Below are 111,456 nucleotides of genomic sequence, written 5' to 3' on the forward strand. Positions count from 1 at the left end.
GTCCACGGCGAGCGACTGGCGACGCTGCGCGAGCGCGCGAACGAGCTCAGCGGCCCCGAGGTCGCCGCCATCGCCCGCGGCGTGGCCGGCGGGGGCGTCGGCGGGCCGGTCGCGCCCGGACGGCGCGGCCCACCCGGGAACGGGACCGAACGCGGGCCGCCGAGCGACGCCGGTCCGCCGGGAGAGGGACCGCTCGGCGGCGGCCCGGGAAACGGCTCGGCCGGCCAGCCGGGAGCGGGTCCGGAAAACGGCTCGGTCGGCTCGCCGGGAGCGGGTCCGGGGAACGGCTCGATGGGAGCCCCCGGAGCGGGTCCGGGGAACGGCTCGGTCGATGCCTCCGGTAACGGGTCCGCCGGCCCGCCGGAGGCGGGAGGCGCGAACGGGTCCGAGACCGGCGCCGCGAACGGGTCGACCCAGGTCGGTCCGCCGGGGTCCGGGAACGCGACCGACGGCGGACCCGGCAACGCGTCGACCGGCCCGCCTGCCGGCTCCGGAAACGGGTCCGGCAGCGGCGGCGGTCCGGGCGAAGCCGGTCCGAGCGGAGCCGGTCCGAGCGACGGCGGCCCCGATGGGAACGGATCGAACGGCGGCGCGGGCGCCCCGACGATCGACGACGCGGCGGACACTCCGCGGACGGTCGTCGGTAGTCCGTCACGCCTCGATGTGTGATCGACGTCGCGCCGTGAACCCGGACCTCGGACCGTCCCGACCCGTGGCGGCGATTCGATCCCGTCCCGGATGGGAAGGAATTTACCGGCAGTCCGTGTGACATCGTCCGTGCAGCGAGCGCCGATCCTCCTCGCGGTCCTCGCCCTCCTCGGAGCCGTCGGTCTCGCGCTCGGCGCCGGCGGCGCGGGTGCGGTCCCGTTCGAGGGCGGCTTCGCCCAGATGGACGTCGAACCGGACGACGTGTCGATGGAGGTCGCCGTTCAGCCGGACGGCGACGCGCAGTGGACCGTCGAGTACCGGATCCGGCTGGGGACCGACGAGGAAGAGCAGGCGTTCGAACAGCTCCGCGCGGACGTGGAGAACGACACGGAGGCGTACACGACCCGGTTCCGCGATCGGATGGCCTCGACCGCCGAGACCGCCGAGTCGGCGACGGGACGCAACATGACGGTGGCGAACGCGACCGTCACCGCCGAGCGGCGCGAGCTCCCGCAGGCGTACGGCGTGTTGACCTACCGGTTCGAGTGGACGAACTTCGCCGCCGTCGACGGGGACCGACTGCGCGTCGGCGACGCGGTCGACGGGCTGTTCTTAGACGACTCCTCGTCGCTCATCGTCTCGTGGCCGGAGGAGTACCGCCTCGCGGAGACGACGCCGGATCCGAGCGAGATGCGCGAGCGATCCGTCGTCTGGAACGGGCCGGTCGACTTCTCGGCCGGTCAGCCGCGGATCTCGGTCGCGCCCGCGGGCCCGCTCTCCGGGCTCCCGACGGCGGGCATCGTCGCGCTCCTCGCCGTCCTCGTCGTCGCCGGCGGCGCCGTCGCCTACCGTCGGCGGGACGACGGAGACGGCGAGGACGCGGGAGTCGCCGCGAGCGGTGGCGGAGACACCGCGACCGAGAGCAACGCATCCGCGGCGGACTCGGCGAGCTCGGCGACCGCCGGCGCGGCCGCGAGCGACGCGTCGGCGTCTGACGGCGACGACGCGGACGCCGCCGGCGAGTCGGAGCGCGGGTCGGACGAGGCGGCGCCCGTCGACAGCGACCTGTTGAGCAACGAGGAGCAGGTGATTCGGCTGATCGAGTCGGAGGGCGGGCGGATGAAACAGAAGCAGGTGGCCGAGGAGTTAGACTGGACCGCCGCGAAGACGAGCCAGGTGGTGACCGGACTGCGCGACGAGGGCGACCTCGACGGCTTCCGACTGGGCCGCGAGAACGTCCTCTCGCTCCCCGACTACGACCCCGAGGCGGATTCGGATTCGAGCGGAGACGACGGTGGCGACGGAAGCGACGGAGACGAGAACGACGGGGACGAGGAGCGCGGCGGGAGCGGTGCCGGCGAGGACGGAGACGGGAGCGACGAGCGCGACGCTACCGACGGGGCCTGACCGGACCGACGACGCGTTGCGCCGAGTTCGCTTTGACCCGGGTCACAGGTCCCGCGAGCGACCGATGTGTAGCAGTTCACCCCCACACTCACACTCGCCGGCCGAGTCCGTTCGCCGGCCGCATTCGAAACACTCGTACACTTCTTCGCTGTCACACTCGTATTCTGGTCGCATATACATCGATACGCACCCGTGATAGATAATCACACGCCTAATATTGTTTGGATAATATAAACCGCTTGGCGCGAGGCGGTGACCGAACGATCGGAATCCCGACATCGGCGGGCCTCGGATCGGGCGAGTTCCGGTGAACTCCTATGCCTCTGCCGTGAGCTCTTCCAACACCAGCTCGAAATTGCGCGTGTTGGCCTTCCAGACGACGTCGAAGAGGTCGCCGACGATCGGGACCGCCCCCACGAGCACGTCCAAAGAGATGTTCGCGATCATTCTGAGCAGCGTGGTGTAGGAGACGCCGAGACGGGCCGCCTCGACCACGATATACAGCGAAATCCCGCCGGTGAGTACGTCTCCCGCCCCCGGGAGGATGCCGAGCAGCGGATCGATGCCGATGCGATACCCGACGACCGGAACGCGGACACCTTCGTCGAGGACGTACGCGACGATCAGTACGCGCTTGACCGCCGCTCGGTCAATCGGTTCCGGGAGGCGCGCTATCCGCTCGTTGGCCTCGGTCAGAAACTCGCTCTCCTGTGCGCTCGGCATACACCACGTACAGTTTCCCGCTGAATAACGCTGCTGTCGGTAATTCACCCTACGAGCCACAGCAAGTGATCGTATGCCGCTTATCAGGGGGTTCACTGAGCGATCGAAAACGGACCCGGCAGCGCATGGCTACAACCCTTCGACTCCGCGTTGTTCCGTCAGAAGAGCCGGAGGGGGATTGTGAACAACGGCCGGACTCGCTCGCGCTCGTCCGGCCTCGTTTAAATCCCGCCTTGGCTTCCGCTGCTCACGTTGTTCACAGCAGGAAGCCGGAGGGGGGATTTGAACCCCCGACCTATTCCTTACGAAGGAATCGCTCTGCCAGCTGAGCTACTCCGGCACGCATGCTTCAATTCCCGGACGGAAAAATAAGGGTTCCGAAACGGGGACGGAGCGGCGATCCGTCGCGCCGAGCCGAGCGGTGAAAGCGGTGAATTTCTCTTGAAGTAAACTCACGTTCGTCACTATTACGTGAGCATTCGACATCAACACGCAAGGAGAATTCGGATACAATACAGGAATATAAGGAAAAAGACTAAATACGTGTTCGGGCTTCAATCTGAGTGTGATGACACCGCCCGCGCGCCGAGACGGCGGGGATCGAATCCCCCGGCGGTGCGTGCCCGGTCGAAGCCCGTACCGGGCGGCGATAGCCTCGCCGGTCGTCACCCCCACGGCGACCCGGCGCGGCCGTCATCCCCATCAGCGTTCCGTCGCGGCTACCGTGTGAAACGCGTCTCCGACGCGCCAAGCGCAGAATCGCCTCTGGTCCGAGACCGCCGCCGCGACCGCTTGTCATGTGACGGGCCCCGGCCGCGCCGCCCCCGACCCCCCTCGGGGCGGCGCGGCGTTCTCGCTGTCTCGACCGCCTTCGCGAGCGACCGGACCGATCGGCCAGCCGAGTGCGGTGTCGAACGATCGGCGCTACGAGAACAGCCGCTGCGCTCGGCGCACCGCCGCGGAGAGACCCCCGTAGCCGGCGCCGACGACGCCCGCGAGCCGCAGTTCCGCGGGCGCGAGGCCGAGCCGGTGCGAGAGCGGCCCTGGCCGTGCGTCGGCGCCGGCGACCGCGACCGTGCGACTGCGGACCCTGACCTCGGCGGTGAGGCCGCCTCGCACCAGCTCGGCGAGGGCGCGGTTCGAGACGGACTCGTCCGGAAGCCGCCGGGCGATACGGAGGGCGTCGCGGAGGCTCTCGACCTCGACGAACAGCCGGCGGTCGGTCGCATGGACCGCTGCGTCGACGCCGTCCACCGAGAGGGTCAGGTCCTCCGTCTCGACCGAGAGCCGCGGACTCGACTCACTCGGACTCACTCGTCGTGACCCGAACCCCGCCGTCGACGCGCCACTCGGCGTGCTCGGCGTCGTCGCCCGTCCCGCTCGGCACCTCGACGGTCAGATCGTCGAACTGGTAGTGAATCTCCGCGTTCCGGCCGGTCAGTCGGTCGTACAGTCCGATCGCTAAGTCCGGCCAGGTTGTCGTCTCGTCGATGCGCTCCTCGGGGTCTTCGGCGTCGCTCATGCGTTCTCATGATAGTAATTGTCACACATAAGTGAACGCCCTGACGTGTCTGTGCGATTATACCGGGCGAGACGATCCGAACCGGCTCAGCCCTCGACGCGCGTCAGGCGCACGTCGAGACACACGTTGTACTCGTGGGGGGCGTACGACCGGACGACGCGCTCGGTCTCGACGTCGACGGCGTAGGCGTCGCCCGCGGCGGCCTCGATCGCGCGGCGGCCGGGGCCGAACGGGTCGTCCTCGTGTTGGATGTCGTAGTAGTGAATCACGCAGTCGTCGCCCGCGAGTGCGACCGCGGTGTCGAGAAACTCGTTCGCGGAGTGCGGGAGGTTCATCACGAGCCGGTCGGCCGTGTCGGCGTACTCGTCGGCGATCTCGCGCACGTCGCCAGCGATCGCGGTCACCCGATCCGCGACCCCGTTGCGCTCGGCGTTCTCGCGGAGGTACTCGACCGCGCGCTCGTTGAGGTCGCACGCGACCACGTCGGCGCCGCGGGACGCCAATGGGACCGCGTACGGCCCCACGCCGGCGAACATGTCGATCGCCGACTCGCCGGCCGCCGCCTGCTCGACGACGCGGTGGCGCTCGGTCGCGAGCCGCGGCGAGAAGTACACCTCGGCGACGTCGAGCGCGAACTCGTGGCCGTACTCGCGGTGGACCGTCTCGGTGCCGTTCCCGGCCAGCACGTCCCACCGCCGGACCCGGAGTTCGCCCTCGATCGGCGACGCGCGGTTGAGGACGGTGTCGCAGGGAACGTCGGAGGCCATCACGGCGTCGGCTATCTCGCGGGCGCGCTCGTCGTCGTCCTCATCGATAATGACGATGTCGCCCAGCCGCTCCAGGGAAGGCTCGTAGCCGAGGATCGCCGCGGGCGTCGTCGGGCGGTCCCTCGCTTCCGCGTCGCGCTCGACGATCCGGTCCGCGAGGTCGGCGGGCACTCGGTCGCGGCCGGAGACGGGGATGTAGATCGTCTCGTCCTCGACCGCGATCTGATGGTCGCCGTCGAGGGCGTCGGCGTCGGCGAGCCGGCTCCGGACGGTCTCGCCGCGCTCGCGGTCGACGGCGACGCAGGGGACGCTCATCGTCGGGGAGACGCGGGCGAGCGAATAAACGGTGACGCTTCGCGGGCGGCGGAACGGCGAGGGCTCACTCCCCGTCCGCGGTCGCGGCCGCGACCGCGTCGAGCAGTTCCCGACCGCCGATGTCGTACGAGACCGGAACGACCCGGTCCGCGGCCGCCGCCACCTCGGCGTTCGGCCCGTCCGCGGTCGGCCCGTCCGCGGTCGGCCCATCTGCCCCGTCGCCCGAGCGCTCGGCGCCGACCGCGAGCGTCGCGTCCGCGTCGGCCGCGAGCTCGCGGGCCGCCGCGAGCGTCGCCTCGGAGGGCGCCTCGAACGGCGGGGCCGTCACGGCGGTCGCGCCCGCGTCCGCGGCGGCGCCGGCGACCGCGTCGCCCTCGGGGACCACGCCGACCGAGGGCTCGTGGCCCGCGGCGGCCAGCCGGGCGACGACGCGCGCGGTCGGCCGCCCCGTCCCGATCACGTGGACGCGCCGACTCTCGACGTCGCTGTGCGGGAATGCGGTCACCGCGGGCGTCCCCGTCGCCGGGTCGCGGCCGACGAACGCCTCCGCGTCGAAGGCGGCGCCGACGGTCGACGCGGACAGCACTGACTCCGGCGGGCCGGCGGCCCGGACACCGCCGTTCGCGAGGACGACGACCTCGTCGCAGTAGCGGGCTGCGGCGTCGAGGTCGTGGATCGCGGCGATCGCGCCGCGGTCGCCGTCGTCGACGAACGCGCGGACCAGTTCGAGCGTCTCGACCGCGTGGTTCACGTCGAGGCTGGCGGTCGGCTCGTCGAGGAGGAGGAGCGGGGCCGCCTGCGCCAAGGCCCGCGCGAGCAGCACGCGCTGGCGCTCGCCGCCCGAGACCGCGGTGATCGACCGGTCCGCGAAGCGCTCGACGTCGGCCGCGGCCATCGCGGCGTCGACCGCGGCGTCGTCCTCGACGCCGTGCGCGTCGAACCGACCGAGGTGGGGGGTCCGGCCCATCTCGACGACGTGGCGCACGCGGAAGTCGAACGCGAGGTTCGTCGCCTGCGGGACGCTCGCGACGCGCCGCCCCACCTGTTTGGCCGACAGCGACGCGGCCGGGTCGCCGCCGATCTCGACGGTCCCCGCGTCCGGTTCGACCGCGCCGGTCACCGCGCGCAACACGGTGGTCTTGCCGGCGCCGTTCGGGCCGACGAGGCCGACGAGCGAGCCGGGCTCGACGCGGAGGTCGACCCCGGAGACGACGTCGAGGTCGCCGAACGAGACGGCCACGTCCGAGGCCGACAGGAGCGGCGCGTCCCCGAACGAGAGCGCCGTGTCGGGCAGCGACGCCGGGCCGTTCGCGGCCGACCGAGCGTCGCCGTCGGGGGACGCCAGGTCGTCCTCGGGGTGGTCGGCGCTCACAGCTCCGTCACCTCCCGGGTCACGAGCAGGTATATAAAGAACGGCGCGCCGACCGCGGCGGTGATGATCCCGACCGGGTACTCCGCGGGCGCCGAGCGCGCGACTGTGTCGGCCGCGACGAGGAACGTGCCGCCGGCGAGCGCCGCGGACGGGAGTAACACCCGGTGGTCCGGGCCGACGACGAGCCGGAGCATGTGCGGGACGATGAGGCCAACGAACCCGATCACGCCGGCGAACGCGACGCCGGCGGCCGTGACGAGCGCCGAGGCCGCGAGCAGCACCCGCTTGGTGCGCTCCACGGCGATGCCCAGCCCGCGCGCCTCCTCCTCGCCGAGCAGGAGGACGTTGAGGTCGCGGGCGTACGCGAGCAGCACGGCGAAAAGCGGCGGCACGACGACGGCGGTGACGGCGACCTCGCTCCACGCGGCTCCCGAGAGGTGGCCCATCAGCCACGCGACGATCTGCCGGAGCGACTCGCCCGCCTGGAGCTGGAGGTACGAGACGACCGCGCCGAGGAACGTCTGAACCGCGACGCCGGCGAGGAGGAGGGTCGCGACCGGGGTCCGCCCGTTCCGCGTCGCGATGGCGTACACGCCGAAGGCGGCGACGAGCGCGCCGACGAACGCGAAGAGGCTGGTCCCCGCGCCGCGCGAGAGCGCGACCTCGACGGGGCCGACGAGCGGGAGGGCGACCGTCGTCGAGAGCGCGGCGGGGAAGACGATGAACGCGACCGCGCCGACCGCCGCGCCCGAGGAGACGCCGATGATCGACGGGTCCGCCATCGGGTTGCGGAAGAAGCCCTGCATCACTGTGCCGGCGGCCGCGAGCGCGAACCCGACGAGCGCGGCCAGCAGGATCCGCGGGAGCCGCACGCCCACCACGATCTGCTGGTGGACGGAGTCGACGGGGAACGCGAACGGCGACGCGAACGCGAGGTCGACGCCCGGGATCGTGAGGAGGCCGACGCCGGGTATCGGCAGCGGGCCGACGCCGCCCGCGCTCGTCTCGATCCCCGCCGGCACCGCGACCGCGTTCAACACCGACTTCATCACGGTCTCCGGCGGGATTCGAACCGGCCCGATCCCGGCGCTGCCGACGACGACGACAGCGAGCAGCGCGGCTCCCGCCGCCGACCACGCCGCCGAGCGGGCCCAGGGTCGCATACGTACTCCAACACAACTTGTAGTAGGTAAATACTTATTGGACGAGCCCGCCCCTCGATCCGATGCGAAACAGCTTCGCGATCGCGATGGCCGTGCTGGTGACGACCGCCCTGATCGGCGGCGTCGCCGGGACGGTCGCGGGCGCACAGCCGACGATATCGACCAACGGACCGACTGCGGGCGCGCAGCCGACGGCGGGCGCGCAGCCGGCGGTCGGCGCCGCGGGCGCGACGGGGACCGGCCCCGCACAGACGGACGGCGCCTGCGGGTTCCCGTTCAACGCGACCGACGCGACCGGCGAGACGGTGACGCTGGAGGAGCGCCCCGAGCGGATCACGACGATCAATCCGTCGGCCGCGCAGACGCTGTGGGAGCTCGGCGAGCAGGACCGCGTCGTCGGCGTGAGCCAGTTCGCCTTCTACCTCGACGGCGCCGAGGAGCGCGCGAACGTCTCCGCCGAGTTCGGCGCGAGCGTCGAGCGCGTCGTGGCCACCGAGCCCGACCTCGTGCTGGCGCCGAACGCCTCGGCGGCGGACGTCGAGCCGCTCCGCGAGCAGGGGCTGACCGTGTACCACTTCCCCGCGGCGACCTCCGTCGAGGACATCGCCGAGAAGACGGAGACGATCGGCCGGCTCGTCGGCGCGTGCGACGCCGCCGCGGAGACCAACGAGGAGATGTACGACGCGGTCGACGCCGCCGAAGAGCGGACGGCCGACGTCGACCGCCCGGCCGCGCTGTACCCGCTCGGCGGCGGCTACGTCGCGGCGAACGACACCTTCATCGACGCGATCATGAACGTCGGCGGGACCGAGAACGTCGCCGCCGACGTCGGCTCGGGGTACCCGCAGCTCTCCGACGAGGTGATCTTGGAGACGGACCCCGAGCTAATCTTAGTCACTGACTCCGAGGCCGCCATCCTCGAGCAGGAGCCGTACGCCAGCACGACCGCGGGCGTCGAGGACAGCTACGTGGTGATGAACGTGAACTACCTCAACCAGCCGGCGCCGCGCAGCGTGATCGAGTCCACGACAACGCTCTCGAACGCGGTGGTCGAGCTCCGCGGCGAGGGCGGCGAGTCGACCGACGGCGCGGACGACGGCTCGACTGACGGCTCCTCGGCGGACGGCGACTCGTCGGGCGACGGTGACACGTCCGACGGTTCGTCGACCGACGGCGAGGACGGGAACGAGACGGAGCTGACAACCGCGGACGGGAACGAGAGCGACGGCGACGGAAGCGCCGAGAACACGGGCGACTCGGCGCCCGGGTTCGGCGTCGTCGCGGCCGCGCTCGCGCTGCTCGCGACCGGGCTGCTCGCGCGGCGAGACTGAAGGGCGAGGAGTGCGAGTCGCACGGACGCTGACCGACGTTCTCTCTTTTAAATACCTTGGCCCATCAGGTGGCTGCGCAGGATGTCCGGCGTCTTCAGGCCGGCGTCGCTGTTGAGCAGGACGACGGTCTCGTCGCCGTCGAAGAAGCCCTCCTCGGCGAGCGCCCACGCGCCGGCGGGGGCCGCGCCGCCCGCCGCGCCGGTCTCGACGACCTCGTTTTGCGCCACGGCGACCGCGCTCGCCAAGATGTCGTCGTCGTCGACGCCGACCGCGGTCCCGCCGCTCTCGGTGACCGCCTCGACGGCCGCGGCGCCGCCCGCGGGGTCCGGGATCTCCAGTTCGCCGCAGATGGTGTCGGGCGTCCCCCACGGCTCCGGCTCGTCGAGGCCGCGCTCGACCGCGGCCGCGATCGGCGCGCAACCCGATGCCTGCGACGCGACCACCTTCGGGGTGCCGTCGATCGCGCCGACCCGCTCCAGCTCCGAGAATCCCTTATAAACGCCGGCGACGACCTCGCCGGAGCCGGTCGGGACGACGACGACGTCGGGGGCGTCGCCGAGGTCGGCGACGAGCTCGAACGCGACCGTCTTCGCCCCCTCGTGGCGGTACGGCGTCGCGAACTCGCCGAGGTCGGTGTAGTCGGTCTCTAACTGCTCGTCGACCGCGGCGGCCGCGTCGGGGAAGCGCCCGCCGACCACGCGCATCTCGCCGCCGTGGACGTTCGTCATCGACTTGTTCGAGAACGCGCATCGGGAGGGGACGAACGCGTACGAGCGTAGGTCCGCCCGGCCCGCGTACGCCGCCATCGACTGCCCGGCGTTGCCCGGGCTCGCGCAGACGAGCGGCTCGACGTCCGCGCCGTCGGCCGCACGCTTCGCAACTGCGGTCACGGCGAGCGAGAGCCCGCGGTCGAGGACGGTCCCCGTGGGGTTCCGCCCCTCGTCTTTGACGTACACCGATTCCACGTCCAGCTCGTCGGCGAGTCGGTCGGTGGCCACGAGCGGCGTGGCGCCCTCACCCGCGGTGAGCGCGTCCTCCGCCGGGAAGGGGAGCAGCGCGTCGAACCGCCAGTGTCCCCGCGCCGTCGCGGGCGCAGCCCGAGCGTCGCCGCTCCCGCCGCGGGCCGCCGGGTCGAACAGGTCGTCCGGATCGACCGCGTCGTAGTCGTAGACGGGGTCGAGGCCGCGCGCCCCCTCGTCATCGTCGATCGACGCCGCGTCGGCGGTCTCGTGGATGCGTCCCGACGCCCGACTTTTTAAACCCCGAAACGCCGGCGTGGTCTCGAAATCAGCCATACCGAACGTTGCGGCGGCGGCGACTAATCGCTTCGCACTCCGGGACGGGCTGCCGGCGGACTGACACCACGACAACGCGGTGGCGCGTGCCGACGAGCGCCCGCAGGGCGCGAGTCGCACGCGCGAGGGAGTCGGCCGACCGGAGGGAGGCCGACGAGGCTGGGGAGGCGTGAGGCCGCGGTGCTGTGCGTTCCCGCGAGCGAAGCGAGTGGGAGCACGGAAGTCGCAGCCCGCGCAGCGAAGCGAGCAGGAACGTCTTCCGGAGGGGCGGGACTCGAAGGGGCAGCCGCGAGGCGGGCGCAGGCGACACAAGCACTGGAAGGAGCGAACGAAGTGAGCGACTGAAGCGCGCAGCGAGCGTGCGCCCGCCTCGCGGCTGGGGCTTCGGTGGCGTTCGCGTCGGCGTCAGTTTATAAAGAGGGGAATCCGCTCGCACGACGGAACCGAGTCTGGACCGCTCACCGGTTCCGATACATCACCACTGCGAGGGGGGTGGCAGTCGGAAGAGCGCGATCAGCCGACTGAGCGCGTACACCGCGGCGTACAGGAACGCAGACGAGGGCGCCGCGACGAGGAGCGCGAGGTACGTCCCGAACGTGGCGGTCCCACCGATTGCTCGGAACCGGACCGTCTGACTCACGGCTCGAAGCCGGTCCCACCGAAACGTGAGGACCGCCACCCCGCCGCCGAGCAGCGCCCCGGCGACGACGGCGACGAGGGCGGACGCCCCCGGAGACCGGAGGGAAGCGATGACGGCCGAGGTAGATTCGAATCGTCCCGAGACGACGGCGAGAAACGCAAACACCAGGAGCGCCGCGCCGAGCTGGAAGAGGTCTGCGGCTCGCGCGTCGACGAGACTCCTCGGCGAGGCGGCGTCCGGGTCGAACAGCCGGTCCGACAGCCCGAATCCGGCCAGTCCGAACAGGACGACCGGCACGCCGAGCGGGGCTCCCGCGTTCGACCCGTCGACGGACAGCCAGACGCCGAGCGGGACGAGGGCGAGGGACAGCCACCGGGCGAGTGCGACTCGATCCACGCGTGGAATGCGCCCGGTCCCGACAAAAGAGTGGTCACCGCGACCTCCGCGAGCCGATCCCGCGGCCGCTTATAAACCCGCGACCCGATACTCAACGTATGAACGGAGACGCCACGGTCGTCGGCGGCGGGCTGGCGGGGCTGGTCGCCGCGGCGAGGCTCGCCGAGGCGGGCGCGGACGTGACGCTGTACGAGCGACGGCCCGCGGTCGGCGGGCGCGTGCGGACGGAGACGGTCGACGGGTTCACCCTCGACCGCGGCTTCCAAGTCCTCTTCTCCAGCTATCCCGCGGTCAAACGCGAACTGGGCGCCGACGGGCTCGACGACCTCAACCTCCGGACGTTCGCCCCCGGCGCGACGATCTGCCGCCCCGGCTCGCGCTCGACGCTCGGCGACCCGCTCCGCGATCCGCTGTCCGCGTTCCCCTCCCTCCTAAACGACGAGGTCTCTTTCTCTGACAAGCTCCGGACGCTCGCGCTCCGGTACGACCTCGCGAACCGCGACGAAGAGAAGTTCTTCGCCGGCCCGGACGCCTCGATCCGCGAGTACCTGCGGGACTGGGGGTTCGCCGACGACTACGTCGAGAACTTCGTGGAGTCATTCTACGGCGGGATCACCCTCGATCGCACCCTCTCGACCTCCAAGCACGTCTTCGAGTACACGTTCCGCGCGATGGGTCGCGGCTCCATCGGCGTCCCCGCCGAGGGGATGGCCGCGCTCCCCGCCGCGCTCGCCGACCGCGCGCGCGAGGCGGGTGTCGAGATACGGACCGGCGAGGACGTCGAGTCGGTCCGCGTCGCGGGACAGGGCCGGATCCCCTTCCGGACCGGCTCCGCCGACGCCGACGGCGCGACCGTCGAACTCGCGGACGGCGCGACCCGCGAGACGGACGCGGTCGTCGTCGCGACCTCGCCGCCCGAGGCCCGGCGGCTCACCGGCGTCGAGTCGGTGCCCACGGAGGGCGTCCCGAACGTCACCGGCTGGTACGCGCTCCCCGCGGGCGAGTCGTTCGAGACGGGCGAGCGCATCCTGCTCAACGCGGCCGAGAAATCACCCAACGCCGTGGTCCCGATGTCCGAGGTCGCGCCCGAGTACGCCCCGGACGACCGCGCGCTGCTCGCGGCGACGTTCCTCGGCGAGGAGGCGCTCGATCGGTCCGACGAGGACCTCCGCGACGACGTTCACGACGCCCTCGACGCGTGGTTCCCCGAGCGCGACTTCGGGGGGCTGGAGACCCTCGACGTCCACCGGATCCGGTTCGCGCAGTTCGCGCAGCCGCCGGGCGTCCACGCCGACCTCCCCGACCCCGACGATCCGGAGGGACCGGTGACGCTCGCGGGCGACTACACCGAGTGGTCGTCGATTCAGGGCGCCTTGGAGAGCGGGCGGAAGGCAGCCGCGGCGGCGGGCGAGTATTTATAACCGATCGTCGCGCCCGGACTCCCAGTCCGACTTCGACTCGCGTCGCATGCGATCGAGGTCGATGTCTCGGTCGCGAAGAACTCGCTTGATCGCACGGAGGCGGTCCATCGGATCCATCGTCTAAGTGCGTCTACTCGTTTCCAGATAATTAGTCTTCTCGCACAAACGCCTCCCCGCCGTGCTCCTCGACGGCCGCGAGCAGTTCGTCGCGCTGGCGGCGGACCTCGGGAGGGAGCTCGGCGTACGCGTGGTCGAACATGTCGCTCGGATCGGGCTCGACCGACTCCGCGAAGTCGATCGCGTCGGCGACGACGTCGTCCGCCTCGTCGTGAATCGCCGTGACCCCCTCGTCGTCGATCCGGCCGGTCTCGCGGAGGAACGCCTCCATCCGATCGAGCGGGTCGAGCGCGCGCCACGGGTCCACGTCGTCCGGGTCGCGGTAGGCGGTCGGGTCGTCTGCGGTCGTGTGCGCACCGAAGCGGTACTCGACGAACTCAATGAGGACGGGGCGCGGCTCCTCTTCGTCGCCTCCGTCGCCGTCCGACTCGCCCCCGTCGCCCCGCGCCCGCTCGGCGGCCTCCCGGGTGACCGCGTAGCTCGCGAGGGGGTCCATCCCGTCGACGCGGACCCCCTCGAAGCCGTAGGCGGCCGCCTTCTGCGCGAACGTGTCGCTCGCGGTCTGTCGCGACTCGGGGATCGAGATGGCCCAGCCGTTGTTGTGACAGCAGAACAGCGTCGGCGTGTCGAAGACGCCGGCGAAGTTCATCGCCTCGTGGAAGTCGCCCTCGCTGGTCGCGCCGTCCCCGAAGTGACAGGCGACGACGCGGTCTTCCCCCTGATAGTCGAACGCCCACGCGGCGCCGACCGCGTGCGGGAGGTGTGCCGCGATGCCGATGTTGAGCGGGAAGACGTTGCCGTCGGCGATCGCTTCCGTCCCGGACTCGTGACCCATCCAGTAGGGGAGGTACTCGCCGAGGAGGTCGCGGACGACGACCGCGCCGTGCTCGCGGTACTGGTAGCTGATCAGGTCGTCGTCAGCGAGCGCGTGCGTCGAGCCGACCGCCGACCCCTCCTGGCCCGCGCAGGGCGCGTACGTGCCGATCCGGCCCTGCCGCTGGAGACTCACCGCCCGCTCGTCGAACCGGCGGGTGACCACTATGTCCCGGTAGATCGCGCGGAACTGCTCGTCAGACAGGTCCGGAACCGTCGCGTCCGGCAGGGGACTGCCGTCCGGGCCGAGCACGCGGTAGAGGTCCTCGTCGGCGAGGGGGTCAGTCGCGTCGTCGCGGCCGGACGCGCCTGCGTCGGCGCCGTTCTCGTCCATGTGCGATCGGTGTGGTCCGCGGTCACAAGGAATTAGCGGTCGCGTCGGCGGCCGACCCCGCTCGGCTCCGCCGGCGGACGAAGAGTATCGGCGGACCGATCAGCGCCCCGGCGGCCGTCGTCAGCCCGATCACGAGGGCGACGAGGAGCGGGGTCGGCCCGGCGGCGAGCAGGTCGACGCTCCAGACGACGAGGAACCACGCGGTCCAGCAGAGTCCAGTCCCGAGCGCCGTGAGCGCCCCGTACGCGACTCCCGCGGGATACGTGTACCGCTCGGGACGCTCGACGAGCAGCCACCAGACGCCGCCGCCGACGAGGAGCGCCGGCGCCGCGAGCAGGGGGACGGGGAACGACGCGGGGAGGCCGATCACCTCAGTGAAGACGCGCAACGCGCCGGAGAGCAGGAGTGCCGTGGCCGCGCCGCAGCCGAACGCGTAGACGCCGGCGTACAGCGACCACCGGCGGGGGTCGACGGCGCGGGAGTCGGTGTGGAGGGCGGAAGTCACGATCGAACGCCGAACGCGTCGGAATATATGTTTTCCGTCGGTGTGGTGGCGGTTCGACCGACCTCGATCGCGAGCTCGAACGGGTACGCGCCGTGTTCGCTCGGAGTCTGGCCCGGAACGTTCCACGAGAGCCGGAACAGCCCGCGGCTCAGGTACGTGCCCGCGGGGAGGTCCGACGGGACCGCGTAGGTCGCCGTCATCTCGCCGCCCGCCTCGATCGACGCCAGCGCCTCGCCGTCGCTGCGCCGCGGCTGCGACCCCCCGACCCCCTCGGCTTCGACGATCTCCAGCGAGCGCCGCTCGCCCTCGTGGAAGGTCCAGAGGGCGCTCGGCAGCGCGCCCCGGCTGGTGAACGTGTACGGCCCCTCGGCGTCGCCGTCGGCGTTCTCCGGGGCCGGAGCGACCGTGAGGGAGAACTGGCGAGCCGCGTCCTCGCTCGGGGCGACCGAGACCGACACCGGAAGGCGGTCGTACCGTGACTCGCCGACGATGACGCTGTACACCGTGCCGTCGATACGGTAGTAGACCGGCTCGTCGCGGCCCGCGGCGAACGCCTCGTAGGCGTCCGGCACGTCGTCGGCGAAGAGCTGGCTCCGGTCCGGCGTGGGCAGCGCGGGCGCGCGGTGGTCCGACGCCAGCGCGCGCTCGAAGAACGCGACCACCTCGTCGTCGATCGCCGCCTCGTCGACCACCGGGCGGTCCCACAGATCGCCGTCGGTCAGTTCTCGGATCGTGATCGCGTACGGCGGCTCCTCGTTCTCGACGGCCGTCTCGATCCGGGAGACGCCGCGGCCGTCCTCCAGGTAGTCGTACTCCTCGAGGAAGACGGCGACCGACTCTGGGCGGACGCACCGGCGGTACTCGCCGCGGGCCACGTTCGGGCCGTACGCGGTCAAGGCGTTCACGAACGTCTCGACCGCCGCGTCGTCGAGATCGCGCTGGCCCGCCTCGCGGAGCACGCGCTCCTCGTCGTACTCCTCGGCCGGCTCGTCGGCGAGCTCCGCGGTGAACGTCGGGAGCATCGGGTCGAACGCGTAGCGCGTCCCGTCGATCTCGACGTACGGCTTCAGCTCGCCGCGGTCGTAGACGCGGAACGCGTCGACGGCGGCCAGCAGCGCGTCGCTCGGGTCGTCGGTCTCGAAGCCGCCGTCGAGGGCGGCGGCGAGCGGTTCGCGCAGCGCGTCCGGGACCTCCGACTCGGGGACGACGTACTCCGGGTCGATCCCGCGGCTCGGCGACGGCTCGTAGGCGGTGACGACGTGCGGTACCGGCCGGAGTTCGAGGACGAGCGAACCGGTCGTTCCGTCGCCGTCGTCCGATCGGTCGTCGGTCCCGTTCGCGCCGCCGTCGGTCCCGTTCGTTCCCGGATCCGGTCCGGCCTCGCCGGCGCAGCCGGAGAGCGCGACGGCGGATCCGCCTATCGCCGTGAGGAGGGCTCTGCGCTCCATAATCTGGGGTGTTCGGAACGAACGATAAAAATCTTCTGTGGGCTACGGCGCGGCTCGCCGCCCGGACCCGACTCAGGGCGTGATGACGGCGCGCCCGTCGATCTCCCGGTGTTCGAGCTTCTCGGCGACCGTGTTGATCTCGCCGAGGTCGTACCGGCTGGTGTGGAGGTCGACGTCGCCCTGCTCGACGAGCGCGACGAGCTCCTGCAGCTCGGCGTACCGCCCGACGATGTTGCCGACGAAGGAGAACTCCCCGTTCACCAGCGCCTGCGACGGCTCGTGGACGTGGCCGCCGTAGCCGATGATGTGGTGGTCGCCGCCGGCGGCGGTGATATCGGGGGCGTACGAGGTCGTCACGTCCTCGCCGACGAAGTCGAGCACCTGCGCCGCGCCGGTGCCGTCCGTGATCGCCTCGATCTCTTCCGCGACGTCGTCCTCGCCCGGGTTGATCAGGTGGTCGGCGCCGTAGCCGTCGGCCAGATTCAGCGCCGACTCCTTCAGGTCGACCGCGGTGACCCGGGCCGCGCTCATCGCGTCGAGACACTGGAGGCCGATGTGCCCGAGGCCGCCGACGCCGATGACGACCGCGTGGTCGCCGGGGTTCAGGTCGGCGACCGCCTTCTTCGCGGCGTGGTAGGCGGTGATCCCGGCGTCCGCGTGGGGCGCGATGTCTATCGGCTCGACGCCCGACGGCAGCGGGATCACCGAGCGCTCGCTGGTGTGGAGGTACTCGGCGAAGCCGCCGTCGGTGGTGAGCCCGTTGAAGGCGTCGTTCTCGCAGTACATCGTCTCGCCGAGCCGACAGGGGCGACACGTGCCGCAGGTCTGGACCGGGTGACAGATCACCGGGTCGCCCGGCGAGACCAGGTCGACGTTGTCGCCCGTCTCGACGACGGTGCCGGCGTTCTCGTGGCCGAGGGTCAAGGGGAGCTCCTGCGGGACGTACTCGGCCCACATCCCCTCGATGATGTGGTTATCCGTCTGGCACCACCCCGCGCCCTCGACCTCGACTATCACGTCGTCCGGGCCCGTCGCGGCCGGCCGGTCTACCTCGTCGATGGTGAGCCCCTCGCTCATGTCGTCGGTGTACTCGTGGAGTCTGGCAGCTTGCATGTGTCTCACACTCTCGTACACACCCACATAAACATTCGTTACGGATCTATCCCGCTCGGGTAACCAGCGTACGTCCCAAGATCGCTCAGCTTACCATTGGTAACAATACTGAACGATCCTTATAGTTATATGAGACCAACACTCACACCAACTCGTATGTACGAGATGGACGGCGAGGAGATCTTCGTCATCGACGGCCACGTTCACCTGTGGGACGCCCGACAGGAGAACATCATCCACGAGGGGGGCGAGCAGTTCATTCAGTGTTTCTACGACTACCACACGGGATTCACCCCGGAGGAGAAGCAGTGGGACATCGACGAGTATCGCCACTACGGCGCCGACAAGATGACCGAGGACCTGTTCGGCAACGCGGCCGCCGACATGGCGATCTTCCAGCCGACGTACCTCGACGACTTCTACGACGAGGGGTTCAACACGACCGAGCAGAACGCCGAACTCGCCGAGGAGTACCCCGAGCGGTTCGTGTTGAACGGGAGCTTCGACCCGCGCGACGGTGAGGAGGGGTTACGCTACCTCGAACATCTCAAGGAGGAGTACGACATACCCGGCGTGAAGCTGTACACCGCCGAGTGGCGCGGCGAGTCGAAGGGGTGGCGGCTCGACAGCGACGAGGCCTTCGAGTTCTTAGAGAAGTGCGCCGACCTCGGCATCGAGAACATCAACGCCCACAAGGGGCCGACGATCCGCCCGCTGAACCGCGACGCGTTCGACGTGAAGGATATCGACGACGCCGCCTCGTCGTTCCCGGAGCTCAACTTCATCGTCAACCACGTCGGGCTCCCACGGCTCGACGACTTCTGCTGGATCGCCGCCCAGGAGCCGAACGTGTACGGCGGGCTCGCGGTCGCCTCCGCGATGACGACGAACCGCCCGCGCAAGTTCGGCGAGATCATGGGCGAGCTGCTCTACTGGCTCGGCGAGGACCGGGTCCTGTTCGGCTCCGACTACGCACTGTGGAACCCCGACTGGCTCGTCGACCAGGTGATGAACGCGGAGCTCACCGACGAGCAGCGAGACGAGTACGGCGTCGAGCTCGACGTCGAGACGATGAAGAAGGTCATGGGCGAGAACGTCGCGGAGCTGTACGACATCGACATCGAGGAGAAGAAGCGCCAGTTCCGCGACGACGACATCACCGAGCGGTTCGACCTCGGCGCCCACTACGGCGGGGACGCGGGGGCCGCCGCGGACTGATGTCGGGGAGCAGCGCGGACCCGACGAGCGGCGCGGGCGACGATCCCGCGAAGCGACAGGCGGTCATCGAGCGGCTCGACCGCGTCGAGGATCCGGAGCTCGCCCGCTCCATCGTCGAACTCGACTACATCGACGCGATCGAGATCGACGGCGGCCGCGTCGAGGTCCGGTTCACGCTCCCGACCGCGTGGTGTTCGCCCGCCTTCGCGTGGATGATGGCGACCGACGCCCGCGACGAAGTCGAGGGGCTCGACTGGGCCGACGAGGCGCGAATCGAGCTGTGCGACCACATGCACGGCGCGGAGATCACGACCGGCGTCAACGCTCGCGACACCTTCGGCGAGACCTTCCCGGACGCGGACGGCGGAGTGGCTGAGGTGCGCGCGGCCATCGCCGACAAGGCCCGCGTCTCGACGCAGCGCGCAGCGGTCGACGCGCTGCTCGACGCCGCCGTCGACCCGGAACAGGTCGTCGCGCTCGACCGTTCGGACGTCGACGTCGCCGGCGACGAGGCGCACGTCGACCTCGGCGGGCTCTCGGTCGTCGTCGACGCCGACCCGATCGCCGACTACCTCGACCGCGTCGAGACGAGCGGCCACGTGACGGGCCCCGACGACACGCTGTTCCTGACGCCGGAGGGCGACCCGATCCCGGCCGAGCGACTCGACGTGGTCCAGAAGCGCTCCCGGCTCGCGAGCGTGAACATGGGCGGACAGGGCGCCGTCTGCGACGCGCTTCACCGCGCGCGCCACGGCCCCGACGGCCCGGACGGGTCCGGCGCGTCGTACGTCGATCAGTCGGGCGGCGAGCTGTCCGCGTACGACGGCGACGTCGACGAGTTCACCTCGACGTGGACGCTGAGCAGCGACGACTGACTCACGGTCGGCCCGTTCCTTGCCCCCGTCGCGTTCTCCCGCCTCAGCGGATCGGGCCGAGGCCGCCGAGCCCGCCGCCGGACCCGCCCTCCTCCTCGGGTTCGCCGTGGCCCTCCTTCTCCAGTCCGTGCCGACCGCTCGCGGCCCACTCGTCCCGGTCCCAGCCGCACTCCGGGCACTCGCCGTCCCCCCAGTCGAACGGCTCGCCGCAGCCGAGGCAGGCGTTCTCCGTGTTCATAGCTCACAGTACGCACGACAGACCAAAAGCGTTCACAACAGCTCACGGAACTCGCCGAGGGGCGGGAACCGGAGCGGCTCCCCGCCGTCGCTGCCGCCGTCGCCGCCGTCGGGGGGCGAGTCGATCACGACCGGCGCCAGTCGGTCCGCGTCGGTGACGAGCGGGGAGTCGAACGCCGCGGTGCCCATGTCGTTGACGGCCACGCCCGGGGCGAGCCGGGTGAACGCGGGCAACACGAGGAGGTCGGCGCCGCGGTAGGTCCCCTCGCCGCGGAGGACGCAGGGGCGGCGGTCGCCCTCTATCTCGATCGTCGGGTGGACGTGGCCGATCACGTACCGGTCCGCCGCTGTCGACGGCGCCTCGTGGCCGTGACAGACGACGGTTCGGAGGGAGTCACCGGCGTCGCTGTCCGAGTCGGGGTTCCCGCTAAGAAGCAGCTCTTCGCGGACCGGTCCGTCCCACGCGTTCGCGAGCGCGGCGTCGTGGTTGCCCGCGACGAGTTCGAGGGCGGCGCCGCGTGCGTCGCAGGCGTCGCGGAGCGCGTCCAGGGCCTCGCGGGCCCTGTCGGTGACTCGGTCGAAGGTGTGGACCGCGTCGCCGGCGACGACGACCGTCGCGGGGTCGAACCGGTCGAGGAGCGCCCCGAGCCGGTCGACGAGGTCAGCGCGCTCGCCGAGCGGGAGTGAGACGGCGGAGGCCTCGCCGCGGCCGACGTGGAGGTCGGCGACGACGAGCGCGTCGCTCGCGGGGAGGTAGACCGCGCGCTCCGCGAAGGCGACGTCGGAGAATGCGGAGTCGCCCTCGGCGTCCGGTCTCGTCACCGCCCGTACCCGGTCGAGCGCTCGCGGCGGCGGTCCGCGTCGCGGTCGGCCGGACCGCCGTCGACGTGGTTGCGGGCGGTCGCGTACGCCTCGCGGACGCGACGGAACGACTCCTCGTCGCCGCCCTGGTCCGGATGGGTCTCCTTGACGCGCTCGCGGTAGGCGCCCTTCACCGCGTCGAGGTCTGCGTCGCGCGAGACGCCGAGCTCGTCGAAGGCGTCGCCGACGGGGTCGGTCCGGCCGGCGGGGCCGCCCGGCCGTGAGGGGCCGGCCGAGCGGCCGGTGGCGGAGCGGGCACCGCCGAAGCGGCCGCCGCCGAAGCGGCCGGACCGGCCGGCGCTCGATCGGGTCGACTCGTCGGTCGCCCAGTCGGGCTCGTCGACGTCGAACGGGAGCCGGCGGCCGAGCCCGCGGCCCGGCATCTCGTGTTCACAGAGGACGGTGTAGACGCCCTCGCCCTCTAAGCGGAAGTAGTCGTGCGCGTCGAAGGTGATCGCGACGCCGCGCTCGGGGAGGTAGAAGGGGACAGAGACGTCGTCGAAGGCGTGGTCCTCCGCGAACCGCTCGCCGGCCGCGGTCAGGTACGTCCGGATCTCGCGGCGGCGGCGCTCGTCGCCGGCGGCGCCGCGGCGGCCGGCCGACGCGGCCGGAGCCGGCACGAACCGGTCCCCGAGGTAGAAGGCGACCGCGACCACCCCGGTGGCGGCGATCCCGAGGCCGACCCCCCAGAGGACCCACCGCGGTACCAGCGTCGTGAGCTCGGCGAACACACCCGCCGTAGCGGCTCCGCGGTAATCAACCTCCCGCCGGCGCGTCGGCTACGGAACCGAAAAGCGCGGAGCGTCGATAGAAACGTTCCGTGGCGGTCGGCCGGCTCAAATCATCCCTTTCGATTCGAGCCCGTCGAGGATGTCGTCGACGAGCTCCTCGGCGGTGTCGTAGGGGAACTCCTGTTCGCTGCCGAGCTTCGCCGCCATCTCCATCGCGGTGAAGCTCACGTCGCCGGCCTCGAACTTCGTCGCCGGGCCGTCCGGCAGCGCGGGGACGAGGTCCATCTGGTTCTCGACGGGGAAGTCTGCGCCGCCGAACGCCTCTAAGAACTGTTCGCGGAGTTCCGCTTTCACGTCGCTCATACACAGTTCATCCCGCGACCCCCGCAAAAGGGTTGCGGAACAACCATAAACTCATTTAGGGTTGTCAGGTTTCGTGACGGCGGCTGGCGACTGAGACGGTTCCGCCGTGGCAGTCACTCGCCAGGCTCGACCGCCAACCGGAGCGTGAGGTCCGCACCGTCGGCCAGCGCGGCGACGAGGTCGCGGTCGAGGTCGGCGGCCGCGCCGTCGCCGTCGACGAGTATCGTGCGCTCGTCATCCGTGTAGTCGCTCGTCCGGCCGACCATCGAACGGTCGTCGAGCAGCGCGAGGTCGGGGTCGCCGCGGCCGGTGATCGTCTCCTCGAACGTCTCGTCGCCGGCGTCGACGACGAGCGTCGCCTCGATCGTCGCGTCCGCGTCTCGACACGCCTCGCGGAACTCGGTCGAGAAGTCCCGAGGCGTCCGGTCGGCCTCGACGCCGACGATACAGTCGCCGGCGGGGGTGAGCCAGTCGTCGGTCGTGAGTTCGAACGTGCTCGCGTGTTCGGCGGTGACGTTCTCGTGGCCGACCGCGCGGACGACCTCGACGTGGGGGTCGTCGTCGCCGGTCCGCGGGGCGTCTCCGTCCTCGTCGCTCATTGTTGGCGGTCGGCGGCGACGCGACAAGTGGCCGTCGCTTCGGCACCGAGGAGCGGCTCGCGGGCTGCGGTGCGCCCCGTCAGACGTCCGCGCCCTCAGCGAGCGCGGGGACGAGCCGGGCGGGGTTCTTCGCCAGCACGCGGGCCATCAGGTCCTCGGAGACGTCGAGGGTGAGCACCTCCATCACGCCGACGTTGGGGTGGACGTCGGGCGCGCCGGAGCCGAAGAGGACGCGGTCGGGGTGTTCCAACACGCCGCGTTCGAGCACCTCGCGGTACCGAACCGCGCTCGTGTCGACGTACAGTCGGTCGTACTCGTCGAGCAGGTCGAGCGTCTCGTTCATCAGCTCGGCGTCTAAGGGGTAGCCCCCGAAGCTCCCTAACACGACCGGGAGGTCGTAGCCGAGCAGCTCCGTCTCGACGGCCTCGGGCGGGAACTCCCGGCCCGCGTGGACGAAGAGGGGGAGGTCGGCGTCCTCCAGCCGAGCCAGCACGTCCTCGTTCGGGAGCCCGTCGACGTGGGGCGCCAGCGTGAACCCGTGGAAGCGGTCGTCGTAGGAGTACTGCTCGACGTCGTCCGGTCGGGTGTGGTGGTCGTCGCGCTCGGCGCGGAGGTTCCGGACGACCGACACCGCGCCAGTTCCCGGGTCGCGGGGGCCGTTGAGGCGGGCGAACGCGACGAACGGGCGGTCGATCGACAGGCGCGCGACCGCGTTGTTCGCCCGGAGGTAGCTCCGCCCGGCGGCGCGCTGGCCGGGGCTCGCGACCGCGCGGACGATCCCCGCCTGGAGCATCTCGCGTTCCAGCCGCTCCGGCGAGATGTCTCGTCCGTGGGTGGCGACCGACGACTCGTCGGGGTCGAGGGTCGCGCGGGTGTCGACGATCCGGAAGTCGTGTTCGAGCCCGAGCATGGCCGCTCTCTGTCGGACCGTCTCGGGCGACCCGCATGTGCCTGTCGGTCGCACGGCGCGCGCTCGGCCCGCCTCGGCGCCCCGGACGCGACGGCGACCCACGCCAGACGAACGCTGAAGGGGCCGTCCGCCCTCGTGGACCGACATGGAACTCGTGGAAGCCGGCGAGGATGACCTCGACGCCCTCGTCGAACGGTGGTACGACCTCGCGACGGCGATGGAGCCGTACTCGGCGCTGAACGAAATCGTCTACTCGGACGCGACGGAGGTCCCGGACGACGGCTTCCGCGCGCACCTCGACGACGACGCGACGACCGATTACCTCGTCGTCGTCGACGGCGAGACGGTCGGGTTCGTCACCCTCGAAACGGGTGACCGACCCTCCCGAGAGCGCGGCCGGTACCTCGACGTCGTGAACCTCGAAATCGACCCGGAACACCGGAACGAAGGGTACGGCACGGCGGTCGTCGACCGGGTGACGGAGATGGCTCGCGAGGCCGACCGCGACTACGTCACCGTCTCCTGCGAGTGGGGCAACGACGGCGCGCGGCGGTTCTACCGGGACGCGGGGTTCGAGCCCAAACAGGTGACGTACGCGCGCTCGCTGGAGTGAGCGGCGGCAAGGGCTCGGAGCGGGACGCGGCGGAGCCCGGAAGGACCCGGCAGGACCGAGAGGGCGTCGATCCGCCCCGATCAGGGGCCCGCTGTCGAAACGATCTTCACTACGTCGCCCTCGGTGAGTTCGTGGTCCTCGCCGATCCGTCGCGAGGCGCGCGCGTCGACCGCGTGGAGGTACCCCTCGCCGATGTCGGAGTGGACCGCGTACGCGAGGTCCCGCGGGGTCGAGCCCGCGGGCAGGAGGAACGCGTCCGGGAGGACGTTCCCGGTCCCGTCGGTCCACTTGCCGGCGTCCTGGACCGGGTAGGCCGTGATCCGGTCGAGCAGGTCGTAGACGGCCGCGTTCAGCGCGGTCTGGACCCCGGTTCCGCCGTGGGTCGCCATCGACTCGCGGAGCGCGTCGAGGCCAGCGCGCTGGCTCTCGGAGACCTCGCCGACGATCTCGAACGACTCGTCGCCCGGGTCGTAGTCGACGACGCCCGCCTCCGCGGCGCGGCGGAGGGCGAGTTCGCCGTCGGCCGTGGCCGGAATGACCGGCTTGTCGGTCCCCTCGCGGATGCGGTCGACCGCGCCGTCGGGCGCCGCGTCGACCTTGTTCGCGACGACGACGATGGGCTTGGTGCGGCGGCGGACCGCCCGCGCGAGCGCCTCGCGGTCGTCGTCGTCCCACGCCTTCGGGTCGTCGGGGTACTCCAACTCGCGAAGGACTGCGGTCACGTCGCGCTCGGTCGCGCCGAAGCCGGTGAGCATCTCCGACAGCGCCGATTCGAGGTCGAAGTCCGGCGAGCGCGACTGCCGCTCGACGCCCTCCCAGTTGCGGTCGACGATGCCCGCGAGCCAGAGGTCCATCTCCTCCTCGACGAAGTCAACGTCGTCGAGGGGGTCGTGGCTCCCGACCTCCACCGGCTCGCCCTCGGCGTTCGTCGCGCCCGAGGCGTCGACGACGTTCAACACGACGTCCGCGTTGGTCAGCTCGTCGAGGAACTGGTTGCCGAGCCCCTTGCCCTCGTGGGCGCCCGGCACGAGCCCGGCCACGTCGAGCAGCTCGACCGGGACGTACCGTTTCCCGTCGCGGCAGTTCTCCGCCCCGCAGCGCTCCTCGCGGTCGAGGCAGGGGCACTCGGTGCGGACGTAGGTCACGCCTCGGTTCGGGTCGACGGTCGTGAACGGGTAGTTGGCGACGTCGACGTCGGCCATCGTGGCGGCGGTGTAGAAGGTGGACTTGCCGGCGTTCGGCTTGCCCGCGAGCGCGACCGTGAGCATACCCGACGGTCGCGGCCCCGCGAAAAGCGCCTTTCGGTCGGCCGCGGGGGCACGGAGGAAGTATAAATGAGGTCAGACGATGCGGTGGCGCGCGCCTCCGAGCGGCCGTTTTTAAACGGCCGCGAGGAGCACGTGCGAGGGACGCGGTGAGCGCTCAAAGAGCGCGAACCGCGAGGCTGGGGAGGTGTGAGGTGCGGTTGCTGTGCGGGGCGGGACTCAAAGGGGCAGTCGCGAGGCGGGCGCAGGCGAAGTAAGGACCGCAGGGAGGGAGCGAACGAAGTGAGCGACTAACCGAGGACCGCAGCGAGCGTGCGCCCGCCTCGCGGCTGGGGCTTTGGAGGTGTTCGGCGCCGATCCGCTAGCAACCGTTTATAAGCGAGCGGCTGGGGCTTTGGCGGTGTTCGCCGTCAATCGGTATTCACCGACGTACGGCCGAGCGACTGAGGCTTTGGCGGTGTTCGCCGTCGGTCAGTCTTCACCGACGTATGGCCGAGCGGCTGGGGCTTTGGCGGTGTTCGCCGCCGATCCACTGTCAGGTATTTATAAGAGAGCGGCTGGCCGGATTACGGTCATCGTCCCAGTGACACTTGCGTAGAGTTGAGCTGCTAGGGCTTTGTAGGTGGCCACCACCGATCGACTGGCAGCTATTTATAAGCGAACGGAGAGAGCGCCTGATGCGATAGCGCTGCCAACGTCTATTTAAAAGTCTACTTCCGAGCGACGATCCGGAGCACGTCCTCGTCGGCGAGCTCGTGGCTCTTCCCGACCTGCTGGTCGTCGTGTTTCGCGCTCTCACCCGAAACGCGCGCAAATTTAAACCGCTCGTCGAACTCGCCGCCGAGCTTCGAACAGGCGTCGCCCACGGTGTCGCCCTCGAAGAGGATGAGGGGCTCCTCGTAGTCGACGCCGCGCCCGGGCTTGTCCATATAAATTCGAATGACGCCCAGCTCCTCCCAGAGGCGCTCCTTCAGGCCGTCCAAGCCGAGCTCCTTCTCGGCGGAGATGAAGAGCACCTCCTCGGGGTCGAGGTCGCGCTCGCGCAGCTCCTCTTTCACCGTCGGGAGGTAGCTCTTGTCGATGAGGTCCGCCTTGTTGACGGTGACCATCGAGGGGAGGTACTCGCGGTTGTCCATCACGGCGTCGACGAGCTCGTCGATGGTCAGGTCGTGCGGAATCGTCACCTTCGCGTTGACGTAGCCGTACTCGCGGAGGACCTGCTTCACCGTCTCCTCGTCTAAGCTCACGTCGTCGCTCATCGTCACGCCGAGCCCGTCCTTGTGCGTCTTCCGGATGTTGATGTTCGGGGGCTCGGTGTCCAGGCGGATGTTCGTCGCGTACAGCTCCTCGCGGAGCCGGTCGTACTGCTCGATCTCGAAGACAGAGAGCATGAACACGACCAGATCCGCGGTCCGGACGACCGAGAGCACCTCCTTCCCCCCGCCGCGGCCGCCCGCGGCGCCCTCGATCAGCCCCGGCACGTCGAGGATCTGGATGTTCGCGCCGCGGTACTGCAGCATGCCCGGGTTGACGTCCAACGTCGTGAACTCGTAGGAGCCGACCTCGCTGTCGGCGTTGGTGAGGGCGTTGATGAGGGTGGACTTGCCGACGCTCGGGAACCCGACCAACGCGACCGTGGCGTCGCCGTGCTTCTCGACCGCGTACCCGTGGCCGCCGCCGGCGGAGGACTGGTTCTCCAGCTTCTCTTTCTTCTCCGCGAGCTTCGCCTTCAGGCGCCCGATGTGAGCCTCCGTTGACTTGTTGTAGGGCGTCTCGGCGATCTCCTCGCGGAGGTCTTCGATCTCCTCCTCCAGTCCCATTACCCGTTTCTCGGCCGGTCGGCTCGTTAAAGGTGTTCCTTCGAACCGCCCGCCCGGCGGCGGGGACCGAACCGCCCGCCCACGCTCCGCGAACCGCCCGGCTGCCCTCCGCAAACCGACGGATCGTCGCCGGAGGAGTGGTTGGAACGCCGATACTTCGACACGGTTATATCGGCGCCGAATAATCCCAACCCACGCCGAATGCCAGACCCGTCGAGCCTCCGAGACAGCACGCAGATCGTCCTCCCGCGCCGCGCGCTCGACGGACACCGAGAGTGCCTCGAATCCCGCTTCACCGTCACCGTCGTCGAGACGGCCGAACAGTACCGTATCATCGGCAGTCCGGTCGAGATCAAGGCCGCGAGCGACTACCTCACGCGCAACGGCGTCGCCGTCGCGTAGCGCGACCAACACTCTTCCGCTCGGCCCCTCCCCCGGACCTTGCCGCGCCCCGATTCCCTTCTCCAATCCGCCCGTTCGGAGGGTTGAAGTCGCCGCTCGTCGAGGCCACGTGACGATGGTCACTCGCCGGTCGCTGCTCGCCGCGGGCGCCGCCGGAGTCGGCGGGACCGCCGGCTGCGCTGCCGCTCCGTCGGACCTCGACGCAGGCGACCCTGCCGCAACCGGCGGCGACGCGGACGACGAAACACTCGGCGACGCCGACGACGAAACCCTCGGCGACGCACGGATCGGCCTCGTCGGCGACCTGATGCTCGGACGCAGCGTCGCCGACCGCTGGGCCGAGAGCGACGATCCCGAGGGCGTCTGGGGGACGACGCTCCCGCGGCTCCGCGAGCTCGACGCGCTCGTCGGCAACCTGGAGTGTTGCGTCTCCGACCGCGGCGAGCGCTGGCCGGGCAAGGCCTACTATTTCCGGTCGCCGCCGTCGTTCGCGATTCCCGCGTTGGAGGCGGCGGGCGTCTCCTTCGTCTCGCTTGCCAACAACCACATCCTCGACTATCAAGAGCCCGCCCTCCACGACACCAGAACGCACCTCGCGGACGCCGGGATCGCCCGCGCCGGCGCCGGCACGAACGCCGACGAGGCGCTCGAACCCGCGACGTTCGAGGCCGGCGACCTCACCGTCGCCGCGTTCGGCCTCACCGACCAGTCCACGGCGTTCGCGGCGACCGACGACGATCCGGGCACCGCGTTCGCGCGACTCGACCCCGCAGTCCGGGAGACGCGCGCCCTCGTCGGTGAGCTCCTCGACCGCGTCGCCGACCTCGATCCGGACCTCGTCGTCGCCTCGCTCCACTGGGGCGCGAACTGGGAGACCGAGCCGCGCGCGGTTCACGAGCGGTTCGGCCGCTGGCTCGTCGACCAGGGGGTCGACGTCGTCCACGGCCACAGCGCCCACGTTCTCCAGGGCGTCGAGGTGTACGAGGAGAGCCCGATACTCTACGACGCGGGCGATTTCGTGGACGACTACGTGAGCTACCGCGACCGCGAGGGCGTCCGCAACAAGCGCAGCGCGCTATTCGAACTCGTCGTCCGCGACGGCGACCCGACGGCCCTCGACGTCCGCCCGACCGAGATCGTCGACGAGACCGCGAGGCTGGCCGACGGCGATGTCGCCGAGTGGGTCCGAGAGACGGTCGCCGAGCGCTCCGCGGCGTTCGGGACCACGGTCGAGGGCGTCGACGGCGGGCGCGACGGCGGCCGCCTGCGGATCCCGCTCGGCGGGGAGTAGCGGGACCGTATGTACGGATCCGTTCGATCCCGTACACACGGTTCCAGTTCAACGACCGCGCGCACGGTCGGATGTGGCGCGTCCCGAACATCGTCGACGGGACGCCGCCGCGGCGGTGAACAGAACTTCAGTAAGCCGCGTTACAGAAATATCATTCAGATTACTATTATGTGGGTCCACCCCGTTCGAACTGTTATGACACGGTACGCATCCGGTCCGGTGTCAGTTCGCCAGCGCGACGGAACGACGGCACGACCTCCGCGGACGGCGGCCGGGATCGTCCCGTTCGTCCTCTTGCCCGCGGCTATCGTCTTGGCCGTGAGCCTCCCCGTCACGGCGGCCGCAGTCGTCGGCGGTGTCGCGCTCGCTGAGCTCCACCGCCGAGCGCGAACGGCTTGGCGGGAGCGCGAAGACGCACCGATCGGCCGCTCACGGTGGACCACGCACGACGCGTGAGTCGCGCAGCCTGCCCTTCTCCGGGCACCGCAGCACGACGGGGGTTCCGATCGGTCCGGGGCAGCCGGTCTGTCCTGATCGGTCCGTGGCAGCCGCTCCCGCTCGATCGTCTCGGAACTCCCGTAACCAGTAAATCAATCAACGTGAAGCGCGATACCGCCCGGTACCCTTCCAGACGATGACTCAGTTCGATTCCGAGGCCGCGGCGTCGTTCGACGCGCTCGGTCAGGAGGTACGCATCGGCATCCTCGAAGCGTTGGTCCAAAAGCGGGTCGACGACCCCCGGAACCCCGGAGCGAGCTTCTCTGAGCTCCGGGAGCGAGTCGGCGTCACCGACTCGGGCCGGTTCAACTACCACCTCGACAAGCTCACCGGGCGCTTCGTTCAGGAGACGGACGCGGGCTACGAACTCAACGCCGCCGGCCAAGAGATCGTCGGCGCAGTACTCTCTCGGAGCTTCGACTCCGAGGGGGAGTCGGGCCCCACCGCCCTGAACGCGCCGTGCCGGGCCTGCGGCGAGACGGTCCGCGTCCGCTACGAGGACGGGAAGCTCTTCGTCGAGTGCGACAACGGCCATCTCAACCACAGCGACTACCTCCCCGGCAGCCTCGTCGAGGAGCGACCGCTGCCGGAAGCAACGGCGCTGGCGACGCTGCTCGGGCAACAGGACCTCGCCTTGGTGACTCGCGACGTTTGCCCGAGCTGTTACCGGGAGATCGAGTCGGGCGTCGTGCTGGAAGCGGGAGAGCCGGCGCTTGAGGGCCAGTGTCACCACTGCGGACACTTCTTCCGCGGACCGGTCTCGCTCGCCGTGCTCACGCACCCCGTCCTCCGAGCGTTCTACCTCGAACGGGGCAGAGACGTCCGCGAGGTCTCCCTGTGGTCGCTGCCGTTCTTGACCGAGTCGGACCGCGCGCACGTCGACTCCGAGTCCCCGCTCCGGGTCACGGTCGACGCGTCGTACGACGGCGACGAGCTGACCTTCTCGCTCGACGAGGACGCCGCCGTGACCGAGTACCACGTCGAACGGATCCGCGCGCAGCGAGAGTGATTACCCCTCATCCGGACGGACTGTGACACCCTCTCAACGAGTGCCGTGCGTCCGCCGAATCGTCCCCGCGTCCTGCTGGGGTCCAAACCCTATTGCGTCGCAGCCGTCAACGACGGCCGTGACGAACACCAACCGCGAGTGGCTTCTCGCCGAGCGGCCGACCGGCGAGCCCGACTTGGACAGCTTCGAACTGCGCGAGACGGACGTCCCCGCCCCCGCGCCGGGCGAACTCCTCGTTCGCACCCGGTTCCTCTCGGTCGACCCGTACATGCGCGGCCGGATGCGCGACGCCGAGTCGTACGCGGAACCGTGGGACGTGGGTGACGCGCTCAAGGGCGGCGTCGTCGGTGAAGTGATCGAGTCGGAGAGCGACGCGTACGACGCGGGCGACCTCGTGACCGGCGAGGGCAAGTGGGCCGACTACGCGACCCTCGACGCCGACGACGTCGCGCCGGTCGACCCGACCGTCGCCGCCCCCGAGGCGTACCTCGGCGTCCTCGGCATGCCCGGCCGGACCGCCTACTTCGGCCTCCTCGAAGTCGGCGAGCCGAAGCCCGGCGACACGGTCGTCGTCTCCGGCGCGGCCGGCGCGGTCGGCTCGGTCGTCGGCCAGATCGCGAAACGCAACGGCTGCCGCGTGGTCGGCTTCGCCGGCAGCGACGAGAAGACCGACTGGCTCACCGACGACCTCGGCTTCGACGCCGCGATCAACTACAAGGCCACCGACGACTACCGCGCCGCGCTCGCCGAGGCGGCGCCCGACGGCGTCGACGTGTACTTCGACAACGTCGGGGGGCCGATCACCGACGCCGTGTTCACGAAGCTGAACCTCGACGCGCGCGTCGCGGTCTGCGGCCAGATCGCGCACTACAACGACGAGGAGGTCCCGACCGGCCCGCGGAAGCTCCCGGGGCTCATTCCGGTGCGGGCGACGGTTCAGGGCCTGCTCGTCAGCGACTTCGCCACCCGGTTCGGCGAGGCGAGCGAGCGGCTCGGACGGTGGGTCGCCAGCGGCGAACTCGGACACCGCGAGACGATCGTGGAGGGCTTGGAGAACGCGCCCGACGCCTTCCTCGGCCTGTTCTCGGGCGACAACATCGGCAAGCAGGTGGTTCGGGTGTCGGCGGGCGAGCCGTAGCCGCACCCCGTTCGAACGCGTCACTCGGCGAGCGCGACTCGGCGGCGGCGGCGGCCGTCGCCGCCGCGAGGGAACCGCCGGCAGGGCTATACGAGGCTGAGATGTATCAACACGTATGAACGTACTCCGCTGGGCCGCGATCGCGATCGTCGGGGCCGTCATCGTCGTCGCCGCCGCGTACGCGGTCTTCGGCGGGGTCCTGATCGGATCCGACGTGGCGTCGTACTCGTCGGACGGCGTCACCGTGTCGGACCTCGCGTACGAGGACACGCTCGACCGAGCCGGCGCGGCAGGGTACGCGGTCGAGCGCGTCGGGTCCAGCGGCTTCCACCCGGAGGGGATCGACGAGCTCGACGCCGAGCTGGGCCCGGAGTACGAGGCGTTCAGGGTCACGTTCGACCACTCGGAGACGAAGCGGCTGTGGGCCACCTTCTACGCGGACGAGGGCGTCACCGTCGTGACCGTCTTCGCGGACGACAACCGCGGCGAGTTCACCGTCGAGGACCTCCCGCCGGAAGCGTGGCTCGTCGATCGGCTCACGCTGCTGTTCGAGATGGACGAGCCGACCGCGGAGGGATACGTCGAGGAACTCCGAGCGGAGGTCCGCACCGCTGACCCCGCCGAGCCCGGAGCGGGCACCCCGGAGGTACGGATCGACGAGCCGGTCGCGTTCCGCGCGACGTACGACGAGCTGAGCGCCCGCGCGACGACGGTCACGGAGCGTTCCTTCCCGGGCACCGGCCAACACGCTCGCGAGTACTACGCGGGCGAGGAGCGGCTCGGCGGGATCGACTTCGTCCTCTCGCGGGCGACCGTCACGCACGAAGCCGACGGGTACACCTACCGCGTACACCTCGATTACCACGGCGGGGTCGAGGTCGACGCCCAGACGCGCGCTTCCCGATCCTTCGAGGAAGACGACGTTCGTGCGACGTTCCGGCGGATGTTCGAGGAGATGGGGATCCCGCCGGAGACGGCCGACCACCTGCGGCTCGAGTACCGCGGGAGCGTGTGGTGAACGGGTCCGTCCCGCCCCTTCGCTCATCCGCGCATACATGCCTCTCACGTTCGTTCGAGGCAGTATGCGCGGGACCGGATTCGAACCGGCGGACCCCTACGGGATAGCGTCCTAAGCGCTACGCCTTTGGCCTGGCTCGGCAACCCGCGCGCAAACCAGCGTACGCGAAACCGACTCAAGAACCTGACGAACCGACAGCAGCGACGCGATTCATAATGGGGTGGCGCGTGCCTGCGAGGCCGCTCTGCGGCCGAGCAGCACGCGCGAGGGAGTCGCTGGCGGCTGGCGCCGCCAGCGACGAGGCTGGGGAGGCGTGAGGTGCGGTGCTGTGCGTTCCCGCGAGCGAAGCGAGCGGGAGCACGGAAGTCGCAGCCCGCGCAGCGAGCGGAGTGAGCGAGCAGGACCGTCTTCCGGAGGGGTGGGACTCAAAGGGGCGGCCGGGAAGCGGGCGTAGGCGACGAAAGCACCGGAGCGAGGGAGCGAACGGAGTGACCGACCGAGTGAGTAGCGCAGCGAGCGTACGCCCGCTTCCCGGCCGGGGCTTTGGCGGTCTCCGCTACCGAGTTCGTGTCACCGCTCGCTCACGAACCACCACCGACCGATCCCGCTCCATCGTATCAGCAGTACTCGCAGTCGCAGTACTCGTCACAGACGGGGTTGTCGCAGTCGGCCCCGCGGGCCGAACAGTGCTCTCGCCCGTGCCGAATCAGGAGGACGTGAAGCGGGTAGATCAGCTCGTCCGGGACCTGCTCGTCTAACACCTCGTGGGCGCGCTCGTTCGACGCGGACTCCTGGACGAGTCCGAACCGCTTCGAGACGCGCTCGACGTGGGTGTCGACCGCCATCGTCGGCTTCCCGAAGTGGAAGTTCAACACGACGCTGGCGGTCTTCGGGCCGACGCCTTTGATCTCGGTGAGCCACGCCTTCGCGTCGTCGGTCGCCATCGCGTCGAGGAACGCCAGCGAGTACGCGCCGCCGGTCTCCTCGCGGATCGCGGTCAGCGCGCGCTGGATCCGCGCGGCCTTCTGGTCTGGGAGCCCCGCGACGCGGATCGTCTCGGCAAGCTCGTCGTGGTCGGCGGCCTCGATCGCCGCGAAGTCGGCGTACCGCTCGAACAGCGCCTCCGACGCGCGGCGGGTGTTCTCGTCGGCGACGTTCTGCGAGAGGATCGTCGTCACCAGTTGCCTGACGCCCTCGCCCGGCTCCGCGGTCGGGTCCGCGCCGTGCTCGGCGACGCGGTCGACCGGCTCGTACAGCGCGACGAGGTCGTCGTGAAGCGCCCGGACCCGCGTCTCGTCCCACGTCTGCGTCGACATACGCGCGCTACGTGCGCGGGCGACTTGAGACCGGCGACCGCGGGCGGCTTCGGGGGCGGCGACGGCGGCCGACTTCGCGGCCGGCGGACGCGGTCGTTTATATAGCTCGCTCGACTACCCGAGCGCGTGTACCGGGCGAGCGACCGGGTCGACAACGAGAGGTGGATCGAGCTGCTCGACGAGGCGTGCGTCTCGCTCGACCTCGACGACGAGACGCGCTCGACCGCGGTCGACCTGTTCCTCTCGCGCGCCCCCGACGACGAGCGCGGGAAGCGCGTCGCGGCCGCCGCCAGCCTCTACGCCGCCGGGCTGATCCGCGGCGACGAGCGCTCGCAGTCCGCGGTCGCCGACGCGATGGACGTCTCCCGGCTCTCGGTCCAGAAGCGGTGGAAACCCATCCTCGAAGACGCCGGCTTCTCGCCGCCGTCGTGGTGAAAAGGCGGTAAATTGCGGTTTTGAGTCCTCTCGACACGTTTCCCTATGAGCACCTTCAACGGCGACAGCTTTATTATCAAACGTAAAGTGTCCTTTACTGTAAAGCGAGCTTTACACTCGGTTCGCGCCCGCTTTACCCCTCCCATGAGCGAACACAACGCCTCCGCGACGATACGGCCCTCCGAGCGGAAACGGTACAAGCGAATCGCCTACGGACTACTCGGCGCCGGCATCGCCGCGCTGTGGATCTCGATGGCGCTCGATCGGTTCGTCCTCGGTGTCGCCTTCTACTGGGCCGGCGGCATCGGGATGGGGCTCGTCCAGCGGTTCAGCCCCGTGACGCTGTACGACGAGCGCGACACGACCATCGATCGCAAGGCGAGCCAGCGGACGATGAAGACCTTCGCGTACCTCTTCATCCTCGGCCTGCCCGGCGGCCTCGTACTTCAGGAGAGCGGCATCGTCACGCTCCCGGGCGAGTTCTACGGCGCGACGTGGACGCTGTTTGCGATATACGCCCTGTACGGCGTGTTCGTGGGCTACTACAAGTATCGCGCATGAAGAACGACCTCCGCGAGCGGCGCGCCGAGACCGGCGAGAGCCAAGCCGACCTCGCCGCCGCGGTCGGCGTCACTCGCCAGACGATCAACGCGATCGAACGCGAGCGCTACGACCCGTCGCTGGAGCTCGCCTTCGCCCTCGCCGACCACTTCGACTGCCGCGTCGAGGACCTGTTCGAACCGGCGGCGTGACCGGCCGCCGCGGAGCGACTACTTCGGCGTCGCCACCACGCCGAGGTGGTCCTCGTGGTACCGGTCGAGCCGCCGCGTCTCCAGGATCTCGTACGCCTCCCGGAGCCGGTCGAGCGCGCCCTCGAACACCGTGTCCGGCTCCGCGGTCACGTCCTCGCTGCGCGCCTTGATCGCGAGCAGCAGCCGCCCGTCGTCGGCGAGGAACTGCGCGTTGCGGACGGCCACGTCGGCCTGACCGCGCGTGGCCACGTCCTGAACGACCGCGTCGACGTCGGCCTCGACGACGTGCGCGTACGTCGCCGGCTTCCGCGCGTCCTTGAGCAGCGGGAACAGGCGGTCGCGCGGCGCGGCGGCGTCGAGCAGGTCGCGCGCCGGTCGCGGGGCGAACTCGACGGCGTAGGTCGGGCCCGCGAAGTCGGCGACGTGGCTGACCGTCGTGCCGCTCGCGGCGCCGAGGTAGAGGACCGTCTCCCCGCCGGAGAGCCCGGTCTCTATCCCGAGTTCGAGCATGCCGCCGAGCTTCGAACGCTCGGGGTCCCACGCGCGCCAGCCGTCGGCGGTCGGCTCGCCGTACACCGGCTCGCCGCGGGTCGCGAGCCGCCGCTCGCCGTCGAACTCGCGGCGCTCGACCCCGTCGGGAAGGGTCGACTCACTCATCGTCGGCCCCTCCGTCGCTCGCCGCGCCGCCGGCTCCGTCGTCGCTCGCCGCTTCGCCGTCGTCGCCGCCCTCGCTCGTCCCGTCGTCCGCACGCGCCCGAATCGTCGCCATCCGCTCGCGGAGGTCGTCGTGGAGCTGCGCCCGTCGTTCGCCGGCGTAGTGGTCGGCGCGCGCCGCGAGCGTCAGCTTCCCGGCAAGCGCCCGCGCCGCGGAGCCGCGGTCCTCCGGCCGCGTGCCGCGGACGAACTCGTGAGTGTAGATGATCCCGTGCTTCGGCGAGGGCGCCCGTCCCGAGAGGTGCGCGAACAGCGCGTCCTCGGCGCCGAGTACCTGAACCGTGCCGGACGGCTTCTTCGCGAGCGACTCTAACCCGCCCGCGAGCGCGATCAACCGCGCGGCGAGCTCCGGCCCGGCCATCTCGGTGAGGTTCGGGGCGACCGCGGGCGCGATCCGAGCGATCGTCTCCGCGAGTTCGGCGCGCTCGTCGTCGAGGTCGGCGGCGCGCTCGGCGAGGGAGACCGCCCGCCGCTCGACCTCGCTCTCGGGCTCTCGGGCCGCGATCTCTCGCGCGCCGTCGACGCCGGAGCCGACGTCGTCGAAGAGGCTACCCGCCCACTCGACGGAACGCTCGGCGAGCTCGTTTGCGACGCGCTCGGTGTCGTCCATCGCCCGGATCGCGTGGATCAGCTGCGCGTCGTCGGCGCGCTCCCGCTCGCGGACCGCCTCGCGGGTCGCGCGCGTCGTCGCGGCCTTGAGTCGGTCGTAGTACTCGTCGGCGTCGTCCGCGAACCCGGACTCGACGGCGCGCGCGGGCCAGTCGGCGGGCGACGCGGCGCTCCCGTCGCGCACCCGCGCCGCGGCCGCCGCGGTCGCGGCGTCGCCGCTCTCGGTGTCGGTGTCACTGTCGTCGGTCGCGTCCGACGGCAGCGCCTCGAACCAGCCATCACCGCCGTCGGACGCCGCGTTCGCGTCCGGTCCGGCGTCGGTGTCGCTCATTGCCGGCGGCTACTCGCCCCGGCGGTATAGACGTTCCCGATGCGAGCGGGGACCGCTCGCTCACCCGTCACGCTACGGCGTCGCTCACGCCGCCGCGTCGGCCTCGAGGTCGTCCTCGTCCCCGTCGGCGTCGTCCGCTTTATCGGCGAACACGCCGCCGGCGCCCGACTTCAGTTCGGCGAGGGTGGCGCCCGCCAGCCCGCCGAGCGCGCCGCCCGTGCTGGCCGCGTTCCGGCTCCACAGCCCGCCGACCGCGGCGCCCACCGCGGCGCCGACGGCCGCGTACTTCGCTCTGCTCAACGAGTTTCGGATTCGTCCCATACGCCCTCTTTCTTGTCTGCTCATAAAAATGTGTCTGCGAAGACCACGAATTATGGCGGTCGGCGCGGATAGCCCGATCGAGGCAGGTGGTCGGAGTGAGGCGGTCGCCGTCGGTCCCGCTTACTGAAGCCGCTTCGTCGTCTCCACGAGGGGGTGTCGCGCGTAGTCGACGACCTCGATGTCGCCGACGACGCGGAGCCCCTCCTTCTCCGCGGTCTTCGCCATCCCCAGATCGACCGGGGTCCGGGGGACGATCACGTACGCGTCCATCGTCTCGATGCCGGCCTTGCGCGCGGCCATCGCCCGGTGGTGGCCATCGGCCAGGTAGAGGGTGCCGCCGTTGTCGATGACGACGAGGGGCTCGGCGAGCCCGTGTTCGAGCTCGTACTGCCGGCCCTCCAGCTCGTCGGCGTACACCCGCGCCTGCGTCGGCGTCAGGTCCGCGATGGCGACCTCGCGGCGCTCCTCGTCGAGCTCGACGCCGTGGATCTGCGAGAGGGTTCGCATTAGCTTCCCGACCTTGCCGGGCGTCGCGCGCTCGATCTGCGAGCGGACCACGTCGGTGTTCGAGATGATCCCGACGAGGTTGTCGGCGTCGTCGACGACCGGGAGCCGCTGGATGCCGGAGCGGAGGATTACGCGCGCCGCGTCGGTCACCTTCATGTCCGGGTGCGCGACGATCAGGTTCTCCGTCATCACCGTGAACACGGGGGCGTCGTCGTCCGCGAGCAACAGGTCCCCGGCCGAGACGAACCCCTCGACGGTGCGGCCCTGCGTGACTGGGAACCCGTTGTGTCCGTCGCTGTCGGCCATGCGGCGCGCGACGGTCGCCACCGTCTCGTCCGGGCTGACCGTCTCCACCTCGCGGGTCATGTACTCCCCGACCGTCGGTTTCCCGGTCATCGTCCGCCCTATACGCCCCCGGAATAAAAAGAGGGCGGAGAGACGGAGGCCCGCCACGGCGGCACGGCGCGTCCCCCCCACCCGGGGCGGTCCAGGCGAACGACCCCCGATCGCGGGCGTCGCTACCGCCCCGGCGGCCCTCCCGTCACCGCTTCGTCGGGCTCGCCGTTCGGGCGTTCGACCCGGGCTCTGAGCCGGCCGCTCTCGTCGACGGTGACCGAGACGCGGCTCACGTTCCGCTCGTAGCGTCGGTACCGGCCCTTCTCGGCGTCTATCGAGACGTGTTCCGTCACCAGGTCCAACTCCCTGAGCGTGTCCAAGCGCCGGTACACCGTCGACATCGGGATGTCGCACCGCTCGACGAGGTCCGCGACCGAGGTCGGCTCGTCGAGCGCGGACAGGATCGTCCGGTTCGTCTCCTCGCTCAGCGCGTCGAGGAGCCGCCCGACGAACTGCGACTCCTCGCGCTTCGACCCGGCGTCACTCATCGCGAACGCCCGGCGATGCGGGTTCGCTTCGCCGGTCTCCGTACCGGCCTCCTGTGCCGTTCGCCCTCGGTTCGACGTGAGACGCGCTCATCGTCGTCGCTTGGGCGCACAGCGGCTAGAGTCTCCGTTTGTCGCAGGACAACGGCCGGCGTCGCCCCCGGTTGGCTGCGGGGCGTCGGCTAGCCGCCGTCGGGCTCGCCGACCTCGATCGGGACGCCGATCATGTTCCCCCACTCGGTCCAGGAGCCGTCGTAGTGTCGCACGCATTCGTACCCGAGCAACTCCTCGAGGACGAACCACGTGACCGACGACCGCTCCCCGATCCGACAGTAGACGATCACGTCGTCGTCGGGGGCGATGCCCCGCGACTCGTACACGTCCGCGAGCTCCTCGCGCGACTTGAACAGGCCGTCTGGACGGACGTTCTCGGCCCAGAACACGTTCGTCGCCCCGGGGACGTGGCCGCCCCGCATCGCCCCCTCGTCGCTGCCGGGCGGCTTCGTGATCTCTCCGCGGAACTCCTCGGGCAGCCGCACGTCGACGAACTCCGTGTCGGTGTCGAGCGCCGCCCGCACGTCCGCGCGAGACGCCCGCACCTCCGGCCTCGCCGGCGCGTCGGGCGCGTCGCCGTACGTCACGTCCGGCGGATCTGCCGGCTCCGTCGTGGTCGGGTAGCCGCGTTCCAGCCAGTACTCGCGGCCGCCGTCCATGATCCGGACGTCCGGATGGCCGTAGTAGGCGAGCTGCCAGTAGAGGTGGGCCGCGAACCAGTTCCGGTTGTCGCCGTAGATGACGACGGTCGTCTCCTCGGCGATCCCGCTCGATTCGAGGAAGGCGGTCATCTCCGCCGGCGAGAGGATGTCGTGTGCCTCCGCCGACCGGAGGTCGGTCCGCCAGTCGACGCCGACGGCCCCGGGCGCGTGTCCCTCCTCGTAAAACGAGGCGTTGACGTCGACTTCGAGCAGCCGCAGGTCGGCCGCGTCGGAAGCGAACCGGTCGAGCCGGGCGTTCACCCAGTCGGCGTCAACGAGCACGTCCGTCGGGTATCGGCCGCCCGTCGACGCGTCCGTGGGCTCTCGCCGATCGTTGTTCGTGGGATTCCGCCGGTCGTCGTCCGTGGGCTCTCGTCGGTCGTCGTTCGTGGGCTCTCGTCGGTCGTCGTCCGTGGGCTCTCGTCGGTCGTCGTCCGTGGGCTCTCGCCGATCGTCGTCTGTGGGGGATTCGTCGGTCATGCCTGTTGGTCCGCGAATCGTTTCGCTAACTCAGCGGTCGCGCGTCGAAGCCGGTACGACACCGTCGAGCGGGGTTCGCCGAGCTCCGCGGCGAGTTCGTCGAGCGTCACGTCCCGCGGGGTCTCGAAGTAACCGCGCTCGACCGCGAGCAGCAGGGTCTCGCGCTGCTCGGCGGGGACGTCCGGCCGGGAGAGCAGCTCGCTCTCCCAGTGGTCGACCTCGGTCAGGTGTTCGAACGAGAAGGAGAGGCCGTCGCCGAGCTTCGCGGATAGCGTGTCGTACAACAGCCCGATCTTCGAGTCGTCCTGGACCAGCACGCGCCACCGGACCGTGTCGCCGGACCGCGTCTGCTCGAAGAGCACGCCCCCGTCGACGTACTTCGCCGTGATCAGCGGCACGGACTCGCAGTAGTCCACGTCGGAGACGTACGTGTACGTCACTCGCCGTCGCCGCTCGTCGGTCAACAGGCTCGTCGTGCGGTCCGAGCGACAGGCCCGCGCGCTGATCGACTCGCGGTCGACGGACTCGTCTAAGAGGAGCTCGTCGACGGCGGCGAGGTCCGCCGCGTCGCCGGTCACCGATTCGAGCTTCCACAGCTCCGAGGGGTCGAGACACGAGTAGGTCGCCTCCGACTGGAGGGAGCTGCGGTCGATGAACAGGTCGACGTACTCGTCTGCGCCGGGCTCGTACGTTATCGTGAACGTGAAGTCGTACATCTGACGGGGAGCTCGTTCTGTCGTGCGATTTCGGTTCGCGGCGTCCGCCTCACGGGCGACCGAGCCGTCGCGGTCGGTCGCGCTCCGGCGGAATATTGGCACTCGACAACACGCCTGATACGGGCCCGACGTACTTACGTTGTCTCGTATGTGCTTTCACGTTCGAATCGGAGGCCGCGCTCCGAAGCCGCCTCCTGATCTCACCCCTCGTCGCGCTCGTCGGCGGGATCGGCGGGATCGGCTTCGCGTTCGACGTGGCGCTGTACCGGAACTGGGAGTCGGTCGACTGACGCGGGGGACCGGCCCGCGGCGGGATCGACCGCGCGCCGGTCCCGGCGTCCACTCGCCGTTCGGCGGCTCGGCGCCCCGTCCGTCGCGATCTCCGTCGGGCGTCGTCGCGGCGGCCGTCAGGACTCCTCCGCGGACTCGTCACCTCCGTCCCCGTCGTCGCTCGGTTCCCCGCCGCGTAGCCGTTCGGCGACCCGGTGCCGGAGGCGATCGAAGGGCCGCGAACAGGCGCCGCACTCGGCACAGGAGACGTCCGAACAGGAGATCGAGGCGCCACAGCGCGGACACGAGAGCCCGTTCGCCGCGTCGAACTCGTACTCGCAGCGCGGACAGATCACGCGATCACCTCCAGCGCGGCCGCGACGGCCCCGCCGACGGTGAACGCCGTGACCCAGGAGCCGACCCACACGAGGAGCGCGCTCCGCGCGTCGCGCTCCCTGAGTATCATCGCCATCGTGAGGATACAGGGGACGAACAACGTGACGACGATCAGTCCGACGAACGTCTGGGACGCCGACAGCGCCATATCCGTCATCCCGGCCGCGGCGAAGTCGCGTCGGATCAGCCCCAAGACGAGCACTCGTCCGAACGACGCCGGTAGGCCGAGCGCAGCGGTCAGCGGCCGAAGGCCCCCGACGATCGCGTCCAGCGCCCCGACGTAATCCAGCGTCGACACCGCCGCCGCAGTGACCCCGAACAGGGGGGCCGCCTCCCTGAGGAACGCGGCGCTCCGGTTCGCCGTCTTCCGAGCGACGTTCCCCGGGCGGGGGGCGCGCAGCCGCGGCAGCTGCTCGATCAGCGGCTCGCCTCGACCGGGGAGCGTCCGGTCGAGAAAGACGCCGGCGACCCCGAGGACCCCGAGCAGCACGAGCAGGTAAGCGCCCCACCAGCGGAGTCCGAGCCCGGCCAGCAACCCCGTAATGACCCCGATCTGCGCCGAGCAGGGAATCGCGAGCCCCAGCAGGGCCGTCGTGATGAGCCGCTCCCGGCGCGACCCGACCATTCGGGTGGAGACGACCGCCATCGTCACGCACCCCACCCCGACGATGAGCGGGACGACCGCGCGGCCGTTGAGGCCGATCCGGCTGAGTCCCCTGTCGGTCAAGACGGCCAGTCGCGGCAGGACGCCGGCGTCCTCGAGCGTTCCGATCACGAGGTAGAACGCGACCACCAGCGGGAGCAGGACGCCGAGAACATACTGGACGGTGATCGTCAGCAGTCCGAGGTTGCCGTTGACGAGCAGGAACTCGACGGGAGCGGCCCACTCGCTCGCCGGGAACAGATCCGCGACGGCCGCCTCGACCGCGGGGTTGTAGTAGCGGCCGAAGAGCACGCCCTCCGCGTAGCCGACGACCCGCTGCGCGACGACCACACCCATGAAGTAGAACACCGCGACGAGCAGTCCGATCGCGATCGGCACTCCCGTCACCGGGCGCATCAGCAGATCGCCGAGCCGCTGCTCGGCGGCCCGCCCGGAACCGGCCTCCCGTTCGACCGCGTCGACGATCGATCGGACCCGACTCCGGCGCTCGCGGTACACCGCTTCCCGCGCTCCGGCGTCCGCGAGCGGCGCGTCCCCCCCGTCGGCCACGAGGCCGCGGGCGCTGACGCGGCGGGCCGTGGGTTCGTCGCCCTCGACGAGGAGGGTCTTCTCCGCCCGGCTGGCCTCGACCTCGTCGGGGAGCGCGTCGTAGTACGAGTCGACGGGCGTCGACGCGGGGGCGGACGCCTCCGGGAGGCGGTCCCTGAGTTCGTCGACGCCGGATCCGGTGACGGCGACGGTCGGCACGACCGGGACGCCGAGGGCCGCCTCCAGCGCGTCGACGTCGATCTCGATGCCGTCGGCCTCGAGTTCGTCCATCATGTTCAACGCCACGACCGTCGGAACGCCCATGTCCAGCAGCTGTAGCGTCACGAACAGGTCTCGGTCGAGCTGCGTGGCGTCGACGACGTTGACGACCGCGTCCGCCTCGAGGACGGCCTCCCTGGTGACCCGCTCCTCCTCGGAGAACGACGAGATCCCGTGGACTCCGGGAGTGTCGGTCAGGCGAGTCGAGCCGACGGGCACCGCGGTCGTCTCGACCGTTGTTCCGGGGTAGTTCGAGACGTCGGCGTACTCGGCCGTGAGCCTGCCGAAGAGCACGCTCTTGCCCGCGTTCGGGGCGCCCACGAGCGCCACGGTCGCCTCGCCGTCGCCGGCACCGAGCCCACCGACCGCCTCGCCGTCGCCGGCACCGAGCCCACCGACCGCCTCGCCGTCGTCAGCACCGAGCCCGCTGGCCGCCTCGCCGTCGCCGACACCGAGCCCGCCGACCGCCTCGCCGTTCGCCGTCATCGCGGTTCGCCGTCGCGTCCCGCTCGCTCGACGGTGATCTCCCGAGCGAGCGACCGTCCCAGCGCTACCTCCGTCCCGCGACGCCGCACGACGACCGGCCCGTTACGGACCCGCCGGCGACACTTGACGCGGCCGTCGAGGAGGCCGAGCCGCAGCAACCGAGCGCGCGACTCGTCGTCCGGTACGTCGACCAGTTCGATCCACTCGTCCGGCGGGACGTCGACCAGCGCGGCCGTCATTTAGGTGTACCTAAAACCACGTCCGTATTGGGCGGCATGCCGAATTATGTGGCGTTATATATGCGCATCGCGCTTCGAACCCCCCGATGCGGGCCGTGTGTTCGGCTTCTCGTCGTCGCCGCCCCGCGTGACGGCGGCCTCGGTGATCTCATCGCTGCCGAGTCGATCGGGAGTATCGGAGACGCCCGGAATCTCCGACTCAGCGACCGCTCGCGGCGCGGTGGCTCGCGGGGGCGGAGCGAGAGGGGAGAATCGGAGGGGGAAGCGCCGAACCGCCTACTGCGGGCTGGGGTTCGACGGCCCGGAGACGTTGCCGTCCTTCAGCGTCGACCCCGTGATCGACTTCAGGCGGGAGACGAGCGAGTCCTTCTCGGTTTCGCCCTCCAAGGCGATGTCGAGGACCTCGCTGATGTGCGAGACGGGGATGACCTCGATCATCTCCTCGTACTCGTCTTCGATCATCACGTCCTGCTCGTTGGCCGCGGGGATGATAACCCGGTCGCAGCCGGCCTTCGCGGCCGCCTCGATCTTGTGGGTGACCCCGCCGACGGGGAGCACGTCGCCGCGGACCGAAAGCGAGCCAGTCATCGCGAGGCTCTGGTCGACGCCGACGTTCTCTAAGGCGGAGATGACGGCGGTCGCGACCGTGATCGACGCGGAGTCGCCGTCGACGCCCTGCTGGCCCGTCTGGATGAACTGGATGTGGATGTCCTTCTCGGAGATGTTCTCGTCGGAGAACTTCTTGATGATCGCCGAGACGTTCTGGACCGACTCCTCGGCCATCTCCTTGAGCTGGCCGGTGGCGATCACCTGCCCGCCGCTCTGAGTCGGCGTCACCTCGGCCATCACCGGGAGCATGATCCCGGAGTCCTCGCCCATCACGGCGAGGCCGTTGACGCGGCCGACGACGTAGCCGTCGGAGACCTGGAGCTCGTAGTCCTTCCGGCGCTCGATGTAGTCGTCGGCGAGCTGCTGTTCGATGGACCGCGAGCGCCCCTTCGCCTGGAGCACGTGGTCGCGGGTCGTCATCTCGGCGTCCTCGCCGCGAGCGATGTCGCCCGCGACGCGGACCATCCCGCCGAGGTTCCGCATCTTCAGCGTGAGGTGGCCCTTCCGGCCGGAGCGGCGCTTGGCCTCGAGGATGATCTCCTCGACGGCCTCCGCGGAGAACTCCGGCAGGCGGCCATCCTTCGCGACCTCCTGGGCGATGAACCGGACGTACTTCCGGCGCATCTCCGGGGTGTCCTCGATGGTGTCCTCCATGTACACCTCGTAGCCGTACCCCTTGATCCGGGAGCGCAGCGCCGGGTGCATGTTCTCCATCGCGTCGAGGTTCCCGGCCGCGATCATGACGAAGTCGGTCGGGACGGGCTCGGTCTGGACCATCGCGCCCGAGGAGCGCTCGGACTGGCCCGTGATCGAGAACTCGCCCTCCTGGATCGCCGTCATGAGGTGCTGCTGGCTGCGGATGTCGAGCGTGTTGATCTCGTCGATGAACAGCACGCCCTTGTTCGCCTTGTGGATGGCCCCGGCCTCGACGCGGTCGTGGCTGGGCGTCTCCATCCCGCCGGACTGGAACGGGTCGTGCCGCACGTCGCCCAGCAGCGCGCCGGCGTGCGCGCCGGTCGCGTCGCGGAACGGCGCGGTCTTCGTGTCGCCGTTGTTCACCAGCAGGTTCGGGATCATCGCGTCCGACCCGCGGTTGAGGTAGCGGAAGACGAGGTAGACGACCCCGGCGGCGATGATGCCGACGAGGATCTGGCCGACGATGATGAGCGCGTAGCCCAGCACGACGGCGATGATGATCCACATGAGGAGCGACCGCATCTGGTTGCGCTTGCGCGCCTCCTCGCGGTGCGCCTCGACGATCTGGTCGCCCTTCCCGGCCGGCACCGTCCGCACCTTCGGCTTGTTGCCGTCGTCGGGGTTGTGATACACTAGGACGTCCTGAAGCTCCTCTTTGGGGAGGAGTTCGGACATCGCCTTCGCGAGCATCGACTTCCCGGTCCCGGGCGAGCCGATCATCATCACGTGGCGGCGCTGCTTGGCCGCCTTGATGATCACGTCGCGGGCGTGCTCCTGCCCGATGACCTGGTCGACGAGCCGGTCGGGAATCTCGAGCTCGGCCGTCGTGTCGATCTTGAGCCCGCCGAGGAGGTCGTCCTCGTCCGGGTCCTCGTCGATCTCGGCGCCCTCGACCTCGACGGTGCTCCCGAGCTCGTCGATCCCGCCGTCGTCGGACGGCTCGGGGTTGTTACCGTTCCGGGCCCCGTCGGTGCCTTCCCCGACGACGTCGGTCTCGTCGAACCCGTCCCCGTCGTCGACGACGACCCCGTCGTCCCAGGGGTCGTCCTCGTCGTCGGGGTCCGCGGCCGACCCGTCGTCGGGGTCCGCGGCCGACTCGTCGTCGGGCCCCGCGGCCGACTCCCCGTCCGAGCCCGCGGCCGGGTCCTCGTCGGCGCCGGAGTCGTTCGCCGGACCGTCGTCGGGCTCGGGGTCGCCGCGCGTGGCGTCCTCGCCGTTCCCCGCCGGACTCGAGTCGTCGACGCCGCCGTGGGGCGGTTCGTCGGGGTCGTCGGCCGTCGGGTCGTTCGTGTCCTTCTCGTTGCTCATAGAATCGGGTGTCGCTATCGAAAAGGACGGGTCGGCTACTGATATACTTTCTCCCCCCGGAGGCACCGGCCCGAGGGAAGCAAACGCCGTTTTGAAGCCGTATGTCCGCCGATCTCGGCGTCCAAGCGTTCCCACGGGGTTTATAAATGACGCCGACGGTACGTAGACTCATGCGGGGGTTTTACATCGGCCGGTATCAGCCGTTTCACGACGGCCACCGGCACATGGTGGAAGAGATCGCGGCGGAGGTCGACGAGCTCGTCTTGGGGATCGGCTCCGCCGGCGACTCCCACACCACGCGGAACCCCTTCACCGCCGGCGAGCGCGTGATGATGGTGACGAAGGCGGTCGAGGAGTTGGACGCCACCACCTACGTCGTCCCCATCGAGGACCTCGACCGCAACTCCGTCTGGGTGAGCCACGTCCAGAGCATGACCCCGCGGTTCGACGTCGCGTACTCGAACAACCCGCTCGTCGTCCGGCTCTTCGAGGAGGCCGGCGTCGAGGTGCGCCAGTCGCCGATGTTCCGCCGCGACGTGCTGGAGGGGACCGAGCTCCGCGAGCGCATGATCCGCGGCCGCGACTGGGCGGACCTCGTCCCGGACGCCGTCGTCGACGTGATCCGCGAGGTCGACGGCGTCGAGCGCATCCGCCGGATCGCCGAGACCGACTCGTTAGGCGACGAACCTTCGGACCAATAGGGCAGGGAGTACGACCGTGTGGGTGTTCGTTTGCCGCGAATCGTCGACTGAGGATCGACGGAGAACAACTTTGGCTGCCTCGATCGTTTATAAATGGCCATCGGTAGTTCGACGGTGACTGCCTCCAAAGACCCAGCCGCTCATTTATAAATAGATGACCGTAGATCGACGGTGACCGCCTCCAAAGCCCCAGCCGCGAGGCGGGCGCACGCTCGCTGCGCTCCTCAGTCGCTCGTTTCACTCGCTCCCTGCGGTGCTTACGTCGCCTGCGCCCGCCTCGCGGCTGCCCCTTTAAGTCCCACCCCGCACAGCGACCGTACCTCATACCTCCCCAGCCTCGCGGTTCGCTCCGGGTTCCCTTCGGTCACCCGTCACTCACCGCGTCCCTCGCGCGTGCGACTCGCGCCCTGCGGGCGCTCGTCGGCACGCGCCACCGCAGTTGGTAGAGTGAATGGCGCGGCCGCCCGTTCCTTTTAAATCTGCGCCGACCGCGGGTTCTGACATGATAACGCTCGCCTCGGACTTCGGCTCGCCGTACCCCGCCGCGATGAAGGGAGTGATCCGCCGGCACACGGACGCCGAACTGATCGACGTCGCCCACGACCTGCCGCGCGGAGACCCGCGTGCGGCCGCCTTCTGGCTCCGGTTCGTCCTCCCGGAGTTCCCGCCGGCGGTCCACTGCGCTGTAATCGACCCCGGCGTCGGCACCGACCGCGACGCCCTGGTTGTCCGCGCCGGCGCCCACGTGATCGTGGCCCCGGACAACGGACTCGCGATGCCGCCGGCCCGAGCGCTGGCGGCCGACGAGTCGGACGTCGAGGCGTGGACCGTCGCGGTCGACGACCCCGCGAGCGAGACGTTCCACGGCCGCGACGTGTTCGCCCCGGCCGCGGCCCGGATCCGAGCGGCGCTCGACGAGGTTTCGGAGACGTCGAACGGCTCTCCGGACGCCGACGCGGTCGCCGAGACGCTCGCGGCGATGGACGACCTGACGCCCGCGAGCGACCCCGTCGACGTCCGCTTCCCGGAGCCGACGGTCGAGCGCGACGATGGGGGCGATGAAGCGGCCGGCGGCGAGGACGGCGACGGCGACGTGATTGCGGTCGACGGCGAGGTGCTCGCGATCGACCGGTTCGGCAACGTGATCACCAACGTCCCCGGGGAGCTGGTCCGCGGCCGCGACTGGATCCGCGTGAACGGCGACCTCACGCCGGTCGCAGAGACGTTCGGCGCCGTCGACCCCGGTGAGCGCCTCGTCACCGTCGGGAGCCACGGCTACGCGGAGTGCGACGTCAACGACGGGCGCGGGGACGGCGCGTTTGACCTCCGGCCCGGGGACTCGGTGCGGTTCGTGCCGGACAGCGTCAGCCTCTGACTCGCGGGAAAATCGCCGCCGCTACAGCTCGACGCCCGAGGGGATCAGACTCTCGCTGCGGAGGAGGTTCCCCTCGTGGTCGTACACGAGGAAGGTGTCCTTGTCGTAGGCGACGAGCCGCTCGCCGTCGACGTCGATCTCGACGCGGTACCGGGCGTCGCCGTCGTCGGTCGCGTCGCGCGCGGCGTGGATGAACGGGAGGACGTCCGTCGCCGTCTCGTTGAGTTCGAGGACGAAGTCGCCGGTGTACCGGTTGGTGACGCCGACGACGCCCTCCGGGTCGTCCGCCTCGTCCAGCGGTTCGCGGAGCCGGAACGCGACGTCGATCTCGTCTGCTGTGAGCAGGTCGTCGCCGTCCGTTTCGACGATGATGTCGTCGCTCTCGCCCCCGGAGAGCCGCTCGCGGAGCAGTTCCTCCGGCCCGTGGAAGTCGATCCGCACCAGCGGGGGCGATCGGGAGCCGGCGCCCTCGTCGACGCCCTCGACGGTCAGATCGAAGTAGTCACGCCGCATTTCCTATGGAACGCTTTGCGGTCCGGCCGTATCAACGTAACGGGCGGATCGGCGGCGCGGAGCCGACAGCGCCGCGTCGACGGCGCCCCCGGCGTCCGCGTCGTACCCTCAGTCGTCCGCGCCGCGTCGGCGCCGCGGCCGTGGGTCCCGGCCTCGCTCCTGATAATCGTCGGGGGTAGTTTAACTTCCCCCCGCCATTACGTCCCCGTATCCATGGCGAGTGACGCCGGCGGGAGCGACCTCGGCGACCGGATCGAGGCCCTCCAGCGGCGCCTCTCGCGTACGTGGGAGCTGCTTCAGGGGTCGACGCTCGACGTCCGCCCGTTCCGCCCCGGCGAGGACGGCCCGCTCGCGTCGTTCGTCGTCCCCGACGACGAGCGCGAGGTCGACCGGTACTGGGTGAACGCCCCGTACGCGTACGTCGTCATCACCTACGACGAGGTCGAGAGCGAACACCGGTACTACGCGGTCGAGCCCGAGCTGGACGCGTTCGAGCGCGAGCTCCTCGACCGCGTCGTCGACGACATCCGCGACCCGCTCCTCTACCGCGAGGGGACCGGCAAGACGGACGAGGAGACGCTCAAGTCGGAGCTGGAGACGCTGTTGGAGGGGTACGGCGTCGAGGCCGAGATGGACACGTTCCACGCGCTCGCGTACTACCTCTACCGCGACTTCCGCGGCTACGGGAAGGTCGATCCCCTCCTCAACGACCGCCACATCGAGGACGTCTCCTGTGACGGCTACGACCTCCCGATCTTCGTCTACCACGACGAGTACACCGACGTCGAGACGAACGTCTCGTTCGGACAGGAGGCGCTCGACAGCTACGTGATCCGGCTCGCCCAGCAGTCAGGCCGTCACGTCTCCGTCGGCGACCCAATCGTCGAGACGACGCTCCCCGACGGGTCGCGCGCGGAGCTGGCCCTCGGCGAGGAGGTGACCCCGCGCGGCTCGGCGTTCACCATCCGCCAGTACGCGGAGGACCCGTTCACGCCCGTCGACCTCGTGGAGTACGGCACCTTCTCGATCGAGCAGATGGCGTACTTCTGGCTCTGTATCGAGCACAACAAGAGCCTAATCTTCGCGGGCGGCACCGCCTCGGGGAAGACCACCTCGATGAACGCGGTGTCGATGTTCGTCCCGCCGCGCGCGAAGGTGCTCACCATCGAGGACACCCGCGAGCTCTCCCTGTACCACGACAACTGGCTCTCCGCGGTCACCCGCGAGCGCCGGTACGAGGGCACGGACATCGACATGTACGACCTGCTGCGGTCGGCGCTGCGCCACCGCCCCGAGTACATCATCGTCGGCGAGGTCCGCGGCGACGAGGCGATCACGCTGTTCCAGGCGATGAACACCGGCCACACCACCTTCTCGACGATGCACGCCGACTCGATCGAGACGGTGATCAACCGGCTGGAGAACGAGCCGATCAACGTCCCGCGGGCGATGGTCCAGTCGCTCGACATGCTCTCGGTCCAGACGCTCACGCGCTCCGACGACGAGCGGGTCCGCCGCGCGAAGACGATCGGCGAGATCGGCGGCATCGACCAGCGCACCGGCGAGCTCGACTACTCCTCGGCGTTCGAGTGGGTGCCCGACTCCGACACCTTCAGGCGAAACGACTCGTCGCTGTTGGAGGAGATCGCCGACGAGCGCGGCTGGTCCCGGTCGGAGCTGCTCCGCGAGGTCCGGCGCCGCGAGCGCTTCATCGAACTGCTCTCCGCGCTCGGCATCGACGACTACCGCACGTTCACCGCCCTCGTCAACGAGTACTACGCCGACGCCGACCGCGTGATGGAGAAGCTCGACGAGCGCGCCGCCGCGGCCGAGGGCGTCGATCCCGACGACCTCGCGGACGAGGCCGACGCGGTCGCGGCGGGCGACGGGACCGGTCGCGGTCCCGAGACCGTCGACGGCGGCGACCCCGACGCCACCGACCGATGATCGAGTACCTCCCCCTCGCCGTCGCGGTCGCGGCCTGCCTCGCGCTCGCGCTGCCGCTCGTCGACGACCGCGCGGACCTGTTCGTCACCCGCGTCGCGCTGTCGGCGTTCGGCGACTACGTCGGCGAGGACGAGGCGCGGCGGCAGGCCCAGCGAGATCGGATGCGTGCGGCCCACGTCGCCGGCACCACCCACCGCGTGTACGCCTCGCGGACGCTGCTGTACGCCGCCGTCCTCGGCGTCGCCGGCAGCGTGATCGGCGTGTACGCGGCCGCGGGGTTACTCGCCGCGCTCGACGTCGGCGAGGCGGCGATCCGCGAGGCGCTCCCGGCCGCGTTCGAGTTCGTTGCCGTCGTCGCGCGGCTCGCCGACTTCGGGCTCGGCAGGCTGTTCGTCCTGCTCGCGGTCGTCTCCGCGACCGTCGGGTCCGGGCTCGCGCTCGGCGCGTACGTCGCCCGGTGGCAGCTGCTCGACCAGCGCGCCCATGCCCGCGCGGCCGAGATCGACGCCACCCTGCCGCGGACGGTCGCGTTCATGTACGCGCTCTCGCGCTCCGGGATGGCGTTCCCGCGCGTGATGGACACGCTCGCGGAGAACGAGGCGGTGTACGGCGAGGCCGCCACGGAGCTGTCGGTCGCCGTCCGCGACATGAACGCCTTCGGCACCGACGCGCTCACCGCGCTCCAGCGTATCTCGCGGCGGACGCCCAGCGACGACTTGGCGGATTTCTCGGAGAACCTCGCCTCCGTCCTCGGCACCGGGCAGTCGGTGTCGTCGTTCCTCGACGACCAGTACGAGCGCTACCAGTCGGAGGCGGAGGCGAAACAGGAGCAGTACCTCGAGCTGCTCTCGACGTTCGCCGAGGCGTACGTGACGGCGCTCGTCGCCGGCCCGCTCTTTTTCATCACTATCCTCGTCGTCATCGGTCTCGTCTTGCAGGACACGCTCCCGATCCTCCGCGTCGTCGTCTACCTCGGCGTGCCGCTCGCCACCTTCGGCTTCGTCGTCTACGTCGACAGCGTGACGCAGGGCGTCGGCGGCACCGAGACCGTCGCGGCGTCGTCGCTCGACGACCCGGACACCCCCTCGGTCACCGGCGTGCGCCACGCGACGGACGAGCCCGGGGACAGAGGGGAGGCCGCCCGGTTCGACGGCGGCGCGGCGACGGGGCGCGACGCAGACAGGGGGGCCGTAGACCGGAGCGGCGCGGACCGCTGGACCGAGAGCCGCGAGCGGCTCCGCGTCTACGACCGCCTCCGCTGGGCGCGGCGGCTGATCGCGTCGCCGGCCGAGACGGTGCTGGCCTCCCCGCAAACGGTCCTGCTCGTCGCGGTCCCGGTCGCGGTCGCCGGGCTGCTCGTCTTCGCGTTCCCGGTCACGCTCGGGACGCCCGTGGAGATGGTCGGCCAGATCGACGGGCCGATCGTCGCCGCGACGGCGTTCGTCCTCGCGGCGTACGCGGTCGCCTACGAGTTCGGCAAGCGTCGGGTCCGACGCATCGAGTCCGCGGTGCCCGACTTCCTCGACCGGCTCGCCAGCGTCAACGAGGCGGGGACCGCCGTGGTCGGCAGCGTCCGCCGCGTCGCCGACTCGAACCTCGAGGCGCTGACGGAGGACCTCCGCCGGACCCGACGCGACGTCGACTGGGGCGCGGACGTCTCGACCGCGCTGCGCCGCCTCGAACGCCGCGTTCGATCGCCGATGATGTCCCGCGCGGTCGCGCTCGTCACCAACGCGATCCGCGCGAGCGGCGACGTCGGGCCCGTCCTCCGGATCGCAGCCGACGAGTCGCGCGCGACCTGGTCGCTCCGGCGCGAGCGCCGACAGGTAATGTTAACGTACCTCATCGTCATCTACATCTCCTTCCTCGTCTTCCTCGGGATCATCGCGGCGCTGTCCGTCTCCTTCATCCCCGCCATCGAGTCGGCGGGCGTCCCGGGGACGGGCGGGAGCCTCCCGGACGCGGGGGCCGGCGTCCCCGGCGGTCCGGGAGGGATCGCGGACGGGATCGGCGACATCAACGTCGACGCCTACGAGCAGCTGTTCTTCCACGCCGCGTCGATCCAGGCGGTCTGCTCCGGGCTCGTCGCCGGCCAGCTCGGGGAGGGGTCGGTGCGCGACGGCGTGAAACACGTCGTGGTGCTGCTCGCGCTCACGCTCGTCGCGTTCGTCGCGATCGGCGCCGTGTGACGGTCCGGTCGGCATAAGCGCGTCGCGACCGAGGGCTCGGTATGGACCCGCAGTCGCCCGGCGATCCGCAGTCGACGTACGACCGCATCGCGACGCACTTCTCGAAGACGCGGGAGTACGCGTGGCCCGAGGTCGAGTCGTTCCTGGAGGGCCGGTCGGGAACCGTCGCGCTCGACGTCGGCTGCGGGAACGGCCGGCACACGGAGGCGCTCGCGGCGCGCGCCGCGACCGCGGTCGGGGTCGACCTCAGCCGCGGCCTGCTCGACGAGGCGGTCGCGCGCGCTCGCGACCGGGGATTCGGGGACTCGGCCGCGTTCGTCCACGGGGACGCGGGCGCGCTCCCGGTCCGCGACGACGCGGTCGACCTCGCCGTCTACGTCGCCACGCTCCACCACCTCTCGCCCCGTGAGGCCCGCGTCGAGAGCCTGAACGAACTGGCGCGCGTCCTCGCGCCCGACGGGGTCGCGCTCGTCAGCGCGTGGAGTACGGCGCACGACCGGTTCGATCGCGACGAGGGGTTCGACACGACCGTCGACTGGACGCTGCCGGGCGGCGAGACGGTCCCCCGGTACTATCACATCTACTCGCCGTCGGAGTTCGAGGCGGACCTCGAAAAAAGCGCCCTCGAACCGCTCGAAACGGAGGTGTCGAGCGGGAACTGCTACGCGGTCGTCACCCCGTGACGCGGTCTCCGTCGGAGGCGAGACCGACTACCCGAGCAGAAGGGCGAGCCGCGGGTTGTTCTGGACGAAGCCGATCTCCTCGAGCCGCTGGTCGAGGCCGATGATCCGACCGGCGCCCGCCGCTCCGAGGAGGAACAGCAGGAACGCGTAGATGAGGTGGAAGTCGATGAAGATCGCGTCCGGGAACGGGTAGGACGCCGCCCAGTAGAACAGCATCATGAGCGCTCCACAGAGGGCGCTGAACCGGAAGAATGCGCCGAGGATCAGCGCGATTCCGACCAGCGTCAGGCCGACCTGATTGAGGGGGGTCAGGAGCCAGACCCAGTCGGCCATCGCCGCCCACACGTCGACGAGCGGGTTCGCCGGGTCCACGTTGACGAGGAACGGCCGGGCGCTCCAGTCCGGATCGATCACCTTCACGATCCCGGCGTAGAAGAACACCCAGCCCATCATCAGCCGCAACGACAACAGCGCGTAGGCTATCCACGTCTCGGAGTACGTGAACTCGATATCGTAGCCGAACAGCTTCGACGACGCTGTTTTCGGTGGCATGCCTGACCATTTAACACCCTGTTGGATAAGGGTAATCTATCTTTTCACCCCTTGAAAACGATCCGGCAAGGGTGGCGTCCCCCGCCGGACGGGGGCGGGAACGGCGGGTTCCACCGGCTGGGAATGCCTGGCTGGATTTATTAAACGACGGCCGCGTACGAGAACGTATGAGTAAGGACTCGGCGATATCGTCGGACCTCGAAGAGACCCTTCAGGGACACAAGCGCGGGAGCGACTCCTCGGGGACGCTGGTCGTCAGCGACCAGGAGGGGTACGTGGGCGACTCGATCGTGTTCAAGGGCCGGAACCTGCCCGCCGGCGAGCGCTACGAGATCAGATGGAAGACGTCGGAGGGCCGATGGGGGGTCCTTGAGGCCAACGAGATCGTCGGATCGCAGTACCATCCCCGGACGGAGACCATCGCCACCGTCGCGACCGACGATTCGGGGGCGTTCGACGAGGAGTGGACCGTCGCCCAGGACTACGGGGGCAAACACCGGATCGAGCTCGTCGACGGCGACTCGACGGTCGCCACGGCGACGTTCACGATCCTCCCGCACTTCGAGCTCGACCGCACTGAGGCCGAGCTCGGCGACTTCTTCACGGTCACCGGCTACGGGATCGGCCCGAACGTCGTCACCAACAACTACCAGGTCGCGTGGGACAACGGCGACATGGGGTTCATGACGGGCGTGATGAACCGCGGGACCGCCACCGCTCGCATCCGCGCGGTCGGACCGCCGGGGAAGCACGTGATCCAGGTCTGGCGCAACTACCGCGGCGTCCCGTACCTCCAGAACAACACCCAGTCGCCGTACGGCCCGGTCGCCGACGGCCGACAGTCCCAGTGGACCGTCGAGGTCACCGAGCCCGAGGCCGAGCCGCGGACGGCGTGGCTCGACGAGCAGCTCGACGAGAACCCGATCTCCATCCACTACCCCGAGATCGACGAGGACACCGACGCCGAGCTCTCGATCTCGCCGTCCTCCGGCCAGCCCGGAACCTCGGCGTTCATCACCGGCGAGAACTTCCCGCCGAACGAGGAGGTGAACCTCATCTGGTACCGTCACGAGGGGCACCGCGTCAAGGGGGTCCCGATCACGCCGGAGCCGAAGCCTGACATGCTGCCGACGGTGACGACGGACGACGACGGCGCGTTCCAGACGGAGTTCACGATCCCGACCGGCGAGGGGTCGACGCGGCCGATCACCGCCGCGGTCGGCGGACGCGAGGTCGCCGTCACCGGGTTCATGATGCAGCCGTCGATCGAGACGTTCGAGCCGACCAGCGGCCCCGTCGGGACGACGATCGAGATCGAGCTCTCCGGCGTCGGCTGGCCGGTCTACGAGAACGCCCCGTACTTCCTGTACGACAACAAGCCGCTCGGGTACGTCTGCGGGCTCACCGACGACGACGGCGGCGGGGTCGTCCGCCTCGAGATCCCGGCGACCGGCGAGCCGGGCTGGCACTTCATCGACGCCTACCCGTGCCTCTTCGAGGTCCAGGAGGACGAGCCGGACTTCGAGCTCCGCCCGCACCTGTCGTACCTCGACAACCATCCGGTCAGGCCGCTGTCGGCGTACCACATGGCGTTTAAGATCGAGGAGTGAGCCGAGCGCCACGCGCTCCTCCTCGACCGCTCGCTCGCTGACCGGAACGACGAACTACCCGCCGTCCGTTTTCCACCGCATGACCCTCGATCTCACGCTGGCCTGTCACGATTACGCCTGGACTGAACCGCTCTGGGACGGCCGCGTCACCCCCGACGGCGCGGACCTGACGACCGTCGACTACCCGAACCCGACCCGCTTCTCGCGGATGGTCCACGGTCGGGAGTTCGACGCCTGCGAGCTCTCGATGGGCACGTACCTCGCCAGCCGGAGCGACCCCGACCGCTACCCGTTCACGGCGGTCCCCGTCTTCCCGTTCCGCAAGTTCCGCCACTCGTACATGTACAAGCGCGCGGACGGCAGCGTCGACTCGGTCGGCGACCTCGACGGCAAGCGGGTGGGGATCGTCAACTGGCAGACGACGACCGGCGTCTGGCAGCGCGGGATCCTCGCGGACCGACACGGCGTCGACCTCTCGTCGATCGACTGGGTCGCCGGCGGCTCGGAGATCGTCGACGTCGACGTGCCGGACCGGTACGACGTCGAGTACCTCGACCACCAGCAGTCGATGGTCGGCGTGCTGACGGAGATGCTCGAACGCGGCGAGCTCGACGCGGTCTTTCACCCGATCGACCTCGACGGAGCGAACGCGGAGCGGCTGTTCGACGACGCCAAGTCGGTCGAACAGGAGTACTACCGCGAGACGTCGATTTTCCCGGTCATGCACGCGATCGTCGTCGACGACCGACTGCTCGAGGCGGAGCCGTGGATCGTTCAGAGCCTCTACGACGCCTTCGAGCGCGCCAAGGAGACCGGGCTGTCGACGCTCGACCGTCCCCGCGACCTCCCGTTCGTCTGGGCTGACGTCCACGCCGACGAACAGCGCGAGGTCATGGGCGAGGACCCGTGGGAGTACGGTCTCACCGAGGAGAACGTCGCGACGCTGGAGACGCTGATCGAGTACGCCCACGAGCAGGGCGTCGCCGACGAGCGGTACGACCTCGAAACGCTGTTCGCGACCGACCACCTCGATACGCCCTACTTTGCGTGACGCTCCCGGCGGCGACGCCCGCCGAGGGACTCAGGCGCCGACGCCGTCCCACTCGTCGTGGTCGAGGTCGACGCCGAGCTGGGAGAGCGCCCGCTTCATCGTCGTGTCGACCATCTCCTCGACGGAGTCCGGCCGCTGGTAGAACGAAGGGAACGGCGGGACGACGATCCCGCCCGCGTCGGTCACGGTCAGCATGTTCTCGAGGTGGATGCGGTTGAACGGTGACTCCCGCGGCATCAACACCAGCGGCCGGCGTTCCTTGAGCGTCACGTCCGCCGAGCGCGTGATGAGGTTCCCGCTGTAGCCGTGGGCGATCGCCGCCAGCGTCTTCATCGAACACGGCGTGATCAACATTCCGGCCGTCCGGAACGAGCCGCTAGCCGTCTCCGCCCCGATGTTGTCGACGTCGTGGACGGCATCGCCGAGCTCCAGCAGGTCGCCGACGGCGTAGTCGGTCTCCTGACGCAGCGTGACCCTCGCCGCGTCCGAGACGATGAGGTGGACGTCGACGGCCGTCCGGTCCAACAGTTCGAGCGCGGAGACCGCGTAGGCCTGCCCGGTCGCTCCCGTGACGCCGACGATCACCCGGTCTGTCATGGATAGAAAACAACTCCGTGGGTGATGAATGCCCGGTTCGCAGTAATTACTTACGCCGCGCTCTCTCGGCGCGGGGACTGTCGGGTGCTTATTTATACCGCGGACGATCGGTCGGCCATGGCCGACCTCAGCCAGCTGTTCCTGTTGAGCGCCGACCTCCGCGCCGCGCGGGAGTTCTACGAGACGGCCCTCGGACTCGAGCCGCGGTCGGTCGGCGACGCCAGCGTCGCCTACGAGACCGGCGCGTGCGAGCTGAAGATCCAGGACGACTTCGACCCCGAGACGCTGGAGCCGTTCGGCCTCTCGCCGCCGAGCGGCCGACGCGGCGAGGGCGGGATCGTCGTCCTCGGGGTCGACGAGCCGCTCGACGAGCTCCACGAGCGGATGTCGACCGCGCTCGAGGACGAACCGGGCGAGCCGCTCATCGAGCCGCGGGAGGTCCCGTGGGGCGGACGGATGTTCCTCGCCCGCGACCCCGACGGCTACGTCCTCGAACTCCGACCGGCGGACGAGTGAGCCGTCCGGAACCGACACGTTGTTCGATCCGGGGTCCGACGGGCCCGCATGGGCAGCGAGAGCTCGGAGCTGTACCTCCCGGAGATCGTTCCGGAGTCGGATCGGGAGTACGTCGAGTCCCAGTCGCGGTACGGGAACCGGGTGGGTTGGGGGGAGAACCCGGCGGTCCTCGTCGTCGACATGATGGTAGCGTTCGTCGAGGAGCGACGGACCGGCGAGGACGTCGTCGAGTCCACCGCCCGGCTACTGGAGACGGCGCGGGCCGCGGACGTGCCCGTCTTCTACGCCGTCCCGTCCGGCCGGGGCGCTCTCCCCGACGGCTACCCGGTTCCGATCAAGGCTGCGCCGGGCACCGACCGCGGTCCCGAGCGGTCGGAGCGGACGGCGAGCCACGAGGAGTGGGTCGAGAAGCTCGACCGATTCCCGCCCGCGGTCGAGCCCGCCGAGAGCGACCACGTCGTCGAGAAGCCGCGGGCCAGCGCCTTTTTCGACACCCACCTCTCGAACCTGCTCCACCACTCCGGGATCGACACGCTCGTCGTCTGTGGGACGAACACGAGCGGCTGCGTGCGGGCGACGGTCGTCGACAGCCACTCGAGCAACTTCCGGACGATCGTTCCCGAGGAGTGCGTCGCCGGGGTCACGACGGCCACTCACGAGGTGGCGCTGTTCGACATGGACCTGCGGTACGCCGACGTCACGCCGCTCGACGACGTGGTCTCGGCGCTCGAGGACGACGACTGAGGCGTGCCCCCTACCGTCACTCGGCGGTCGACAGCAGCTCCGCGTACTCGGCCCTGAGGTCGGCCTCTAACTCGGGATCGAGCCGGGTGTCCTCGGGGAACTCCTCCTTCCAGTGATAGGGCTTCGTCGCGTCGATCAGCATCCGGCTCTTCGTGTGATCGCCGGAGGCCGTCTGCTCGGGGGACATCCGGGGGTTGATCCGCGAGCTCACGCAGTTCTCGATCACCGTGAGGTCCTCGGCGGGGTCGCACCGGCTGACGGTCGCCCACAGCACCTCCGCGAGGTCGTACACGTCGACGTCCTCGTCGACGATGATCGTGATCCGTCCCTCCCAGACACCCGACGGGAGCGACATGGCCTGCATCCCGACCTGCGTGCTGTGGCCGGCGTACTGCTGTTCGATCGAGACGACCTGGAACCAGATCCCCGGGAAGATCGTCGTCACCTCGTCGATCCCGGTGATCCCGGCGTCCTCTAACTGGTGCCACAGCTGGGCTCCCGACCGGATCGTCGACATCGCGGTTGCGGTCATCGGCACGTTGTTGTACGCCAACACGATCGGGTCGTCCCGGTGGTAGATCCGGTCGATCTCGAACGGTTTCTGCTGGGTCTCCCCGGCGCCGTAGTAGCCGGTCCACTCGCCGAACGGCCCCTCGGTTATCTCCTCGGCGTCGGGGTGAACGGTGCCTTCGATGACGAGTTCGGACCGGGCCGGGAACGGGAGCCCGGTCGCCTCGCCTTCGACCACCTCCAGCGGTCTGTCGCGCTGCGCGCTCACGTACTCAAGCTCGTCGACGTGGGCGGGGAACCGCTGGTTGGCGGCCATGAACAGGTCCGGCTGGTGGCCCAGCGAGACGACCGCGGGGAACGGCTCGTCGCGGTCGAAGTACGACTGCCGGTGGCGGTCACCGTCCCGCCCGGGTCGGATGTTGAGCGTGGCCGTCTCAGGGCCGTGGACCTGTACCCGGTAGGTCCCCGCGTTCCGGTCGTCCTCCTCGGCGTGTTCGGTGATCACCACGTCGCCGGTCCCGATGTAGGGCCCGCCGTCGTGGGCGTGCCACCGCGGCGCGGCGAACGCCGTGAGGTCGACCTCGTCCCCCCGCTGGACGTTCTCCAACACCGGCCCCTCGTCGACGGTCTCGACCGGTCGGGTCTCTAAGTCCGCGGTCCGGTCCTTCTGTGCCACCACCGCCTCGCGGATGTCGTTCGTCGGCTCGTGGCCCAGCGCCAGCGTCACCTGGAGCGGCGTGTCGACGGCGTTCGTCAGGACCCGTGCGCCGGGAAGCGTCCCCTCGATGTCCTCGAACAGCAGCGCGGCGTCGAGCGCATCCTGCCGGGCGAGCGACGAGACGCCGCCGATCTCTAGGTCGAGGTCGGCCCCGGGCACCCGCTCCAGCTGGCCGCGGTCTTCGATCGCCGTTATGAACTCGCGGAGGTCTCTCATGTTTCGCCGTTCGCCAACTGCGATAATAAACGTCGTGTACGGTTGTCAGTGACCGATAGGTTAACCGAACGGAGCCCGCACGCCTCCGTAAGGAGTTCCCATGACGATCGACCTCACGCTCGCGTGTACGAACTACGACTGGACCCGCCCGCTCTGGACCGGCGAGATCGAGCCCGAGGGGATCGACCTCCACCTGGTCGACTACCACAACCCCGAGCGGTTCGAACGGATGGTCCGCCACGGGGAGTTCGACGCCTGCGAGCTGTCGCTGGGGTCGTACCTCGCCTCCCGGGCCGCCGACGAGGACCATCCCTTCACCGCGATCCCAGTGTTCCCCTACCGGAAGTTCCGTCACTCGTTCATCTACCGGCGGGCCGACGACGAGTTCGGCCTCTCGGATCTGGAACACAAGGACGTCGGACTCATCCACTGGCAGACGACGACCGCGGTCTGGCAGCGGGGGATCGCCGCCGAGCGCTACGACGTCGACCTCGAAACGGTCACGTGGCACACGACGAAATCCGAGGGGGACATCGTCCCCGTCGAGGTCCCCGATCGGTTCGACGTCGTCCACGACCACCGGGAGGGGAGCGCGACCTCGGCGCTCGCGGCGATGCTCGCCGAGGAGGAAATCGACGCCGCGTTCGCGACCGCCCCGCTCGACAGCCGGTACACCGGCGGTCGACACGACCAGTTAAGCCGGGAGAGAGAGCGGCTGGCGGACGTCGAGATCGAACGGGTCGTCGCGGACTCCCGCGCCGTCGAGGCCGACTACTTCAGGGAGACGGGGATCTTCCCGCCGATGCACACGGTGGTTCTCAGCGACGAGGTGCTCGACCGCCATCCGTGGGCGGCGAACAAGCTGTACGAGGCCTTCGAGCGGGCGCTGTCGACCTGTATGGACCGACTGACCGCACCGCGGTGGGTCCCGCTGGCGTGGGCGAACCACTACGTCGAACACCAGCGCGAGGTGCTGGGCGAGAACCCCTGGGAGTACGGCCTCACCGACGGGAATCGGACCGCCCTCGCGACGCTCCAGCGGTACGCCGCCGACCACGGGCTCATCCCCGAGCCGTACCCGCTCGAGGACCTGTTCGTCGAGTCGACCTTATAGCCGGCCGCGGGCGGCTCACCGCTCGCCGAGTTCGTAGAACGTGACGCCCACCCGCCGCAGGCCGAGCAGCGAGCCGACCGTCAGCAGGACGAAGATCGAGGAGATCGCGGCCACGAGCGCGATGCCCGGCTCGTACATGTACAGCTGATAGAGCCGGACGGGAATGACGACGGTGTCGGAGGTGTAGGTGATGAGCGGGATCGACAGCAGCTGGATGACGTGCATCGCGAGGAAGAACCAGATGACGACGGTCGTGTTCTTGAACAGCGGCAGGAATATCTCCCGCATCTGCCCGAACCACGTCGCCCCGGAGATCCGGGCGGCCTCCTCGAGGTCCGAGTGGATCTGGACGATGTTCCCGACGGCGATCCGCGAGGAGACCGGCAGGAAGACGACGACGCAGCCGACGATGATGATCGCCAACGTTCCGTAGAGGTCGACCACCGGATGGATCTTGCCGACCCACAGGAACGTGAACAGCAGCCCCGCGCCGATAATGATCCCCGGCACCGCGAGCGGGGTCAGCGTCAGGAAGTCGACGACGCCGCGGAACCGGCCATCGGTCCGCTCGGTGTAGTACGCCGTGCCGACGACCAGTACCGTCCCGAGCGTTGCCCCACCGACGGCGACCAGCAGGCTGTTGGTGAACGCCTGTTGGATGTTCGGGTCGGTGACTGCCACGTAGTAGTTGTCCAACGTCAGTGCCGCGGGATCTAACCGTCCGTACCACGTTTCGTGGACCGACACCACGAGCAACACGAGGATCGGGAACACCCAGACGAGGAACAGGCCGCCCCAGAGCCCGACCGCCAGCGGCCACCGCCAGCGGCCGAGGCTCCACACGTGGCTCCGGTGTCGACGCCCCGTGAACGTCATGAACGACTCCTTGCGCGCGGTCACCCGCCGGTAGTACCAGACGAAGACCAGCATCGCGACCAACAGCAGACACGACAGCGCGGCGGCCTCGCCGTATCCGGGCGGGAACCGGCCGTTGATCGCCGAGAGGATCGCCGTCGAGAACACGTCAAAGCCGTTCTGGGTCCCGAGGATGGAGACGACGGCGAACTCGCCGAGCCCGTAGAGGAAGATGACGATCGTCGCCGAGAGGATCGCGGGCTTGATCAGCGGAAAGCTGATCGAGCGGATCGTCTCGAGCATGCTCGCCCCGTGGATCCGGCTCACCTCTTCGAGCACCGGGTCCATGTTCTGAAGCGCGGGGACCGTCAGGAGGTAGAACGTCGGAACGACGTTGATCCCCGCGACGAAGGCGATCCCCAACGGGCTGTAGATGTCGATCGGAAGCTGTTCGACGCCGACGATCGCCTCGACCGCGGCCGTGACGAGCCCGTTCTCCGAGCCGTAGGTCGTCACGTACATGATCGCGTACATGTAGCCCGGGATCGCCTGACAGGACAACAGGACCAGCTCCATTTTCCCCTTCGTCGGGAGGTCCGTCCGGACGAACAGCCACGCGGCACCGAGTCCGAACGCCATCCCCGTCGCGGTCATTCCGACGGCGATCGTCAGCGAGTTGATCACCAGCTCGACGATTGGGAAGAAGTCGCCGAGGTAGACCGCCGCGAAGTTGTCGAGGGTCACCTCCCCGGCGAACTCGCCCGGATAGCCGGACCAGAGGCTGGTCCACAGCAGGAACACCAGCGGGACCACCGTCAACAGCGCGACGGCGAGGACGATCCCGCCGAGTACCAGCCGCTTCGGCAGCTCTCGGCCGGCACAGTAGGCGCCGAGGCGGTCGGGCAGCGAGCCGAGGCGAGCCGCCACCGCCTCGGCGCGCGAGCGCTCCGAGCTCATGTCTCGTTCCTGTACACCTGTATCGCCGCCGGGTCGACCCGGAGGTCCAGCCGGTCGCCCCGAGAGAGGTTTCGATACTCCCCGCAGTGGACGGTGAGCTCGGTGTCAGTGTCGTCGAATCCCACCGTCACCTCGTAGCGGTCGCCGAGGATCCCCTCAGCGACGACCGTCCCCCGGAGTGCGATCCGCCCCTGACTGTCGCCGTTCTCGCAGATGCTGATGTCCTCCGGGCGGAGGAAACAGGACACCTCGTCCGGACCCTCCCCGTTGGACATGTAGTCGGTCGACGTCAGCTCCACGTCGAGGAAGTCGGTGGTGAGGACTCGGCCGCCGGAGCCGTCGACCTCGATCCGACCCTCGAACGGGTTGCGAGCCCCGATGAACCGGCGCGTAAACGCCGACTGGGGCGACTCGTAGAGTTCCTCGGGGCTGCCGCGCTCGACCACTCGCCCCTCGTGGAGGATGATCACCCGATCGGCCAGGTAGAACGCCTCCTCTTGGTCGTGGGTCACGTAGAGAACGCTCACGTCGAGCTCGTGTTGGAGCCGCTGTAGCTCGTAGCGCATCTGCTTGCGCAGCTCCCTGTCGAGGTTGCTCAGCGGCTCGTCCATCAACAGGAGGTCCGGCTCGTAGACGAGCGCGCGGGCCAGCGCGGTCCGCTGCTGTTGGCCGCCGCTCAGATCGGTCGCCGGCTTGTCGGCCAGCTCCGGGATCTCCATCAGCTCGAGCATCTGCGAGACGCGCTCGTCGTACTCCGACTCCGGAATCCCGTGAGAGGCGTGTTCGAGCGGGAAGACGACGTTCTCGTAGACGGTTTTGTGGGGCCAGATCGCGTAGTTCTGGTACACCATCCCGACGTTGCGCTCCTCCGGCGGCGCCGAGACCTCGGACGACTCGACCACTTGGCCGCCGATCTCGATGCTGCCGCTGTCGGGGCTCTCGACGCCGGCGATACACCGGAGTATCGTCGTCTTGCCGCAGCCCGACGGACCGAGCAGGGCGACGATCTCGTCGTCGCCGACGGTCAGGTCGGTCGCCGAGAGCTCGAACGCGCTCCCGAACCGCTTGGTGATCCCGCGTACCGACAGCTGTGGTTCGGTCGTCATGGTGTCGTGTATGGCTGACGCCGTGTCTCGTGGAGCGGACGCCGCGTTTCGTCGGCCGGACGCCCCGTCGCGCGGGCCGGGAGAGTCCCCGTGAGGAACGACACGACGTTAGATATCGAACGCACCGACGTCCTTCACTTTTTGGCCGACCGTGGAGTTCCGCCACTCGTCCCAGAACTCCACCGCCTCGTAGTCGGAGTTCAGCCGCTTCTCGGTGTAGGAATCGGGGTCCTGTGCCGAGTAGTCGAGGTCCATCCGGCAGGGGATCTGCCGTTCGACGTCGTTGATCATCCGGCGCTGGACCGCCTCTTCGAGCGTCGCGCTGAGGAAGAACCGGGCGACCCACGGGTTCGGGGCCTCCTTGTTGATGGCGATCGGACTGCCGTTCATGAAGGAGGGGACGTCCTCGGGGAAGACCCCCGTCAGCGGGGAGTCCTCACCGGTGAACGGCGCGATCACGGTCGGCCAGTTGTACAGCATCAGCGGGATGTTGCCGTCGCGGACCTCCCGCGTCCCGGCCGTGTGCGAACTGACGCCCGTGTAGCTGAGGTGGTCGTGAAGCTGCTGTGCCCACTCCGTCTCGGTCATCTCCGTCTCCGCAGCGTTGTGTCTGACGATCCAGCCGACCATGTCAGAGGCGATGTAGGCGCTCGATATCGCGACCTCCATCCCCTCGTACTGGTCGTCGAGGAGGTCGTTGTAGGTGCTCGGCACGTCTAACCCCCGGTCGGCGAACACGTCCTCGTTGACCGGCATCGTCAGCCCGGGACCGCCGTTGTAGCCGGTGACGTAGAAGGGGTACTGCTGGACGTCGTCGAGCACGTCGTTGAACCAGAACTTCTGGTCGAGGTCCCACTCGAAGTACTCCCGTCCGATGTCGAGGGCGGCTTCCTTGCTCTCATCGCGAGCCGTGACCAGCATGTCGTCGTCGATGCCGGTCGGGCTGCTCAACACGTCGGCCGTGTCGTTGCCCGCCTGCCGCTCCTGTACGAAGCGCTGGGTCAGGTCGTTGCCGTTGGTGGCGAAGACGTTCGGTTCGACGGACGTCCCGAACTCGTCGTTGATGACGTCGACGAGGTCGTACCACTCCTGATCCGCGCCGGTGGAGGCGTAGATGTTGATCTCCGCGTCGTCGCCGACCTGGTCGGCCAGCTCCTCCGTCGTCCACGGCGGTTCCGGCCCCTCGGTCGACCCCGATCCGGTTCCGCCGGCGCAGCCCGCGACCGCCGCGGCCGACAGCGCTGCCCCGGTGGCGAGGAATGTCCGGCGGGAGGTCACCCCCCGTCTACCGAATCGCTGTCCGTCTGACTTTGCTCGCTCCAGCGTGTCGTTTTCGGGCTCCTCGTGGCTCATGGACGGAGTTCATTCGCCGATATATAAATTGTTTCCGTGTCTTTCTACTATGTGGCTTTCTGAGTTCGAATACTGACGTGATAACGGGGGACGGTAGACACGGAAGATAACGTGATATTTGAAACGAATAATAACGTGACATTCATACTAACGGGGGTCGTCGGGACCGTATGCGAGGCCCAGACGAGAAGCCGTTCGACCCGGCCGTCTCGCCGCTGTTCGTCAACGCGATCCGCGAGGAACTCCGACGGGTCGCCGACGAGCGCCGGGGCGAGCCGCGGCCCTGTCCGAACTGCGGGTCGGACGCCCGTCGGAAGAACGGGTACCAGAACGAGCCCAAGACGGTCGCACGGTTGGTCACCGCCGACGGGATCGAAGACGTCGGCGTCGACGTCCAGCAGTACGAGTGTCTCGACTGCGGGCGGTCGTTTCAGGGCGACCTCTCGGCGCTGTTCTACGAGGGCTGTGCCTACGCCAAGCCGGTCGTCGACCTCTGTCTGTTCCACGCCGCCGACGAGTCGCCGACCGACTGCGAGCGGACGCTCCGGCGCCAGTACGGGCTTCAGGTCAACCGCGACACCGTCGCGCGCTACGTCGACCGGTTCGACGCCGCCGACGGCCACGCCATCGACATCGCGGGCCACCGGTACTCGCTGGCGTTCCTCTCGTTCCTCTTCGGCGACGACGAGGGAGACGAACCGCACTTCGTCATCCAGCGGTCGACGGCGCTGTGGTGAGCCGCGCTACTCGTCGAACTGCGCTCGAAGCTCGGGCGGCAGGGAGTCGACGACCTCGTCGCCGGGGAACCGCCTGATCGACTCGGCGGTGATGTCGGCGTAGTAGCGGTACTTGGTCTTGGTCTCCTCCTCGCCCCAGTCGCTGCCCATGTAGGCCAGCACGTCGGCGTCCGGGGACAGGAGCCGGCCGTCCATTCCCCCGGGGGTGACGTAGGCGTGTTCGACCTCGCCGAAGTAGTAGGTGCAGTCCATGAACTCGAACGACTCCATCACCGAACACTCGATGTTGCCGGCGGCGTCGGCCAACAGCGGCACGTCGACCGACTGCCCCGGCACCGTCTCCATGTCCAGGTGCTCGATCTTGTCGATGTCTCGGCCGCTGACCATGCCCGACAGTGTCAGTGCGTCGATCATCTCCATCGAGGGCGAGGCCAGCACGAACTCCCCGCTCTCCTCGATGAGTTCGTGCGTCAGCGTCTTGTGACTCACGGCAAGGAGATAGCGAAACGGGTTGTAGCCGGCCAGCATCCACCACGAGGCCGTCATGAGGTTCGGACCTCGCTCCTCGCCCTCGGAGACGACCAACGCAACCACTTTCGGCTTGAAGAGGGCGGTGGAATCGTACTCGGATATCTCGTCGAACGCGTCGGTGGGATCGGTTGCCATTAGCTGTCCATTCGATTGCGGATACAAATACGTCTGCGGAACGGTCCGACGCGGACGGCGGCGGTCGGGACCGCGAGCGACCGTCGACCGCTCGCGACGGGGCGCCGAAACCGCGACGGGGCGCCGAAACCGCGACGAATGGCCGCTACTCGCCTTCGACGACGTCTTTGACGTTCTCGAAGTACGTCGTGATGTCCCGGTTGACGATCGGCCGGAGGATCCGCGGGCTCATCGTGCCGACGCCGCCGCTGATCGACACCTCGGCGGTGTACGCCAGTTCGGCCCTTCCGTCGTCGGTCGGCTGGATCTCCATCCCCGCGAGGATGTCGAAGTCGCTGCCGGTCTTCGAGTCGAACGCCGTCGCGCTCGTCACCACGGTGTCGGGGGGGTCCATCTCGACGAACTCCGCCTCTCCCGACAGCGAGACGGTGAGGTGGCTCACCCCGCGCGTGATCTCGACGGTGTACTTCCGCTCGGAGACGCGCTCGATCGACTCCGCGCCCGGGACGCACTCCGTCAGCGTCTCCGGGTCAGAAATCGTCGACCACAGCTCCTCGGGAGTCGTTTCGACGGCCACCGCGTCCGAGAACGTCAGCGTCCCGTCCGCCTCGGCGTCGGTCTCCGCGCCGCTTTCGCCCCGTTCGTCCGCGTCGACCGGCTTCGCGTCGGCTGACTTCGCGTCGACCGGCTCCGCGTCGGCCGATTCGGTAGCGTTCCCGCCGGATGACTGCGTGTTGTCGTGGTTCATGACTGTGAGTTCGGTATAAAAATCGGTCTCGGCACCGCGTCGGCGGCCTTACAGCTCGATGATCGTGAACTGGTTCGACGCGATGCCGACGTTGTAGTAGTTGGCGTCGCCGTTGGTGACGACGACCTCGTAGCCGTAGGACGCGGGCGCCAGATCCGCGGTGTCGAGCGTGCCGGACCACTGCGGTTCGGAGTCCTCGCCGCCCTCGTTCCACGACAGCTCGATCGGGTCGAACGCGCCGTCGGTCGACTCGATAGTCACGGCGTCGAGGGTGTCGCTGCCGACGATCTCGCCGCTCGAGCCGTCGTAGACGCCGATGACGAACGTGACGTCCATGTCCTGCGTGAACTGGCGCTCGGGGGCGCAGCTCCCGACGAAGTTCGTCCCCTCGGGCGCCTGATTGTTCCACCACGTCTCGGTCGTGACGACGTAGTTGGTCGGGTTCGACTGCTCGATGACCTCGAAGGAGTCCTCGAGGATGCCGACCGTCTGGTAGCTGGCGTCGCCGTTGCTGACCTCGACCGTGTACGAGTACGAACCGGTCTCGATGTCCTCCGGCAGGACGAACGAGCCGCCCCACTCCTCGGCCGGGTTCTCCTCGTCGTCGCCGGCCCAGCCCAGCTCGACCTCCTGGACCCCCTCGACGTTGACGACGACGCTACCGAGGTCCTCGTCGGTGAGCTGATCGCCCGTCTCGGGGTCGAAGATGCCCACGTAGAAGACGACCTGCATCCCCGGCACGAAGCGCCGACTCGCCGAACACGCCGAGATGAAACCCGCGGTTTCGGGCACGCCCTCGGACCCTGCGCCGGTCTCGGCGGTCACGACGAAGTTCTGCGCGTCGGCGGAGCCGTCGCCCCCGTCGCCGCCGTCGTCGCCGTCGTCGCCGCCCATACAGCCCGCCAGTCCGACGGTCGCCCACGTCGCGGCGCCGGTGGCTAACAGCCGGCGGCGCGTCGTCGTCGCCGTTTCCGAGTCGCCGGTGCTCGTCTGTCGGGAGTCTGGCCTCTCAGCTCGTCGTCCATTAGGCTCCATACGTCGACCAACCTAGCCGACGTACATAAATCGCCCCCCGATTCATAGAAACCGGAAAATCGGTCTCTGTATTTATATACCACGGAACACAAACGCGACAGCATGGACCGAGACCAGCACATCGAATCGACCGACACCACCTCCGACGAGCCGTCAGAATCGACCGACTCGTCGGTGTCGCGGCGCCGGCTGGTCGCGGCGGGCGCGGCGACGTGGGCCTCCGTCAGCCTCGCGGGCTGTACGTACATCACGGACCCGGGCGTCGAGTCCGACGACGACGGCCCGACGGTCACCAACGAGACGACGACCACCGGCAACACGAGCAACGGGACGACCAACGAGTCGGACGGGAACGAATCGAGCGGCGGCGACTCGGGCGAAGAATGCGCCAGCATCGGCCGGTTCTCGGCCGGGATGGAGGTCGGCCTCCACGTCGGCATCTTCGACCCCGACACCGGCGACCCGCTGGGCGCCGACGCCATCGACTCGGTCGTCGTCGAATTCCCCGAGGCGGACTACGGCCCCCTCGAACTCAACTGGGAGGGCGCCCACGAGGCGTACGACAGAGCGACGTGGGGGTCGAAGATCGAGACCGCCTTGGACACGGACCCGGGCGAGTACGAGTACGAGGTCCACATCGAGGGCGGCGAGGAGACCGACATCTCCACCACGGTCAGGAACCAGTTCACCATCGTGTAGTCGCTTCCGACGGTGTCGGTCTCGGACAGGTCGCCCGGAACGCCGGTCGGACGACCGCCGTTCCGTGCCCGCTTCCGTTCGTCGACGACGCGACGAGCCCCCGCCGTCGCAGGGTCGTCCCCGTCGAGAACACGGAACGTTTATCAGAGCCGTTTGGCCTACGTGTAGATGCGTTCGGCCGCGAACGCGTCGCCGCGCGCCGGTGGTCTAGTGGTAGGACCTGAGCCTTCCAAGCTCATGGCCCGGGTTCAAATCCCGGCCGGCGCACTCACTTCGTTCGTGCGCCGCCCGTACTCCCACTCGCTCGCTTCGCTCGCTCGCGGGAGTCCCGGCCGGCGCATTTTCTGACTGACTCCGTCAGTCAGCGTCCGCTTCGCTCCGCTCAGCGGACTCTCGAACGTAGTGAGAGAAATCGCCGCGGGATTTGAATCCCATCAGCCGCGCGCAGCGAGCGAAGCGAGCGAGCACGTCTGATTCCGGTTCAAATCCCGGCCGGCGCACTCCCTGCGGTTGTGCGCCGGCCGACCTCCCGCTCGCTCGCTGCGCTCGTCCGCGGGATTCCCGGCCGGCGATTTTCCTCGCTTCGCTCGGAAAATACTGTGTCGGAGTTGAACTTCCTCAGCCGCACTCGCAAGAGTCCTCCGGGTAGGTTCCTCGATTCCCGAAAAATTCGGAATCGATCAGTCGTCGTCCGCGGCCGGCGGCTCGGCGTTCTCGGTCTCGGCCGACTCGCGCGGCCCGCCGGCGTGCCCCTCGTGAGCGACGGCGGTCGCCATGAGGTGCGGCGGGATGGCGGGCACCTCATCGTCGTCGACGGGCCCGTCGCGCGCGATCTCCTCGGTCGAGCGCGGGAACTCGCGGATCTCCTTGTGGATCGCGAGGCCGGCCTTCGCGCCCTGCCCCATCGCGACCGGGACCTGGTTGTGGCCGGGCGTGATGTCGCCGACCGCGAACACGCCGTCCTCGCTGGTGCGGCCGTGGTCGTCGACGTCGATGGTGCCGTCGTCGTTGAGGTCGCAGCCGAGCCCCTCGGCGAGGACGGTGTTGTAGTCGGAACCGTACATCGCGAAGCCGCCGCGGTACTCGCGGCGCGTGCCGTCCTCGAACTCCAGCGCCTCCAGCCAGCCGGAGTCGGGGTCGTTCTCGACGCCGGAGACCTCCTCGCGGACGACGTCGACCGGGTGCGCCTCCAGCTGCGCGGCGGTCTCCTCGCTCCACGTCGGCTCCCCGCCGCGGGTCAGCAGGTCCACGTCGTCGGTCATGTTCAGCATGATCATCGCGACGTGGGCGGCGGCCTCGCCGTGACCCATCACGTACACCGGCTCGTCGACGAACATGTAGGCGTCGCAGTGGAGGCAGTAGTGGAGCCCCTTTCCCGTCCGCGGGAGCGGCGGGTCCGGGCGCTCGTCGGAGAAGCCGGTCCCGAGGACGACGCGGTCCGCGAGGATCTCGGCGTCGTTCGTCGAGAGTCGGAACCGGTCGTCGTCGGTGCGCTCGACGTCGGTGACGAAGCCGCGCTCGAACGTCCCGCCGTACGACTCCACCTGCTCGCGGCCGGTCGCGAGGAACTCGTTGCCGGAGACCTCCTCGGTGACCCCGATCACGTTGTGCGTGTCGGCCATCATCGCCGCGCGCCCGCCGCCCCGGTCGATCAGCACCGTCTCGTGGCCCAGTCGGGCCCCGTACAGCGCGGTCGTCAGCCCGGCCGGCCCGCCGCCGACCACCGCGATCTCGTACTCGTCGTCGGACGAACTCATTATCCGTAGTACGAGGTGCGCCGGTTTAAATGGAGCCGTGGTGTGCGCGGCCGGCGACCAGCCACGAACGCCCGCGCAAATCCGCGGTCACCGTCGGGCTCGGTTCCCGTTCACGCCCCGAGGAGGTAGAATTCGAGGAACAGCATCATGATCGGCAACAGCACCGACGCGGCGAGCCTGACGAAGATGTCGACCTGAAGCGGGTACAGGCGAACGTTGTTGTAGTCGTCGTACTTCCGTCGAATCCGCTGTAGTTCGAGCTGTTTCTGGATCCGCTGCTGCTCGTCGCCCTCGGCGGCCTCCAACTCCGCGTTGACCGCGTCGGAACGCCGACGGAGCCCGTCGAGGATCTCCTCTCTGAGCTCCGCCGCCTTCCGGTTGATTTTCAGCGTCGGGTAGACGAAGCTCCCGAGGACGGTGACGACGTAGAACCCGAGAATGGCCAGTATCCAGATCTCGCGTCCGGAACCCGCGGCCAGCTGGAATCCGAGCGGGAAAAAGAGCGACGCGGTCGAGTAGAGCAGCGTCGTCCGGATCGCGCAGTAGCCGACGTTGCTCAGCCCGCCGAGCTGATCGGGATGGAGCGGCTGTATCTCGAAGTCCAGGCCGGCGATCTCGCGGATCATCAGGATCGTCGTCAGCGGTCCGACGAACCCCGGTCCGCCGAGGACGACGCCGATATACGCCGCGTAGACGTACGTCAGCCAGAGGAACGGCTCGCCGCCGCCCGACATCCCCATCTCCGTGAGGATCGGGGTCCCGGCCCACGCGATCACCAGGACGAACACGCCCCACAGTACCGACGCGAGCGGGCGCGGTTCCGCAAAAAACCCGTTGTATTTCTTCGCGATTTCCGTGAGCCGCTCCTGATCGGTGTTGAGCTCGCGGAACCGGTCGAAGAACTCCGGTAGGACCACCTGGTCATACATCCAGATGAAAAACGGAGCGAGATTCACCCAGAGGAGCGCGAGCGACCACGTGACCGCGAAGCTCGGCGTCAGGTACTCCCAGCGCGTCAGGAGGTACGCTCCCCAGACCAGGTCCCAGACGAGCCCGAACTTGACCATCCCGCTCAGGAGGGGGCCCGCTCCGGAAATGGGGAGGCCGGCGTTACACTGTCTCGAAACCCAGTGAGAGTCGTAGTTGAACTCGAGTTCGTCGACGCTCGCTTCCAGCACGTTCATTGCGTGCCGGTCGTCCCGTACTCCCAGCGGTCGGTGTACGACTTGTACAGCCGGTCGAGCATTCCCCGGTCGGAGACCAGACGGGACGCGACCAGCGGCCGTTTCGCCACTCGTCGAATCACCCGCGCTGGGGAGCGCGTGACGTCCTCTATCGAGAGCCCCTCCAGCGATTCGGCGACCGCGGCTAAGAGGTCTGGGTCCTCGTGTTCCACCCACGCCCCCCGCATGAGTCGCGCTAACCGGTATTCGGACTTCATCGCGTCGTAGAGCCGGTCCGGGTACCGCTCCGGAGTCCCCTCCTCGATGAGGTCGCACAGCAGGTACGCGGACCGGATCCCCTGACAGATCCCCTCGCCCTGATACCGGTTCGCGACGCCGGCCGCGTCGCCGACGCGAAAGACGTTGTCGTTCGGGTCGTACACCTGCTTCGGGTCGAGACTCGGTCCCCGAGGGATCGTGTAGATGTTCACGTCGTCCGGGTCGGGGGCGGGGAAGCCGTTCCGCTCGGCGGCCTCACGCAGCGCGGCCATGTAGTCGTCGGGGCGCTCGTCGCCCGCCCACCCGATCCCGACGTTGGCTCGCGTGTCCGACTTGGGGAACGACCACGCGTACCCGATGTACCCCTCGAAAAAGATCCGCGGCCACGACTCGTACCCGCTGAAGTCGCCGTCGACGGTCGCGTTCAGCGCGACCATGTCGCCGGTGTACGACTCGGTCTCTCCGCGCGCCTTGAGCGAGAGCGCGGGCTGGCCGGTGGCGTCGATCACGTAGTCGAACTCGTCGACGATCTCTCGGTACCGCGTCGGTGTCACCGAGGCCCCCGTCTCGAACGTGACGCCGCGCTCCGCGAGCCGCTCGGCCCACCGCCGCTCCACGATGTCTCGCTCACAGATGTACCCCGGCTCACAGGACAGGTTGGCGGTGCCGATCGGCGGTTCGGTCCGGGGTCGGTCCGGCCCGGAGTGGACGCGCAGCTGGAACCCGTCCACGTCGTTGACGAACCCGTTCTCCGGCGTCTTCTCCAGCGGCACCAGCGACGTGTCGTTGATCGCCTCGCCGCAGTTGACGCGCTTCTCGTCGTACTCCTGTCGCTCGAACACGGTGACCTCATCCACCTTGTCGACGTCTGAGAGCCCGTGAGCGGCTGCGAGCCCCGAAACGGCCCCGCCGAGGACGGCGGCATCGTACCCTTCCACACTCATGTCTGTCGCATGTGAGGTTGAGAATATTATATTTACTGCCTCTCCGAACGCCGCGGCGATCTGTCTTCGCCTTCCCTCGCGGAGACGCGGTTGCTCCGAAATGAGACCGACCGCGTGTCCGGAGATTTATGTCTGCGTGTCGCGTCCGCCCGGTCAGTGCCTTCCCGTCTCGCCCTCGCCGTCGGCCTCCTGCTCGTCGGCATCGCGGCCGACGTGGGAACGACGTACGTCGCCCTCACAGGGAGCGAGTACGTCGAGGGGTCGCCCGTCGGTCGCCTGTTCATCTCGCGGTTCGGGCTCCTCGGCGGGATGCTCCTCACGAAGGTCGTCGGCATGGCCGTCATCGGGCTCCCGGTCGCGGTCGCCGGCGGCACGCGCCGGTTCGTCGCGACCCTGATGTGCGCCGGCGTCGGCGCCCTCTCGCTGGCGGTCGCCGCGCGGAACCTCCTGTTCATCGCGGGGTTGTGGCCGTGAGCCTCGCCTCGCGGTACACCGGGTGACTGCGGCGCCGATCTCGGCGCCGACCTCGACCGCCGCGACCCCAGCCGTTTTGCGTCGCCGGCGACAGGCGAACGTATGTCACGCCAGTCCGCTCCGGCCCCGTCCCCGCCGGAGACCAAGCGGGAGGTCGTCACGGAGACGCTCCACGGAGTCGACGTCGAGGACCCGTATCGGTGGCTCGAAGGCGACGACGAGGCGGTCCGCGAGTGGGTCGACGCGCAGAACGCCCACGTCGACGAGGCGCTCGACGACGACCTGCGGGACCGGCTCCGACCCCGCTTCGAGGACCTCGTTGAGGTGGCCGACTACGGCCCGATCGCCGTCCGCGAGGGGCGGTACTTCGCGACGGTCCGCGAGCCGGGCGCCGACCACGCTCGCCTCGTCGCCCGCGACGCCCCGGACGGCGCGGACCGCGTCCTCGTCGACCCGAACGCGTGGGCGGCGAACCGCGACGAGGACGCTCGGCCTAAGTCGATGGCGTGGTACGTCCCCTCGCACGACGGCGAGCGCGTCGCGGTCGGCGTCACCGAGGGCGGCGACGAGAACTACGACGTCCGGGTGCTCTCGGTGCCCGACCCGAGCGAGGGGCACTCGGGCTCCGAGGCGGGGGAGTCCGACTCCGACACGGCCGAGGGCTACGGTGCGGGCGTCGAGGAGGTCGCGGTCCTCCCCGAGCGCGGCCGGGTCAACGCCGGGAGCCTCGCGTGGGAGGCGGACGGCGACGGGTTCGTCTACGTCGCCACCGGCGGCGCGGCCGACGGCGCGCAGATGGACAAGGAGATCCGCCGGTTCCGGCTCGCGGACGGCCCGGACGATGAGGAAGTTCTGTTGGAACACGACGACCAGCACGTCTGGCCGCGGGTGACGGTGGACCTCGACTCGGGGCTGCTCGCGGTCGCCTTCTCCGAGATGGTCGGCGGCACCGAGTGGTACGTCCACGTCGACGGGGAGCTCCGACCCGTCCTGACCGATACCGACGCCGAGACGTCGGTCCGGTTCCACGGCGGGACGGCGTTCATTTCGACGGACCACGGCGCGCCGCGGCGGCGGCTGCTCGCCTGCTCCGTCGACCGCTTCCGCGAGGGCGACCTCTCGTTCGAGGAGTGCCGCGAGGTGCTCCCCGGCGGCGAGGGGATCATCCAGTCGGTCGTGCCGACCCCGGATCGCCTCATCGTCCACCGCCAGCGGGACGCCCACTCCCGGCTCTCGGTCCACGACCGCGACGGGACGCACCTGCGCGACGTGTCGCTGCCGTCGTACTGCTCCGTCACGTGGGTCTCCGGGGCCCGCGACGCGCCGGAGGCGTTCTTCGGGCTCACCGGCTTCGACCGCCCGCCGGCGGTCCGCGGACTCGACCTCGACGACGGATCGGGAGTCGGAGGGGACGAGTCGGACGGCGCGCCGGAACTCGCATCGACGGAGCTCGACTCGGTCGACATTTCGGTCCCCGACGACCTCGTCGTCGAGCAGCGCTTCGTCGACTCGACCGACGGCGCCGAGGTGCCCGTCTTCGTCTGCTACCGCGAGGAGGTGAACGTCGATGGCCCGCGCCCGACGCTGCTGTACGGCTACGGCGGATTCCGCAACAGCATCACGCCCTCGTTCGGCCGGTTCCGGCTGCCGTTCCTCGCCGACGGCGGCGCGTTCGCGGCGGTGTGCGCCCGCGGCGGGTACGAGTACGGCGAGCCGTGGCACGAGGCCGGCATGCTGGCCGACAAGCAGCACACGTTCGACGACTTCATTGCCGCGGGCGAGGCGCTCTGCGAGTCGGGGCTCACCGACACCGACCACCTCGCGGTCGCCGGCGGGTCGAACGGGGGGCTCTCGGTCGGCGCGGTCGTCACCCAGCGCCCGGACCTGTGGGCGGCCGCGCAGTGCGCGGTCCCCCTGCTCGACATGCTCCGGTTCCACCGGTTCCTGCTCGGCGAGTCGTGGACGACCGAGTACGGCCACCCGGAGGACCCGGAGGCGTTCGAGTACCTCCGCGCGTACTCCCCGTACCACAACGTCGACCCCGAGGCGACCTACCCGCCAGTCTACTTCACCACGGCCGCGAGCGACACGCGCGTCCACCCCTCGCACGCCCGGAAGATGACCGCGCAACTCCAGAACGAGGCCGCGGGCGGGCCGTTCCTGCTGCGGACCAAGGGCGAGACCGGCCACGGCGTCGGCAAGCCTGCGTCGATGATCGTCGACGAGCAGACGGACTCGTGGGCGTTCCTCTACGAGCAGTTGGGCGTGGAGGTCGGAGGCGGCGGCGTCGACTCCGACGAGGACGACGCCCTCGACGACGACTGACCTACTTCCCCTCGTAGAGGCGCTCCGCGGTCGTCTCGGGGAGATCCGCTTCGCGGACCGCCTCGGCGACGCGGTCGACGTCGTACGCCACGCGGTGGGTCTCGACCGCGTCGGTCCCGTCGGCGGTCGTGTCGAGGACTGCGTAGCCGGCCCGCGGGTCGCCGTCGCGCGGCTGGCCGACGCTGCCCGGATTGAGCACGAATCCGCCGGCCACCCCCCGGAGTCCCTGAACGTGGGTGTGGCCGAGGACGATACCGTCGTACTCGCCCATGTGGCGGTCGAGGTTGGGGAACTCCTCCGGGTAGACGTAGGCGTCCTCGCGCTCGGCCGCGGGGTGCGAGTGGACGAGCAGGTACCGGTCGCCGGCGAACGTCTCCGCGCGCGGGAGGCCGCCGATCCACTCGCGCTGGTCGGCCGAGAGGGACGCCTTCGCGTGTTCGAGGCCCGCCTCGGCCATCCGGTTGGCGCCGTAGCGCTCCGGGGTCTCGACGGTGCGGTCGTGGTTCCCGCGCACCGTCGCGGCCGCGACGTCGCGCACGCGCTCGACGCACTCGGCGGGCCAGGGGTTGTAGCCGACCACGTCGCCGGCGCAGTAGATCCGGTCGACTGCGGGCATGTCGTCGAGCACCGTCTCCAGCGCGGGGAGATTCGCGTGGATGTCCGAGATGAGGCCGATCTTCATCGGGTGATTGTTCGACCGGCGGGAGGGAATAGATTGTGGCGAGAGGATTCGTTGGACGGCTGACCGGGTCGTGGGGGCTTCGCGAGAGATTTAAATATGGGTCCGCGGTGGCGCGTGCCTCCGAGTGGCCGCCTTCGGCGGCCGCGAGGAGCGCGCGCGAGGGAGTCGATGGTCCGGAGCGAAGCGGAGGACCATCGACGAGGCTGGGGAGGTGAGAGGTGCGGGGCGGTGCGGGGCGGGACTCGAAGGGGCAGTCGCGAGGGCGGCGCAGGCGACGTAAGCACTGGAGGGAGTGAGCGAAGCGAACGACCGAAGCGCGCAGCGAGCGTGCGCCGCCCTCGCGACTGGGGCTTCGGCGGTGTTCCCTGTCGAGACGCAGTCAGGTGTTTATAAGCAAACGACTGGGGCTTCGGCGGTGTTCACCGCCGATCCGTATTCGATTATTTATAAGCGAGCGACTGAGAATTCGGAAGTATCCACCGCCGATTCTTACGCTTTGACCTTCTCGCGGAAGCGCTCGCGGACCTTCTCCACCTTGGGCTGGGCGTGCATCGTACAGTAGGCGTCGGCCGGGTTCTTTTCGAAGTAGTCCTGGTGTTTCTCCTCGGCGCGGTAGAACGTCTCCAGCGGCTCGATCTCCGTGACGACATCGTCGTCGTAGCCGCCCTCCTCGTCGAGCGCCACGACGTAGTTCTCTACGACCTGCCGCTGCTCGTCGTCGTGGTAGAGTACGATCGACCGGTACTGGCTCCCCACGTCCGGGCCCTGCCGGTTCAGCTGCGTCGGGTCGTGGACGGTGAAGAAGATCTCCAGGATGTCCTCGTAGGAGAGGGCGCCGGGGTCGTACTCGACCTGAACGACCTCCGCGTGGCCGGTGTTGCCGGAACACACCTCGCGGTAGGTGGGGTCGTCGGCGTGGCCGCCGGCGTAGCCGGAGGTGACGCTCTCGACGCCGTCGAGCTCCTTGAACGCCGCCTCGACGCACCAGAAGCAGCCGCCGCCGACCGTCGCGGTCTCGGTGTCTGTCATAGAGGCGTGTTGGCGTCGCAGACGTATTAATCACGCGTGGCACGAGACGTGAGCGTTGACTTGTTCGACTGTTTATGAGCCGTCGGTACTGGATCGACGACGGAGACCTCCAAAGCCCCAGTCGGCGAGGCGGCCGCACGCTCGCTGCGGTCCTCGGTCGCTCGCGCTGCTCGCTCCCTGTGGTCCTTGCGTCGCCTGCGCCCGCCTCGCCGACTGCCCCTTTGAGTCCCCCCCGACCGCTACCGCACCGCAGCCTCACACCTCCCCAGCCTCGCGGTTCGTTCGGGACTCCCTGCGGTCGTCCCTCACTCACCGCGCCCCTCGCGCGTGCCTGCGAGCGGCCGTCAGGCCGCTCGCAGGCACGCGCCACCGCGGTCCATTTATAAGCGATCGTCCGCCCAACCAGCTCCAGTCTCCGAACGCGTTCGCCCGGCAACCCTGCGGTCGAACGGTAGACCTTTGCCGCCTCCCGCGTCAGGTCCGGTATGGTCTCGCTGGGACTGGTGGTGGCGCGGTTCAACGACTCCGTCACGGAGCCGATGGCCGAGGCCGCCCGTGAGGCGGCCGCCGACCGCGACGCCGTCGTTGTCGACGAACTGAGCGTGCCGGGCGCGTACGACAGCCCGCTGGCCGCCGACCGGCTGGCGCGCCGAGACGACGTCGACGCCGTCGCGGTCGTCGGCGCCATCGTCACCGGCGACACCGACCACGACCGCGTCATCGCGAACGCGACCGCCGAGAAGCTCACGCAGGTGAGCCTCGACCGGGACACCCCGGTCACCTTCGGCGTGAGCGGCCCCGGGATGTCCGGCGCGGAGGCGCGCGAGCGGATCGACAAGGGCGCGGACGCGGCCGCGGCCGCGATCGACCTCGCCGAGGAACTCGACTGACAGACACGAGCCGACCACACACACCACACATGAGCGACGCATACGACTTCTCGGAGCGGATCGGACGCGTAGAGCCCAGCGCGACGCTGGCGATATCGAACCTCGCGGCGGAGAAGGAGGCGGAGGGCGCGGACATCGTCGACCTCTCGGTCGGCGAGCCCGACTTCGACACCCCGGAGAACGTCGTCGAGGCCGGCAAAGACGCCCTCGACGCCGGACACACGGGGTACACCTCCTCGAACGGCGTGCCCGAACTCAAGGAAGCGATCGCGGAGAAACTGCGCGGCAACGGCGTCGACGCCGACGCCGACGAGGTGATCGTCACCCCCGGCGGCAAGCAGGCGCTGTACGAGACGTTCCAGACGCTGATCGACGACGGCGACGAAGTCGTCCTGCTGGACCCGGCGTGGGTCTCCTACGAGGCGATGGCGAAGCTCGCCGGCGCCGACCTCTCGCGCGTCGACCTCGCGCCGCACGGCTTCCAGTTAGAGCCCGCGCTCGACGAGCTCGCGGAGACGATCTCGGACGACACCGCGCTGCTCGTCGTCAACTCCCCGTCGAACCCCACGGGCGCCGTCTTCTCCGAGGCCGCCTTAGAGGGCGTCCGCGACCTCGCCGTGGAGCACGACGTCGCCGTCATCTCCGATGAGATCTACGAACGCATCACGTACGGCGTCGAGCCGACCTCGCTCGCGAGCCTCGACGGGATGGCGGACCGCACCGTCACGATTAACGGCTTCTCGAAGGCGTACTCGATGACCGGCTGGCGGCTCGGCTACCTCCACGCGACCGAGGAGTTCGTCGGCGAGGCGGGGAAGCTCCACTCCCACTCCGTCTCCTGTGCGACGAACTTCGTCCAGCGCGCGGGGATCGAGGCCCTCGAAAACACCGAGGAGTCGGTCGAGGAGATGCGCGACGCGTTCGAGTCCCGCCGCGACCTCCTCGTCGACCTGTTCGACGAACACGGCGTCGATGTCGACGTCGGCGACGGCGCCTTCTACATGATGATCCCGGTCGACGACGACGACCAGGCGTGGTGCGAGCGCGCCATCGAGGAGGCGTCGGTCGCCTGCGTCCCCGGCAGCGCGTTCAACGCGGACGGCTTCGCGCGGATCTCCTACGCCGCGAGCGAGGAGCGCCTCCGCGAGGCGGTCGACCGCCTCGTGGCGAACGACCTGTTGTAGCTCGTGGCAAACGACCTGTTGTAGCTCGTCGCGTCGACCGCGCGGCCCCGACCCCGACGCTCCCGCCGGGTTCGCTCCGCCGCCAACGTTTTGTGTCAGCTCGGCGAAATTCGCACGGACCACACCATGTACCAGACAATCCTCTACCCGACTGACGGAAGCGAGGGATCGGCGGCCGTCGCCGACCACGTCCGGGAGCTCGCGGCCGCGTTCGACGCGACCGTCCACGTCCTGTACGTCGTCGACGCGCGAGGCGCCAACTACGGACTGAGCGGCGCCTTCCTGACGGACGAGGGGTCGGGCGTCCAGGCCGATCCGGCCCCGGACGACGACAGCGGCATGGTCGGCGAGGGCACCGACGCGGCGGCGACGCGGTCGGCGCTCGTCGAGCGCGGCGAGGAGATCGTCGAGGCCGCGGCCGCGGCGCTCCGCGACGGCGAGGCGCCGCCGGAGACGCTCACCGCCGTCGAAACGGGCACGCCGCACTCGGCGATCTTGGAGTACGCCGACGAGAACGACGTCGACCTCGTGGTGATGGGAACCCACGGTCGGACCGGCGTCGAGCGGTACCTGCTCGGCAGCGTCGCGGAGAAGGTCGTCCGGCTCGCGGACGTGCCGGTGACGACGGTCCGAGCGGACGAGGACGAGTGACGACGGTGCGGGCGGACGAGGGCGAGTGACGGCGGCCCGAGCGGACGACGGCGTCCGAGCAGGCGCCGACGCTCGGTCCGACGGCTCGGGCCCGCCGGGCGACGGCTTTTCCGGCTTCGCCGACCACGCTCTCCCATGAGCGACTCGGAGCGAACGGCGATCGGCGACGACGTTCGTGAGACCCTCCTCGACCGCGTGACCAGTCAGAGCGCCACGGTCGGCGCGAGCGTCCCCGACGAGATCGAGGTCGACGGGACCGCGCTCGACCTCTCCGCGTTCATCGTCGAGACGCGGAAGGTCGACGCCGTCCCGCCCGCGCTCGACCGGAAAGTGACGGCCGCGCGCGACGCCCTCCGCGCGGAGCGGGAGCGGCGGCTCGACCGGTTGGAGACGGAGCCGATCGACCGGGAGACGGCCGAGGCGCTCGCCGAGGAGGTGATCGGTATCGACCGCGCGCTGAACGCCTTAGAGGGGATCCGCCGTCCGGGGTTCGCCGACGAACACCACGCCGACACGCTGGCGGGCCACGAGCGCTGGCTCGCGTTCGTCGACCAAGTGCGGTGAGCCGTCGCCGGGCCGACGCCGTTCCTCCGCTGGGACGACGCCGCCCCCCGCCGGGACGCCACCGGTCCCTCGTCGGCCCCCTTCCGAAACCCTTACTCGCCGCCCGCGTGGTACGTTCGGGTATGAGCGACACCGCAGCGTCGGACGACGGCGAGACCGCCGTCGACGCCGAGGAGGTCAGACACGTCGCCGACCTCGCGCGGGTGCGGCTCGCCGACGACGAGGTCGACGAGTTCGCGGCGCAGTTCGGCGACATCTTGGAGTACTTCGCGGCGCTCGACGAGGTCCCCGAGACCGAGCGCGAGGAGGAACTCGTCAACGTGATGCGCCCGGACGAAATCGAGGAGGGGCTCACGCAGGAGGAGGCGCTCGCGAACGCCGAGGAGACGGAGGACGGCTTCTTCGTCGGGCCGAAGGTGTCGTAGATGGCGGCCGACATCAACGCCTTCGTCACGGAGGAGACGATCGAGGGCGACGCCGACACCGAAGGCCCCCTCGCGGGGCGGACGGTGGCAGTCAAGGACAACATCTCCACCGCGGGGATCCGGACGACCTGCGGATCCAAGATGCTCGCCGACTACGTCCCGCCCTACTCCGCCACCGTCGTCGACCGACTGACCGAGGCGGGTGCGACGGTCGTCGGCAAGACGAACATGGACGAGTTCGGGATGGGGACGACGACGGAGACCTCCGCGTTCGGCCCCACCAAGAACCCGGTCGACACCGACCGCGTCCCGGGCGGCTCCTCCGGGGGCTCCGCGGCCGCGGTCGCGGCGGGCGAGGCCGACGTGGCGCTCGGCTCCGACACCGGCGGGTCGGTGCGCTGCCCGGCCGCCTTCTGCGGGGTCGTCGGGATCAAGCCGACCTACGGACTCGTCTCCCGGTACGGGCTCATCGCGTACGCGAACTCCCTCGAACAGATCGGGCCGATCGCGGGCACCGTCGAGGAGGCGGCCGCCGCGCTCGACGTCATCGCCGGCGACGACCCGAACGACGGGACGACGCGCGAGCTCGCCGAGGTCGACGGCGCCGACCCCGACGCGAGCTACGCTGCGGCCGCCGACGGCGACGTGGATGGCCTCACTGTGGGAGTCCCCACGGAGCTGTTCGAGGGCGCCGACGAGCGCGTCGTCGAGACGGTCGAGGCCGCGATCGACGACCTCGAAGCGCAGGGCGCCGAGACGACCGGGATCTCGCTTCCCTCCGTCGAACACGCCGTTCAGGCGTACTACGTGATCGCGATGGCGGAGGCCTCCTCGAACCTCGCGCGCTTCGACGGCGTGCGGTACGGGAACCGCGCCGAGTCGGACGGCAACTGGAACGAGTCGTTCGCGGAGACGCGCGAGGAGGGGTTCGGCGCGGAGGTCAAGCGCCGGATCCTGCTCGGCACGTACGCGCTCTCGGCCGGCTACCACGACAAGTACTACGAGAAGGCGCAGGACGCCCGCGCCTGGGTCCGGCAGGACTTCGAGGACGCGTTCGACGACGTCGACGTGATCGCGTCGCCGACGATGCCGGTCCTCCCCTTCGAGCTCGGCGAGAGCCTCGACGACCCGCTGCGGATGTACCTCGCGGACGCGAACACGACCCCCGTCAACCTCGCGAACCTGCCCGCGATCTCGGTGCCCGCCGGCGAGGCCGACGGGCTCCCAGTCGGGCTCCAGCTCGTCGGGCCGAAGTTCGGCGAGGAGACGATCGTCCGCGCCGCGAGCGCGGTCGAGGAGCGATGAGCCTCACCGACGAGGAACGCGGGCGGCTCGCGGACGTGGTCCGCCTCCAGCCGACGAAGAACGGCGAGCTGCAGGACGCCTGGGAGATGGAGAGCGGCAGCGAGGTCCACGGCTACCTGGAGAACCACCTGAAGGAGTACTACTACCGCGACGACGACAGCCTGATCCGCGCGACGGCGGAGGCGAACGACCTCGTCGATGTCGAGCCCGGGATCGAGCCCGACGCGGTCGCGAAGGGCGGTGTCCCCGAGACGATCCGCGTCCCGGAGCTGGCGTCGCAGGTCGTGGACGTGCTTGCCGGCCCCGACGAGCGCTCGCAGTCGGTCGTCAGCGTGCTCAACGCCGTTCGCGAGGCGTTCGACGCCGAGCCCGAGGTGGACGCGGTGCGGCGCGCGCTCCGCAGCCTCGAACGCAAGAACGTCGTCGAGGTCGTCTACCGCACCGTGCCGACGTTCCGGCTCGCGGTCGAGCGCGACGAGATCACGGTCGAGATCGAAGAGTAGGCGTCCGCGACGCCCCGGCGAGCACGACGCCTCCGCTCGTCGACACGATTTTGTACCGCGACGGAGACCGTCACGCCGATGGCCGACGACGAGACCCTCCGCGAGCGGTTCCGCCGCAACGCGAGCGGCATCGCCGCCATGGTGGTGACCGGGACGTGGCTGGCGGCGATGTTCCTCGACGCTGGGTGGTGGCTCCCGTTCATGCTGTTCGGGTACATCGTGATCGTCCCGATCGTCTCGATGCTGTTCGACGAGGAGGAGGCGGAGTCCGTTCACGTCGAGTCGGAGTCGGGCTCGGTCCGCGTCGAGCGCGGGAAGACGGTGGAGCGCGACGAGGCGACCGAGGACACGACGGACGCCTTGGAGCGGCTGCGGACCCGCTACGCGAACGGCGACCTCACGGACGAGCAGTTCGAGCGGAAGCTGGATCGGCTGCTGGAGACCGAGACACCCGAGGACGCGGCCGAGTGGGCCCAGCGTAACCGAGATGCGCGGCAGGACCGCGGGGCGGGACGGGAGCGCGACGTCGAGCGGGAGCAGTGAGGCTGGGCGCCGAGCCGCTTCGGCGCGGCCGAACCTCAAGCTTCAATGCGCGCGGCCGACTCGACCGCGTATGAGCGACCAGGAACTGCGGAAGGAGGCCCACGACCTCGACGTCACCGTTTGGGTCGGCAAGAAGGGCGTCGACGCGGTCGTCGACGAAACGTCCGACCAGCTCGACGACGCAAAGCTCGTGAAGGTGAAGTTCCTCCGCGCGGCCCGCGGCGGGACATCAACCGAGGAGCTCGCGGAAGAGCTTGCCGAGGCGGTCGGCGCCGACCTGATCGAGACCCGCGGGAACACGGCGGTGCTGCACTGATGGGCGCTCCCGCGGGAACGTTCGGCCCCCTCGCCATCGCGGGGACGCTGGAACCGTACCTCGGCCCGGTGACCGGGATCGTCGTCGACGCCGCGATCTTCCTCGCGGTCGTCGTCGCGACGTACGTCATTTATAAATCGGTCGTCACGTCGCTCCTCCGCCGGGTGTTCGACAGGCAGGGGCTCGACGAGCACGCGCGGCGTCCGCTCCAGAAGATCGTGGCGTTCCTCGTGCTGTTCGCGGGCGTTACCGTCGCATTCGGCGCGGCGGGCTACCAGGGGTTCCTGCGCTCGCTGGCGACGATCGCGGCCGCGGCGACGCTCGCGATCGGCTTCGCCTTACAGGACGTGATCAAGAACTTCGTCGCGGGCGTCTTCATTTATACGGACAAGCCGTTCCGCATCGGTGACTGGATCGAGTGGAACGACAACTCGGGGGTCGTCGAGGACATCTCCTTCCGGGTCACCCGGGTCCGCACGTTCGACAACGAGCTGCTCACGGTGCCGAACCACGCCCTGACGAGCGACGTGGTGAAGAACCCGGTCGCGAAGAAGACGCTCCGCCTGAAGTTCGTCTTCGGCATCGACTACGAGGACGACGTCGAGAAGGCGAGCGAGATCATCGTCGAGGAGGCCGAGAAGAGCGACGCGATCTTAGCCGACCCCGCGCCCTCGGTCCGGCTCACGGAGCTGGCCGACTCCTACGTCGGCCTCCAGTCGCGGATCTGGATCGACGACCCCTCGCGAGCCGACTTCGTGAAGGCGCGCGCCGACTACGTGAAGGCCGTCAAGGCGCGCTTCGACGAGGAGGGGATCTCGATCCCCTTCCCGCAGCGGACCGTCTCGGGGCGCAACGAGTGGACGGACCCATCCTCGTTCGGCGGGGGCGACTGAATCGAGCGGCCGCACCCGACGGCGAGTCGTCGGCCGCCCCGACGCGGCCCGCGTCGTCCGTGCGGCGATAGTAACGAACTTGAGGGCTCGGTAACTGGGTGTGCCCATGCACGTGGTCGTCATCGGGGCCGGCGAGGTCGGGACGAGCATCGCCGCGAGTCTCGCGTCGGACCACGAGGTCGTCGTCGTCGACGTCGACCCGGACCGGGCGGAACAGCTCAAGTACGAACTCGACGTGCTCACCATCGCCGGCGACGGCACGTCCTCCGAGATCCAGTCGGCCGCCGAAGTCGACCGCGCGGACATGGTCATCGCCTGTACCGACGACGACCAGACGAACCTCGTCGCCTGCGGCACCGCGAAGACGCTCGGCGACGGGTTCACGATCGCCCGCGTGAAGAGCACCGACTTCCTCCGCACCTGGCAGGGCAACGAGGGCGCCTTCGGCGTCGACTTCATGGTGTGTACCGACCTCCTGACCGCGGAGAACATCGTCCGCGTCATCGGCCTCCCGGCCGCGGTCGACGTCGACCCGTTCGCCGGCGGCCTCGTCCAGATGGCGGAGTTCGAGATCGCGGCGGGGAGCCCCGTCGCCGAACAGACCGTCTCGGAGGCCGACCGCTTCGAGTCGCTCACGTTCGTCGGGCTGTTCCGCGACGGCGAGATGACTATCCCGCGCGGGGACACCGACATCGCCGTCGGCGATCGCGCGGTGGTGATCGGGAGCCCCGAGAGCGTCCAGTCGTTCGCGACCGACGTCGCGCCGGAGACGACCCCGGACCGCGCCGACGAGATCGTCGTCGTCGGCGGCAGCGAGATCGGCTACCAGACCGCCCGGCTGCTTGAGGAGCGCGACTTCAAGCCGCGGCTGATAGAGCGGGACGCCGACCGCGCGCGGTGGCTCGCGGAGAACCTCCCGAACACCGTCGTGATGGAACACGACGCCACCGACACCGAGTTCCTCTCCCGGGAGCACGTCGACGAGGCCGACATCGTCGTCACCGCGCTCCGCTCGGACGAGAAGAACCTCCTCATCTCCGTGCTCGCCAAGCGGCTCGGCGTCGACCGCGTGATCGCCGTCGTCGACAGCCCGGACTACGTCACCGTCTTCGAGGAGATCGGCATCGACATCGCGATCAACCCCCGCACCGTGACCGCCGAGGAGATCACCCGGTTCACCTACGAGAGCGTCGCGGAGAACATCGCGGTGCTGGAGAACGACCAGGCGGAGGTCCTCGAGCTCGAACTCACCGAGGGGTGCGGGCTCGTCGGGCGACCCATCTCGGAGGTCGTCGCCGAGAGCGAGGCGCGGTTCGTCATCGGCGCGATCACGCGCGACCACCGGCTGGTCACCCCCCGCGGGGACACCGTGCTTCAAGCGGGCGACCACGTGATCCTCCTCGTGGAGTCGGAGTCGGTGGGCGAGATCGCGTCGATGGCCTGAGAAACTCGTGAACACCAAGATCCGAGTCGGGTGGCGGGCGAGCGTGGGGCTCACCGGCGACGTCCTCGCCGCGCTCTCCGTTCCCCTGTCCTTCCCCCTCCTCATCGCGCTCTACTACGGGGAATCGCCGCTGCCCTTCGTCGCGGCGATCGCCGTCTCGCTCGCGCTCGGCGCGGCGTTCCGGTCGGTCCAGGACCCGTCGGTCAACCTCGGGCCCCGGGAGGCGTTCCTCGCGGTGGCGCTGATCTGGTTCCTCGTCGCCGCGGTCGGCGCGATCCCGTTCGTCGTCGCGGGCGTGGGCACCGTCGCGCACCCGGTGAACGCCATGTTCGAGGCGATGAGCGGGCTGACGACGACCGGCGCGACCGTGTTGCGCGACTTCTCGCTCCACGCGAAGTCCGTCATGATGTGGCGGCAGGTGATCCAGTGGCTCGGCGGACTGGGGATCCTGATCTTGGCGACCGCGGTCCTCTCCGAGATCGGGGTGGGTGGCGCGCAGCTGATGGAGTCGGAGTCGCAGACGCAGGACGTCAACAAGCTCACGCCGAAGATCTCGCAGACCGCGCAGCTGATCTGGGGGATCTACTTCGGGCTCACGGGGCTCGCGATCGCCGTCTACTTCCTGCTCGGACTCGCGGTCGACCCGCAGATGGACCTGTACAACGCGGTCGCCCACGCGTTCACGTCGGTCGCGACCGCCGGGTTCTCGCCGGAGCCGCTCTCGGTCGGCGCGTTCCACCCGCTCATCCAGTGGGCGGTCGTCCCGTTCATGGTGATCGGCTCGACCAGCTTCGTGCTCATCTACTTCGCCATCAACGGCGAGCCGATGCGCCTGCTGCGAAACGAGGAGTTCCACTTCTACCTCGGCGCGATGGGGACGCTCGCGTCGGTCGTCGCGCTCGGCCTGTTCCTCGACCCCAGCACGACCTTCGGCGCCGAGGGAACGGTGCGTCACGCCGTGTTCAACGTCGCCTCCATCGTGACGACGACGGGGTACGCCAGCACCGATTACGTACAGTGGGCGCCCGCCGCGAAGCACATGCTGTTCATGGGGATGTTCGTCGGGGGAATGGTCGGGTCGACCACCTGCTCGATCAAGTCGCTGCGGTGGCTGGTCGCGCTGAAGTCGTTCCGCCGGAACCTCTACACCGCGATCCACCCGGAGTCCGTCCGGCCGGTCCGGATCTCGGGGAAGCCGATCGACGAGGGCGCGATCCGCGACATCTACGCGTACCTCCTCCTCAGCATCGTGATCTTCTTTCTGCTCGCCATCGTCATCGTCGTCGACGCCGAGCGAGGGAACGCCACCGTGACGGAGTTCGAGGCGCTCGGCGCCGCGGCGACCACGTTCCTCAACATCGGGCCGGCGTTCGGCGACGCGGGTCCGTACGGAACGTTCGCGACGTTCCCGCTGAGCACCCGCGCCGTGATGATCGTCCTGATGTGGATCGGCCGGATAGAGATCATCCCGGTCCTCGTGCTGTTCACGAAGGCGTTCTGGACGTCGTAGCATCCCTCGGCGGCCGAGTTTCGAGCGACGGAGTCGGCGTCGATATAACTTCATTTTTAAATTGGATTCTCAAACCGAATGCCTTGTAGGCGATCGATGCCGGGAGTAGGTATCACACAGTTGTGGAGTGGTCGTTTATAAATAATCGAGCCGTGCTGCTGTTGGCGGTTTATGAGTTGCTGACGGCTCTGTGGTGGCAATTTTCAAAGCCCCAGCCGCTCGGCTGTACGACACTACAGTTTATAAACTGCTCATCGATCGCCAACACCTCCAAAGCCCCAGCCGGGAGGACGCCGCACACTCGCTGCGCTCCTCGCTCGCGTTGCTCGCTGCGGTGCTTACGTCGTCTGCGGCGTCCTCCCGGCTGCCCCTTTGAGTCCCACCCCCGCACGGCGACCGCACCTCACGCCTCCCCAGCCTCGTCGATGGTCCTCCGCTTCGCTCCGGACCATCGACTCCCTCGCGCGTGCGGTTCGCGGCCTGTCGGCCGCTCACTGGCACGCGCCACCGCACCGTCTTTTACGATTTTTAAGAATCCACGGACCCCTACCGACGGCTTCTTATCGCATCGGAAAGCTACGACGCACATCGGAACCTCTGAGGGACACTCGTGACACGAACGACGGTCGACGTACGAGCGACGCTCAGCTACACCGGGACTATCGTGAAGCTCCTCTCCGCGTCGATGAGCGTCCCGCTCGTCGTGGCGCTGATCTACGGGGAGGACGCGCTCACGTTCGCGGTCTCGATGACGATCGCGGTCGCGGTCGGCGCGGGAATGGAACGGCTCGACGACGAACCGGACCTCGGCCCCAGAGACGCGCTGGCGGTCGTCTCGCTGGCGTGGCTCATGGCCGCGGTCGTCGGCGCGATCCCGTACGTCATCGCGGGCTACGGTACCCCCTCCGCGCTCGGACACCCGGTGAACGCGCTGTTCGAGTCGATGAGCGGCTTCACCACGACGGGGGCGACCGCGACCGCGGAGATCAGCTTCGAGCGGCACTCGCACGCCGTGTTGATGTGGCGGCAGCTCACCCAGTGGCTCGGCGGGATGGGGATCATCGTGCTGATGGTCGCGATCCTGCCCCAACTCGCCGTGAACGGCGCGGAACTGATGAAATCTGAGGCGCCGGGGCCGGGCCTCCAGAAGCTCACGCCGCGGATCGCGGAGACGGCGCGGGCGCTCTGGCTAATCTACGCGGGGTTCACGGCCGCGCTGATCGCGATCCTGTTCGGCCTCGGCCTCACGCCGCTCGCGCCGAACATGGACCTGTACAACGCGATCGCCCACGGCTTCTCGACGCTGCCGACGGGAGGATTCTCCCCGCAGGCGGAGAGCATCGCGGCGTTCTCGCCCGTCGTCCAGTGGGTGTTCGTCCCGTTCATGGTGATCGCCGGGGTGAACTTCGCGCTGTTCTGGTACGTGCTGCGCGACGACCCGCGAGAGATGTTCGGAAACACCGAGTTCCGCATGTACCTCGGGCTGGTGACCGGGTTCGCCGCGGTGCTCGCGGTCGGGCTGTTCTACGGCGGCGCGCCCGAGACGGGTATCGGCGGGGTTACGGAGGGCGTGACCGAGAGCGCGCTCAGACACGGTGCCTTCCAGATCGCGTCGCTTTTGAACTCGACTGGGTTCGCGACCGCGAACTTCGCGGAGTGGGACACCCAGACCAAGTTCTTCCTGCTGTTCGTGATGTTCGTCGGCGGCTCCGCGGGCTCGACCGGGGGCGGGATCAAGGTCATCCGGTGGCTCATCCTGTTGAAGGTGCTGTACCGCGAGCTGTACACCACGGCGAACCCCGACGTCGTCCGGCCGGTGCGGCTCGGCGGCGAGGTCGTCGACGAGGACGTGATCCGCGGCATCCTCGTGTTCACGCTGCTGTACTTCCTCGTGTTCGCGCTCTCCGCGGTGTTCATCGAACTCGACACGACGCGGGTCGGGGAGGGCCTCACCGGGACGCAGGCGTTCGCGGCGTCGCTCGCGACCATCGGGAACATCGGGCCGGGGCTCGGGCCGCTCGGGCCCTTCGGGAGCTACGAGTTCCTGCCGAACGCGACGAAGCTGCTGATGATCGGGCTGATGTGGATCGGGCGGCTGGAGATCGTCCCCGTGCTCGCGCTGTTCGTCGCCGGCGTCGACGAGCGGTGAGCGGGCGCCCGTGTTACGGACCCGGTCGCGGGAGGCACCTTCTTAAACGGCGGCGGGCGTAGTACCTCGTATGAACGGAACCGACGAGACAGACGACACCGGCGGTCGGGACCTGCTCGCTCACGTGCTCCTCCCGGTCGCGAACGAGGAGGACGCGCTGGCGACGGCGCGGGCGCTCGAACCGTACGAGACCGGGCGCGTGACCGCGCTCCACGTCGTCGAGAAGGGCGAGGGCGTCCCGGACAAGACCCCGGTCGAGCAGTCGGAGGAGCTCGCGGCCGAGTCGTACGCGGCGGTCCGGACGGTGTTCCCGGACGCGGGCGAACACACCGCGTACGCACGCGACGTGGCCGAGGCGATCTTCGACGCCGCGGCGGAGGAGGACGCGAGCGCGATCGCCTACCGGCCGCGCGGCGGGAACCGGCTCGTCCAACTGCTCTCGGGCGACCTGTCGACCGAGCTCGCGACCGACGCGCCGGTGCCGGTCGTCGCGCTCCCCCGCGCGGATTCGGACGAATGAGCCGTCGCCGCCCTCGTGGGGCCGGCTCCGCCGGGCGCTGATCTGTACCCCAACCGATGCCACGCGCCGACGACCGACCGACGCCGGGCAGCGGGGGACGACCGACGGTCATGGTCGCGCTCTCGAACCCGCGGACCGAGGCGGCGCTCGTCGCGCTCGCCGGCGCCTTGGCCGAGCATAGGGGGGGCCGCCTCCTCGCGGTCCACGTCGTCACCGTCCCCGACCAGACGTCGTTAGAGAAGGCCGCGGAGAACAGGGCGAAGCTCGACGAGTCCTCCGCGGAGCTGCTCTCGGCCGCCGTCGATGACGCAGAGGGATTCGACGCGCCGGTCGCGACGAAGACGGTCCTCTCGCACCGCGGGATCGAGGAGGTGTTCGACGCCGCGCGGCGGAACGACGCCGACGCCGTCGTGATGGGCTACGGCGGGGCGCGGTTCGCCGGCGGGCGCGTCGAGGGCTCGCTCGACGAGCTCGCCCGCGACCTCCCCTGCGACTTCCTCGTGTTCGACGGCGACCGGCTCGACGTCGGCGAGGTGCTCGTCCCGACCGCCGGCGGGCCCTCCTCCGACCTCTCCGCCGAGGTCGCGCTCGCGCTCCGAGAGGGCGTCGGGGCGAACGTCTCGCTGCTCCACGTCGTCGACGAGGGCGGCGAGGCGTCGGGCCGCGAGTTCCTCGCCGGGTGGGCCGAGGGGCACGGCCTCGGGGACGCCGATCTGCGGATCGAGACCGGCGACGTCGGGCCGGCGATCGAGCGCGTCGGCGAGGGGTACGACCTCGTGATCGTCGGCGCGACGGAGCGCGGCCTCCTCGCGCGGATCGTCCGCGGGTCGCTCGCGCTCGAGGCCGTCGAGCGGCTCGACACCCCTGTGTTGCTCGCGGAACGCCCCTCCGCGCGGTCGCTCCGCGAGCGGCTGTTCGGCGGGCGCTGAGGCGAGCGGACGCTGCGACTGTCACCCGCCCCTTTCAGAATATAATGAATATTTATACGCGACCGGCGGGTAACGGGCGGTATGTACGACGACGAGGAGCTCTCCGAGATCCGCGAGGCGAAGGCGTCGTGGGAGGCGGAGACGCTCGACCCCACCCTCGACCGCCACGGCGAGCGGAACGAGCGGTTCGCGACGGTGTCGAACCGGGAGGTCGACCGGATCTACACGCCCGAGGACGTCGCCGACCTCGACTACGACGAGGACCTCGGGTTCCCGGGCGAGGCGCCCTACACCCGCGGCGTCTACCCGACGATGTACCGCGGCCGGACGTGGACGATGCGCCAGTTCGCGGGGTTCGGTACCGCCGAGGAGACCAACGAGCGGTTCCGCTACCTCATCGACGAGGGCCAGACCGGGCTCTCGACGGCGTTCGACATGCCCTCGCTGATGGGGATCGACTCGGACGACAAGATGTCGCTCGGCGAGGTTGGCAAGGAGGGCGTCGCGGTCGACACCCTCCGCGACATGGAGGTGCTGTTTGACGGCATCGACCTCGCCGAGGTGTCGACCTCGTTCACTATCAACCCGAGCGCGCCGGTGATCTACGCGATGTACGTCGCGCTCGCGGACCGGCGCGGGATTCCGCGCGAGGAGCTGCGCGGGACCCTGCAAAACGACATGCTCAAGGAGTTCATCGCGCAGAAGGAGTGGGTGGTTCCGCCGGAGCCCTCACTCGAGTTAGTGACCGACACGATCGAGTTCGCGGTCGACGAAACGCCGAAGTTCAAGCCCATCTCGGTGTCGGGCTACCACATCCGCGAGGCGGGGTCGACCGCGGTCCAGGAGCTGGCCTTCACGCTCGCCGACGGCTTCGCCTACGTCGAGGCGTGCCTCGACCGCGGGCTCGACGTCGACGCGTTCGCCCCGCAGCTCTCCTTCTTCTTCAACTCGCACAACTCGCTGTTCGAGGAGGTCGCGAAGTTCCGCGCCGCGCGCCGCGTCTACGCGAACGTCATGGAAGACTGGTACGACGCGGAGGCCGAGGCGTCGAAGCGGCTGAAATTCCACACCCAGACCGCCGGGCAGTCGCTGACGGCCCAGCAGCCGCTGAACAACGTCGCGCGCGTCACGGTTCAGGCGTTAGCGGGCGTGCTGGGCGGCACCCAGAGCCTCCACACCAACTCCTTCGACGAGGCGCTCGCGCTCCCCTCCGAGCAGGCGGTGCGCGTCGCGCTCCGGACCCAGCAGATCATCGCCGAGGAGTCGGGCGCGGCCGACATCGTCGACCCGCTCGGCGGCTCCTTCGCGGTCGAGAGCCTCACCGACGAGACGGAGGAAGAGGCGATGGAATACATCGAGGAGATCAGAGAGATGGGCGACGGCTCCGTGCGCGACGGCGTCCTCCGCGGCATCGAGCAGGGGTACTTCCACCGGGAGATCCAGGAGTCCGCCTACGAGTACCAGGAGCGCGTCGACGAGGGCGAGGAGACGGTCGTCGGCGTCAACGCCTACGAGATCGACGAGGACACCCGGCCGGACCTGCTGAAGATCGACGAGACGACCCGCGAGCGACAGCTCGACCGGTTAGAGTCGGTGAAGGCCGAGCGCGACGACGAGGCGGTCGACGCCGCGCTCGGCGACCTCCGCGACGCCGTCGAGGCCGGAGAGAACGCCATGCCGGAGATCGTCGCGGCCGTGAAGGCGTACGCGACGATGGGCGAGATCATGGACGTGTTCGAGGCGGAACACGGGAGCTACCGCGAGCGGATCGGCGTCGCCTGACGGGCGGGAGAACGGAGAAACGGGCGGACCGACGGCGGTTCAGCGGGGGAACGTGAGCGGCGCCGCGCCGGCCGCGGCGACGCCGGGCCGGTCGAGGCGACGCCGCCTACGCCGTCTCGACCGACCGCGCGGACTCCGCGCACCACGCGTTGCCCCGGCGGCCCGCGCGCCGGAGGTCGAGCTCGACGACCGAGCCGACGTCGAGGGCCGACAGCTCGGCCTCCACGTCGGGGTCGTCGTACTCGACGACGTACAGCGTCCCGTTTCGCGGGTATTCGCGGAGCGTGATCGCCCCGTGGTCGTTGCACGCGTCGACGACCGTGTACTTGCCTGTGCGGTCCATCCCGTGTTGCGCTACACAGTGATCCTTGTTAACAGTTATCCGGGTGGGTGGCGCGGCCGCACGCACCCGTCACCCGGCCGCGAACGGTCCATTTTAATCGGGGCGCCGCCTCGCTCGGGTATGACGGAGACGGAGATCCCCGAGGACCACCCGCGGTACGCGTCGCTCGTGACGCGCCACCGGATCGAGGCGGGCGTCGAGAAGGGGATCACCTCGAAGCAGGGACTGATCGCGCAGGGGCGCGGCGAGGCGTTCGACTACCTCCTCGGCGAGCGCACGCTCCCGAGCGCCGACGACGCCGCGCGCGCCGCGGCCGCGACGCTCCTAGTCGCCGAGCGCCCCGTGATCTCGGTCAACGGCAACGTCGCGGCGCTCGCGCCGGCGGAGACGGTCGAGCTGGCCGAGGCGGTCGGCGCCGACCTCGAGGTGAACCTGTTCAACCACACCGACGAGCGCGTCCGGCGGATCGCCGACCACCTCCGCGAGCACGGCGCCGACGAGGTGAAGGGGCTCGCCGGCGACGGCGAGATCCCCGGCCTCGACCACGCGCGCGGCGTCGTCGACGCCGACGGGATCGAGGCGGCCGACGTCGTCGTGGTCCCGTTAGAGGACGGCGACCGCGCCGCCGCGCTCGACGCGATGGGGAAGACGGAGATCGTCGTCGACCTCAACCCGGGAAGCCGCTCGCCGCGGACGGCGGACGTGCCGATCATCGACAACCTCCTGCGCGCGGTGCCGAACGTGACGGCGCACGCGGAGGACCTCGCGGACGCGACGCCGGCGGAATTAGAGCGAATCGTCGACGAGTTCGACGCCGACGCCGCGCTCGACGCGGCCGAGGCGGCGATCCGCGAGGGGTCGTTCGCGGACGGGGAGGGAGAGTAGCCCTCACGCTTCCCCGCCGGAAGGCAAAAGCGTACGCCGCCCCTACACGGAACCATGGAACTCGACGAGACGGACCGGGCGATCCTGCGGATCCTCCAGGAGGACGCGCGGACCCCGTTCTCGGAGGTCGCGCGCCGGATCGACATGTCCAGCGCGACCGTCCACGACCGAGTCAGCCGCCTCGAGGAGGCGGGCGTCATCCGCGGGTACCACGCGGACATCGACCCGAAGGCGGTCGGGTACGGCGTCGGCGCGTTCGTCGGCCTGCGCGTCGAGCAGGGCCGCGAGGAGGACGCGCTCGAACGCCTCCGCGGCATCGACGGCGTCCGCGAGATCCACCTCACCACCGGCGAGTGGGACGTCATCCTCCGCGTCGTCGCGGCCGACACGGACCGCCTCCGGGAGCTGATGTTCGAGCGGATCGCGGAGACCGAGGGGTTCTCGCGCTCGCAGACGATGGTCATCCTCGGCACCGACTACGAGCAGCCCGGGCCGCCGCTGTAGGCGGACGCGCGGCGGGGCCGGCGGGACCGCTCGCAGTCTGGCGGCGCCGCCCACGCTACCGGACCGGAACGCTCAACTCGGGACCTCCCCGAACGGTGACCATGAGCACAGGAGTGGCCGACGGGTTCGACCCGTCGCCGGAGCGCGCGTGGGCGGCGGTCGTCGGCGGCGTCACGGCGCTTTTGGCGATCGGATCGGTCGTCTTCCCGCGCGTCGTCTACGACCGCTTCCTCTGGCGCTACTTCTGGGGCCCGGTCGTCGCCGACGGCGAGGGCGCGCAGTGCGCGGTCCGCGAGCCCGGCGGCACCACGGAGCTGCTCGGCAGCAGCGGGGCGTGTCAGGCGGCGCGGAGCGCCGGCGAGGTCGTGGCGGCCCCGGGCTACACCACCGTCTCGACGGTGAGCTACGTGGTGATCCTCCTGGCGATGCTGATCGGCGTCGTCTTCCTCCTCCGTCGGCTCGACATCGCGACGGAGCTCCGCTTCTTCTTCGCGCTGTTCCCGTTCATGCTGTTCGGCGGGGCGATGCGGACGGTCGAGGACGCGGGCGTCGCCGCGACCGACGCCGGTGTCGAGCCCCTAATCGCCTTCCCGGCGAGCGCGGTGCTGATCAGCCCGTTCATCTACTTCACGGTGTTCCTGTTCACGCTCGCGTGCGTTCTCGCGGCGTACGGCCTCGAACGCCGCGGCGTCGTCGACGACTACGCCCGCCCGCTGTTCGCGTCGGGCGCCGCGGGGCTCGCGCTCGCGGTCGGGTACCTCTCGTATCTCGCGGCCACGACCGGCTACGTCACCTTCTACCCGCAGGTACTCGTCCCCACGCTCGTCATCGCGACGGCCGCGACCGCGGTCACGTGGGCGATCGCGACCAGGCAGATCTCGACGATCCGGCAGGGCACCGGCGCGGCGGGGATCGTGATCATCTGGGGGCACGCGATCGACGGCGTCGCGAACGTGATCGGGCTCAACTGGATGCCCGCGCTGACCGGCACCCCGAACCTCGTGCCGAAACACGTCGTCAACGCGCTGATCGTCGACTGGACCGGGCGGCTGCTGCCGGAGTCGATCGTCTCCGTCACCGGCGACGCGTGGCCGTTCCTCCTCGTGAAGCTCGCGGCCGCGACGTTCGTCGTCTGGGTGTTCAACGGCGAGATGTACGAGGAGTCGCCGCGGTACACGCTGCTGCTGTTGATCACCGTGCTGGCCGTCGGGCTCGGGCCGGGCACGCGGGACATGCTTCGCGCGACGTTCGGGGTTTAAGTAGTCGATTCGGCTTCAGTTTGTTATTTATAAGCGATTCTCGTGGGTGGCGTCGTGAACACGTCCGAAGCCGCAGTCGCTCGCTTATAAACACCTGTTCGCAGATCGGTGGCAAACACCGCTAAATCCCCAGCCACCCGTTTATAAATAACCGTCCACAGATCGACTGCGAACACCTCCAAAGCCCCAGCAGTGAGGGCGTCGTACGCTCGCTGCGGTCCTCGGTCGCTCGCTCCGCTCGCTCTCTGCGGTCCTTGCGTCGCCTACGACGCCCTCACTGCTGCCCCTTTGAGTCCCGCCCCGCACAGCGCCTCACGCCTCCCCAGCCTCGTCAGTCGGCCTCCGCGATGCTCCGGCCGACTGACTCCCTCGCGCGTGCGGTTCGCGCCGCGCTGCGGCGCTCACCGGCACGCGCCACCGCCGACCATTTATAAGCAGTTTTCAGGAGAACACGCTGGGGTTAGTCATTTGACGCCGTTCCACAACGGCATCTTATAAGCCGTCGCGGGCGGAACGGACTCGGTAATGCTGGACGGGGTCAACGTCGCGCTCGGCGTCTCAGGGAGCATCGCGGCGGTGAAGGTCGTCGAACTCGCGCACGAGCTGCGCCGCCACGGCGCGAGCGTCCGCGCGGTCATGTCCCCGGCGGCGACGAACATCGTCCACCCGTGGGCGGTCGACTTCGCCACCGACGAGCCGGTCGTCACCGAGATCACCGGGAGCGTGGAACACGTCGAGCTCTGCGGCCGGGAGGGGTGGGCCGACGTGCTCCTGCTCGCGCCCGCGACCGCGAACACCGCCGGGAAGGTCGCGGCCGCGGTCGACGACACGCCCGTGACGACGTGCGCGACGACGGCCCTAGGCGCGGACGTGCCCGTCGTGATGGCGCCCGCGATGCACGAGCCGATGTACGACCACCCGGGCGTTTTGGACGCCTTGGACCGCTTGGAGTCGTGGGGGGTCCGCTTCGCCGACCCGCGGATCGAGGAGGGGAAGGCGAAGATCGCGGCCGAGGAAGACATCGTGACCGAGGTCGCCCGCGCGACGACGCCCCAGACGCTCTCCGGGGCGCACGTCGTCGTCACCGCGGGGGCGACGAAAGAGCGGATCGATCCGATCCGAATCCTAACGAACCGCGCGTCGGGGAAGACCGGCCGGGCGGTCGCGCGGGCGCTGTACGTCCGCGGCGCCCGGGTGACGCTCGTTCAGGACGGGCCGGAGGTCCCCTACGCCGACGTCGTCGCGGTCGAGACCGCAGACGAGATGATGGACGCCTGTCGGCGGACCGCGGCGACCGCGGACGCGCTGATCTCCGCGGCCGCCATCTCCGATTTCACCGCCGACGCGGTCGACGAGAAGATCCGGTCCGGGTCGCCGCTGTCGGTCGAGCTGGAGCCGACGCCGAAGCTCATCGACTCGGTGCGCGAGGCGTACCCCGACCTCCCGATCGTCGGGTTCAAGGCCGAGACGTCGGGCGACGACGCGGCGATGGTCGCGGAAGCCGAGCGCATCCGCGATCGGGTCGGGCTGGCGTTCGTCGTCGCCAACGACGCGAGCGTGATGGGCGGCGACGAGACGCGCGTCCTGCTGGTCGGCGAGGACGGGACCGACCCGGAGGAGGCCGCCGGCTCGAAGGACGCGGTCGCCGGCCGCATCGCCGACCGCCTCGCGGCGACGCTCGACGCGTCGACGTGAGCGCCGGCTGACGCCCCCCGACGCGCCTCCCGCGGCCCCTGTCACGCCCGCGAACCGCGACGGACGGTATCGCCCGCCTCCGGCAGGGTCTCCGCGGATACAAACTGTTTTGAGGCGGTAGGGTAACCACATGGATAGAGAAACTCATGTGTAACGAGACGGTCACGCACGGCTCCGTGGGAGGTGTGGTGGGTGGCTGACGCCGGCCCGCGGTCCGGCGACGACGACCCCGACGCGGACGGGTCACCCGACGCCGACGCGGCGTCGGACGCGGACGCCGCAACCGAATCGGCGTCGGCCGGCGCGGTCATCGTTCCGGTCGAGCCGAGTTCCACGCTCCGCTCGACGATCGCTCACATCGCGGAGGCTGCCGCCGCCGACGGCGTATCCGCGATCCACCTCGTCGAGATCGCCTCGTGGCGGAACGGGGACCCGGAGAGCGACGAGCGGGCCGCCGCCGCCGAGCGCGTGCTCGAACGCGCCGCGGCGTGGACGAGAGCGGACCTCGAGGACTCCGAGGCGCCCGGCGCCCCGGACGTCGAGGTCGTCACGGCGGTGCTCGGGGCCGACGGCTACCTGTTCGGCGCCGACGACTACGTCCGCGTCCTCGCGGAGTATGCCGAGGCGAACGACGCCGACCGCGTCGTCTTGGACCCCGAGTACACCCCGGTGGGGAACACGACGCTGCTCCAGCCGCTGGAGTTCGGGCTCTCGAACACGTCGCTGTCGGTCGAGACTGCGCCGGTCGACCGGCCGACGCGCCGCGAGCGGTTCCGCACCGAGGCGACCACCGGCCGGTTCGTGGCGCTGTTCGGACTGTCGCTCGCGTTCTATCTCCTGTTGGGCGACCCGACCTACTGGTTCGACGCCGTGACCGGCGTCGCGACCGCCGCGGTCGTCTCGATCACCCTCTCGCGGGTGAGCCTCGACTCGAACCCCGCGTTCCCGCGGACCCCGATGCGGATCGTCCGGGGGCTGATATACGTCCCCGTGCTACTCTACGAGATCCTGAAGGCGAACCTCGTCGTCGCCCGGGTCATCCTCGACCCCCGGCTCCCGATCGATCCGACGCTGAACCGGATGCGGGTGATCGTCGGGAGCGGGCTCCCGCTGATGACGCTCGCGAACTCGATCACGCTGACGCCCGGGACGCTCACCGTCCGCGCCCGCGACAGCAACCTCTACGTCCACTCGCTCGTCCCGTGGGCCCGCGAGGGGCTGTTCGACGGCCCGCTCGAGCGGTGGACGCGCTTCGTCTACTACGGCCGCCGGGCGGCGCGACTCCCGTCCCCCCGCGAGCGAGACGACGTCGCGATCCTCCAAGGCCCCGACGCCACCGAGGAGCTGCCCATCGCCGCCGCGGACGGCGGTGAGGTCGACGGCGCCGACGAGGAAGCGGTCGACGGCGCCGACGAGGAAGCGGTCGACGGCGCCGACGAGGAAGCGGTCGACGGCGCCGACGAGGTGACCGACCGATGAGCCTCGTGGACGCCTCGCTCGCGGCCGGCTACACCCTCGGCGACTTCCTGCTCCTCGCGGCCGCCGGCTTCGCCGTCCTCGCGGTCGGCATGCTGTACCGCGCGGTCGTCGGGCCGACGATGCAAGACCGGGTGCTGGCGGTGAACGTCCTCGGGACGAACACCGTCGTCATCCTCGCCATCCTCGGCGCAGCGCTCGGCGAGCCGACGTTCCTCGATATCGCCTTGGTGTACGCGCTGCTCAACTTCCTGATGGCCATCGCCATCTCGAAGTTCACCGTCGAGCGGGGTGGCGTGCTGTGACCGCCGCGACGCTGGAGACGGCCCGCGTGTGGCTGATAGTTGCGCTCACGCTGCTCGGGCTGTTCTTCTCGTTCGTCTCGATGGTGGGCGTGCTCCGGCTGCCGGACGTCTACTCGCGGGCGCACACCGCCTCGCAGGCCGACACGCTCGGTGCGGGGTTCGGCCTCGCGGCCGTCGCGCTCACCGTCGGGTTAGCGGGGGCCGGCTTCAAGTCGGTCCTCCTGCTGTTCTTCATCTTCGTGACGAACCCGACCGCGGCCCACGCGATCGCCCGGGCCGCGTTCGAGGAGGGAATCGTGCCGTGGATCGAGGGGGACGACCGCCGATGACCGGCGCGCTCGCGTCCGTCGGTCCCCTCGGCGCGCCGGTGGTCGCACAGGTCACCGCGATCGAGGCGAGCCTGTTCGCCTTCGTCGTGTTGACCGCGCTGTTCACGGCGCTGGCGCGCGACGTGCTCGCCGCGGTGATCATCTTCGGCGCGTACAGCCTCGGGATGGCCGCGCTGTACACGTTCTACCGCGCGCCCGACGTGGCGATGACGGAGGCCGCCATCTCCGCCGGCGTGACGACCGTGCTGCTGCTGCTCACGCTCGCGAAGACGACGCGGCTCGACCACGAGGCCGCCTTCGAGTCGGTGAACCTGCCCGCGGCGGGCGCGGCCGGCCTGCTGTTCGCCGGGCTGATGCTCACGATGGGCGACATCCCGGCGGTGGGTTCAGAGGACGCGCCGATCTGGTCGAACCCGGACGTGAGCCAGTGGTACATCGCGGAGACGTACGCGGAGACGGGCGTCGAGAACACGGTGATGGCCGTGCTGGCGGCGTTCCGCGGGTTCGACACCTTCGGCGAGGCGGTCGTCGTGTTCGCGGCCGGGATCGCCGCCCTCATCGTCCTCCACAGGGAGGTGTTCGCATGAGCGGCACAGACTCCGGCGGCGACGACGCGCCCCCCGAAACCGACGGCGACGGAGCCGGCGACACCGCCGGTTCCGAGTTCGTGTCCGGCGGCGGGTTCGGTCGCGACCGGCCGCCGCGCAGCGACGGCCGCCTCGACTCGGAGCGCCGACAGGGAAGCCCGTACACGGAGAGTCAGGTGATCATGCCGACGGTGAAGATCGTCGCGCCGTTCGCGTTCACCTACGGCCTGTTCGTCACCTTCCACGGCGCCGGCTCGCCCGGCGGCGGGTTCCAGGGCGGGGCCATCGTGGCCGCGGTCGTGTTCATGATCGCGTTCGCGTTCGGGATCGAGGCGACCCGGCAGTGGCTCGCGAACACCGTCGTCGTGGCGCTCGCGGTCGGCGGCGCGCTCGTGTTCGCCGGCATCGGGTTGGTTCCAGTCGCGCTCGGCGGCGCGTTCCTCCAGTACGAGCTGCTCCCGATCCCCGACCCCGTCAAGTACGGGATGGAGGGCGTCGAGATCCTCGGGATCGGCACCATCGTCGCCGGCGTCCTCATCGGGCTGTTCCTCGTCCTCGCGAAGGGGTTCAGCGACGCGGGCGGGTTCGCCGACGCGGACGCCTTCGACGACGAGGTCGGCGAGGGCCCAGAAGCCGGGGACGGCGACGAGTCGAGCGGTGAGGACGGCCCCGCCGATTCGATCGACGACGGTGAACCGGACCCGGGAGCGCCCGGTCCGGCCGCGACCGACGGGGGTGAGCGGTAGTGTCCGCGCTCGTCGACGCAGCCGACTTCGCCCGAACCGCCGCCTCGGTGCCCGCATCGACCGCCGGCGCCGTCGAAATCCTCGCGACGAGACACGCGTACGTCGCGTTCGCGCTGCTGCTGTGTATCGGCCTCTACATGATGATCGCGAACAAGAACCTCGTGAAGAAGATCATCGGTCTCAACCTGTTCCAGACGGCGATATTCCTGCTGTTCATCGCCTCGGCGTACGTCGAGGGCGGATCGATTCCGATCGTGCCGACCGGCGGTCCTGAGGGGGGGCTCTACGTGAGCCCGCTGCCGCACGTGCTCGTGCTCACCGCCATCGTCGTCGGCGTGAGCCTCACCGCGGTCGCGCTCGCGCTGTGCATCCGGATCTACGACGAGTACGGCACGCTGCGGACGGACACGCTCCGCGAACTGCTCCGCGACGAGGGGTCGATCCCGTCGCGGCGGTCGGCGGACGCGTCGGGCACCGACGGGGCGTCGGGGACGCCGGACGCCGAGCGGGCGACGGCCGCGCCCGACGCAGGGGGTGAGGCGGATGACTGACGTCCTCCTGCCGCTCGCGGTCGTCGTCCCAATCGTGGCGGCGACGCTGCCGCTGGCGCTCGGGTTGCGGTACGACCGCATCGGCTGGCCGATCGCCGCGGTCGGTACGACCGCCGTGGCCGGGATCGCGGCCGCGATCGCCGCGGAGGTGGTCGTCAACGGCCCGTTCGACCACGCGCTCGGCGGCTTCCTTCCGCCGGTGGGGATCGAGCTCGTCGCCGACCGGCTGTCGGTGGCGGTGCTGCTGCTCGTGGCCGCGGTGTCGGTCGCGACGCTCGCGTTCGCGCGCGTCGCCGGCCCGCGGGGGAACCCGTTCTACAGCGCCTACCTCCTGCTGGTCGGCGGCCTCGTGGGGATGGTGCTCACCGGCGACCTGTTCAACCTGTTCGTCTTCCTCGAGATCACCGGGCTGACGACGTACGCGCTCATCGCCTCGGACCGGTCGGGCGCGAGCGCGTACGCCTCGCTGAAGTACCTCGTCGTCGGCACCGTCGGCGCCTCGCTGTACCTGCTCGGCGTCGGCTACGTCTTCCTCGCGACGGGGACGCTGAACATGCTCGACGTCCAGGCGCAGATCGTCGCACAGGCCGGCTACGGCGACCCGCTGGTCCGCGCGAGCTACGCGTTCATCGTGACCGGGCTGGCGCTGAAGATCGCTATCTTCCCGGTCCACTCCTGGCAGCCGGACGCCTACCAGCGGGCGCCGGACTCGGTCACGACGATCGTCGCGGCGCTGGTCTCGACGACGAGCGCCTACGCGCTGATCCGCGTGACCTACACCGTGTTCACGGTCGACTTCCTCGCGGCGAACGAGTCGATTGCGACCGCGCTGCTCGTCGTCTCGACCGTCTCGATCGTCGCGGGCTCCGCGCTCGCCGCGATGCAGTCCAACCTCAAGCGGATGTTCGCATACTCCTCGGTCGCGCAGTTCGGGATGATCGGCGCGGCCGTCGCCCTCGCGAACGAGACGGCCCTGCTCGGCGGGATCGTCCACCTGATCGGCCACGGGATCATGAAGTTCGGCCTGTTCCTCGGGATCGGCCTGCTCGCGCTCGGCTACGGGACGCGGGAGTTCGCCGACCTCGCGAGCGCCGCGCGGGCGGCGCCGTACACCTCGGGCGCGATCGCGGTGCTCGGCCTCGCGCTCGTCGGGATTCCGCCCTCGATCGGGTTCCTCGGGAAGTGGTACATCGGGGTGGGTGCGGTCGACGCCGGCCTCGCCGGCGGCGGCGCGGTCGGGATCGCGGTCGCGGCTGCGATATTCGTCAGCACCCTGTTCACGCTGTCGTACGTCGCGCGGCTGTTGGAGCGGTTCTACTTCGCCGGCGCCGGGCTCCCGGGTGACCACGGCGAGGTGCCCGGAGACGGCGGTGACGGCGCGGGCGACGCGGCGGCGACCGACGGTGGGCGCGGAGATAACCACGCGGCCACCGACGGTGGCAGCGCAAATGACCACGCGGCGACCGACGGCGACGCCGCCGCGGCCGATGGCGGGGACAAGTCCCCCGCGAAGACCGCAGACGGCCTTCCCGCGCCCGTTGAGGGCGCCCCGCGGTCGTCGCTCGTCCCTGACCGGGTTCCGACCGCGCCGCTGCTCGCGCTCGGACTGGCTGTGCTGGCGACGGTCGCGCTCGGCTTCGGCGGCTTCGCGCTCGCTGAGTGGTTCGGTCCGTTCCTCACGGAGGCCTTCGCATGATAGAAGCTACACCCGACATACGTCCTCTGCTGGCGGTCCTCGTCTCGTTCGTCGCGGCGTTCCTCATCGTCGCGTCGTACCGCTCCCCGAACGTCCGCGAGGGGTGGACGCTCGTCGCGTCGCTCGCGAAGTTCGGCATCGTCGCGTCGATGCTGCCGGCGGTCCTCGACGGCGCGGTGTTCGAGTGGTCGGCCGGGGCGTTCCTCCCCGGGATCGGCGCGCCGATCGAGTTCGCGCTCCGCGCGGACGCGCTCGGGATGCTGTTCGCGTTCCTCGCGAGCGGGCTGTGGATCATCACCTCCTTCTACAGCATCGGCTACATGCGCGGGCTCGACGAGCCCAACCAGACCCGGTACTTCGCGGCGTTCGCGGTGTCGCTGGCCGCGACGATGGGGATCGCGTTCGCGGGCAACCTCGTGACGATCTTCGTCTTCTACGAGATCCTCTCGATCGCGACGTACCCGCTCGTCGCGCACGACGAGACGGCGGAGGCGCGCTCGGCCGGCCGCAAGTATCTCGCGTACACGATGTTCGGCGGCGGCGTGCTCGTGCTCGCCGGCACCGCGCTCGTCTACCTGCTCGCCGGCAACGTCAACTTCACCGCGGGCGGCATCGCGGAGCTCGCAAACGCTGACCCCGGGCTGGCGATGCTCGCCTTCTTCCTGCTCGCGATCGGGTTCGGCGTGAAGGCCGGGATCATGCCGCTCCACCAGTGGCTCCCCGAGGCGATGGTGGCGCCGACGCCGGTCTCCGGGCTGCTCCACGCGGTCGCGGTCGTCAAGTCCGGCGCGTTCGGCGTCTCGCGCGTCGTCCTCGACGTGTTCGGCCCGGAGCTCGTCTACAATCTCTCGCTCCCGTTCGGCTTCACGGCGGGGCTCGTCCTCTCGACGATCGGCGCGATCACGCTCACCGCGGCCTCGCTCATCGCCCTGCGGAAGGACCACCTGAAGCGCCGGCTCGCCTACTCGACGATCAGCCAGCTGAGCTACATCATCCTCGGGCTCGGGCTGTTCGGCTGGTACGGGCTCGTGGGCGCGCTGTTGCACATCCCGGCGCACGCGTTCATGAAGCTCACCCTGTTCTTCTGTGCGGGCAACATCCACGTGTCGACCCACACGGACTACATCTCCCAGATGGCGGGGATCGGTAAGCGGATGCCGCTGACGATGGGCGCGTTCACGATAGCCTCGCTGGGGATGGCGGGGATCCCGCTGCTCGCCGGCTTCGTCAGCAAGTACTACATGCTGATCGGCGGGGTGCGGATGGGGATGAACTTCACCCCGGTCGCGTACTACCTCGTCGGCGCGCTGCTGTTGTCGGGCGTGCTCAACATCGCCTACTTCTGGCCGGTGATCTACACCGCGTTCTTCGAGGCGGAGGACGCCCACGACGCGAAGCCGCTCGTCGACTTCCCGCTCGGCGGCGAGTCGCGGTCGATCGTGGCGGCGACGGACGGGGGCCGCGGAGACGACCACGCGGCGACGGACGGGGGACACAAAGACGACGAAAGCGAGAGCGACGATGACGAGGAGTCGGCCGACGACGTCGACGACATCGTCGCGGACGCGGGCGACGCTGACGACTCGCCGTCCGACGCCGAGGGCGTCGACGAGTCGGACATCCCCGACGCCGACCTCGACGACCTCCCGACCGACGAGGAGGGCGTCGTCCGGCCGGACTTCGCGGCGAGCGAGCGCGACTTCTCGGAGCCGGCCGAGCGCGTCGACACCGGCGACTACGCGGTCGACCAGCGCCCCTCCGACGCCGACGTGCCGTTTGGTCCCGGGCGCGGCGGCGAGCGCGGCGAGACCGCGGACGCCGACGAGGCCGACCGCGCAGTCGACGACGCTCGGGCCTCCGATGCCCCGCAGAGGGACGCTGAGGACGACGCGCACGACGCGGACACGCACGGTGACGACCATCACCACGGCGGGCCGCCGGCGGGCGGGTGGGAACACATCGCCGGGCTCGACGCGCTCCGCGGGCGCGAGTCGACGTGGTTCACGCTCGGGCCGATCCTCGCCTCGATGACGCTTGCGGTGCTGCTCGGCGTAATCCCCTACGAGATGGGCTTCCTGGAGCTGATCGAGCTCATCGTCGACACGCGGCTCCCCGAGGGGGTGGTGCGCCCGTGACGGTGCCCACGAGCCTCCTCACGGCGGTTCCGCCGTACGTCCTGCTCGCGTTCGCGGCGCTGGCGGTGCTGGCGCTGCCGCGGCGGGCGGGCCACGCGGTCGCCGCGCTGGCAACGGCGCTCACGTTCGCGCAGGCGGTGCTGCTCGGCGACGGCGGGACGGGGGCACACCTCGCGACGACGTTCCTCGGCTTCGACGTGGTGTTCTTCAACGTCGACCAGTTCTCGCTTCTGATGGGGGTCGTCGTCGGCTTCCTCGCGACGGCCGCGGTGCTGTACGCCTACGGTAGCGAGGCGCCGACGTGGGTGACGGCGTTCGCGCTGACCTACGTCGCCACGACCTTCGGAACGATCTACGCCGGCGACTGGCTCACGCTGGTCTTCTTCTGGGAGCTGACGGCGGTCACCTCGACGCTGCTCGTCTGGCAGCACGGCGGGGAAGCGGTGCGGGCCGGCTACCGCTACGCGCTGTTCCACGGCACCGGCGGGACCCTCCTGCTCGCCGCGGTCGTCGTCCACTTCGTCAACGCCGGGACGTTCCTGTTCTCGGAGACGGCCGGGATCCACCCGGCGGCGACGGTCCTCGCGGCGGTCGGCATCGGCATCAACTGCGGGTTCATCTTCCTGCACAGCTGGCTCCCCGACACCTACCCGCGCCCGCACGTCGCGGCGTCGGTGTTCCTCTCGGTGTTCACCACGAAAACCGCGGCGTACGTGATGTACCGCGCGTTCCCCGAGGGTGGCATGTGGCTCGCGTACCTCGGCGGATTCATGGCCGTCTACGGGGCCTTCTTCGCGCTGCTCCAGTACGACCCGCGGCGGCTGTTATCGTACCACATTCAGGCTCAGCTCGGCTACATGCTCGCCGGGTTCGGCCTCGCCACCGTGGTCGGCGAGTTCGCCGTCGTCGGCGGCTTCGCGCACCTGTTCAACAACGTCCTCTACAAGAGCCTGCTGTTCATGGCGGTCGGCGTCGTCGTGTACCGCACCGGCGTCGAGGACATCCGCGAGATGGGCGGGCTCTGGCGGGTGATGCCGGTCACCTTCCTCGTCTACGTCGTCGGGGCCGCCTCGATTACGGCGGTGCCGGGGTTCAACGGGTTCATCTCGAAGGGGATGGTGATCGACTCCGCCCACGAGGTCCACAACTACGTCCTCCTCTTAGACAGGGGGCTGCTCTGGTGGCTGCTGATCCTCGGCGGCGTGGGGACGTTCATGTCGTTCATCAAGCTCGGCTACTACGTGTTCTTCCACGGCTCGGCGACGCTGTCGCCGGACGACGCCACGCCGTTCCAGACCGCCGGGATGCTGCTGGCCGCCGGGGCGTGCGTCTTCTTCGGCACGCCGCTGACGTACGGGTTCCTCGTCGATCTCATGCCGTTCACCGCCGAGGTCGCGCCCGAGCTCCACCCGTACAGCACGAGCCACCTGACGGAGAGCGCGGCGCTGCTGGTCTCCGGCTTCGTCGGGTTCTTCGCGCTGAAGCGCCCGCTCGGCTGGCTCGCCCATCACATGCGCGACGTCGACGCCGTCCTCTTCCCGGCCGCGTTCTACCTCGGGCGCGGCTCGGTGTGGGGCGTCACGGAGCTGTGGGCCGCGGTCGACCGCGCGACGATGGCGCTGGCGGGCGCAGCGATGCGGACCGCGAGCCACCCGCGCGAGGCGCTCTCGCGGGCCGGAGTCGACGTGGAGATCCGCGCCGGCATCGGTCGGAGCGTGCTGTTCCTGACGCTCGCGGCCGGAGTCGCGCTGTTCGCCTTCCTGCTAGTCTGACCCCGCGGCGCGGTTGTCCCGGGCCCGAGCGCCCGCGCCACTCGCTCTGTCCGGCGTCACCCCGTCTCGTCGCCGAGTCGTCGGGCCTGCTCGCTGAGCGTGAGGAAGGCGACCGCGCCGAAGAACGCGACCACGAACGCGAAGACCGCGGCGTCTCCGCCGGCGTAGTGGCCGAACAGAAGCGGCGTGACGCTCAGACCGAAGAGGCCCAGTCCGTACCCGATCCGGTCGGTCCGGTCCTCGAACCGTGGAGCTTCCGCGAGCAGGGACACGTCGAACGCGAGGTGGAAGTAGGCGGCTCCGGCGTACACGGCCGCCGTGCCGACGGCGGTCGGGAGGTACGGGACGAGCTGGTAGACGCCCAGCGCGGCGAGCAGGCCGACGCCGGCCGCGAGCGGGAGGGCTCGGTTCACGGGCGTCCGATGCGCGAGAAGACTGATAAAAGCCGCGAGCGGTCGCCGCTCAGTACTCCTCGTAGGCGAGATTCATCATCCACTGCGAGAAGGCGTCGGCCTGCGCGTCGACCTCCTCCTCCCCGATGAACGGCGAGAGCATGTCGTCGGCCATTAAAAGAGAGAAGTCGAGGTCGCGCGGTGCGGGCTCTAAGTAGTAGGTGTTGTGGCCGTCGTAGACGGTGTCTTCCCGCTGGATGACCCCGGCCTCCTCCAGCGACTCGGCGATACGGCTCCCCTTCCGCGAGGAGACGTCGAGTTCCTTCCAGAAGTCGCTCTGGTGGATGCCGCCGGTCTCGCGGATGAGTTCGAGACCGGCGCGCTCGTCCGCCGACAGGTCGGACTCGATTTCGGACGCGCTCATAGTTTCACACGCCTCCCGAATCGCTTAAAACTGGCTTTCCGGTCGCACGCTTCGCGGCCGCACGGGGCGAACCTCATCTGCCGTCGAGCGCGAACTCCTCGGGGAGCCGAACCGCCTCCGTCGGCGTCTCGCAGGGCGGCCCGTCGGCGTACGCCATCTCGGGCGCGTCGCCGGTCCGGATCCGGGTGAACGACCGGGTGCCGAACTCGTCGCCGTGGAGGCAGGCACCGTAGTCGTGGTCGGCGAGGACGCCGCTCGCGCGGTCGAGCCACGACGCGCCCGTCTCGCCCGGCTCCGGGACGAGCGCGGCCGCGATCCGCCTCGCGCTGTCCGCGCGCTCCTCGCCGAACTCGCGTCGCCGCTCGGGGATCGCGAACCGCTCCGCGCCGTTGACCACGCCGCCGACGTTGCCGACGACGTGGACGCCCGGGTCGAGTCGGGTCACGGCGAGGCCGCCGTCGTACGTCAGGAGGAACGCCGCCCGCTCGTCGGCCAGCACGAGGTTGAAGCCGTCGTACGCGCGCTCGTCGAGCTCGCGCTCGACCGCTCGCACCGCGTCCTCGGCGGAGGCGGCCGTCAGGCAGTCGCGGACGAGCAGCCCGCGCGAGCGGTCGCCCTCGCGGTCGGCGTCGAGCCAGAGATTCGTGACCGCGACGACGAGGCCGCCCTCGGAGACGCCGATCCACGTCCCGCCGGCCTCGGCGTCGCGCGGGGCGACGTACCGGACTTCGTCGCCGTCGTCCGTTCGGAGCGCCGGCGGTTCGCTCGGGCGGTCGAGCGCCTCGTCGCGGGTGGCCGCGAGCGCGACGGGGGCGTCGCCGAACGCCCGCCACGCGAGGGTCAGGGTACACACGCCCGTCGGTACGCCGGACCGAGTGAAAACTCCACGGTGAGATCCGCAGCACGTGTTTACTCACAACAAAAGAAATCTTTTGGTGGCTGACCCCCTCGGTCGAGACATGAACGCGATTGCCGTGTACGAGGGCGCCGACGAACCGGTCGTGACAGCGAAGCCGCGACCGGAGCCCGCGCCCGGCGAGGCGCTGGTTCGGACCCTGCGGGTCGGCGTGGACGGGACCGACCACGAGGTCATCGCCGGGGGGCACGGCGGGGCGCCCGCGGGCGAGGACCACCTCGTCCTCGGCCACGAGGCCGTCGGCGTGATCGAGGACCCGAACGACACGCCGTTCGAGGTCGGCGACGTCGTCGTCCCGACGGTGCGTCGCCCGCCCAACGGCGCCAACGAGTACTTCGCCCGCGGCGAGCCCGACATGGCGCCCGAGGGGGAGTATCACGAGCGCGGCATCGTCGGCGCGCACGGGTTTATGGCCGAGTACTTCACCAGCCCGGCGGAGTTCTTGGTCGAGATCCCGTCGGAACTCGCCGAGTGGGGGTTCCTCGTCGAGCCGATCTCGATCGCGGAGAAGGCGATCGACCACGCGTACGCCAGCCGGTCGGCGTTCCACTGGGAGCCCGAGTCGGCGCTCGTGCTGGGCAACGGCTCGCTCGGCCTCCTGACGGTCGCGACCCTCGACGAGGAGTTCGACCGGATCTACTGTCTCGGGCGCCGCGAGCGCCCCGACCCGACGATCGATATCATCGAGTCGCTGGGGGCGACGTACGTGAACTCGAACGAGACGGCGGTCCCCGAGGTCCCCGAGGCGTACGAGCCGATGGACTTCGTCTTCGAGGCGACCGGCTACGCGCCCCACGCCTTCGAGACGATCGAGGCGCTCGCGCCCAACGGCGTCGGTGCGCTCCTCGGCGTCCCGGGCGACTGGGAGTTCGAGATCGACGGCGGCCGGCTCCACCGCGAGTTCGTCCTCCACAACAAGGCGCTCGTCGGCAGCGTCAACTCCGGGTACGGCCACTTCGAGTCCGCCGTCGAGTCGCTCGCGGGGCTCTCGGAGTCGTTCCTCGGCGATCTCGTGACGGGCGTCCACGGGCTCGACGAGTTCGAGGCCGCGTTCGCGGATGACGACACGACTATTAAAACGGCGGTCGAATTCGGCGCATATGAAGAACGTTGACGACCTCATCGACAGCGCGGCCGAGCTCGCGGAGCGGGGGCTCTCGAAGGGCGAAATCGCGGACGAGCTGAACGTCTCCCGCGAGACGGCGAGCTGGCTGGTCGAGCGCGGCGGCGGGGCGGAGAGCCCGGAGGCCGCGGACGCGACCGCCTCCGCCGACATCCACGTCGACTGGTCGGCGCTCGGGCGCGACTCGACTCGCCTCGGCTACGCGGCCAGCGCGATGGCGGACCTGCTCGCCAAGCAGGGCGAGGAGGTCGACCTGACGGTCGGCATCGAGAAGGCCGGCGCGCCGCTCGCGACCGCGGTCGCGGACCGGCTTGACACCGACCTCGGCACCTACGCGCCCGCGAAACACCAGTGGGAGGAGGGGGACATCGACGAGCACGGCGGCGGCTTCTCGCGGAACTTCGCCGCGATCCGGAACCGCGACTGCTACGTCGTCGACGACATCATCACCTCGGGGACGACGATGCGGGAGTCGATCGACGCGATCCGCGAGGAGGGCGGCGAGCCCGTCGCGTGCGTCGTCCTCGTCGACAAGATGGGGTACGACGACATCGACGGCGTCCCCGTCTACTCGCTCGTCGACGTTGTCCGCGTCGACCGCGACGAGTAGGGTCGCGGGCGCGCTCGCCGATGTTTATAAATGCGGATCGTCCGAGAGACACGCAGCGTCGGCGTGCGCCGGTGAGCGGCCCGCAGGGCCGCGAACCGACCGCGCGAGGGAGTCAGTCGCCGGAGCGAAGCGGAGGCGACTGACGAGGCTGGGGAGGCGTGAGGCGCGGTTGCTGTGCGGGCGGGACTCAAAGGGGCAGTCGCGAGGACGAAGACGCGCGACGCAAGCACTGGAGGGAGCGAGCGTAGCGAGCGACCGAAGCGCGCAGCGAGCGCATCGAGTCCTCGCGACTGGGGCTTTGGAGGTGCTCGCCGTCGATCTACTGTCAGTCCGCTATAACCGACCATGCGCTCGAATCCCCCACGATCACCGATCGTCTCGTGCGGAACCCATTTGCCTCGCCGACGCGTACCCGGTCGCATGACGTTCAGCCCCGAAACGGACGCCGACCCCGAGGAGATCACCGAGCGCGTCGAGAACACGATCGCCGACAACGACGTGGTGCTGTTCATGAAGGGGAACCGCCTGATGCCGCAGTGCGGCTACTCGAAGCGCGCCGTCGAGCTCATCTCGCAGCACGTCGAGGAGTTCGAGACGGTCGACGTGCTGCCCGCGCTCCCGCAGTACCGCGAGGCGCTCGAGTCGCACAGCGACTGGGAGACGATCCCGCAGACGTTCGTCGACGGGGAGTTCGTCGGCGGCAGCGACGTGCTCGCCGAACTCGA

The 111,456-nt window shown here is 69.7% G+C and carries 114 protein-coding genes and 3 tRNA genes (2 of these 117 running past the window's edge); 63 read left to right on the forward strand and 54 right to left on the reverse strand.

The features are described 5' to 3' along the window. Both B378_RS0105000 and B378_RS0105005 read left to right on the forward strand, forming a co-directional pair. Positions 1-669, forward strand: partial view of a hypothetical protein gene (locus B378_RS0105000; protein WP_017342722.1) — the 3' portion only. 501 nt of this gene lie to the left of the window's left edge; only the last 669 of its 1,170 coding nucleotides appear in the window; its start codon lies beyond the left edge, outside the window; the stop codon is at positions 667-669. A 108-nt stretch (positions 670-777) separates the two neighbouring features. Further along, positions 778-2,055, forward strand: a complete 1,278-nt coding sequence (locus B378_RS0105005) for a hypothetical protein (RefSeq protein WP_017342723.1) — start codon at positions 778-780, stop codon at positions 2,053-2,055. A gap of 42 nt (positions 2,056-2,097) precedes the next feature. Here the strand turns inward: B378_RS0105005 and B378_RS17465 are convergent, their stop codons facing one another. The 8 genes from B378_RS17465 to btuC form a co-directional block, all read right to left on the reverse strand. Then, positions 2,098-2,334 carry a rubrerythrin-like domain-containing protein gene (locus B378_RS17465; protein ID WP_321162975.1) on the reverse strand — a complete coding sequence of 79 codons (237 nt, stop codon included), beginning with the start codon at positions 2,332-2,334 and terminating at the stop codon, positions 2,098-2,100. Between the two features lie 36 nt (positions 2,335-2,370). Continuing rightward, positions 2,371-2,778, reverse strand: coding sequence for a DUF4112 domain-containing protein (locus B378_RS0105015; protein WP_017342724.1), 408 nt, complete (start codon positions 2,776-2,778; stop codon positions 2,371-2,373). 267 nt (positions 2,779-3,045) lie between these two features. Then, a tRNA-Thr gene (locus B378_RS0105020) sits at positions 3,046-3,118 on the reverse strand. Between the two features lie 584 nt (positions 3,119-3,702). Continuing rightward, entirely contained in the window at positions 3,703-4,092 is a 390-nt protein-coding gene (locus tag B378_RS0105025; RefSeq protein WP_017342725.1) for a hypothetical protein, read from the reverse strand. Continuing rightward, positions 4,079-4,300 carry a hypothetical protein gene (locus B378_RS0105030; RefSeq protein WP_007994137.1) on the reverse strand — a complete coding sequence of 74 codons (222 nt, stop codon included), beginning with the start codon at positions 4,298-4,300 and terminating at the stop codon, positions 4,079-4,081. Before B378_RS0105030 ends, B378_RS0105025 begins: the two co-directional genes overlap by 14 nt. Positions 4,301-4,386: 86 nt before the next feature. Beyond that, a complete protein-coding gene (locus B378_RS0105035) occupies positions 4,387-5,382 on the reverse strand; it encodes a class I SAM-dependent methyltransferase family protein (RefSeq protein WP_017342726.1) in 996 nt (331 codons plus the stop codon). Between the two features lie 64 nt (positions 5,383-5,446). After that, positions 5,447-6,727, reverse strand: a complete 1,281-nt coding sequence (locus B378_RS0105040; RefSeq protein WP_044965590.1) for an ATP-binding cassette domain-containing protein — start codon at positions 6,725-6,727, stop codon at positions 5,447-5,449. A 23-nt stretch (positions 6,728-6,750) separates the two neighbouring features. After that, positions 6,751-7,917 (reverse strand): vitamin B12 ABC transporter permease BtuC, encoded by a 1,167-nt coding sequence (gene btuC / locus B378_RS0105045; protein WP_017342728.1) that lies wholly within the window; start codon positions 7,915-7,917, stop codon positions 6,751-6,753. 62 nt (positions 7,918-7,979) lie between these two features. Here btuC and B378_RS0105050 point away from each other — a divergent pair, with 62 nt between their 5' ends. After that, entirely contained in the window at positions 7,980-9,248 is a 1,269-nt protein-coding gene (locus B378_RS0105050; RefSeq protein WP_017342729.1) for a PGF-CTERM-anchored ABC transporter substrate-binding protein, read from the forward strand. Positions 9,249-9,295: 47 nt separating this feature from the next. Here the strand turns inward: B378_RS0105050 and B378_RS0105055 are convergent, their stop codons facing one another. Then, positions 9,296-10,543, reverse strand: a complete 1,248-nt coding sequence (locus B378_RS0105055) for a pyridoxal-phosphate dependent enzyme (RefSeq protein ID WP_017342730.1) — start codon at positions 10,541-10,543, stop codon at positions 9,296-9,298. Positions 10,544-11,018: 475 nt separating this feature from the next. After that, positions 11,019-11,579, reverse strand: a complete 561-nt coding sequence (locus tag B378_RS0105060; RefSeq protein WP_017342731.1) for a hypothetical protein — start codon at positions 11,577-11,579, stop codon at positions 11,019-11,021. A 98-nt stretch (positions 11,580-11,677) separates the two neighbouring features. Here B378_RS0105060 and B378_RS0105065 point away from each other — a divergent pair, with 98 nt between their 5' ends. Continuing rightward, a complete protein-coding gene (locus tag B378_RS0105065; protein ID WP_017342732.1) occupies positions 11,678-13,000 on the forward strand; it encodes an NAD(P)/FAD-dependent oxidoreductase in 1,323 nt (440 codons plus the stop codon). A 148-nt stretch (positions 13,001-13,148) separates the two neighbouring features. On the opposite strand, the gene B378_RS0105075 is transcribed toward B378_RS0105065, so the two are convergent. From B378_RS0105075 to B378_RS0105090, 4 genes are all read right to left on the reverse strand, one after another. Then, positions 13,149-14,324: a thiamine pyrophosphate-dependent dehydrogenase E1 component subunit alpha gene (locus B378_RS0105075; protein ID WP_017342734.1), complete on the reverse strand. Its 1,176-nt coding sequence runs from the start codon at positions 14,322-14,324 to the stop codon at positions 13,149-13,151. Positions 14,325-14,346: 22 nt separating this feature from the next. After that, a complete protein-coding gene (locus B378_RS0105080) occupies positions 14,347-14,829 on the reverse strand; it encodes a hypothetical protein (RefSeq protein WP_017342735.1) in 483 nt (160 codons plus the stop codon). Continuing rightward, on the reverse strand, positions 14,826-16,277 hold the full coding sequence (locus tag B378_RS0105085) for a hypothetical protein (protein ID WP_017342736.1): 1,452 nt from the start codon (positions 16,275-16,277) through the stop codon (positions 14,826-14,828). The genes B378_RS0105080 and B378_RS0105085 overlap by 4 nt, the downstream gene beginning before the upstream one ends. A gap of 72 nt (positions 16,278-16,349) precedes the next feature. After that, on the reverse strand, positions 16,350-17,390 hold the full coding sequence (locus tag B378_RS0105090) for an NAD(P)-dependent alcohol dehydrogenase (protein ID WP_017342737.1): 1,041 nt from the start codon (positions 17,388-17,390) through the stop codon (positions 16,350-16,352). A gap of 156 nt (positions 17,391-17,546) precedes the next feature. Between B378_RS0105090 and B378_RS0105095 the strand changes: the two genes are divergently transcribed. Both B378_RS0105095 and B378_RS0105100 read left to right on the forward strand, forming a co-directional pair. Beyond that, complete coding sequence (locus B378_RS0105095) at positions 17,547-18,608, forward strand: amidohydrolase family protein (protein ID WP_017342738.1); 1,062 nt, start codon at positions 17,547-17,549, stop codon at positions 18,606-18,608. Continuing rightward, a complete protein-coding gene (locus tag B378_RS0105100; protein ID WP_017342739.1) occupies positions 18,608-19,483 on the forward strand; it encodes a metal-sulfur cluster assembly factor in 876 nt (291 codons plus the stop codon). Before B378_RS0105095 ends, B378_RS0105100 begins: the two co-directional genes overlap by 1 nt. A gap of 43 nt (positions 19,484-19,526) precedes the next feature. Here B378_RS0105100 and B378_RS0105105 read toward each other — a convergent pair whose 3' ends face one another. The 6 genes from B378_RS0105105 to B378_RS0105130 form a co-directional block, all read right to left on the reverse strand. Continuing rightward, positions 19,527-19,721, reverse strand: coding sequence for a hypothetical protein (locus tag B378_RS0105105; RefSeq protein WP_017342740.1), 195 nt, complete (start codon positions 19,719-19,721; stop codon positions 19,527-19,529). Between the two features lie 32 nt (positions 19,722-19,753). Then, positions 19,754-20,542, reverse strand: coding sequence for a metallophosphoesterase (locus B378_RS0105110; RefSeq protein WP_017342741.1), 789 nt, complete (start codon positions 20,540-20,542; stop codon positions 19,754-19,756). Next, positions 20,539-21,312: a J domain-containing protein gene (locus tag B378_RS0105115; RefSeq protein WP_017342742.1), complete on the reverse strand. Its 774-nt coding sequence runs from the start codon at positions 21,310-21,312 to the stop codon at positions 20,539-20,541. Before B378_RS0105115 ends, B378_RS0105110 begins: the two co-directional genes overlap by 4 nt. Before the next feature lie 105 nt (positions 21,313-21,417). After that, the gene (locus tag B378_RS0105120; protein ID WP_017342743.1) at positions 21,418-21,675 is read right to left on the reverse strand and encodes an MTH865 family protein; all 258 of its coding nucleotides are present in this window, start codon (positions 21,673-21,675) and stop codon (positions 21,418-21,420) included. A gap of 113 nt (positions 21,676-21,788) precedes the next feature. Further along, the gene (locus B378_RS0105125) at positions 21,789-22,274 is read right to left on the reverse strand and encodes a DUF371 domain-containing protein (RefSeq protein WP_017342744.1); all 486 of its coding nucleotides are present in this window, start codon (positions 22,272-22,274) and stop codon (positions 21,789-21,791) included. A 79-nt stretch (positions 22,275-22,353) separates the two neighbouring features. Further along, positions 22,354-23,184, reverse strand: coding sequence for an amidohydrolase family protein (locus B378_RS0105130; RefSeq protein WP_017342745.1), 831 nt, complete (start codon positions 23,182-23,184; stop codon positions 22,354-22,356). 145 nt (positions 23,185-23,329) lie between these two features. Between B378_RS0105130 and B378_RS0105135 the strand changes: the two genes are divergently transcribed. Continuing rightward, positions 23,330-23,797, forward strand: a complete 468-nt coding sequence (locus tag B378_RS0105135) for a GNAT family N-acetyltransferase (RefSeq protein ID WP_017342746.1) — start codon at positions 23,330-23,332, stop codon at positions 23,795-23,797. Between the two features lie 80 nt (positions 23,798-23,877). On the opposite strand, the gene B378_RS0105140 is transcribed toward B378_RS0105135, so the two are convergent. Together B378_RS0105140 and B378_RS0105145 are read right to left on the reverse strand one after the other, a co-directional pair. Further along, positions 23,878-25,065 (reverse strand): redox-regulated ATPase YchF, encoded by a 1,188-nt coding sequence (locus B378_RS0105140; protein ID WP_017342747.1) that lies wholly within the window; start codon positions 25,063-25,065, stop codon positions 23,878-23,880. Between the two features lie 707 nt (positions 25,066-25,772). Beyond that, positions 25,773-26,882 carry a GTP-binding protein gene (locus tag B378_RS0105145; RefSeq protein WP_017342748.1) on the reverse strand — a complete coding sequence of 370 codons (1,110 nt, stop codon included), beginning with the start codon at positions 26,880-26,882 and terminating at the stop codon, positions 25,773-25,775. 201 nt (positions 26,883-27,083) lie between these two features. Here B378_RS0105145 and B378_RS0105150 point away from each other — a divergent pair, with 201 nt between their 5' ends. The 5 genes from B378_RS0105150 to B378_RS0105175 all read left to right on the forward strand — a co-directional run bounded on the left by B378_RS0105150 (position 27,084) and on the right by B378_RS0105175 (position 32,238). Then, a complete protein-coding gene (locus B378_RS0105150) occupies positions 27,084-27,284 on the forward strand; it encodes a hypothetical protein (RefSeq protein ID WP_017342749.1) in 201 nt (66 codons plus the stop codon). Positions 27,285-27,399: 115 nt separating this feature from the next. Then, a complete protein-coding gene (locus B378_RS0105155) occupies positions 27,400-28,575 on the forward strand; it encodes a CapA family protein (RefSeq protein WP_017342750.1) in 1,176 nt (391 codons plus the stop codon). A 634-nt stretch (positions 28,576-29,209) separates the two neighbouring features. Continuing rightward, on the forward strand, positions 29,210-30,082 hold the full coding sequence (locus B378_RS0105165) for a helix-turn-helix domain-containing protein (RefSeq protein WP_017342752.1): 873 nt from the start codon (positions 29,210-29,212) through the stop codon (positions 30,080-30,082). A 118-nt stretch (positions 30,083-30,200) separates the two neighbouring features. Continuing rightward, on the forward strand, positions 30,201-31,220 hold the full coding sequence (locus B378_RS0105170; protein WP_017342753.1) for an NADP-dependent oxidoreductase: 1,020 nt from the start codon (positions 30,201-30,203) through the stop codon (positions 31,218-31,220). Positions 31,221-31,335: 115 nt separating this feature from the next. Continuing rightward, positions 31,336-32,238: a hypothetical protein gene (locus tag B378_RS0105175; RefSeq protein ID WP_017342754.1), complete on the forward strand. Its 903-nt coding sequence runs from the start codon at positions 31,336-31,338 to the stop codon at positions 32,236-32,238. Positions 32,239-32,303: 65 nt separating this feature from the next. Here the strand turns inward: B378_RS0105175 and B378_RS0105180 are convergent. After that, positions 32,304-32,388, reverse strand: a tRNA-Leu gene (locus B378_RS0105180). Between the two features lie 467 nt (positions 32,389-32,855). Continuing rightward, the gene (gene nth, locus B378_RS0105185; RefSeq protein ID WP_017342755.1) at positions 32,856-33,554 is read right to left on the reverse strand and encodes an endonuclease III; all 699 of its coding nucleotides are present in this window, start codon (positions 33,552-33,554) and stop codon (positions 32,856-32,858) included. A gap of 126 nt (positions 33,555-33,680) precedes the next feature. On the opposite strand from nth, the gene B378_RS0105190 reads away from it, so the two are divergent. The 3 genes from B378_RS0105190 (at position 33,681) to B378_RS0105200 (ending at position 34,741) form a co-directional block, all read left to right on the forward strand. Then, entirely contained in the window at positions 33,681-33,989 is a 309-nt protein-coding gene (locus tag B378_RS0105190; protein WP_017342756.1) for a hypothetical protein, read from the forward strand. A gap of 144 nt (positions 33,990-34,133) precedes the next feature. Then, positions 34,134-34,550 carry a DUF2178 domain-containing protein gene (locus B378_RS0105195; protein ID WP_017342757.1) on the forward strand — a complete coding sequence of 139 codons (417 nt, stop codon included), beginning with the start codon at positions 34,134-34,136 and terminating at the stop codon, positions 34,548-34,550. Beyond that, positions 34,547-34,741 carry a helix-turn-helix transcriptional regulator gene (locus B378_RS0105200; protein ID WP_017342758.1) on the forward strand — a complete coding sequence of 65 codons (195 nt, stop codon included), beginning with the start codon at positions 34,547-34,549 and terminating at the stop codon, positions 34,739-34,741. The genes B378_RS0105195 and B378_RS0105200 overlap by 4 nt, the downstream gene beginning before the upstream one ends. An 18-nt stretch (positions 34,742-34,759) precedes the next feature. On the opposite strand, the gene B378_RS0105205 is transcribed toward B378_RS0105200, so the two are convergent. The 7 genes from B378_RS0105205 to B378_RS0105235 all read right to left on the reverse strand — a co-directional run bounded on the left by B378_RS0105205 (position 34,760) and on the right by B378_RS0105235 (position 40,055). Then, complete coding sequence (locus B378_RS0105205; RefSeq protein WP_026046185.1) at positions 34,760-35,398, reverse strand: fibrillarin-like rRNA/tRNA 2'-O-methyltransferase; 639 nt, start codon at positions 35,396-35,398, stop codon at positions 34,760-34,762. Continuing rightward, positions 35,391-36,395 carry an NOP5/NOP56 family protein gene (locus tag B378_RS0105210; protein WP_017342760.1) on the reverse strand — a complete coding sequence of 335 codons (1,005 nt, stop codon included), beginning with the start codon at positions 36,393-36,395 and terminating at the stop codon, positions 35,391-35,393. Before B378_RS0105210 ends, B378_RS0105205 begins: the two co-directional genes overlap by 8 nt. 84 nt (positions 36,396-36,479) lie before the next feature. Next, the gene (locus B378_RS0105215) at positions 36,480-36,716 is read right to left on the reverse strand and encodes a glycine zipper domain-containing protein (protein WP_017342761.1); all 237 of its coding nucleotides are present in this window, start codon (positions 36,714-36,716) and stop codon (positions 36,480-36,482) included. Between the two features lie 120 nt (positions 36,717-36,836). Next, entirely contained in the window at positions 36,837-37,619 is a 783-nt protein-coding gene (locus B378_RS0105220) for a CBS domain-containing protein (RefSeq protein ID WP_017342762.1), read from the reverse strand. Between the two features lie 122 nt (positions 37,620-37,741). Further along, complete coding sequence (locus B378_RS0105225) at positions 37,742-38,107, reverse strand: helix-turn-helix domain-containing protein (RefSeq protein WP_017342763.1); 366 nt, start codon at positions 38,105-38,107, stop codon at positions 37,742-37,744. A gap of 179 nt (positions 38,108-38,286) precedes the next feature. Next, the gene (locus B378_RS0105230; RefSeq protein WP_017342764.1) at positions 38,287-39,339 is read right to left on the reverse strand and encodes a sulfurtransferase; all 1,053 of its coding nucleotides are present in this window, start codon (positions 39,337-39,339) and stop codon (positions 38,287-38,289) included. Then, complete coding sequence (locus tag B378_RS0105235) at positions 39,336-40,055, reverse strand: helix-turn-helix domain-containing protein (RefSeq protein WP_017342765.1); 720 nt, start codon at positions 40,053-40,055, stop codon at positions 39,336-39,338. Before B378_RS0105235 ends, B378_RS0105230 begins: the two co-directional genes overlap by 4 nt. Positions 40,056-40,150: 95 nt before the next feature. On the opposite strand from B378_RS0105235, the gene B378_RS17030 reads away from it, so the two are divergent. After that, the gene (locus B378_RS17030; protein WP_017342766.1) at positions 40,151-40,345 is read left to right on the forward strand and encodes a hypothetical protein; all 195 of its coding nucleotides are present in this window, start codon (positions 40,151-40,153) and stop codon (positions 40,343-40,345) included. A gap of 117 nt (positions 40,346-40,462) precedes the next feature. On the opposite strand, the gene B378_RS0105245 is transcribed toward B378_RS17030, so the two are convergent. The 4 genes from B378_RS0105245 to lonB all read right to left on the reverse strand — a co-directional run bounded on the left by B378_RS0105245 (position 40,463) and on the right by lonB (position 45,530). Further along, positions 40,463-40,681: a hypothetical protein gene (locus B378_RS0105245; RefSeq protein WP_017342767.1), complete on the reverse strand. Its 219-nt coding sequence runs from the start codon at positions 40,679-40,681 to the stop codon at positions 40,463-40,465. Next, positions 40,678-42,678 (reverse strand): ferrous iron transport protein B, encoded by a 2,001-nt coding sequence (gene feoB, locus B378_RS0105250; protein ID WP_017342768.1) that lies wholly within the window; start codon positions 42,676-42,678, stop codon positions 40,678-40,680. Before feoB ends, B378_RS0105245 begins: the two co-directional genes overlap by 4 nt. Continuing rightward, on the reverse strand, positions 42,675-42,917 hold the full coding sequence (locus B378_RS0105255; RefSeq protein ID WP_017342769.1) for a FeoA domain-containing protein: 243 nt from the start codon (positions 42,915-42,917) through the stop codon (positions 42,675-42,677). Before B378_RS0105255 ends, feoB begins: the two co-directional genes overlap by 4 nt. A 276-nt stretch (positions 42,918-43,193) precedes the next feature. After that, positions 43,194-45,530: an ATP-dependent protease LonB gene (lonB, locus tag B378_RS0105260; RefSeq protein WP_017342770.1), complete on the reverse strand. Its 2,337-nt coding sequence runs from the start codon at positions 45,528-45,530 to the stop codon at positions 43,194-43,196. 170 nt (positions 45,531-45,700) lie between these two features. On the opposite strand from lonB, the gene B378_RS0105265 reads away from it, so the two are divergent. Both B378_RS0105265 and B378_RS0105270 read left to right on the forward strand, forming a co-directional pair. Continuing rightward, the gene (locus B378_RS0105265) at positions 45,701-46,231 is read left to right on the forward strand and encodes a nicotinamide-nucleotide adenylyltransferase (protein ID WP_017342771.1); all 531 of its coding nucleotides are present in this window, start codon (positions 45,701-45,703) and stop codon (positions 46,229-46,231) included. 502 nt (positions 46,232-46,733) lie between these two features. Continuing rightward, positions 46,734-47,606 carry an S-adenosyl-l-methionine hydroxide adenosyltransferase family protein gene (locus tag B378_RS0105270; protein WP_017342772.1) on the forward strand — a complete coding sequence of 291 codons (873 nt, stop codon included), beginning with the start codon at positions 46,734-46,736 and terminating at the stop codon, positions 47,604-47,606. 21 nt (positions 47,607-47,627) lie between these two features. Here the strand turns inward: B378_RS0105270 and B378_RS0105275 are convergent, their stop codons facing one another. Then, the gene (locus tag B378_RS0105275; protein WP_017342773.1) at positions 47,628-48,119 is read right to left on the reverse strand and encodes a DUF5793 family protein; all 492 of its coding nucleotides are present in this window, start codon (positions 48,117-48,119) and stop codon (positions 47,628-47,630) included. A gap of 213 nt (positions 48,120-48,332) precedes the next feature. Between B378_RS0105275 and B378_RS0105280 the strand changes: the two genes are divergently transcribed. From B378_RS0105280 to B378_RS0105290, 3 genes are read left to right on the forward strand one after another with little or no spacing between them, the layout of a single operon-like run. Further along, positions 48,333-50,066: a type II/IV secretion system ATPase subunit gene (locus tag B378_RS0105280; protein ID WP_017342774.1), complete on the forward strand. Its 1,734-nt coding sequence runs from the start codon at positions 48,333-48,335 to the stop codon at positions 50,064-50,066. After that, a complete protein-coding gene (locus tag B378_RS0105285; protein ID WP_017342775.1) occupies positions 50,063-52,255 on the forward strand; it encodes a type II secretion system F family protein in 2,193 nt (730 codons plus the stop codon). The genes B378_RS0105280 and B378_RS0105285 overlap by 4 nt, the downstream gene beginning before the upstream one ends. 41 nt (positions 52,256-52,296) lie before the next feature. Continuing rightward, complete coding sequence (locus B378_RS0105290) at positions 52,297-52,938, forward strand: class I SAM-dependent methyltransferase (RefSeq protein ID WP_017342776.1); 642 nt, start codon at positions 52,297-52,299, stop codon at positions 52,936-52,938. Between the two features lie 27 nt (positions 52,939-52,965). On the opposite strand, the gene B378_RS0105295 is transcribed toward B378_RS0105290, so the two are convergent. Beyond that, positions 52,966-53,490 carry a DoxX family protein gene (locus B378_RS0105295; protein WP_017342777.1) on the reverse strand — a complete coding sequence of 175 codons (525 nt, stop codon included), beginning with the start codon at positions 53,488-53,490 and terminating at the stop codon, positions 52,966-52,968. Between the two features lie 167 nt (positions 53,491-53,657). Here B378_RS0105295 and B378_RS0105300 point away from each other — a divergent pair, with 167 nt between their 5' ends. Together B378_RS0105300 and B378_RS0105305 are read left to right on the forward strand one after the other, a co-directional pair. Next, positions 53,658-55,100 carry a hypothetical protein gene (locus B378_RS0105300; protein WP_017342778.1) on the forward strand — a complete coding sequence of 481 codons (1,443 nt, stop codon included), beginning with the start codon at positions 53,658-53,660 and terminating at the stop codon, positions 55,098-55,100. Positions 55,101-55,179: 79 nt separating this feature from the next. Then, entirely contained in the window at positions 55,180-56,151 is a 972-nt protein-coding gene (locus B378_RS0105305) for a hypothetical protein (RefSeq protein ID WP_017342779.1), read from the forward strand. A 30-nt stretch (positions 56,152-56,181) separates the two neighbouring features. On the opposite strand, the gene B378_RS0105310 is transcribed toward B378_RS0105305, so the two are convergent. Continuing rightward, positions 56,182-56,748: a UbiX family flavin prenyltransferase gene (locus B378_RS0105310; RefSeq protein WP_017342780.1), complete on the reverse strand. Its 567-nt coding sequence runs from the start codon at positions 56,746-56,748 to the stop codon at positions 56,182-56,184. A 117-nt stretch (positions 56,749-56,865) separates the two neighbouring features. Here B378_RS0105310 and B378_RS0105315 point away from each other — a divergent pair, with 117 nt between their 5' ends. Further along, the gene (locus B378_RS0105315) at positions 56,866-57,264 is read left to right on the forward strand and encodes a VOC family protein (protein WP_017342781.1); all 399 of its coding nucleotides are present in this window, start codon (positions 56,866-56,868) and stop codon (positions 57,262-57,264) included. A gap of 48 nt (positions 57,265-57,312) precedes the next feature. Next, the gene (locus tag B378_RS0105320) at positions 57,313-58,008 is read left to right on the forward strand and encodes an isochorismatase family protein (RefSeq protein WP_017342782.1); all 696 of its coding nucleotides are present in this window, start codon (positions 57,313-57,315) and stop codon (positions 58,006-58,008) included. Between the two features lie 16 nt (positions 58,009-58,024). On the opposite strand, the gene B378_RS15795 is transcribed toward B378_RS0105320, so the two are convergent. Then, positions 58,025-59,452 carry a UbiD family decarboxylase gene (locus B378_RS15795; protein ID WP_017342783.1) on the reverse strand — a complete coding sequence of 476 codons (1,428 nt, stop codon included), beginning with the start codon at positions 59,450-59,452 and terminating at the stop codon, positions 58,025-58,027. A 100-nt stretch (positions 59,453-59,552) separates the two neighbouring features. On the opposite strand from B378_RS15795, the gene B378_RS0105330 reads away from it, so the two are divergent. Beyond that, on the forward strand, positions 59,553-60,566 hold the full coding sequence (locus B378_RS0105330; protein ID WP_017342784.1) for a hypothetical protein: 1,014 nt from the start codon (positions 59,553-59,555) through the stop codon (positions 60,564-60,566). Positions 60,567-60,581: 15 nt separating this feature from the next. On the opposite strand, the gene B378_RS0105335 is transcribed toward B378_RS0105330, so the two are convergent. From B378_RS0105335 to B378_RS0105345, 3 genes are all read right to left on the reverse strand, one after another. After that, positions 60,582-62,378 (reverse strand): iron ABC transporter permease, encoded by a 1,797-nt coding sequence (locus B378_RS0105335; RefSeq protein ID WP_017342785.1) that lies wholly within the window; start codon positions 62,376-62,378, stop codon positions 60,582-60,584. Further along, positions 62,375-63,484 carry an ABC transporter ATP-binding protein gene (locus tag B378_RS0105340; protein ID WP_017342786.1) on the reverse strand — a complete coding sequence of 370 codons (1,110 nt, stop codon included), beginning with the start codon at positions 63,482-63,484 and terminating at the stop codon, positions 62,375-62,377. Before B378_RS0105340 ends, B378_RS0105335 begins: the two co-directional genes overlap by 4 nt. 108 nt (positions 63,485-63,592) lie before the next feature. Then, the gene (locus tag B378_RS0105345; protein ID WP_017342787.1) at positions 63,593-64,837 is read right to left on the reverse strand and encodes an ABC transporter substrate-binding protein; all 1,245 of its coding nucleotides are present in this window, start codon (positions 64,835-64,837) and stop codon (positions 63,593-63,595) included. A gap of 170 nt (positions 64,838-65,007) precedes the next feature. On the opposite strand from B378_RS0105345, the gene B378_RS0105350 reads away from it, so the two are divergent. Next, the gene (locus B378_RS0105350) at positions 65,008-65,574 is read left to right on the forward strand and encodes a hypothetical protein (RefSeq protein ID WP_017342788.1); all 567 of its coding nucleotides are present in this window, start codon (positions 65,008-65,010) and stop codon (positions 65,572-65,574) included. A gap of 6 nt (positions 65,575-65,580) precedes the next feature. Here the strand turns inward: B378_RS0105350 and B378_RS0105355 are convergent, their stop codons facing one another. The 3 genes from B378_RS0105355 to B378_RS0105365 all read right to left on the reverse strand — a co-directional run bounded on the left by B378_RS0105355 (position 65,581) and on the right by B378_RS0105365 (position 68,023). Further along, a complete protein-coding gene (locus tag B378_RS0105355; RefSeq protein ID WP_017342789.1) occupies positions 65,581-66,240 on the reverse strand; it encodes a flavin reductase family protein in 660 nt (219 codons plus the stop codon). 145 nt (positions 66,241-66,385) lie between these two features. Beyond that, positions 66,386-66,988 carry a CoxG family protein gene (locus tag B378_RS0105360; RefSeq protein WP_017342790.1) on the reverse strand — a complete coding sequence of 201 codons (603 nt, stop codon included), beginning with the start codon at positions 66,986-66,988 and terminating at the stop codon, positions 66,386-66,388. 48 nt (positions 66,989-67,036) lie between these two features. Beyond that, a complete protein-coding gene (locus B378_RS0105365) occupies positions 67,037-68,023 on the reverse strand; it encodes a hypothetical protein (RefSeq protein WP_017342791.1) in 987 nt (328 codons plus the stop codon). A gap of 102 nt (positions 68,024-68,125) precedes the next feature. Here B378_RS0105365 and B378_RS0105370 point away from each other — a divergent pair, with 102 nt between their 5' ends. Both B378_RS0105370 and B378_RS0105375 read left to right on the forward strand, forming a co-directional pair. Continuing rightward, complete coding sequence (locus B378_RS0105370; protein ID WP_017342792.1) at positions 68,126-68,722, forward strand: hypothetical protein; 597 nt, start codon at positions 68,126-68,128, stop codon at positions 68,720-68,722. Positions 68,723-68,918: 196 nt separating this feature from the next. Beyond that, positions 68,919-68,989 (forward strand) — tRNA-Gly (locus tag B378_RS0105375). A 413-nt stretch (positions 68,990-69,402) separates the two neighbouring features. Here the strand turns inward: B378_RS0105375 and B378_RS0105380 are convergent. The 3 genes from B378_RS0105380 to B378_RS0105390 form a co-directional block, all read right to left on the reverse strand. Then, the gene (locus B378_RS0105380) at positions 69,403-70,479 is read right to left on the reverse strand and encodes an NAD(P)/FAD-dependent oxidoreductase (RefSeq protein ID WP_017342793.1); all 1,077 of its coding nucleotides are present in this window, start codon (positions 70,477-70,479) and stop codon (positions 69,403-69,405) included. 110 nt (positions 70,480-70,589) lie between these two features. Continuing rightward, entirely contained in the window at positions 70,590-71,663 is a 1,074-nt protein-coding gene (locus B378_RS0105385) for a hypothetical protein (RefSeq protein ID WP_017342794.1), read from the reverse strand. Continuing rightward, positions 71,660-72,865, reverse strand: coding sequence for an NAD(P)/FAD-dependent oxidoreductase (locus tag B378_RS0105390; RefSeq protein ID WP_017342795.1), 1,206 nt, complete (start codon positions 72,863-72,865; stop codon positions 71,660-71,662). The genes B378_RS0105385 and B378_RS0105390 overlap by 4 nt, the downstream gene beginning before the upstream one ends. 156 nt (positions 72,866-73,021) lie before the next feature. Here B378_RS0105390 and B378_RS0105395 point away from each other — a divergent pair, with 156 nt between their 5' ends. After that, positions 73,022-73,339, forward strand: a complete 318-nt coding sequence (locus tag B378_RS0105395) for a hypothetical protein (RefSeq protein WP_017342796.1) — start codon at positions 73,022-73,024, stop codon at positions 73,337-73,339. Positions 73,340-73,441: 102 nt separating this feature from the next. Beyond that, positions 73,442-75,664 carry a prolyl oligopeptidase family protein gene (locus B378_RS0105400; RefSeq protein WP_017342797.1) on the forward strand — a complete coding sequence of 741 codons (2,223 nt, stop codon included), beginning with the start codon at positions 73,442-73,444 and terminating at the stop codon, positions 75,662-75,664. A 1-nt stretch (position 75,665) separates the two neighbouring features. Here the strand turns inward: B378_RS0105400 and B378_RS0105405 are convergent, their stop codons facing one another. Together B378_RS0105405 and msrA are read right to left on the reverse strand one after the other, a co-directional pair. Further along, the gene (locus tag B378_RS0105405) at positions 75,666-76,346 is read right to left on the reverse strand and encodes a metallophosphoesterase (RefSeq protein ID WP_017342798.1); all 681 of its coding nucleotides are present in this window, start codon (positions 76,344-76,346) and stop codon (positions 75,666-75,668) included. A 489-nt stretch (positions 76,347-76,835) separates the two neighbouring features. Next, positions 76,836-77,375, reverse strand: a complete 540-nt coding sequence (gene msrA / locus B378_RS0105410) for a peptide-methionine (S)-S-oxide reductase MsrA (RefSeq protein ID WP_017342799.1) — start codon at positions 77,373-77,375, stop codon at positions 76,836-76,838. 485 nt (positions 77,376-77,860) lie between these two features. Here msrA and ribH point away from each other — a divergent pair, with 485 nt between their 5' ends. The 16 genes from ribH (at position 77,861) to B378_RS0105490 (ending at position 92,983) form a co-directional block, all read left to right on the forward strand. Continuing rightward, positions 77,861-78,265: a 6,7-dimethyl-8-ribityllumazine synthase gene (gene ribH, locus B378_RS0105415; protein WP_017342800.1), complete on the forward strand. Its 405-nt coding sequence runs from the start codon at positions 77,861-77,863 to the stop codon at positions 78,263-78,265. 29 nt (positions 78,266-78,294) lie between these two features. Continuing rightward, on the forward strand, positions 78,295-79,449 hold the full coding sequence (locus tag B378_RS0105420) for a pyridoxal phosphate-dependent aminotransferase (RefSeq protein WP_017342801.1): 1,155 nt from the start codon (positions 78,295-78,297) through the stop codon (positions 79,447-79,449). Between the two features lie 126 nt (positions 79,450-79,575). After that, positions 79,576-80,100 carry a universal stress protein gene (locus B378_RS0105425; protein ID WP_017342802.1) on the forward strand — a complete coding sequence of 175 codons (525 nt, stop codon included), beginning with the start codon at positions 79,576-79,578 and terminating at the stop codon, positions 80,098-80,100. 135 nt (positions 80,101-80,235) lie between these two features. Further along, on the forward strand, positions 80,236-80,664 hold the full coding sequence (locus tag B378_RS0105430) for a DUF5788 family protein (RefSeq protein ID WP_017342803.1): 429 nt from the start codon (positions 80,236-80,238) through the stop codon (positions 80,662-80,664). Positions 80,665-80,786: 122 nt separating this feature from the next. Beyond that, a complete protein-coding gene (gene gatC / locus B378_RS0105435) occupies positions 80,787-81,089 on the forward strand; it encodes an Asp-tRNA(Asn)/Glu-tRNA(Gln) amidotransferase subunit GatC (protein WP_017342804.1) in 303 nt (100 codons plus the stop codon). Then, positions 81,090-82,394, forward strand: coding sequence for an Asp-tRNA(Asn)/Glu-tRNA(Gln) amidotransferase subunit GatA (gatA, locus tag B378_RS0105440; RefSeq protein ID WP_017342805.1), 1,305 nt, complete (start codon positions 81,090-81,092; stop codon positions 82,392-82,394). Continuing rightward, the gene (locus B378_RS0105445) at positions 82,391-82,897 is read left to right on the forward strand and encodes a DUF5797 family protein (protein ID WP_017342806.1); all 507 of its coding nucleotides are present in this window, start codon (positions 82,391-82,393) and stop codon (positions 82,895-82,897) included. Before gatA ends, B378_RS0105445 begins: the two co-directional genes overlap by 4 nt. Before the next feature lie 78 nt (positions 82,898-82,975). Beyond that, positions 82,976-83,440 carry an SHOCT domain-containing protein gene (locus B378_RS0105450; RefSeq protein WP_017342807.1) on the forward strand — a complete coding sequence of 155 codons (465 nt, stop codon included), beginning with the start codon at positions 82,976-82,978 and terminating at the stop codon, positions 83,438-83,440. 70 nt (positions 83,441-83,510) lie between these two features. Further along, a complete protein-coding gene (locus B378_RS0105455) occupies positions 83,511-83,756 on the forward strand; it encodes a YhbY family RNA-binding protein (RefSeq protein ID WP_017342808.1) in 246 nt (81 codons plus the stop codon). Beyond that, on the forward strand, positions 83,756-84,649 hold the full coding sequence (locus B378_RS0105460) for a mechanosensitive ion channel family protein (RefSeq protein WP_017342809.1): 894 nt from the start codon (positions 83,756-83,758) through the stop codon (positions 84,647-84,649). Before B378_RS0105455 ends, B378_RS0105460 begins: the two co-directional genes overlap by 1 nt. Positions 84,650-84,755: 106 nt before the next feature. Next, a complete protein-coding gene (gene trkA, locus B378_RS0105465; protein ID WP_017342810.1) occupies positions 84,756-86,093 on the forward strand; it encodes a Trk system potassium transporter TrkA in 1,338 nt (445 codons plus the stop codon). A 7-nt stretch (positions 86,094-86,100) separates the two neighbouring features. After that, on the forward strand, positions 86,101-87,603 hold the full coding sequence (locus B378_RS0105470) for a TrkH family potassium uptake protein (protein WP_017342811.1): 1,503 nt from the start codon (positions 86,101-86,103) through the stop codon (positions 87,601-87,603). Between the two features lie 610 nt (positions 87,604-88,213). Further along, entirely contained in the window at positions 88,214-89,752 is a 1,539-nt protein-coding gene (locus tag B378_RS0105475) for a TrkH family potassium uptake protein (protein WP_004598233.1), read from the forward strand. Between the two features lie 70 nt (positions 89,753-89,822). Further along, positions 89,823-90,272, forward strand: a complete 450-nt coding sequence (locus B378_RS0105480) for a universal stress protein (protein WP_004598232.1) — start codon at positions 89,823-89,825, stop codon at positions 90,270-90,272. Positions 90,273-90,382: 110 nt separating this feature from the next. Continuing rightward, entirely contained in the window at positions 90,383-91,201 is an 819-nt protein-coding gene (locus tag B378_RS0105485) for a universal stress protein (protein ID WP_017342812.1), read from the forward strand. 81 nt (positions 91,202-91,282) lie between these two features. Beyond that, positions 91,283-92,983, forward strand: a complete 1,701-nt coding sequence (locus tag B378_RS0105490; protein WP_017342813.1) for a methylmalonyl-CoA mutase — start codon at positions 91,283-91,285, stop codon at positions 92,981-92,983. Positions 92,984-93,089: 106 nt separating this feature from the next. Here the strand turns inward: B378_RS0105490 and B378_RS0105495 are convergent, their stop codons facing one another. Beyond that, complete coding sequence (locus tag B378_RS0105495; protein ID WP_017342814.1) at positions 93,090-93,326, reverse strand: hypothetical protein; 237 nt, start codon at positions 93,324-93,326, stop codon at positions 93,090-93,092. Between the two features lie 120 nt (positions 93,327-93,446). On the opposite strand from B378_RS0105495, the gene B378_RS0105500 reads away from it, so the two are divergent. From B378_RS0105500 to B378_RS0105560, 13 genes are all read left to right on the forward strand, one after another. After that, positions 93,447-94,211, forward strand: coding sequence for a 4-phosphopantoate--beta-alanine ligase (locus B378_RS0105500; protein WP_017342815.1), 765 nt, complete (start codon positions 93,447-93,449; stop codon positions 94,209-94,211). Positions 94,212-94,265: 54 nt separating this feature from the next. After that, positions 94,266-94,715, forward strand: coding sequence for an Lrp/AsnC family transcriptional regulator (locus tag B378_RS0105505; protein WP_004598227.1), 450 nt, complete (start codon positions 94,266-94,268; stop codon positions 94,713-94,715). A gap of 101 nt (positions 94,716-94,816) precedes the next feature. Continuing rightward, the gene (locus B378_RS0105510) at positions 94,817-95,974 is read left to right on the forward strand and encodes a DUF63 family protein (RefSeq protein WP_044965494.1); all 1,158 of its coding nucleotides are present in this window, start codon (positions 94,817-94,819) and stop codon (positions 95,972-95,974) included. Between the two features lie 525 nt (positions 95,975-96,499). Continuing rightward, a complete protein-coding gene (gene coaBC / locus B378_RS0105515) occupies positions 96,500-97,669 on the forward strand; it encodes a bifunctional phosphopantothenoylcysteine decarboxylase/phosphopantothenate--cysteine ligase CoaBC (protein WP_017342817.1) in 1,170 nt (389 codons plus the stop codon). A 192-nt stretch (positions 97,670-97,861) separates the two neighbouring features. Further along, positions 97,862-99,148: a monovalent cation/H+ antiporter subunit E gene (locus B378_RS0105520; protein WP_017342818.1), complete on the forward strand. Its 1,287-nt coding sequence runs from the start codon at positions 97,862-97,864 to the stop codon at positions 99,146-99,148. Next, positions 99,145-99,450, forward strand: a complete 306-nt coding sequence (locus B378_RS0105525) for a cation:proton antiporter (protein ID WP_017342819.1) — start codon at positions 99,145-99,147, stop codon at positions 99,448-99,450. Before B378_RS0105520 ends, B378_RS0105525 begins: the two co-directional genes overlap by 4 nt. Further along, a complete protein-coding gene (gene mnhG, locus B378_RS0105530; protein ID WP_017342820.1) occupies positions 99,447-99,779 on the forward strand; it encodes a monovalent cation/H(+) antiporter subunit G in 333 nt (110 codons plus the stop codon). Before B378_RS0105525 ends, mnhG begins: the two co-directional genes overlap by 4 nt. Continuing rightward, positions 99,776-100,366 carry a DUF4040 domain-containing protein gene (locus B378_RS0105535; RefSeq protein ID WP_017342821.1) on the forward strand — a complete coding sequence of 197 codons (591 nt, stop codon included), beginning with the start codon at positions 99,776-99,778 and terminating at the stop codon, positions 100,364-100,366. Before mnhG ends, B378_RS0105535 begins: the two co-directional genes overlap by 4 nt. Further along, the gene (locus B378_RS0105540; protein WP_017342822.1) at positions 100,363-101,112 is read left to right on the forward strand and encodes an MnhB domain-containing protein; all 750 of its coding nucleotides are present in this window, start codon (positions 100,363-100,365) and stop codon (positions 101,110-101,112) included. The genes B378_RS0105535 and B378_RS0105540 overlap by 4 nt, the downstream gene beginning before the upstream one ends. Further along, a complete protein-coding gene (locus tag B378_RS0105545) occupies positions 101,112-101,663 on the forward strand; it encodes a cation:proton antiporter subunit C (RefSeq protein WP_017342823.1) in 552 nt (183 codons plus the stop codon). Before B378_RS0105540 ends, B378_RS0105545 begins: the two co-directional genes overlap by 1 nt. Next, a complete protein-coding gene (locus B378_RS0105550) occupies positions 101,656-103,359 on the forward strand; it encodes a proton-conducting transporter membrane subunit (RefSeq protein ID WP_017342824.1) in 1,704 nt (567 codons plus the stop codon). The genes B378_RS0105545 and B378_RS0105550 overlap by 8 nt, the downstream gene beginning before the upstream one ends. Then, positions 103,356-105,494 (forward strand): cation:proton antiporter, encoded by a 2,139-nt coding sequence (locus B378_RS0105555; protein ID WP_017342825.1) that lies wholly within the window; start codon positions 103,356-103,358, stop codon positions 105,492-105,494. The genes B378_RS0105550 and B378_RS0105555 overlap by 4 nt, the downstream gene beginning before the upstream one ends. Continuing rightward, entirely contained in the window at positions 105,491-107,266 is a 1,776-nt protein-coding gene (locus tag B378_RS0105560; protein ID WP_017342826.1) for a Na(+)/H(+) antiporter subunit D, read from the forward strand. The genes B378_RS0105555 and B378_RS0105560 overlap by 4 nt, the downstream gene beginning before the upstream one ends. A 56-nt stretch (positions 107,267-107,322) precedes the next feature. Here B378_RS0105560 and B378_RS0105565 read toward each other — a convergent pair whose 3' ends face one another. The 3 genes from B378_RS0105565 to B378_RS0105575 form a co-directional block, all read right to left on the reverse strand. Further along, positions 107,323-107,679 carry a hypothetical protein gene (locus B378_RS0105565; RefSeq protein WP_017342827.1) on the reverse strand — a complete coding sequence of 119 codons (357 nt, stop codon included), beginning with the start codon at positions 107,677-107,679 and terminating at the stop codon, positions 107,323-107,325. Between the two features lie 49 nt (positions 107,680-107,728). Beyond that, the gene (locus B378_RS0105570) at positions 107,729-108,082 is read right to left on the reverse strand and encodes a hypothetical protein (protein WP_004598213.1); all 354 of its coding nucleotides are present in this window, start codon (positions 108,080-108,082) and stop codon (positions 107,729-107,731) included. Between the two features lie 73 nt (positions 108,083-108,155). Then, positions 108,156-108,935: an NRDE family protein gene (locus B378_RS0105575; RefSeq protein ID WP_017342828.1), complete on the reverse strand. Its 780-nt coding sequence runs from the start codon at positions 108,933-108,935 to the stop codon at positions 108,156-108,158. Positions 108,936-109,041: 106 nt separating this feature from the next. Between B378_RS0105575 and B378_RS0105580 the strand changes: the two genes are divergently transcribed. The 3 genes from B378_RS0105580 to B378_RS0105590 all read left to right on the forward strand — a co-directional run. Beyond that, a complete protein-coding gene (locus B378_RS0105580; protein WP_017342829.1) occupies positions 109,042-110,112 on the forward strand; it encodes a glucose 1-dehydrogenase in 1,071 nt (356 codons plus the stop codon). Further along, positions 110,099-110,731 (forward strand): transcriptional regulator GfcR, encoded by a 633-nt coding sequence (gene gfcR, locus B378_RS0105585; protein ID WP_017342830.1) that lies wholly within the window; start codon positions 110,099-110,101, stop codon positions 110,729-110,731. The genes B378_RS0105580 and gfcR overlap by 14 nt, the downstream gene beginning before the upstream one ends. 420 nt (positions 110,732-111,151) lie before the next feature. Then, positions 111,152-111,456: the 5' portion of a glutaredoxin gene (locus B378_RS0105590; protein ID WP_017342831.1), read on the forward strand. 40 nt of this gene lie beyond the right edge of the window; 305 of the gene's 345 nt are visible here — the first part of the coding sequence; the start codon lies at positions 111,152-111,154; its stop codon lies beyond the right edge, outside the window.

It is taken from the genome of Halorubrum sp. T3 (genome assembly GCF_000296615.1).
GTDB classification, from domain to species: domain Archaea; phylum Halobacteriota; class Halobacteria; order Halobacteriales; family Haloferacaceae; genus Halorubrum; species Halorubrum ruber.

Bases quoted from the DNA above. Each gene is read 5' to 3' on its own strand.
- B378_RS17465 (WP_321162975.1), bottom strand. From the start codon at position 2,334: ATGTCGGGATTCCGATCGTTCGGTCACCGCCTCGCGCCAAGCGGTTTA.
- B378_RS0105015 (WP_017342724.1), bottom strand. From the start codon at position 2,778: ATGCCGAGCGCACAGGAGAGCGAGTTTCTGACCGAGGCCAACGAGCGG.
- B378_RS0105030 (WP_007994137.1), bottom strand. From the start codon at position 4,300: ATGAGCGACGCCGAAGACCCCGAGGAGCGCATCGACGAGACGACAACC.
- B378_RS0105035 (WP_017342726.1), bottom strand. From the start codon at position 5,382: ATGAGCGTCCCCTGCGTCGCCGTCGACCGCGAGCGCGGCGAGACCGTC.
- btuC (WP_017342728.1), bottom strand. From the start codon at position 7,917: ATGCGACCCTGGGCCCGCTCGGCGGCGTGGTCGGCGGCGGGAGCCGCG.
- B378_RS0105050 (WP_017342729.1), top strand. From the start codon at position 7,980: ATGCGAAACAGCTTCGCGATCGCGATGGCCGTGCTGGTGACGACCGCC.
- B378_RS0105055 (WP_017342730.1), bottom strand. From the start codon at position 10,543: ATGGCTGATTTCGAGACCACGCCGGCGTTTCGGGGTTTAAAAAGTCGG.
- B378_RS0105065 (WP_017342732.1), top strand. From the start codon at position 11,678: ATGAACGGAGACGCCACGGTCGTCGGCGGCGGGCTGGCGGGGCTGGTC.
- B378_RS0105075 (WP_017342734.1), bottom strand. From the start codon at position 14,324: ATGGACGAGAACGGCGCCGACGCAGGCGCGTCCGGCCGCGACGACGCG.
- B378_RS0105085 (WP_017342736.1), bottom strand. From the start codon at position 16,277: ATGGAGCGCAGAGCCCTCCTCACGGCGATAGGCGGATCCGCCGTCGCG.
- B378_RS0105090 (WP_017342737.1), bottom strand. From the start codon at position 17,390: ATGCAAGCTGCCAGACTCCACGAGTACACCGACGACATGAGCGAGGGG.
- B378_RS0105095 (WP_017342738.1), top strand. From the start codon at position 17,547: ATGTACGAGATGGACGGCGAGGAGATCTTCGTCATCGACGGCCACGTT.
- B378_RS0105100 (WP_017342739.1), top strand. From the start codon at position 18,608: ATGTCGGGGAGCAGCGCGGACCCGACGAGCGGCGCGGGCGACGATCCC.
- B378_RS0105105 (WP_017342740.1), bottom strand. From the start codon at position 19,721: ATGAACACGGAGAACGCCTGCCTCGGCTGCGGCGAGCCGTTCGACTGG.
- B378_RS0105120 (WP_017342743.1), bottom strand. From the start codon at position 21,675: ATGAGCGACGTGAAAGCGGAACTCCGCGAACAGTTCTTAGAGGCGTTC.
- B378_RS0105125 (WP_017342744.1), bottom strand. From the start codon at position 22,274: ATGAGCGACGAGGACGGAGACGCCCCGCGGACCGGCGACGACGACCCC.
- B378_RS0105130 (WP_017342745.1), bottom strand. From the start codon at position 23,184: ATGCTCGGGCTCGAACACGACTTCCGGATCGTCGACACCCGCGCGACC.
- B378_RS0105135 (WP_017342746.1), top strand. From the start codon at position 23,330: ATGGAACTCGTGGAAGCCGGCGAGGATGACCTCGACGCCCTCGTCGAA.
- B378_RS0105140 (WP_017342747.1), bottom strand. From the start codon at position 25,065: ATGCTCACGGTCGCGCTCGCGGGCAAGCCGAACGCCGGCAAGTCCACC.
- B378_RS0105145 (WP_017342748.1), bottom strand. From the start codon at position 26,882: ATGGGACTGGAGGAGGAGATCGAAGACCTCCGCGAGGAGATCGCCGAG.
- B378_RS0105150 (WP_017342749.1), top strand. From the start codon at position 27,084: ATGCCAGACCCGTCGAGCCTCCGAGACAGCACGCAGATCGTCCTCCCG.
- B378_RS0105155 (WP_017342750.1), top strand. From the start codon at position 27,400: ATGGTCACTCGCCGGTCGCTGCTCGCCGCGGGCGCCGCCGGAGTCGGC.
- B378_RS0105165 (WP_017342752.1), top strand. From the start codon at position 29,210: ATGACTCAGTTCGATTCCGAGGCCGCGGCGTCGTTCGACGCGCTCGGT.
- B378_RS0105175 (WP_017342754.1), top strand. From the start codon at position 31,336: ATGAACGTACTCCGCTGGGCCGCGATCGCGATCGTCGGGGCCGTCATC.
- nth (WP_017342755.1), bottom strand. From the start codon at position 33,554: ATGTCGACGCAGACGTGGGACGAGACGCGGGTCCGGGCGCTTCACGAC.
- B378_RS0105195 (WP_017342757.1), top strand. From the start codon at position 34,134: ATGAGCGAACACAACGCCTCCGCGACGATACGGCCCTCCGAGCGGAAA.
- B378_RS0105200 (WP_017342758.1), top strand. From the start codon at position 34,547: ATGAAGAACGACCTCCGCGAGCGGCGCGCCGAGACCGGCGAGAGCCAA.
- B378_RS0105205 (WP_026046185.1), bottom strand. From the start codon at position 35,398: ATGAGTGAGTCGACCCTTCCCGACGGGGTCGAGCGCCGCGAGTTCGAC.
- B378_RS0105210 (WP_017342760.1), bottom strand. From the start codon at position 36,395: ATGAGCGACACCGACGCCGGACCGGACGCGAACGCGGCGTCCGACGGC.
- B378_RS0105215 (WP_017342761.1), bottom strand. From the start codon at position 36,716: ATGGGACGAATCCGAAACTCGTTGAGCAGAGCGAAGTACGCGGCCGTC.
- B378_RS0105220 (WP_017342762.1), bottom strand. From the start codon at position 37,619: ATGACCGGGAAACCGACGGTCGGGGAGTACATGACCCGCGAGGTGGAG.
- B378_RS0105225 (WP_017342763.1), bottom strand. From the start codon at position 38,107: ATGAGTGACGCCGGGTCGAAGCGCGAGGAGTCGCAGTTCGTCGGGCGG.
- B378_RS0105230 (WP_017342764.1), bottom strand. From the start codon at position 39,339: ATGACCGACGAATCCCCCACAGACGACGATCGGCGAGAGCCCACGGAC.
- B378_RS0105235 (WP_017342765.1), bottom strand. From the start codon at position 40,055: ATGTACGACTTCACGTTCACGATAACGTACGAGCCCGGCGCAGACGAG.
- feoB (WP_017342768.1), bottom strand. From the start codon at position 42,678: ATGACGGCGAACGGCGAGGCGGTCGGCGGGCTCGGTGTCGGCGACGGC.
- B378_RS0105255 (WP_017342769.1), bottom strand. From the start codon at position 42,917: ATGACGGCCGCGCTGGTCGACGTCCCGCCGGACGAGTGGATCGAACTG.
- lonB (WP_017342770.1), bottom strand. From the start codon at position 45,530: ATGAGCAACGAGAAGGACACGAACGACCCGACGGCCGACGACCCCGAC.
- B378_RS0105265 (WP_017342771.1), top strand. From the start codon at position 45,701: ATGCGGGGGTTTTACATCGGCCGGTATCAGCCGTTTCACGACGGCCAC.
- B378_RS0105270 (WP_017342772.1), top strand. From the start codon at position 46,734: ATGATAACGCTCGCCTCGGACTTCGGCTCGCCGTACCCCGCCGCGATG.
- B378_RS0105275 (WP_017342773.1), bottom strand. From the start codon at position 48,119: ATGCGGCGTGACTACTTCGATCTGACCGTCGAGGGCGTCGACGAGGGC.
- B378_RS0105280 (WP_017342774.1), top strand. From the start codon at position 48,333: ATGGCGAGTGACGCCGGCGGGAGCGACCTCGGCGACCGGATCGAGGCC.
- B378_RS0105285 (WP_017342775.1), top strand. From the start codon at position 50,063: ATGATCGAGTACCTCCCCCTCGCCGTCGCGGTCGCGGCCTGCCTCGCG.
- B378_RS0105290 (WP_017342776.1), top strand. From the start codon at position 52,297: ATGGACCCGCAGTCGCCCGGCGATCCGCAGTCGACGTACGACCGCATC.
- B378_RS0105295 (WP_017342777.1), bottom strand. From the start codon at position 53,490: ATGCCACCGAAAACAGCGTCGTCGAAGCTGTTCGGCTACGATATCGAG.
- B378_RS0105300 (WP_017342778.1), top strand. From the start codon at position 53,658: ATGAGTAAGGACTCGGCGATATCGTCGGACCTCGAAGAGACCCTTCAG.
- B378_RS0105305 (WP_017342779.1), top strand. From the start codon at position 55,180: ATGACCCTCGATCTCACGCTGGCCTGTCACGATTACGCCTGGACTGAA.
- B378_RS0105310 (WP_017342780.1), bottom strand. From the start codon at position 56,748: ATGACAGACCGGGTGATCGTCGGCGTCACGGGAGCGACCGGGCAGGCC.
- B378_RS0105315 (WP_017342781.1), top strand. From the start codon at position 56,866: ATGGCCGACCTCAGCCAGCTGTTCCTGTTGAGCGCCGACCTCCGCGCC.
- B378_RS0105320 (WP_017342782.1), top strand. From the start codon at position 57,313: ATGGGCAGCGAGAGCTCGGAGCTGTACCTCCCGGAGATCGTTCCGGAG.
- B378_RS15795 (WP_017342783.1), bottom strand. From the start codon at position 59,452: ATGAGAGACCTCCGCGAGTTCATAACGGCGATCGAAGACCGCGGCCAG.
- B378_RS0105330 (WP_017342784.1), top strand. From the start codon at position 59,553: ATGACGATCGACCTCACGCTCGCGTGTACGAACTACGACTGGACCCGC.
- B378_RS0105335 (WP_017342785.1), bottom strand. From the start codon at position 62,378: ATGAGCTCGGAGCGCTCGCGCGCCGAGGCGGTGGCGGCTCGCCTCGGC.
- B378_RS0105340 (WP_017342786.1), bottom strand. From the start codon at position 63,484: ATGACGACCGAACCACAGCTGTCGGTACGCGGGATCACCAAGCGGTTC.
- B378_RS0105345 (WP_017342787.1), bottom strand. From the start codon at position 64,837: ATGAGCCACGAGGAGCCCGAAAACGACACGCTGGAGCGAGCAAAGTCA.
- B378_RS0105350 (WP_017342788.1), top strand. From the start codon at position 65,008: ATGCGAGGCCCAGACGAGAAGCCGTTCGACCCGGCCGTCTCGCCGCTG.
- B378_RS0105355 (WP_017342789.1), bottom strand. From the start codon at position 66,240: ATGGCAACCGATCCCACCGACGCGTTCGACGAGATATCCGAGTACGAT.
- B378_RS0105360 (WP_017342790.1), bottom strand. From the start codon at position 66,988: ATGAACCACGACAACACGCAGTCATCCGGCGGGAACGCTACCGAATCG.
- B378_RS0105365 (WP_017342791.1), bottom strand. From the start codon at position 68,023: ATGGAGCCTAATGGACGACGAGCTGAGAGGCCAGACTCCCGACAGACG.
- B378_RS0105370 (WP_017342792.1), top strand. From the start codon at position 68,126: ATGGACCGAGACCAGCACATCGAATCGACCGACACCACCTCCGACGAG.
- B378_RS0105380 (WP_017342793.1), bottom strand. From the start codon at position 70,479: ATGAGTTCGTCCGACGACGAGTACGAGATCGCGGTGGTCGGCGGCGGG.
- B378_RS0105385 (WP_017342794.1), bottom strand. From the start codon at position 71,663: ATGAACGTGCTGGAAGCGAGCGTCGACGAACTCGAGTTCAACTACGAC.
- B378_RS0105390 (WP_017342795.1), bottom strand. From the start codon at position 72,865: ATGAGTGTGGAAGGGTACGATGCCGCCGTCCTCGGCGGGGCCGTTTCG.
- B378_RS0105400 (WP_017342797.1), top strand. From the start codon at position 73,442: ATGTCACGCCAGTCCGCTCCGGCCCCGTCCCCGCCGGAGACCAAGCGG.
- B378_RS0105405 (WP_017342798.1), bottom strand. From the start codon at position 76,346: ATGAAGATCGGCCTCATCTCGGACATCCACGCGAATCTCCCCGCGCTG.
- msrA (WP_017342799.1), bottom strand. From the start codon at position 77,375: ATGACAGACACCGAGACCGCGACGGTCGGCGGCGGCTGCTTCTGGTGC.
- ribH (WP_017342800.1), top strand. From the start codon at position 77,861: ATGGTCTCGCTGGGACTGGTGGTGGCGCGGTTCAACGACTCCGTCACG.
- B378_RS0105420 (WP_017342801.1), top strand. From the start codon at position 78,295: ATGAGCGACGCATACGACTTCTCGGAGCGGATCGGACGCGTAGAGCCC.
- B378_RS0105425 (WP_017342802.1), top strand. From the start codon at position 79,576: ATGTACCAGACAATCCTCTACCCGACTGACGGAAGCGAGGGATCGGCG.
- B378_RS0105430 (WP_017342803.1), top strand. From the start codon at position 80,236: ATGAGCGACTCGGAGCGAACGGCGATCGGCGACGACGTTCGTGAGACC.
- gatC (WP_017342804.1), top strand. From the start codon at position 80,787: ATGAGCGACACCGCAGCGTCGGACGACGGCGAGACCGCCGTCGACGCC.
- gatA (WP_017342805.1), top strand. From the start codon at position 81,090: ATGGCGGCCGACATCAACGCCTTCGTCACGGAGGAGACGATCGAGGGC.
- B378_RS0105445 (WP_017342806.1), top strand. From the start codon at position 82,391: ATGAGCCTCACCGACGAGGAACGCGGGCGGCTCGCGGACGTGGTCCGC.
- B378_RS0105450 (WP_017342807.1), top strand. From the start codon at position 82,976: ATGGCCGACGACGAGACCCTCCGCGAGCGGTTCCGCCGCAACGCGAGC.
- B378_RS0105455 (WP_017342808.1), top strand. From the start codon at position 83,511: ATGAGCGACCAGGAACTGCGGAAGGAGGCCCACGACCTCGACGTCACC.
- B378_RS0105460 (WP_017342809.1), top strand. From the start codon at position 83,756: ATGGGCGCTCCCGCGGGAACGTTCGGCCCCCTCGCCATCGCGGGGACG.
- trkA (WP_017342810.1), top strand. From the start codon at position 84,756: ATGCACGTGGTCGTCATCGGGGCCGGCGAGGTCGGGACGAGCATCGCC.
- B378_RS0105480 (WP_004598232.1), top strand. From the start codon at position 89,823: ATGAACGGAACCGACGAGACAGACGACACCGGCGGTCGGGACCTGCTC.
- B378_RS0105485 (WP_017342812.1), top strand. From the start codon at position 90,383: ATGGTCGCGCTCTCGAACCCGCGGACCGAGGCGGCGCTCGTCGCGCTC.
- B378_RS0105490 (WP_017342813.1), top strand. From the start codon at position 91,283: ATGTACGACGACGAGGAGCTCTCCGAGATCCGCGAGGCGAAGGCGTCG.
- B378_RS0105495 (WP_017342814.1), bottom strand. From the start codon at position 93,326: ATGGACCGCACAGGCAAGTACACGGTCGTCGACGCGTGCAACGACCAC.
- B378_RS0105500 (WP_017342815.1), top strand. From the start codon at position 93,447: ATGACGGAGACGGAGATCCCCGAGGACCACCCGCGGTACGCGTCGCTC.
- B378_RS0105505 (WP_004598227.1), top strand. From the start codon at position 94,266: ATGGAACTCGACGAGACGGACCGGGCGATCCTGCGGATCCTCCAGGAG.
- B378_RS0105510 (WP_044965494.1), top strand. From the start codon at position 94,817: ATGAGCACAGGAGTGGCCGACGGGTTCGACCCGTCGCCGGAGCGCGCG.
- coaBC (WP_017342817.1), top strand. From the start codon at position 96,500: ATGCTGGACGGGGTCAACGTCGCGCTCGGCGTCTCAGGGAGCATCGCG.
- B378_RS0105525 (WP_017342819.1), top strand. From the start codon at position 99,145: ATGAGCCTCGTGGACGCCTCGCTCGCGGCCGGCTACACCCTCGGCGAC.
- B378_RS0105535 (WP_017342821.1), top strand. From the start codon at position 99,776: ATGACCGGCGCGCTCGCGTCCGTCGGTCCCCTCGGCGCGCCGGTGGTC.
- B378_RS0105540 (WP_017342822.1), top strand. From the start codon at position 100,363: ATGAGCGGCACAGACTCCGGCGGCGACGACGCGCCCCCCGAAACCGAC.
- B378_RS0105550 (WP_017342824.1), top strand. From the start codon at position 101,656: ATGACTGACGTCCTCCTGCCGCTCGCGGTCGTCGTCCCAATCGTGGCG.
- B378_RS0105555 (WP_017342825.1), top strand. From the start codon at position 103,356: ATGATAGAAGCTACACCCGACATACGTCCTCTGCTGGCGGTCCTCGTC.
- B378_RS0105570 (WP_004598213.1), bottom strand. From the start codon at position 108,082: ATGAGCGCGTCCGAAATCGAGTCCGACCTGTCGGCGGACGAGCGCGCC.
- B378_RS0105580 (WP_017342829.1), top strand. From the start codon at position 109,042: ATGAACGCGATTGCCGTGTACGAGGGCGCCGACGAACCGGTCGTGACA.
- gfcR (WP_017342830.1), top strand. From the start codon at position 110,099: ATGAAGAACGTTGACGACCTCATCGACAGCGCGGCCGAGCTCGCGGAG.